This window comes from Streptomyces sp. RFCAC02 (genome assembly GCF_004193175.1).
Classification (GTDB): Bacteria; Actinomycetota; Actinomycetes; order Streptomycetales; family Streptomycetaceae; genus Streptomyces.
This window is the reverse complement of record NZ_SAUH01000001.1, coordinates 2,316,246-2,431,588: the sequence shown is the minus strand read 5'-3', so window position 1 is coordinate 2,431,588 and position 115,343 is coordinate 2,316,246. Positions and strand designations below refer to the sequence as shown.

85 protein-coding genes, 1 tRNA gene and 5 pseudogenes (2 of these 91 cut by a window edge) are annotated in these 115,343 nt (G+C 74.3%); 44 read left to right on the top strand and 47 right to left on the bottom strand.

The window, feature by feature from the left end:
- A protein-coding gene (locus tag EMA09_RS10990; protein ID WP_240796348.1) for an FAD-binding oxidoreductase crosses the window boundary here: on the top strand, positions 1 to 899 show its 3' portion. It extends 433 nt beyond the left edge of the window; 899 of the gene's 1,332 nt are visible here — the last part of the coding sequence; the start codon falls outside the window, past its left edge; it ends in the stop codon at positions 897 to 899.
- Positions 900 to 939: 40 nt separating this feature from the next.
- Positions 940 to 1,017 (top strand): annotated as a pseudogene (locus tag EMA09_RS29280) (DnaJ family domain-containing protein); the annotation flags it as partial.
- 56 nt (positions 1,018 to 1,073) lie between these two features.
- Here the strand turns inward: EMA09_RS29280 and EMA09_RS10980 are convergent.
- Together EMA09_RS10980 and EMA09_RS10975 are read right to left on the bottom strand one after the other, a co-directional pair.
- The gene (locus EMA09_RS10980; protein WP_129840880.1) at positions 1,074 to 2,153 is read right to left on the bottom strand and encodes a HAMP domain-containing sensor histidine kinase; all 1,080 of its coding nucleotides are present in this window, start codon (positions 2,151 to 2,153) and stop codon (positions 1,074 to 1,076) included.
- Positions 2,146 to 2,841, bottom strand: coding sequence for a response regulator transcription factor (locus tag EMA09_RS10975; RefSeq protein ID WP_129840879.1), 696 nt, complete (start codon positions 2,839 to 2,841; stop codon positions 2,146 to 2,148). Before EMA09_RS10975 ends, EMA09_RS10980 begins: the two co-directional genes overlap by 8 nt.
- Before the next feature lie 260 nt (positions 2,842 to 3,101).
- Between EMA09_RS10975 and EMA09_RS10970 the strand changes: the two genes are divergently transcribed.
- The 3 genes from EMA09_RS10970 (at position 3,102) to EMA09_RS10960 (ending at position 5,744) form a co-directional block, all read left to right on the top strand.
- Positions 3,102 to 4,340 (top strand): serine hydrolase domain-containing protein, encoded by a 1,239-nt coding sequence (locus EMA09_RS10970; RefSeq protein WP_129840878.1) that lies wholly within the window; start codon positions 3,102 to 3,104, stop codon positions 4,338 to 4,340.
- Between the two features lie 206 nt (positions 4,341 to 4,546).
- Positions 4,547 to 5,170: a VanZ family protein gene (locus tag EMA09_RS10965; RefSeq protein ID WP_240796347.1), complete on the top strand. Its 624-nt coding sequence runs from the start codon at positions 4,547 to 4,549 to the stop codon at positions 5,168 to 5,170.
- Between the two features lie 172 nt (positions 5,171 to 5,342).
- Entirely contained in the window at positions 5,343 to 5,744 is a 402-nt protein-coding gene (locus tag EMA09_RS10960) for a DUF1992 domain-containing protein (protein ID WP_129840877.1), read from the top strand.
- Positions 5,745 to 5,794: 50 nt separating this feature from the next.
- On the opposite strand, the gene EMA09_RS10955 is transcribed toward EMA09_RS10960, so the two are convergent.
- Positions 5,795 to 6,670 carry a PhzF family phenazine biosynthesis protein gene (locus tag EMA09_RS10955; RefSeq protein ID WP_129840876.1) on the bottom strand — a complete coding sequence of 292 codons (876 nt, stop codon included), beginning with the start codon at positions 6,668 to 6,670 and terminating at the stop codon, positions 5,795 to 5,797.
- Positions 6,671 to 6,863: 193 nt separating this feature from the next.
- On the opposite strand from EMA09_RS10955, the gene pdxH reads away from it, so the two are divergent.
- Together pdxH and EMA09_RS10945 are read left to right on the top strand one after the other, a co-directional pair.
- Positions 6,864 to 7,490 carry a pyridoxamine 5'-phosphate oxidase gene (gene pdxH, locus EMA09_RS10950; RefSeq protein WP_129843968.1) on the top strand — a complete coding sequence of 209 codons (627 nt, stop codon included), beginning with the start codon at positions 6,864 to 6,866 and terminating at the stop codon, positions 7,488 to 7,490.
- A 379-nt stretch (positions 7,491 to 7,869) separates the two neighbouring features.
- Positions 7,870 to 9,237, top strand: a complete 1,368-nt coding sequence (locus tag EMA09_RS10945) for a PAS domain-containing protein (protein ID WP_240796346.1) — start codon at positions 7,870 to 7,872, stop codon at positions 9,235 to 9,237.
- Between the two features lie 181 nt (positions 9,238 to 9,418).
- On the opposite strand, the gene EMA09_RS10940 is transcribed toward EMA09_RS10945, so the two are convergent.
- Entirely contained in the window at positions 9,419 to 10,180 is a 762-nt protein-coding gene (locus EMA09_RS10940; RefSeq protein ID WP_129840875.1) for an SIS domain-containing protein, read from the bottom strand.
- A 201-nt stretch (positions 10,181 to 10,381) separates the two neighbouring features.
- On the opposite strand from EMA09_RS10940, the gene EMA09_RS10935 reads away from it, so the two are divergent.
- Together EMA09_RS10935 and EMA09_RS10930 are read left to right on the top strand one after the other, a co-directional pair.
- Entirely contained in the window at positions 10,382 to 11,074 is a 693-nt protein-coding gene (locus EMA09_RS10935; protein ID WP_129840874.1) for a metal-dependent transcriptional regulator, read from the top strand.
- Between the two features lie 244 nt (positions 11,075 to 11,318).
- Positions 11,319 to 12,164, top strand: coding sequence for a hypothetical protein (locus EMA09_RS10930; RefSeq protein WP_129840873.1), 846 nt, complete (start codon positions 11,319 to 11,321; stop codon positions 12,162 to 12,164).
- 20 nt (positions 12,165 to 12,184) lie between these two features.
- Here EMA09_RS10930 and EMA09_RS10925 read toward each other — a convergent pair whose 3' ends face one another.
- Together EMA09_RS10925 and EMA09_RS10920 are read right to left on the bottom strand one after the other, a co-directional pair.
- Positions 12,185 to 13,012, bottom strand: a complete 828-nt coding sequence (locus EMA09_RS10925; protein WP_129840872.1) for an ABC transporter ATP-binding protein — start codon at positions 13,010 to 13,012, stop codon at positions 12,185 to 12,187.
- Positions 13,013 to 13,067: 55 nt separating this feature from the next.
- Positions 13,068 to 13,751 (bottom strand): bifunctional DNA primase/polymerase, encoded by a 684-nt coding sequence (locus tag EMA09_RS10920; RefSeq protein WP_129840871.1) that lies wholly within the window; start codon positions 13,749 to 13,751, stop codon positions 13,068 to 13,070.
- Positions 13,752 to 13,938: 187 nt separating this feature from the next.
- Between EMA09_RS10920 and EMA09_RS10915 the strand changes: the two are divergent.
- From EMA09_RS10915 to purU, 4 genes and pseudogenes are all read left to right on the top strand, one after another.
- A pseudogene (locus EMA09_RS10915) lies at positions 13,939 to 15,341 on the top strand (transcriptional regulator).
- Between the two features lie 265 nt (positions 15,342 to 15,606).
- Complete coding sequence (locus tag EMA09_RS10910) at positions 15,607 to 17,106, top strand: hypothetical protein (protein ID WP_129840870.1); 1,500 nt, start codon at positions 15,607 to 15,609, stop codon at positions 17,104 to 17,106.
- Positions 17,107 to 17,186: 80 nt separating this feature from the next.
- The gene (locus tag EMA09_RS10905; RefSeq protein WP_206305934.1) at positions 17,187 to 17,633 is read left to right on the top strand and encodes a hypothetical protein; all 447 of its coding nucleotides are present in this window, start codon (positions 17,187 to 17,189) and stop codon (positions 17,631 to 17,633) included.
- A 54-nt stretch (positions 17,634 to 17,687) separates the two neighbouring features.
- Positions 17,688 to 18,563, top strand: a complete 876-nt coding sequence (gene purU, locus EMA09_RS10900) for a formyltetrahydrofolate deformylase (protein ID WP_129840868.1) — start codon at positions 17,688 to 17,690, stop codon at positions 18,561 to 18,563.
- Between the two features lie 33 nt (positions 18,564 to 18,596).
- Here the strand turns inward: purU and EMA09_RS10895 are convergent, their stop codons facing one another.
- Both EMA09_RS10895 and EMA09_RS10890 read right to left on the bottom strand, forming a co-directional pair.
- Positions 18,597 to 19,778 (bottom strand): zf-HC2 domain-containing protein, encoded by a 1,182-nt coding sequence (locus tag EMA09_RS10895; protein ID WP_129840867.1) that lies wholly within the window; start codon positions 19,776 to 19,778, stop codon positions 18,597 to 18,599.
- Positions 19,779 to 19,867: 89 nt separating this feature from the next.
- Positions 19,868 to 20,539 (bottom strand): sigma factor-like helix-turn-helix DNA-binding protein, encoded by a 672-nt coding sequence (locus EMA09_RS10890; protein WP_129840866.1) that lies wholly within the window; start codon positions 20,537 to 20,539, stop codon positions 19,868 to 19,870.
- A gap of 311 nt (positions 20,540 to 20,850) precedes the next feature.
- On the opposite strand from EMA09_RS10890, the gene EMA09_RS10885 reads away from it, so the two are divergent.
- Positions 20,851 to 21,219, top strand: a complete 369-nt coding sequence (locus EMA09_RS10885) for an STAS domain-containing protein (protein WP_240796345.1) — start codon at positions 20,851 to 20,853, stop codon at positions 21,217 to 21,219.
- Positions 21,220 to 21,411: 192 nt separating this feature from the next.
- Entirely contained in the window at positions 21,412 to 21,912 is a 501-nt protein-coding gene (locus EMA09_RS10880; RefSeq protein WP_129840865.1) for an ATP-binding protein, read from the top strand.
- Positions 21,913 to 22,048: 136 nt separating this feature from the next.
- On the opposite strand, the gene EMA09_RS10875 is transcribed toward EMA09_RS10880, so the two are convergent.
- Together EMA09_RS10875 and EMA09_RS10870 are read right to left on the bottom strand one after the other, a co-directional pair.
- Positions 22,049 to 23,185, bottom strand: coding sequence for an NAD(P)/FAD-dependent oxidoreductase (locus tag EMA09_RS10875; RefSeq protein WP_129840864.1), 1,137 nt, complete (start codon positions 23,183 to 23,185; stop codon positions 22,049 to 22,051).
- A 142-nt stretch (positions 23,186 to 23,327) separates the two neighbouring features.
- Entirely contained in the window at positions 23,328 to 23,978 is a 651-nt protein-coding gene (locus EMA09_RS10870; RefSeq protein WP_129840863.1) for a TetR family transcriptional regulator, read from the bottom strand.
- 175 nt (positions 23,979 to 24,153) lie between these two features.
- Here EMA09_RS10870 and EMA09_RS10865 point away from each other — a divergent pair, with 175 nt between their 5' ends.
- The gene (locus EMA09_RS10865; protein WP_129843965.1) at positions 24,154 to 26,583 is read left to right on the top strand and encodes a PQQ-binding-like beta-propeller repeat protein; all 2,430 of its coding nucleotides are present in this window, start codon (positions 24,154 to 24,156) and stop codon (positions 26,581 to 26,583) included.
- Positions 26,584 to 26,888: 305 nt separating this feature from the next.
- Here EMA09_RS10865 and EMA09_RS10855 read toward each other — a convergent pair whose 3' ends face one another.
- On the bottom strand, positions 26,889 to 27,599 hold the full coding sequence (locus EMA09_RS10855; RefSeq protein WP_129840862.1) for a hypothetical protein: 711 nt from the start codon (positions 27,597 to 27,599) through the stop codon (positions 26,889 to 26,891).
- Positions 27,600 to 27,705: 106 nt separating this feature from the next.
- Here EMA09_RS10855 and EMA09_RS10850 point away from each other — a divergent pair, with 106 nt between their 5' ends.
- Positions 27,706 to 29,493 (top strand): endonuclease/exonuclease/phosphatase family protein, encoded by a 1,788-nt coding sequence (locus EMA09_RS10850; protein ID WP_129840861.1) that lies wholly within the window; start codon positions 27,706 to 27,708, stop codon positions 29,491 to 29,493.
- Between the two features lie 16 nt (positions 29,494 to 29,509).
- Here EMA09_RS10850 and EMA09_RS10845 read toward each other — a convergent pair whose 3' ends face one another.
- Complete coding sequence (locus EMA09_RS10845; protein WP_129840860.1) at positions 29,510 to 30,262, bottom strand: glucose 1-dehydrogenase; 753 nt, start codon at positions 30,260 to 30,262, stop codon at positions 29,510 to 29,512.
- 133 nt (positions 30,263 to 30,395) lie between these two features.
- Between EMA09_RS10845 and EMA09_RS10840 the strand changes: the two genes are divergently transcribed.
- A complete protein-coding gene (locus EMA09_RS10840; protein ID WP_129840859.1) occupies positions 30,396 to 32,663 on the top strand; it encodes an excinuclease ABC subunit UvrA in 2,268 nt (755 codons plus the stop codon).
- Positions 32,664 to 33,196: 533 nt separating this feature from the next.
- On the opposite strand, the gene EMA09_RS10835 is transcribed toward EMA09_RS10840, so the two are convergent.
- The 4 genes from EMA09_RS10835 to EMA09_RS10820 form a co-directional block, all read right to left on the bottom strand.
- A complete protein-coding gene (locus EMA09_RS10835; RefSeq protein ID WP_129840858.1) occupies positions 33,197 to 33,544 on the bottom strand; it encodes a hypothetical protein in 348 nt (115 codons plus the stop codon).
- A gap of 161 nt (positions 33,545 to 33,705) precedes the next feature.
- Complete coding sequence (locus EMA09_RS10830) at positions 33,706 to 33,957, bottom strand: hypothetical protein (protein WP_129840857.1); 252 nt, start codon at positions 33,955 to 33,957, stop codon at positions 33,706 to 33,708.
- Between the two features lie 169 nt (positions 33,958 to 34,126).
- Entirely contained in the window at positions 34,127 to 37,060 is a 2,934-nt protein-coding gene (locus EMA09_RS10825; protein ID WP_129840856.1) for a BTAD domain-containing putative transcriptional regulator, read from the bottom strand.
- A gap of 79 nt (positions 37,061 to 37,139) precedes the next feature.
- Positions 37,140 to 38,582 (bottom strand): CehA/McbA family metallohydrolase, encoded by a 1,443-nt coding sequence (locus tag EMA09_RS10820; protein WP_240796344.1) that lies wholly within the window; start codon positions 38,580 to 38,582, stop codon positions 37,140 to 37,142.
- Positions 38,583 to 38,666: 84 nt separating this feature from the next.
- On the opposite strand from EMA09_RS10820, the gene EMA09_RS10815 reads away from it, so the two are divergent.
- From EMA09_RS10815 to EMA09_RS10800, 4 genes are all read left to right on the top strand, one after another.
- Entirely contained in the window at positions 38,667 to 41,282 is a 2,616-nt protein-coding gene (locus tag EMA09_RS10815) for a bifunctional FO biosynthesis protein CofGH (protein ID WP_129840855.1), read from the top strand.
- Complete coding sequence (locus tag EMA09_RS10810) at positions 41,279 to 42,400, top strand: ADP-ribosylglycohydrolase family protein (protein WP_129840854.1); 1,122 nt, start codon at positions 41,279 to 41,281, stop codon at positions 42,398 to 42,400. The genes EMA09_RS10815 and EMA09_RS10810 overlap by 4 nt, the downstream gene beginning before the upstream one ends.
- A gap of 2 nt (positions 42,401 to 42,402) precedes the next feature.
- Positions 42,403 to 42,873 carry a hypothetical protein gene (locus EMA09_RS10805; protein WP_129840853.1) on the top strand — a complete coding sequence of 157 codons (471 nt, stop codon included), beginning with the start codon at positions 42,403 to 42,405 and terminating at the stop codon, positions 42,871 to 42,873.
- Between the two features lie 60 nt (positions 42,874 to 42,933).
- Positions 42,934 to 43,007, top strand: a tRNA-Lys gene (locus EMA09_RS10800).
- Here the strand turns inward: EMA09_RS10800 and EMA09_RS10795 are convergent.
- Complete coding sequence (locus EMA09_RS10795) at positions 42,973 to 43,257, bottom strand: DUF397 domain-containing protein (RefSeq protein WP_346655822.1); 285 nt, start codon at positions 43,255 to 43,257, stop codon at positions 42,973 to 42,975. The two genes, EMA09_RS10800 and EMA09_RS10795, sit on opposite strands and share 35 nt — an antisense overlap.
- Positions 43,250 to 44,137 carry a helix-turn-helix transcriptional regulator gene (locus tag EMA09_RS10790; protein ID WP_240796343.1) on the bottom strand — a complete coding sequence of 296 codons (888 nt, stop codon included), beginning with the start codon at positions 44,135 to 44,137 and terminating at the stop codon, positions 43,250 to 43,252. The genes EMA09_RS10795 and EMA09_RS10790 overlap by 8 nt, the downstream gene beginning before the upstream one ends.
- A gap of 201 nt (positions 44,138 to 44,338) precedes the next feature.
- Between EMA09_RS10790 and EMA09_RS10785 the strand changes: the two genes are divergently transcribed.
- The 4 genes and pseudogenes from EMA09_RS10785 to EMA09_RS10770 all read left to right on the top strand — a co-directional run bounded on the left by EMA09_RS10785 (position 44,339) and on the right by EMA09_RS10770 (position 49,535).
- Positions 44,339 to 44,719: an ATP-binding protein gene (locus EMA09_RS10785; RefSeq protein WP_346655821.1), complete on the top strand. Its 381-nt coding sequence runs from the start codon at positions 44,339 to 44,341 to the stop codon at positions 44,717 to 44,719.
- A 57-nt stretch (positions 44,720 to 44,776) separates the two neighbouring features.
- Positions 44,777 to 45,257, top strand: a pseudogene (locus EMA09_RS10780) (NUDIX domain-containing protein).
- A 328-nt stretch (positions 45,258 to 45,585) separates the two neighbouring features.
- Positions 45,586 to 49,182, top strand: coding sequence for a DNA polymerase III subunit alpha (gene dnaE / locus EMA09_RS10775; protein WP_168220699.1), 3,597 nt, complete (start codon positions 45,586 to 45,588; stop codon positions 49,180 to 49,182).
- Complete coding sequence (locus EMA09_RS10770) at positions 49,179 to 49,535, top strand: DUF6300 family protein (protein ID WP_346655820.1); 357 nt, start codon at positions 49,179 to 49,181, stop codon at positions 49,533 to 49,535. Before dnaE ends, EMA09_RS10770 begins: the two co-directional genes overlap by 4 nt.
- Positions 49,536 to 49,580: 45 nt before the next feature.
- Here the strand turns inward: EMA09_RS10770 and EMA09_RS10765 are convergent, their stop codons facing one another.
- A complete protein-coding gene (locus EMA09_RS10765; protein ID WP_168220698.1) occupies positions 49,581 to 50,612 on the bottom strand; it encodes an asparagine synthase-related protein in 1,032 nt (343 codons plus the stop codon).
- Positions 50,613 to 51,240: 628 nt separating this feature from the next.
- Between EMA09_RS10765 and EMA09_RS10760 the strand changes: the two genes are divergently transcribed.
- On the top strand, positions 51,241 to 52,065 hold the full coding sequence (locus EMA09_RS10760) for a hypothetical protein (RefSeq protein ID WP_129840849.1): 825 nt from the start codon (positions 51,241 to 51,243) through the stop codon (positions 52,063 to 52,065).
- A gap of 158 nt (positions 52,066 to 52,223) precedes the next feature.
- Here EMA09_RS10760 and EMA09_RS10755 read toward each other — a convergent pair whose 3' ends face one another.
- The 11 genes from EMA09_RS10755 to EMA09_RS10705 all read right to left on the bottom strand — a co-directional run bounded on the left by EMA09_RS10755 (position 52,224) and on the right by EMA09_RS10705 (position 68,744).
- Entirely contained in the window at positions 52,224 to 52,598 is a 375-nt protein-coding gene (locus EMA09_RS10755) for a hypothetical protein (protein WP_129840848.1), read from the bottom strand.
- 38 nt (positions 52,599 to 52,636) lie between these two features.
- The gene (gene argB / locus EMA09_RS10750; protein ID WP_129840847.1) at positions 52,637 to 53,425 is read right to left on the bottom strand and encodes an acetylglutamate kinase; all 789 of its coding nucleotides are present in this window, start codon (positions 53,423 to 53,425) and stop codon (positions 52,637 to 52,639) included.
- Positions 53,422 to 55,065: a condensation domain-containing protein gene (locus EMA09_RS10745; protein ID WP_129840846.1), complete on the bottom strand. Its 1,644-nt coding sequence runs from the start codon at positions 55,063 to 55,065 to the stop codon at positions 53,422 to 53,424. The genes argB and EMA09_RS10745 overlap by 4 nt, the downstream gene beginning before the upstream one ends.
- Before the next feature lie 89 nt (positions 55,066 to 55,154).
- The gene (locus tag EMA09_RS10740; protein WP_129840845.1) at positions 55,155 to 56,936 is read right to left on the bottom strand and encodes an ABC transporter ATP-binding protein; all 1,782 of its coding nucleotides are present in this window, start codon (positions 56,934 to 56,936) and stop codon (positions 55,155 to 55,157) included.
- Positions 56,929 to 58,818, bottom strand: a complete 1,890-nt coding sequence (locus tag EMA09_RS10735) for an ABC transporter ATP-binding protein (RefSeq protein ID WP_129840844.1) — start codon at positions 58,816 to 58,818, stop codon at positions 56,929 to 56,931. The genes EMA09_RS10740 and EMA09_RS10735 overlap by 8 nt, the downstream gene beginning before the upstream one ends.
- A 71-nt stretch (positions 58,819 to 58,889) precedes the next feature.
- The gene (locus tag EMA09_RS10730) at positions 58,890 to 59,726 is read right to left on the bottom strand and encodes an SDR family oxidoreductase (RefSeq protein ID WP_168220697.1); all 837 of its coding nucleotides are present in this window, start codon (positions 59,724 to 59,726) and stop codon (positions 58,890 to 58,892) included.
- A gap of 31 nt (positions 59,727 to 59,757) precedes the next feature.
- Entirely contained in the window at positions 59,758 to 60,687 is a 930-nt protein-coding gene (locus tag EMA09_RS10725) for a TIGR03621 family F420-dependent LLM class oxidoreductase (protein WP_129840842.1), read from the bottom strand.
- The gene (locus EMA09_RS10720) at positions 60,684 to 62,891 is read right to left on the bottom strand and encodes a penicillin acylase family protein (protein ID WP_168220696.1); all 2,208 of its coding nucleotides are present in this window, start codon (positions 62,889 to 62,891) and stop codon (positions 60,684 to 60,686) included. Before EMA09_RS10720 ends, EMA09_RS10725 begins: the two co-directional genes overlap by 4 nt.
- Positions 62,888 to 66,019: a non-ribosomal peptide synthetase gene (locus EMA09_RS10715; protein WP_129840840.1), complete on the bottom strand. Its 3,132-nt coding sequence runs from the start codon at positions 66,017 to 66,019 to the stop codon at positions 62,888 to 62,890. The genes EMA09_RS10720 and EMA09_RS10715 overlap by 4 nt, the downstream gene beginning before the upstream one ends.
- Positions 66,016 to 67,662: a condensation domain-containing protein gene (locus EMA09_RS10710; protein WP_168220695.1), complete on the bottom strand. Its 1,647-nt coding sequence runs from the start codon at positions 67,660 to 67,662 to the stop codon at positions 66,016 to 66,018. The genes EMA09_RS10715 and EMA09_RS10710 overlap by 4 nt, the downstream gene beginning before the upstream one ends.
- A complete protein-coding gene (locus EMA09_RS10705) occupies positions 67,659 to 68,744 on the bottom strand; it encodes a MupA/Atu3671 family FMN-dependent luciferase-like monooxygenase (RefSeq protein WP_129840838.1) in 1,086 nt (361 codons plus the stop codon). Before EMA09_RS10705 ends, EMA09_RS10710 begins: the two co-directional genes overlap by 4 nt.
- Before the next feature lie 386 nt (positions 68,745 to 69,130).
- On the opposite strand from EMA09_RS10705, the gene EMA09_RS10700 reads away from it, so the two are divergent.
- Positions 69,131 to 70,567: a condensation domain-containing protein gene (locus tag EMA09_RS10700; RefSeq protein ID WP_168220694.1), complete on the top strand. Its 1,437-nt coding sequence runs from the start codon at positions 69,131 to 69,133 to the stop codon at positions 70,565 to 70,567.
- Positions 70,564 to 71,349: a thioesterase domain-containing protein gene (locus tag EMA09_RS10695; protein WP_129840836.1), complete on the top strand. Its 786-nt coding sequence runs from the start codon at positions 70,564 to 70,566 to the stop codon at positions 71,347 to 71,349. Before EMA09_RS10700 ends, EMA09_RS10695 begins: the two co-directional genes overlap by 4 nt.
- 53 nt (positions 71,350 to 71,402) lie before the next feature.
- On the opposite strand, the gene EMA09_RS10690 is transcribed toward EMA09_RS10695, so the two are convergent.
- Positions 71,403 to 72,662 (bottom strand): XRE family transcriptional regulator, encoded by a 1,260-nt coding sequence (locus EMA09_RS10690; protein ID WP_240796342.1) that lies wholly within the window; start codon positions 72,660 to 72,662, stop codon positions 71,403 to 71,405.
- 339 nt (positions 72,663 to 73,001) lie between these two features.
- Here EMA09_RS10690 and EMA09_RS28295 point away from each other — a divergent pair, with 339 nt between their 5' ends.
- The 4 genes from EMA09_RS28295 (at position 73,002) to EMA09_RS10675 (ending at position 77,871) form a co-directional block, all read left to right on the top strand.
- Complete coding sequence (locus tag EMA09_RS28295; protein ID WP_168220693.1) at positions 73,002 to 73,151, top strand: hypothetical protein; 150 nt, start codon at positions 73,002 to 73,004, stop codon at positions 73,149 to 73,151.
- A 212-nt stretch (positions 73,152 to 73,363) separates the two neighbouring features.
- Positions 73,364 to 75,121, top strand: a complete 1,758-nt coding sequence (locus EMA09_RS10685) for an asparagine synthase (RefSeq protein WP_168220692.1) — start codon at positions 73,364 to 73,366, stop codon at positions 75,119 to 75,121.
- A complete protein-coding gene (locus EMA09_RS10680) occupies positions 75,118 to 75,852 on the top strand; it encodes a lasso peptide biosynthesis B2 protein (RefSeq protein ID WP_129840833.1) in 735 nt (244 codons plus the stop codon). The genes EMA09_RS10685 and EMA09_RS10680 overlap by 4 nt, the downstream gene beginning before the upstream one ends.
- Positions 75,853 to 76,014: 162 nt before the next feature.
- Positions 76,015 to 77,871, top strand: a complete 1,857-nt coding sequence (locus EMA09_RS10675) for an ABC transporter ATP-binding protein (RefSeq protein ID WP_129840832.1) — start codon at positions 76,015 to 76,017, stop codon at positions 77,869 to 77,871.
- A 22-nt stretch (positions 77,872 to 77,893) separates the two neighbouring features.
- On the opposite strand, the gene EMA09_RS10670 is transcribed toward EMA09_RS10675, so the two are convergent.
- The 9 genes from EMA09_RS10670 to EMA09_RS10635 all read right to left on the bottom strand — a co-directional run bounded on the left by EMA09_RS10670 (position 77,894) and on the right by EMA09_RS10635 (position 94,342).
- Positions 77,894 to 78,166 carry a transposase gene (locus EMA09_RS10670; protein WP_206305933.1) on the bottom strand — a complete coding sequence of 91 codons (273 nt, stop codon included), beginning with the start codon at positions 78,164 to 78,166 and terminating at the stop codon, positions 77,894 to 77,896.
- Between the two features lie 231 nt (positions 78,167 to 78,397).
- Positions 78,398 to 82,942, bottom strand: coding sequence for a type I polyketide synthase (locus tag EMA09_RS10665; protein WP_129840831.1), 4,545 nt, complete (start codon positions 82,940 to 82,942; stop codon positions 78,398 to 78,400).
- A gap of 38 nt (positions 82,943 to 82,980) precedes the next feature.
- Positions 82,981 to 88,161 carry a non-ribosomal peptide synthetase gene (locus tag EMA09_RS10660; protein WP_129840830.1) on the bottom strand — a complete coding sequence of 1,727 codons (5,181 nt, stop codon included), beginning with the start codon at positions 88,159 to 88,161 and terminating at the stop codon, positions 82,981 to 82,983.
- A gap of 90 nt (positions 88,162 to 88,251) precedes the next feature.
- Positions 88,252 to 90,042, bottom strand: a complete 1,791-nt coding sequence (locus EMA09_RS10655) for a 1-deoxy-D-xylulose-5-phosphate synthase (protein WP_129840829.1) — start codon at positions 90,040 to 90,042, stop codon at positions 88,252 to 88,254.
- Positions 90,043 to 90,101: 59 nt separating this feature from the next.
- Positions 90,102 to 90,842, bottom strand: coding sequence for a phytanoyl-CoA dioxygenase family protein (locus EMA09_RS10650; protein WP_129840828.1), 741 nt, complete (start codon positions 90,840 to 90,842; stop codon positions 90,102 to 90,104).
- A gap of 4 nt (positions 90,843 to 90,846) precedes the next feature.
- Positions 90,847 to 91,014, bottom strand: coding sequence for a hypothetical protein (locus EMA09_RS28290; protein ID WP_168220691.1), 168 nt, complete (start codon positions 91,012 to 91,014; stop codon positions 90,847 to 90,849).
- Positions 91,015 to 91,272: 258 nt separating this feature from the next.
- Entirely contained in the window at positions 91,273 to 92,961 is a 1,689-nt protein-coding gene (locus EMA09_RS10645) for a phospho-sugar mutase (protein WP_129840827.1), read from the bottom strand.
- 11 nt (positions 92,962 to 92,972) lie between these two features.
- The gene (locus EMA09_RS10640; RefSeq protein WP_129840826.1) at positions 92,973 to 93,770 is read right to left on the bottom strand and encodes a purine-nucleoside phosphorylase; all 798 of its coding nucleotides are present in this window, start codon (positions 93,768 to 93,770) and stop codon (positions 92,973 to 92,975) included.
- Positions 93,771 to 93,904: 134 nt separating this feature from the next.
- The gene (locus EMA09_RS10635; RefSeq protein WP_129840825.1) at positions 93,905 to 94,342 is read right to left on the bottom strand and encodes a gamma-glutamylcyclotransferase; all 438 of its coding nucleotides are present in this window, start codon (positions 94,340 to 94,342) and stop codon (positions 93,905 to 93,907) included.
- Positions 94,343 to 94,427: 85 nt separating this feature from the next.
- Here EMA09_RS10635 and EMA09_RS10630 point away from each other — a divergent pair, with 85 nt between their 5' ends.
- Both EMA09_RS10630 and EMA09_RS10625 read left to right on the top strand, forming a co-directional pair.
- The gene (locus EMA09_RS10630) at positions 94,428 to 95,876 is read left to right on the top strand and encodes an NAD(P)H-quinone dehydrogenase (RefSeq protein ID WP_129843961.1); all 1,449 of its coding nucleotides are present in this window, start codon (positions 94,428 to 94,430) and stop codon (positions 95,874 to 95,876) included.
- 156 nt (positions 95,877 to 96,032) lie between these two features.
- Complete coding sequence (locus EMA09_RS10625; protein WP_206306051.1) at positions 96,033 to 96,965, top strand: DeoR/GlpR family DNA-binding transcription regulator; 933 nt, start codon at positions 96,033 to 96,035, stop codon at positions 96,963 to 96,965.
- 96 nt (positions 96,966 to 97,061) lie between these two features.
- Here the strand turns inward: EMA09_RS10625 and EMA09_RS10620 are convergent, their stop codons facing one another.
- Positions 97,062 to 98,837 carry a biotin carboxylase N-terminal domain-containing protein gene (locus tag EMA09_RS10620; protein ID WP_129840823.1) on the bottom strand — a complete coding sequence of 592 codons (1,776 nt, stop codon included), beginning with the start codon at positions 98,835 to 98,837 and terminating at the stop codon, positions 97,062 to 97,064.
- Between the two features lie 330 nt (positions 98,838 to 99,167).
- On the opposite strand from EMA09_RS10620, the gene EMA09_RS10615 reads away from it, so the two are divergent.
- Positions 99,168 to 99,647 carry a hypothetical protein gene (locus EMA09_RS10615; protein ID WP_129840822.1) on the top strand — a complete coding sequence of 160 codons (480 nt, stop codon included), beginning with the start codon at positions 99,168 to 99,170 and terminating at the stop codon, positions 99,645 to 99,647.
- Here EMA09_RS10615 and EMA09_RS10610 read toward each other — a convergent pair.
- From EMA09_RS10610 to EMA09_RS10600, 3 genes are all read right to left on the bottom strand, one after another.
- Positions 99,579 to 100,175: a nucleoside triphosphate pyrophosphatase gene (locus EMA09_RS10610; RefSeq protein WP_129840821.1), complete on the bottom strand. Its 597-nt coding sequence runs from the start codon at positions 100,173 to 100,175 to the stop codon at positions 99,579 to 99,581. The genes EMA09_RS10615 and EMA09_RS10610 overlap by 69 nt on opposite strands.
- Positions 100,176 to 100,373: 198 nt before the next feature.
- Entirely contained in the window at positions 100,374 to 101,069 is a 696-nt protein-coding gene (locus tag EMA09_RS10605; protein WP_129840820.1) for an ABC transporter ATP-binding protein, read from the bottom strand.
- Positions 101,070 to 101,101: 32 nt separating this feature from the next.
- Positions 101,102 to 102,646, bottom strand: a complete 1,545-nt coding sequence (locus EMA09_RS10600; RefSeq protein WP_129840819.1) for an FtsX-like permease family protein — start codon at positions 102,644 to 102,646, stop codon at positions 101,102 to 101,104.
- Positions 102,647 to 102,884: 238 nt separating this feature from the next.
- On the opposite strand from EMA09_RS10600, the pseudogene EMA09_RS10595 reads away from it, so the two are divergent.
- From EMA09_RS10595 to EMA09_RS28285, 5 genes and pseudogenes are all read left to right on the top strand, one after another.
- A pseudogene (locus tag EMA09_RS10595) lies at positions 102,885 to 103,562 on the top strand (polyphosphate polymerase domain-containing protein); the annotation flags it as partial.
- Between the two features lie 183 nt (positions 103,563 to 103,745).
- Positions 103,746 to 104,423 (top strand): DUF4956 domain-containing protein, encoded by a 678-nt coding sequence (locus EMA09_RS10590; RefSeq protein WP_129843960.1) that lies wholly within the window; start codon positions 103,746 to 103,748, stop codon positions 104,421 to 104,423.
- Positions 104,423 to 106,187: pseudogene (locus tag EMA09_RS10585) on the top strand (CotH kinase family protein). Before EMA09_RS10590 ends, EMA09_RS10585 begins: the two are co-directional and overlap by 1 nt.
- Positions 106,188 to 106,362: 175 nt before the next feature.
- The gene (locus EMA09_RS10580) at positions 106,363 to 107,709 is read left to right on the top strand and encodes an AAA family ATPase (protein WP_206305932.1); all 1,347 of its coding nucleotides are present in this window, start codon (positions 106,363 to 106,365) and stop codon (positions 107,707 to 107,709) included.
- Positions 107,710 to 107,860: 151 nt separating this feature from the next.
- Positions 107,861 to 108,301, top strand: a complete 441-nt coding sequence (locus EMA09_RS28285; protein WP_168220593.1) for a hypothetical protein — start codon at positions 107,861 to 107,863, stop codon at positions 108,299 to 108,301.
- On the opposite strand, the gene EMA09_RS10575 is transcribed toward EMA09_RS28285, so the two are convergent.
- The gene (locus EMA09_RS10575; RefSeq protein WP_129840817.1) at positions 108,256 to 108,465 is read right to left on the bottom strand and encodes an acyl-CoA carboxylase subunit epsilon; all 210 of its coding nucleotides are present in this window, start codon (positions 108,463 to 108,465) and stop codon (positions 108,256 to 108,258) included. The genes EMA09_RS28285 and EMA09_RS10575 overlap by 46 nt on opposite strands.
- Positions 108,466 to 108,723: 258 nt before the next feature.
- On the opposite strand from EMA09_RS10575, the gene EMA09_RS10570 reads away from it, so the two are divergent.
- Entirely contained in the window at positions 108,724 to 109,668 is a 945-nt protein-coding gene (locus EMA09_RS10570) for an NADP-dependent oxidoreductase (protein WP_129840816.1), read from the top strand.
- Between the two features lie 15 nt (positions 109,669 to 109,683).
- On the opposite strand, the gene EMA09_RS10565 is transcribed toward EMA09_RS10570, so the two are convergent.
- Positions 109,684 to 110,583 (bottom strand): aminoglycoside phosphotransferase family protein, encoded by a 900-nt coding sequence (locus tag EMA09_RS10565; RefSeq protein WP_129840815.1) that lies wholly within the window; start codon positions 110,581 to 110,583, stop codon positions 109,684 to 109,686.
- A gap of 174 nt (positions 110,584 to 110,757) precedes the next feature.
- On the opposite strand from EMA09_RS10565, the gene EMA09_RS10560 reads away from it, so the two are divergent.
- Complete coding sequence (locus EMA09_RS10560; protein WP_129840814.1) at positions 110,758 to 113,163, top strand: hypothetical protein; 2,406 nt, start codon at positions 110,758 to 110,760, stop codon at positions 113,161 to 113,163.
- A 42-nt stretch (positions 113,164 to 113,205) separates the two neighbouring features.
- On the opposite strand, the gene EMA09_RS10555 is transcribed toward EMA09_RS10560, so the two are convergent.
- On the bottom strand, positions 113,206 to 114,807 hold the full coding sequence (locus tag EMA09_RS10555; RefSeq protein ID WP_240796341.1) for an acyl-CoA carboxylase subunit beta: 1,602 nt from the start codon (positions 114,805 to 114,807) through the stop codon (positions 113,206 to 113,208).
- 97 nt (positions 114,808 to 114,904) lie between these two features.
- Here EMA09_RS10555 and EMA09_RS10550 point away from each other — a divergent pair, with 97 nt between their 5' ends.
- Positions 114,905 to 115,343, top strand: the 5' portion of a protein-coding gene (locus tag EMA09_RS10550; protein WP_129840812.1) for a biotin--[acetyl-CoA-carboxylase] ligase. Its footprint extends 437 nt past the window's final position; 439 of the gene's 876 nt are visible here — the first part of the coding sequence; the start codon lies at positions 114,905 to 114,907; its stop codon lies off the right edge, out of view.

Here is a 115,343-nt window from a genome sequence, read left to right as displayed (position 1 = left end):
CGCTCGGCGGCGGCCTGAGCTGGTTCGGCCGCGCCCACGGCTGGATCGCCGACAGCGTCACCGCACTCGACGTCGTCGACGCCGGGGGCCGCGAGCGGCATGTCACCGCCACCGACGACCCGGACCTGTTCTGGGCGCTGCGCGGCGGAGGCGGCGACTACGCCGTCGTCACCGCCGTCGAACTGGCCCTGCACCCCGCCCCCGTCCTGTACGGCGGCCGCGTCCTGTGGCGCGCCGAGCACGCCCCCGCCGTCCTGGACGCCTTCCGGCGGATCACCGCGGACGCCCCGGACGCGCTGACCTGCTGGTTCGAACTGCTGCACTTCCCCGGCGCCGACCCGATGGTCGCCGTGGACGTCACCCACCTCGGTGACGAACGCGAGGCCCGCGCCCTGCTGGCCCCGCTGGACCGGCTGCCGGCACCGCTCGGCGACAGCAGACGCATCATGCCGGTCTCGGAGGTGGGGACCATCACCGCCGAACCCACCGACCCGGGGCCCGGTCTCTCGCGCGGCGAACTCCTCACCGAACTGGACGACACGGCGGCCAAGACCCTGCTGGCCGACCCGATCGCGCCGCTGCTGAGCGTGCAGCTCCGGCACCTCGGCGGCGCCTTCGCCCACCCGTCCGACAGCCCGCACGGGCCGCTGGCCGAGCCGTACGCGCTCTACCTGTTCGGAATTCCGGGCACCCCGGAGCGGACGGAGGCGGTCGCGGCGCGGCAGCGTGAACTCGCCGACACCCTGCCCGTCGGCCGCCGCAAGCCGTTCACCTTCCTGGCCCCCGGGGAGACGGCGGCCGACGCCTTCGCCCCGGCGGCGCTGGAGCGGCTGCGCGCGATCAAGCGCCACCACGACCCCGGGAACGTCCTCCGCAGCAACTTCCCCGTCCTCGCCTGAGCCGCTCCCCGCACGGGCACGCGCCCGCTCGCCGTAGCAGATCCGGGAGGCCGAGCAGCGCGGCGAGTTCGCGGGGCTCGCCGGGGCCGGCAAGCCGTTGCCCGACAGCCACCGGCCCCATTACCGAAGGGAAGGCGAGACGAGCCGTCTCGGGGTGGCTGCGCCGGGCGGTGCTCACGGGGTGACGGGAAGCCGGATCGTGACGAGGAGGCCGCCGGTGGGGCGGGGTGTGAGGTCGAGGGTCCCGTCGTGTGCCCGCACGACGCTGTGCACGATGGCCAGCCCGAGGCCGACGCCGGCATGCTCGTCGGTGCGAATGCGTGTCGTTCCGCGCCGGAAGGGTTCGGTGAGGGTCGGCAGCAGTTCCGGCGGGAGCCGATGGCCGGTGTTCTCGACCCGCAGCACGCCCGCATCGTGGTGCGGTTCGGTGTGGACCGTCACGGCGCCGCCGGCGGGCAGATTGTGGACGATGGCGTTCTGCACGAGATTCGTCACCATCCGCAGCAGGAGCGCCGCGGAGCCGGCGGTCCGTGTCTCCTCGCCGGTGACCTCGAGCGTGATCCCGCGCTGTTCGGCGAGGGGAAGCAGCGTTTCGGTGGCTTCCTCGGCGACGAGGGACAGGTCGACGGGCTCGCGGGTGAAGCTCCTGCGGTCGGCTCGGGTGAGCAGCAGGAGGGCCTCGGTGAGGTCGATCGCCCGCGTGTTGACGGTGTGGAGGCGCTCGATGAGTTCGCCCCGGTCCCGTGCGGGGTCGCTGCGGGCGACATCGAGGAGTGCCCGGGAGATCGCCAGCGGGGTGCGCAGTTCGTGGGAGGCGTTCGCGGCGAATCGTCGCTGTTCGTCGAGGTGGGACTGGAGTTGTTCGAGCATGGTGTCGAACAGGTCGGCGAGTTCGCGGAATTCGTCCTTGGGGCCTTCCACGCGGATCCGATGGGACAGCGATCCGTTCGAGGCCATCCGCGCCGCGTCCGCGATCCGTGTGAGCGGTGCGAGCATCCGGCCGGCGAGGACCCATCCTCCCAGGAGGCCGAACCCCAGGAGGAAAGCCAGTGCCGCGGCAGCGGCGGGGGCGAAGACGCGCACGAGGAGGGAACGGTTGGGTGCGACTCCGAGCAGACCCCTGGGGCTGTCGGGTACGTAGCGCAGCAGGAACACCCAGACCACGGCCAGCAGGAGTGCACCGGCGAGGAGGAGGAATCCGGTGTAGCTCAGGGTGAGTTTCAGCCGGGCGCTGAGCCCTGGGCGTCTAGCCATGGGGGTTGCCCGGGCGGGTGCGGTCCATGCCTGTGTCGATTCGGTAGCCGACTCCGGGCACCGTGGCGATGAGCCGTGGTTCGCCGAGTCGTTTGCGCAGGGCGGAGACGGTGATGCGGACGGCGTTGGTGAAGGGGTTGGCGTTCTGGTCCCAGGCCCGCTCCAGGAGCTCTTCGGCGCTGATGACACCGCCTTCGGCGGCGAGGAGGACTTCGAGCACGGCGAACTGCTTGCGGGTGAGCGCGACATGGCGTCCGTCACGGAAGACCTCCCGGCGAAAGGGGTCAAGCCGCAGGCCCGCGATCTCGCGGACCGGGGGACGGGCGTACGCGCGCCTCCGGTCGAGCGCCCGCATCCGCATGACGAGCTCGCGAAGCTCGAACGGTTTGGTGAGGTAGTCATCGGCGCCGAGCCCGAACCCCGATGCCTTGTCGTCGATCCGGTCGGCAGCGGTGAGCATGAGGATCGGGACACCGCTGCCGGAGGCGACGATGCGCCGGGCGACCTCGTCGCCGGAAGGGCCGGGAATGTCGCGGTCGAGGACGGCGATGTCGTAGACGTTGATGCTCAGCAGCTCCAAGGCGGTGTCGCCGTCGCCTGCGATGTCGGCGGCGATCGCTTCCAGCCGGAGACCGTCACGGACGGCTTCGGCCAGGTAGCGCTCATCCTCCACGATCAGCACACGCATGCCTGAAGCCTAAGCAGCACGGCATATCGCCGGTGTATGCAGCATGCCTCCAGGGCGGGTCGTTGCGCGCCTGCGGTCACCGGCGACAGTGCCGTCTCACTGCCGGCTCGCGCTGGTTCCTCGATGCCGGGGCTTCTGTGTGTATCGCGGGCGTATCGGAAAACGCATACGTCGCCACAACAGTCTTCCGTCTTCAGTGGAGGCACGGACCGCGGCAGACCTGCAACGGTCGGTTTGTCGATCGGGGAAGGATCGTGATCATGGACTCGGATTCCGTACGTGGTATCGACCGGCGGCGGTTGTTCGGGTGGGGCGGGCTGGCCGCGGCCGGCGCGGTGGCGGCCGCCGGCCGCGGTCATGCCGTGGCCGCGGAACAGCACCGTACGGCCGCGACCGACGCCGACCTCCCACCGGCCACCCTGCCCGGCGGGGCCTACGACCAGTACGTGGCGGGGCTGGCCGCCGAGGGCAGGTTCTCCGGCGTGGTGCTGTTGTCGCACCAGGGCCGGACGGTGCTGTCGCGCAGCTATGGCATGGCCGACAGCGAGAACGGGATCTGCAACCACGAGGGCGTCGCGTTCAGTCTCAGTTCGGCGGGCAAGCCGTTCGGCGCGGTGGCCATCCTGCAGTTGGCGCAGCAGGGCAGACTGAGGCTGTCGGACTCGGTGGGAACCCACCTGCAGGGGTTCGCCCCGGACATCGCCGAGAAGGTGACCATCCACCACTTGCTCTCCGGCACGTCCTGGCTGAGCAGCCCGGAACAGGACGTGCAACGCGTATTCCAGAGCCGCGACGAAGTGCACGAGTACTACGAGCAGCGGGCCAGGCAGGCGGAACTGGTGGGCGTCCCGGGCACCTTCGGCTCCGCGCACGCGGAGGCGGAGATCACCATCTCCGCGCTGATAGTGGAGGCCGTGTCCGGCACGACGTACTGGGACCATGTCGAGGAGCACGTCTTCGAGCGCTGCGGCATGACCGGCTCGGCGTTCCGCACCAGGCCGCAGTGGCTCACCGACGAGGACGTCGCGCACCCGTACATGACGCTGGCCGACGGCAGCCGGGTGGACGCCGTCCGCAACCTGGACGGGAGCAGCCCGAACGAGGACATGCTCGGCAAGAACCCGGGCCGCGCCTTCATCGACGCTCCCGGGGACGGCGGCTTCGCCACCGCGCCGGATCTGGTCCGATTCGCACAGGCGCTGGGCGACGGCACGCTCCTGGACCGGCCCTGGGCCGACGTGCTCACCGGGGCCAAGATCCCCCACGGACCGGCATCGTTCGGCGCGTACGGGCTCTCGGCCTTCATCGTCGACGGCCAGTGGAAGTACCAGCGCGCCGGAGGCAACCCCGGTGTCATCGCCAACTGGCACATCTACCCGTACACCGGCTGGGTCGGCGTCATCCTCGGCAACATCGACGGCGTGCCGCTGCAGGACATGATCGCGCGGGAGACACAGGCCGTCACCGGGGCCGCGTCCGGCGGCGGGTCCGGCGGCTGACCCGGCGAAAAGGGATCCCCGCCCGCCCGGCGAGCCGGACAGGCGGAGGGCACGGCCGTCCGGCCCCGACACCGGCTGCCCTGCGGGAACCCTCCGCATTCACCTCAGTGCCGGGTACGGCCGGACAACCGGCACATCGATCGTGACATCAAGGAGATCACTCCGGCCCGCGGCAGATGACGCGGTCGGACGGAAGCGGAGGCAGCGTGATCATCAAGGGGTGGCACGGCTGGGTCGGCACGTTCACCGGCGTGGCCCTCATCACGGTGGCCGTACTGCCGTTGGCCGCGCTGACGGTGGGGATCCTGGCACGTCGCCGAAGTGTCACCGGCACCACGCAGGCGTGGCGCATGTCGCTGGCCGAGGTCGCCATCGTCTACGGGACGGTGCCGTGGGTGTGGATGATCCTGTTGCCGGGTGGCCGGGCCGACACCGTCCCCGCTCGAGTGAGCCTGGTACCGCTGCGGGACCTGCTCACTGTCCTCGCGGGCAGCCCGCTGGCGGCGACGGTCCAGGTCGTCGGCAACCTGCTGGTGTTCGCGGCGCTGGGGTTCTTCACCCCGCTGCGGGTCGCGGCGCTGGCCTCGGCACCGCGGATCGTGGCGCTCGCGGCGGGCTGCTCGGTCCTGGTCGAGACCGCGCAGTACGCCCTGCGACTGGACCGGGTGTCCTCCGTGGACGACGTGCTGCTCAACGCCGCCGGCGCCGGGCTGGCCGCGTTGGCGTCGCGCCGCTGGTGGCACACCACGGCCGGAGCGTCGCCGGAACGACCCCGACCAGCCCCGGTGTCCGGCTCCCCCGTCCCGCTCACGGAACCGGAGCCCCGATGAGGAGCATCCGGGCGGAGAGGACAGGGACGGCGCCGAAGTGCGGCAGCCAGTACCCGCCCGTCCGGCCCTCGGGGAGACGGCGGCCGACGCCTCCCCCGGCGAACGAGTTCCGCGGCACCGTCCCCGTCCTGGCCGGGCCCCCTCCGTGTCCGCGCGCCGTAGCATGCGGGACATGACCGAGCGCAAGCCTCCGGGCGTCCCCTTCGAGTCATGGGTCGACCGGCAGATCCGGGAGGCCGAGCAGCGCGGCGAGTTCGCGGGGCTCGCCGGGGCCGGCAAGCCGTTGCCCGACAGCCACCGGTCCCACGACGACCTGTGGTGGGTGCGGCGCAAGATGAGCGCGGAGGGACTGTCCTTCCTGCCGCCCACCCTCGTCCTGCGCAAGGAGGCCGAGGACGCCGAGGCGGCCGCGCTGGACGCGCCCACCGAGGCGGCGGCCCGCCGCCTGCTGGAGGGCGTCAACGACAAGCTCCGCGAGGCCATGCGCCGCCCGCCGGAGGGGCCACCGCTGGGCCGTGGCCTGATCGACGTGGAGGCGGTGCTCGCCGCACGCCGCGCCGCCCGCGAGGGCTGACGGCGGGAGCACCACGGTCGCCGTGCTCCCGCCGCCGGGACCGCGCCGCGTCACGCGTCGGGCAGGGTGATCGTTCCCTCGCCGACCAGCACCGTGTGACCGCCCACCGACACCGAGGCGAGTTCCCCGTCCGCCGTGCGGGCCACCGCCTCCAGGTCGCTCGGGCGCCCCATCGCCACGCCCTGGTCCACCCGCAGCGTGTACGACGGCGCACGGCAGCCGCCGCGCTGCGCCAGCGCCGCGACCAGACCGGCGCACGCCGAGCCCGTCGCCGGGTCCTCGCCGCCGTCCAGCATCGCCGCGAACGACCGGGCGTGCAGCCGCCCGCCGTCCGTCAGGTGCCCCGCGAAGACGTACAGGCTGCCCGACCAGCCGCCCACCACCCCCGACCGCCACGCCGCCCGGTCCAGCACCGCGCGGTCCACGGCGGCCCGGTCGGCGACCCGCACGTAGCAGAACCGCAGCCCGACCCCGCCGTACCACGTCTCCACGATGTCCTCCGGCGCCAGCGACAGCGCCGCGGCGACCGCCGGCACGGACGGGTAGTGGTCCGGCGCCTCGTACGGCGAGGTCACCGTCAGCCGCGCGAACGTGCCCGACACGTCCACCGTGACGAGACCGACGCCCTCCTCCAGCAGCAGCCGCTCCCGCGCCTCCTCGCGCGCCACCAGGACGGCGGCCGCCCCGACCGTCGGATGGCCCGCGAACGGCAGCTCCGTCTCCGGCGTGAAGATCCGCAGCCGCCGCGTGTGCGCCGTGTCGTCCGGCGGCAGGACGAACGCCGTCTCCGAGAAGTTGAACTCCCGCGCGAGCGCCTGCATCTCCCCGTCCGACAGCCCCCGCGCGTCCGGCAGGACGGCGAGCTGGTTGCCGCCGAAGGCCCGCTCCGTGAACACGTCGGCCAGCACGAACGCGTACCGTCTCATCGTTCCCTGCTCCTTCCCGGGCCGCCGCTTCACCCGGCCCGACCAGGCCGACGGTACGTTCCCCGCCCCGGGCGCGCACCGACCGCCCCGCCGCCCGCGCTCCCCGCACGGCCCGGCGTGTTGCAAGATATGGCGCGTGTCCCACGCCGCCAGTACGCCCGTCCCCGACCGCCCGATCCCCGACCCGGCCGTGATGCGGGCGCGCTACCAGGCCGACGGCCTCGACGAGAAGGACCTCGCGCCCGACCCGTTCGCGCAGTTCGGTCGCTGGTTCGCGCAGGCGGCGGGCGGCGGCCTCGCCGAGCCGAACGCGATGGTGCTGTCCACCGCCGACGCCGACGGCAGCCCCAGCGCCCGCACCGTCCTGCTGAAGCACTTCGACGCGCGCGGCTTCGTCTTCTTCACGAACTACGGCTCCCGCAAGGGCGGCGAGATCGCGGCGAACCCGCGTGTCGCCCTGCTCTTCCCCTGGCACCCGATCGCCCGCCAGGTGATCGTGACGGGCGCCGCCGAGCGGACCGGCCGCGCCGAGTCGGTCGCGTACTTCAGGACGCGCCCGCACGGCTCGCAGCTCGGCGCCTGGGCGAGCCCGCAGTCGGCGCGGATCGCGTCACGCGACGAACTGGACCGGGCGTACGCCGCCCTCGCGGCCCGCTACCCGGAGGACGCGGACGTGCCGGCGCCGCCGGAGTGGGGCGGCGTCCGCGTCGTGCCCGCGACGGTGGAGTTCTGGCAGGGGCGGGACGACCGCCTGCACGACCGGCTGCGCTACGTGCGCGGCGACGACGGCGCCTGGAACGTGGAACGGCTCGCGCCCTGACGGGCGCACCCCCCGGAAAAGGACGATCCGCGGGCCTTGGTCCTCCGGGCGCCGGGCGCCGCAGAGGAGCCGGCCGGACGACCGGCGGCCCGCGGATCGGGTGACTGCATGGGATTGGCCGGCTCAGCCGGCGCCACGTGGGACGTCGGCCGTCAGGCCGCAGTCACCTCACGCGTCCGGTAATCACACATCTGCCGAACCACCTCCCTTCTCGTGTACGGCCACCGTAGGCGGTGCCCCGGGGGAGCGCCAAACGATTTTCGCCCCTGGCGGATCGATCCCGGCGAACGGCGTGTGACGGCCGTCACGATGCAGTTGAATGGTCCGCGCGCGTCCGCGACCGGCGCGCGACATCTCCTGTTGTGCTGGGGGTATACAGGTGACCACCTCTTCCCGCATGTCCGGCGCGTCCGGCATAGCGTCCGGCGACCGGATGCTGCCCGCGCTGCTCGACGGACTCGACACCGCGCTGTTCGCCGTGGACGGCACCGGCCGTGTGACCCACTGGAACCGGCACGCCGAACGGCTCCTCGGCTGGCCTGGCGCGGAGGCCGTGGGGCGCGCGTCACTCGGCGGCTGGGCCGTCCGGGAGGCCGACGAGCCGCACGTCCGCGACCGCCTCCTGACCGTTCCGCCGGGCACCCGGCGCACCGACGAGTTCGCGCTGCTGCGGCGTGACGGCGGACGGGTCCTCGTCCGCGCCACGACCACGCCCCTGCTGGACGGCGAGGGGCACCCGGCCGGGGCGTACTGCGCCTTCGGCGAGGCGGGCGCCCGGTTCGGCAGGGAGCGCGACGCCGCGCTCGCCGCCGCGCTCCTCGGCGACTCGCCGTGGGCCGTCGTCGTCCTCGACGCGGACCTGCGGGTCCTGTCCGTCAACGCCCGGGCGGCCCGCGTCCTGGAGCTGCCGCCCGAGGACCTGCTGGGCGACCCGCTCGCCGAGTCGTTCGCCGGCGGCATCGAGGAACTGGAGAGCGCCGTCGAGCACACCCTGGCCGGGCACCCGCCGGGCGGCCCCGTCGACCTGTGGCTCGCCCCGCAGGACGCCGGCGCGCGGGAGGGGGCGTTCGCCGACCCGGTGCACGCCGGTGCCGGGCTCGGCGGGTCGCCCCGCCGCTGCCTGCTCAGCGGCTTCCTGCGGCTGGCCGCGCCCGGCGGCGATCCGGCGCCACTCGGCGTGGCCTGGCTGTTCGAGGACGTGACGCGGGCGCGGCTCGGGGCGCAGGCGGCGGCCCGGCGCCGGTTCAGGGACAGCCAGCTCACGCGGGCGGCGCGGGCGGCGGCCGAGTGCCGCGACCCGATGGAGGCCGCCGTCCTGCACCTGCACTTCGCGCTGCCCGGCTTCGCCGACCACGCGCTGCTCGACGTGGCGGCGGGCGGCGACGCGTTCGTGCGGCTCGCGGAGACGCCGGGGGAGTTCGGGGCGCCTGCCTCGGCGACGCGGGGCGTGCCGGTCGGGTACCGCGCGGGTCACCCGGTGCTCCAGGCGTGGGACCGGGGGCTGGCCGTGCGCGTGACGGGCGGCGGGGTGCGGTCCGGCTGGGCGGCGGACCACCGCTGGCCGCAGGGCGTGGAGCACGCGCTGTGCGTGCCGATGCGGAGCCTCGGGCGGCAGGTGGGCGTCCTGACGTTCCTGCGGGGCGGGGCCGGGCGGCCGTTCGACCGCGCCGACACGGTGTACGGGGAGGACGTGGCGCTGCGGGCGGCGGCGGCCGTGGACCTGGAGCTGCGCGGCCGGGCGGGCTGACGGCCAGGGTCTGTCCGGCGGGTCTTGTCGCGGTTCGCGGCGTCGGATGCGGTGCATCGCAAGGCGCCGGATCGCAGCTCATACCCGTCGTATTCGCGCGATACGGCAACGCAGCGAGGTGCCGTAGCCGGCGTCGCGAGACAGGCAAGATCCGCCGGACAGACCCTGGGGGGCGCGGCGGTCAGCGGGACCACAGCACCTGGTCGGCGTGGTCGGCGACGACCTGTTCGTTCCACTGCAGGCCGCCGTCCACGTTGCCCGAGCGCAGGAGCGGCGGTTCGCGGCCGGCCGCGGCGAGCCGGCCGGCGGTCTCGGCCACGACGGCCTGGAGCAGGGCGCAGGTGACGACGGTCGAGGCCGGGGCGAACGGCGCCCCGATCCCGTCGCCGGTCAGCGTCGTGTCCCCGTACGGGATCGCGCTGTCGAGGACGAGGTCGCAGTGGTCCTTGAGGAAGGTGCCCGAGGGGTGCCGCGACGTGGTGAGGTCCGCGTAGGCGACGGACGTCACACCGAGGACGGTGATGCCGCGCTCCCGTGCCCCGGACGCCATCTCGACGGGCAGGACGTTCCGCCCGGACAGGGATATGACGACGAGCAGGTCGCCGGCCCGCGCGGGGCCGGTGTCGAGGACGGCGGTGGCGAGGCCGGCGACGTGTTCGAGGGCGCTGCTGAGGGTCGCGGGGACGATGTCGACGCCGGTCGTGCCGGGGACGGTGAGGAGGTTCACGACGGCGAGGCCGCCGGCGCGGTACACGAGGTCCTGGGCCGGCAGCGCGGAGTGCCCCGCGCCGTACACGAAGATCCGGCCGCCCGCGGAGACGGTGTCGGCGATGAGTGCGGCGGCCTCGGTGACGCGGTCGCGCTCCTGCTCGCGGACGCGGCCGATGAGGCCGATGGCGGCGTCGAAGTACCGGTCGGCGAGGGTGCCGGGGCGGTCGCTCATGAGTGGGGGTCCCCTTCCGCCCGTCAACGGGTGGCGCCCTCCGCCGGTGCGGCGGGCCGCGCCCACCGTAATGGTCTGGACCACTCGCTCACAAGATCCCGGAGCCGTCGGGCCGTCCGGCAGGACGATCGGGGCCGGTTGTCACTGGCGTGCGTCAGAATTGATGGCAGGGCCACCGCACGAGATATCGAGGGGCGCTTTATGTCCGGACTCATCGACACCACCGAGATGTACCTCCGCACCATTCTCGAACTGGAGGAGGAGGGGGTTGTCCCGATGCGGGCCCGCATCGCCGAGCGGCTTGAGCAGAGCGGGCCCACCGTGAGCCAGACCGTGGCCCGCATGGAGCGGGACGGTCTGCTGACCATCGCCGGCGACCGGCACCTGGAGCTGACGGACGAGGGCCGTCGCCTGGCGCAGCGCGTCATGCGCAAGCACCGGCTGGCCGAGTGCCTGCTGGTGGATGTGATCGGCCTGGAGTGGGAGCACGTCCACGCGGAGGCCTGTCGCTGGGAGCACGTGATGAGCGAGGCCGTGGAGCGGCGCGTCCTGGAGCTGCTCGACCACCCCACCGAGTCCCCCTACGGGAACCCGATCCCGGGCCTCGCCGAGCTGGGCGAGGCGGCGGAGCCCGCGCCGTTCCTGGGCGAGGGCATGGTGGCGCTGTCGGACCTCGACGCGGTCGAGGGCAGGACGGTCGTCGTCCGGCGGATCGGCGAGCCGATCCAGACGGACGCGCAGGTCATGCAGACACTGCGGCGCGCGGGCGTGCGCCCGGGGGCGTCCGTCAGCGTCTCCACGGGGGCCGGGGGCAGCGTGCAGGTCGGCAGCGGGGGCGAGGCCGCGGAGCTGGAGCCGTCCGTGGCCATGCATGTCTTCGTCGCGAAGGGCTGACGCGTGCGGGGGCCGGTCACCGGGCGAGGCCACCCCGGGCCCCGAGCTCTCCGGGGTGGCCTCATCCTGACCGGATATCTCCCCGCTTCCCCTGCGCCCAATCCTGAGTGGCGATCACGCGAACGGGGGGTTTCGGCCGCGGTTCAGCGCAAACGGCCCCAAGTAAAGCGTTGATACGGTGTGAAGAAAATCTTTATATTGCGTGGGCATGGCTTGTGCATGGCCGAGGGGGAGTGGTGCAGCGATGAACACGGGACCGGGGGGCCGCCGCCGGACGCGCGCGGTGGGCGCGCTGACCGCCGCGCTCCTGCTGCCGGCCCTCGCCGCCTGCGGTGGCGGCGACACGGGCCCGCGCGGGATCGGCGCGTTCGTCGCCGATGACGAACGCCCCACCACCGGGGCGACCGACGCGGCGGACGACGGCGGTACGGGTGCCGGCACCGGCTTCGGCGCTGACGCGGCCGCCCTGGCGGAACGCGCCATGGAGTTGTTGACGGAGGCGGAGTCCGTCCGCGTGGCCATCACCACCACCACGCCCCAGGGCGTGGTGCGGGCGGACCTCAGCCTCGACCGGGACGCCGACTGCTCCGGCACCTTCTCCTCGGACGGACAGGGGGAGTTCGAGCTGCGCCGCCGGGGCGACGATGTATGGATCAGGCCGGACCGGCAGATGTGGGAGGACTTCGCGGGAGGAGCCGTTGGCGAGGCGGAACTCGAACTCTTCGTCGGCCGCTGGCTGAAGGGGGACCCGGACGACCCCGACATGGCGGCACAACTGCAGATGTGCGACCTCGCGGCCCTCCAGGGCGACATGCGGACGGACACCGGCGAACCCGGCTCGCCGGTCGAGCGCGGCGAGAACACGACGTTCGACGGCCGGCCGGCCATCGAGCTGTTGGACGGGACCACGACGATGCTGGTCGCCGCCGAGGGTGAGCCCTACCCCCTCCAGATGCGCGGCATGGACGTCGGAGGCCCCATGGACGTCGCCTTCCACGACTGGAACCTGCCGGTCGACGTGGAGCCCCCGCCCGCCGGCCTGGTCCTGGACTTCTCCGGCATGCCCGGGCCCGGCGACCTGGAGGTCTGACCGCCCGGCGGCCCCGTGCCTCAGCGGCCGGCCGTGCCGGCGCCCAGCCAGTCGAGGGCGTCGGCGCCGGCGCCGCTCCGGGCGCCCACCAGATCGAGGAAGGCGCTCTGCAGCGACTCCGCGCCCCCGCGCACCTCCGCGAGCGGCCCGTGCGCCCTGATGCGGCCCGCCGCGAGCACCGCGACCCAGTCGCACAGCGACTCCACCAGCTCCATCACATGGCTGGAGAACACCACCGTCGCGCCCGCGCCCGTGTACCGCTCCAGGACGCCGCGGATCGTCTGCGCCGACACCGGGTCCACGCCCTCGAACGGCTCGTCCAGGACCAGCACCTCCGGGTCGTGCAGCAGGGCGGCGGCGAGCCCGATCTTCTTGCGCATGCCCGTCGAGTAGTCGGCGATCAGCCGGTTCTGCGCGGGGGACAGCGCCAGCACGTCGAGGAGCTGGTCCGCGCGCCGCTCCACCTCGCCGGCCGGCAGGCCCCGCAGCCGCCCCAGGTACGTCAGCGTCTCGCGCCCGGTGAGCCGCTCGAACAGGCGCAGCCCCTCCGGCAGCACCCCGATGCGCGCCTTCGCCGCCGCCGGGTCGGCCCACACGTCGAGGCCGGCGATCTCCACGGTGCCGGCGTCCGGGCGCAGCAGCCCGGTGACCATGGACAGCGTCGTCGTCTTGCCCGCGCCGTTCGGCCCGACGAGGCCGACGAACCGGCCGGCCGGCAGTTCGAGGTCGATCCCGGCGACGGCCGTCCGGTCGCCGAACCGCTTGACGAGGCCCCGTGCGCGGACGGCGAGACCCGCCCCGTCCGCCGTGCCGTCGCCGCCTGCCGTCGTCCCGTTCGCGCTGTCCACCCGCGCAACTCTAAGCCCGCTCCCGGCACCGCCGGGCTACGGGGGCGGGCAGACCCTAGACCTCCCGGGTCTGCGCGCAGGCGTAGGCGAGGGCGGGGAGGAGGGCCGCCGCCTCCGGCATGCCGCCGGGGCCCGGCACCGGCCGCCGTACCCAGCGCACCGCAGACCCGCGCGTGCCGACACGTGTCGGCGGCGCGGCGACCCACTCGCCGTCGCCCCGGGTCCGCAGGTCGCCGACGGCCTGCCCCCAGCCGGTCTGGCGCAGCAGCCCCGGCACGCGCGGCGCGTCCCCCGCGCGCACGTAGAACTGGAGCGTGCCGAGCGGCGTCACGGCGACCGGCCCCGGCGGCGGCCCGGAGCGCTCCAGCCGCGCGAGGGCCAGGCAGCCGGCCGCCTCCGCGATCTCGATCACGTCGAACAGCCGCCCCGTGGGCAGCAGGACGGACGCCCGGGGGTGCTCCTCCCACAGACGGCGGGCCGTCGCCGCGCTGCCCGTCACCTGGCCGTGCCAGTCGGGGCGCGTGGGGTGCGCGCCCGGCGCGTCGCACGCGGGCAGCGCGCACGAACACCGCAGCACGCCGCCGCCGTCCTCCAGCCAGGCGCCGGGCAGCACGTCCCAGTGCCGCTCACCTGCGTACCGGACGGCGTGCTCGGCGAGTGAAGCCGCCCGCGGCGGCGGGACCTTGACGACAGGGGGGACGGCGGCGGCGGCCGGAACCGCTCGGAAGGTGTTCTCCACGCCGAGCACAACTCGACTGCTCCACTCGGGTTACGGGGCGGGCGCACACCGGTGCGCGCGCGGGGGTCCCGCACGCCCGGCGCACCGGTGCACCAACGGGGCATACGGGATGGAGCGGAGGACCGACGGGCAGTGATCAGCTCGCGAATGTCCCGGGCCCAGCCCCCTTGAGGAGCCGTCGAAAACCATGACCGCGAGACCACTGATCGCCCGCCAGCCGAACGAGCGGCTGCTCGCCCTCATCCGGGAGGCGGGCTGCTCCAACGCCGGACTCGCCCGCCGCGTCAACATGTGCGCGGCCGAACGCGGCCTCGACTTCCGCTACGACAAGACGTCCGTCGCCCGCTGGATGCGCGGCCAGCAGCCGCGCGGCCGGGCGCCCGAGGTGATCGCCGAGGCCCTGGGCCGCAAGCTGGGCCGTCCCGTCGGCGTGGACGACATCGGCATGGGCAGCTCCCGCCGCCCGGGCGCCTCGGTGGGCCTGCACTTCGCCTCCGGCCTCGCCGAGGGCATCGAGCAGGCCGTCGAGCTGTGGCGCTCCGACGGGGTGCGCGGCGACGCCAGGGGCGGCCCGGCCGACCCGTACGGCGCCGGCGGTACGCAGGTGGCGCCCGCCGCGCTCGTCGAGCCCAGCAGGGACTGGCTGATCACGCCCGCCGACACGGAGGTGGCCCGCGCCTCGGGGCCACGCGTCGGCGCCTCGGACGTGGCGGCGGTGGCAGCCACCACGGCGTCCCTCGTCGAACTCGACCGCCGCTGGGGCGCCGGCCACGTGCGGCCCCTCGTCGTCCACTACCTGAGCGGTGTCGTCGCCGGGCTGCTCGGCGGCTCGTACCGCGAGGCCGTCGGCCGCGAGCTGTTCCGCGCCGCCGCCCGGCTGACCGAGCTGGCCGGCTACATGGCGGTCGACACCGGCCTGCCCGGCCTCGCCCAGCGGTACTACATCCAGGCGCTGCGGCTCAGCCAGGCCGCCGGCGACCGCGGCTTCGGCGGCTACGTCCTGGCCGCGGGGATGAGCCACCTCGCCGCCGAACTCGGCAATCCGCGCGAGGTGATCCAGCTCGCCCGCGCCGCGCAGGAGGGCGCCAGGGGCCGCGTCACGCCCCGCGCCGAGGCGCTGTTCCTGGCCGCCGAGGCGCGCGGGTACGCCCAGCTCGGCGACGCGGAGAGCTGCCGCAGGGCCGCCGGCGCCGCCCTCGCCGCGCTGGAGCGGGCCGACGACGCGGCAGCCGACGACGCCCCGTGGGTGCGGCACTTCGACTCCGCCTACCTCGCCGACGAACTCGCGCACTGCCACCGCGACCTCGGCCAGGGCCGGGCGGCACAGGACCGCGCGGCCGAGGCGCTCGCCGCCCACCCGAGGGCCGGGCGCGGCGCCGGGCGATAGGGCTGCTGCTCATGGCGACCGGCCAGTTGCAGGAGGGGGACCTCGAACACGCCTGCCACACCGCCGACGAGGCCGGCACACTGCTGGATGGCCTGCGGTCGCGGCGCGGCGCTGAGTACTTCGCCGACTTCCGCACGCGCCTCGAACCGCTGCGCGCCGAGCCGCGCGTGCGCGAGTTCGCGGCGCGCTGGCCGCAGCGGTGACGCCCCACCGCCGCGCGTCGTCAGCGGGCGCGCGCGGGCACGCCGTGATCTGCGGCACGTGTGGCCACCTGCGCGTGGCCCGGGTGCGCGGCGCGGGCGGGGGCACTTCGCGTACGTCAGGGTGCGTTTGGGGCGCGGGCGGTCCCCGGCGCCCCGGGAAGCCTTGACAGCGGGCCGACTTGACGCCCGGGAGGTGGCACGACCACTCTCCCTTCGAGCCGGTAGCGTGACACGGCGAGCGGCGCGGAATCGACGAGGAGCCCGGGTGAGCACCCACAACGGAGCGGACGACGAGCCCCGCGAGGGAGTCATACTCCCCTCCGGCGGCGGTGAGCCCTGGTCCAGGGGACCGGGCGCGCCCGGGCAGCCGGGTGCCCCCGCCTCCCCGTCCGCCGGCAGCCCGTGGGGCCGGCCGTGGGGTCCGGAGGGTGCGGCGCCGGGGCTGCCCCCGGCGGGCGCGCACGGCCCGTCGCAGGGGCAGCCGCCCGTCCCGCCGGGACCGCCCGGGCAGCCGCCGGCGGCGCCCCCGGCGCCCGGTCCCCGGCCCCCCGCCGAGCTGCCCCGGGTCGCCACGCCCGCGCGCCCCACCGTGCCCCCGGACTCCGCCGATGCCGCGCCCACGCAGATGATCCCCCCGATCCGCGACGAGGCCGAGGCCGAGCGGACCACGCAGTTGCGCGCCGTGTCGCCGCACGGTCCGCGCCCGGGCGAGCAGCCGCCGGGCGACGAGGGCGCCACCCAGATGCTCCCGCCCGTGCGGGACGACGCGCAGCCCACGCAGGCCATCCCGCCCGTGCGGGACGACGACGCCGCGACGACCGTCATGCCGCCCGTCGCCGCGGGCGACCCGGCCACCACGCAGCTCCGCGCCGTGCGTCCGGGCGACGGCGCGCCGGGCGATCCGTACGGCGGCCGGGGGGCCGCGCCGTGGTCCGCCCGGCCCGCCGGCCCCGGTCCCGCGCCGGGCGGCGGCGACTTCGACGGCCTGTTCCGGTCCGCCGCCGGAGCCGGTCCCGGCGGCCCGCACCGGCCGTACGACGACCGGTACGACGACGACCCCGGCGACGGCAGGTCCCGCAAGGCGGTGCTGGCGATCGTCGCCATCGTCGTCCTCGCGGGGATCGGCCTCGGCGCGGGCGCGCTCCTCGGCGGCGGGGACGACAGCGGCGGCCCCGAGGCCGGGGCGAGCAGTGAGGTGACCGCCGACGCCTCCGCCGACGGCGAGGGCGACGACGCCGGGGCGGACGACGCCACCGGCGCCCCCGACGAGGGCACGGACGACGACGCGTCCGACGGCGCCGAGGACGCCGCCCGCGCCCAGGCCACCGCCCTGTCCGACCTCCTGGAGCAGAGCAACGACAGCCGCGACGCCGTCGTCCGCTCCGTCGGGAACATCCGCGGCTGCCGCGAGCTCGACGCCGCGGTCACCGACCTGCGCGCCGCCCGCGACCAGCGCAACAACCTCGTCGGCCAGCTCCAGGGCCTCGACCTGAGCGCGCTCGACGGCAGCGCCGACCTCGTCCAGGCGCTCACCGAGGCGTGGCAGGCGTCCGCCGAGGCCGACGAGCACTACGCCGCGTGGGCCGAGGAGGCCAAGAACAACCCGGACGTGTGCCGGGGCGGTTCGGCGCAGCACACCGACCGGGCCAACCAGGGCGACGCCGCGAGCGGCCGCGCCACCGAGGCCAAGCAGCGCGCCGCCGACCTGTGGAACCCGCTGGCCACGGCGCACGGCCTGCCGGAGCGGGAGCCGGGCGCCCTGTGAGCGACGGCCCCGTACGATCGGTTCCCGTGCACACGCAAAGTCAGGAGAAGTCTTCCCGTCACGCCCGCCGTTCCCCCACCATGACTGGCATGGCCCTCAACGACATGCCGTGGTGGCGCTGGCGCGCCAATGTGCGCTCCGCGCTGCACATGCTCTCGGACCCGGCGTTCCACCAGGAGCGCTGGCTGCCCGGCACACCGGGCTACGGTGACGTGACGGACGCCGTGTACCGGCTCGTCGAGGACACGTGGCTGGACAACTGGTCGGCCGAGAAGTACGTCGGCACCGTCTTCCGCGACGCGGAGGAGGCGGCGCTCGTCGACCACGCCGTGCTGCGCGTGCTGCGGATCATGCACCAGGTCGGCGCCGACGCCCCGGTCGCCGCGTACCTCGGGCACCAGAGCTGGCCCGAGGCCGTACGGGCGGCCCGCGAGGCGCACGTACGGCTGGCCGCGGCGGACGGGGACGACCCGGACGTGCCGCCGCGTTCGCTGGACGAGCTGGCCGCCGCGCTGCAGCTCGGCTGAGGCGGCGCCGGGGAGCGGTGCGGGGCGCGCGCGGACTGTGCCAGGCTAGGGGGCATGAACGCCGCCTCGCCCGCCGAACGGTCGGACCGCTATGTGCTGACCCTCTCCTGCCCGGACAAACCGGGCATCGTGCACGCCGTGTCCAGCTACCTGTTCATGACCGGATGCAACATCGAGGACAGCCAGCAGTTCGGCGACCGGGACACCGGTCTGTTCTTCATGCGCGTGCAGTTCTCGGCCACCGCGCCGGTCGACCTGGAGAAGCTGCGGGCCAGCTTCGCGGCCGTCGGCGACACGTTCGCGATGGACTGGCAGCTCCACGAGGCGGCCGAGCGGATGCGCGTCCTGATCATGGTCAGCAGGTTCGGGCACTGCCTGAACGACCTGCTGTTCCGCGCGCGGCTCGGCGCCCTCCCCGTCGACATCGTCGGCGTCGTCTCCAACCACACCGACTTCGCCGAGCTGTCCGCGTCCTACGGCATCCCGTTCCACCACCTGCCGGTCACGGCGGAGACGAAGGCGGACGCGGAGGCCGAACTGCTGCGCATCGTGGACAAGGAGCGCGTCGAGCTGGTCGTCCTTGCCCGCTACATGCAGGTCATCTCGGACGACCTGTGCTCGCGCCTGCCCGGCCGCATCATCAACATCCACCACTCCTTCCTCCCGTCCTTCAAGGGCGCGCGCCCTTACCACCAGGCGCACGCCAGGGGCGTGAAGCTGATCGGCGCCACCGCCCACTACGTCACCGCGGAACTCGACGAGGGGCCGATCATCGAGCAGGAGGTGCAGCGCGTCGGCCACAACCTCACGCCGCAGCAGCTCGTCGCGGCCGGCCGTGACGTCGAGTGCCAGGCGCTGGCGCGCGCCGTCAAGTGGCACAGCGAGCACCGCGTGCTGCTCAACGGCAGCCGCACCGTCGTCTTCTCCTGAGCCCCGCCGCGTCCGGTCGCGCGCGCGGGGCCGTCACAGCCGTGACAGCCCCGCCGCCGCGAACAGCACGTCCCGTATGACGGCCTCGTCCCCGGTCTCCCCGGACGGCGCCTCCTCCGGGTGGATGCGCCCGGCCGCGAGCCGGCAGAACACCACGTCCTCCAGGGCGACATGGGCCACCGCCTCGCGGGCCGCGGCCCGGCCGACCGCGAGGTCCGGCGAGTCGACGGGGATGTACCAGTCGCCGCCGCCAGGACCCTCGACCTCCAGGTGCAGCGTGCGTCCGGGCCGCCCGGCGGGCAGCAGCCGGGCCGGGGACGCGGCGAGCCCCGCGCGGCGGCGGCGCGCCACGCTGCCCGGCAGCCGCCGCGCCGCCAGGTCCACGAGCAGCCGCAGGTGCGGCCCCTCCGGCCCGTCGTACGGGTAGTCGACGGCGCCCGCGATGTCGTCGGCGTGCGTCCAGCAGGCGAACGCGCGGTCCAGGTACATGTCCGACAGGGCGATGTCGGCGCGGCCGGGGAACAGGTGCGGGTCGCTGTACCGGGCGGCGGGGACCGTGCGCTCCCCGGCGCGGCCGCCCGTCCCGGCCGCGGCGCGGACCAGCGCGCGGGTCTGCCGGCGCCAGGGCCGCCAGGCGTCCCCGCCCTTCCCCGACCAGAGCAGGAGCGTCCTGCTCACGGGGTCGGGCGGCGCGCCGGGGCCGTCGGCCAGCGGGTCGGGCAGGCCGACGAGGCGCGCCAGCAGGCTGTCCGCGGCGAGCAGGTGGTCCAGGACGCCGCCGACGGTCGTGGGCATGCGCCGCAGGTGGTCGGCCTCGTACCAGGACAGTTCGACGTGGCTGTCCCACTCGTCCTCGGCCATGTCGTGCAGCAGCGCGTCCAGGCGGGCGGCCTCCGCGTCCAGCGGCGCGGCCCACGAGGGGACGGGCAGGTCGGCGGGCCTGCGGGCGAGGCAGTCGGCGATGACGCGGCCGCGCAGGCCGGGGTCGAGGTCGAGGCCGCGCGGCGGCTCCAGCAGGGCCACCGCGTCCTCGAACCCGGCGGCCTCGGTGGCGCACGGCGCGCAGTCGTCGAGATGCGCCTCGACGCGCGCCGCCTCCGCCGGGGAGCAGGCGCCGAGCGCCCAGGCGCCGAGCAGCGCCTTCAGGTCCTGGTGGGTCTCCTGGGTGCCGTCGCCGGCGGCGTGCGGGAGGCCGCCGTCCGGGGGTGGGGCCATCGGCTCGCCCGCCTTCCGCTGCCGGGGGGTTGTCCACGCCGGGTGGTCCGTGCCGGGGGCGGTGTCCCGCCCCGCCGGGCGCGGCGCGGTCACCGGGGGCCGCCGCTTCCGGCGGCGCGGCCCGGCCCGTCGCCCGTCGTGCTGCCGGAACCTTTCACCGGCGCCGTGCCCGTGCCGGCGCCCGCCGCCGTCCCGTCCGGCTCGGGGCTGTAGCCCGCCGCGGTGGACAGGAGCTGGAGCCCGAGGCGCAGGCGCCGGCGTGCCTCCGCGTCCGTGATGCCGAGGAGCCGGGCCGTCTCCCGGTAGTCGTGCCGCTGGAACCTGGCGAGCCGCAGGGCGTCCCGCAGGGGGACCGGCATGGCGCTGACGATGTAGTCGGCGCGCGCGGCGGTGGAGGCGGCGCGCTCCCTGGCGGCGGTCTCCTCGGGGGTGCCGGGACCCGGGCTGCGGCGCAGCCGCTCGACCGCGAGCCGGTGGCTCTCGGCGGCGATCCAGGACCGCAGCGGCCCGTGCGCCGGGTACCGCTCGGCGGGGCGCTCCCACAGGCGTGCGAAGACCTCGCGCGTCACGGCGGCGGCCGGGTCGTCCTCGGCGTCGCCGTCGGGGTCGCCGTCCCCGGCGCCGTCGCCGAGGATGCGGTGCGCGATTCCGTAACTGAGCGGGGCGTAGCGGTCGTAGAGTTCGGACAGGGCGGCGGCGTCACCGCGCTCCAGGCGGCGGCGCACGCCGCGGTCCCCCTCTGGTGGCGTCTGGTGCGCCATCCGGCTCCCCACTCCCGTCGGCCCGGCGAACATGCCGTGGTCCCGTGCGTACGTCAAATGTAGTGCGGGGTGCCCCCGGCGCGCGCCCCCGCGAGCGGCCATGTGTGGGGATCCGGCGCGCGGGATGTACGCGGGTGAAAGGTTTCGGTCACTTCCTGGCGCCGCGTGATGGCCGGATGGCGGGATCGTTGCCGGGCCGGTACGGGGACGGAGGCGTGACCGCGCCGGAAGTGGGCAGGCCGCACATGGAATGCTCAGGGCACGCGCCCGCGGTCCGTGACCGTGGCATAGCACAGGAAGGCTGCAGGCTCGTGACATTGACGGTGCAGGGGGAGTCGCGGGGGGAGTGGACCGTGCTGCGGGTCGCCGGCGAACTCGACCTCGCCACCTCGCCGACCGTGCGCCAGCATGTGCACGACGCGGTCGCCGACGGGCGCAGACGGCTGGTCCTCGACCTGTCCGACGTCCTGTTCTGCGACTCGAGCGGCGTCGGCGTGCTGGTCGCCGCACGGCGGCTGATGCGGTCGTGCGCGGGTGAGCTGCGGCTCATCCTGCCCGCGCGCGGCGCCGAGGACGGCAGCCACGTGAACCGCGTCCTCGCCGCCCTCGGGGTGCGGCGCCTCTTCGACTGCTACCCGGACCTCGCCTCGGCCGCCGCCGGCGAGCCGCTGACCGCCTGAGCGGCGGCCCGTCCGCCGCCGCTGTTCGAGCGGAGCGGCCGACGTTCGCACATGATGCCGGGACCTTACTCCTTTGCGCCGGAATATGCCGGACGCGCTTGTTGTCCGTGTCTGCTGTCAATCATGCTGGCACGAGCCGAGGTTGTGTCTCGGTGCGAGGCGATAGGTCCGCCGGTTCGGATGGTGTGAACGGTGCAGGAGCTGGAAGAGCAGTTGGAGGTCGCCCCCGAGCCCTCGGAGGTGGGCCGTGCCCGCCGCTGGGTGCGGGCGCAGCTTGGCCGGGGCGCGCCCTGCCCGGCCTGTCCCGACGATGCCCGCACGGACACCGTGGTGCTGCTGGTGTCCGAGTTGGTGACCAACGCGGTGGTCCACACGGGACGGCCCGCCGTGCTGCGGCTCGCGGTGCGCGAACCGGAGTCCGTACGGCTCGAAGTGGTGGACGACAGCGCGCGTGCGCCCCGTCCGCGCCGTGCGGAGGGCGAGGACACGAACGGTCGCGGCCTCGAACTGGTCGAGGTGCTCGCCGACCGGTGGGGCTGGCAGCCCGAGGGCGCGGGCAAACGCGTGTGGTGCGAACTGGACTGTCCCCACGCGGCGGGAACCGGCCAGGTATTGACGAGACGTGGCGGCTTGATGACTCTGGGAAACGTTCCGTCCCGGTCCGTGGAGGCCGGATCGGGCGGGACGGGGTGATGCGTCGCGAGGGGACGCCGAGGTACGGCCGGCCGTCCGGCGGGCCGCCGGACCCACCTCGGCGAGTGCGGATCGCCCCGCGGGTCCCTTCCCTGCCGCGGAAGGGGCCCGTACTCTCCTCGCCGTCCGGGCCGGTTCAGGTCCTGGCGGCGATGGCGGCCGCGATCCTCGGCGCGTCCCTGGCCAGTTCGCGGAGCATGCCGCTGATCGGGGTGCTGTAGCCGGTGAAGTGGAGCCCCGGCGCGGCCGGATGCGTCCGGCGGCCGTGGACGAGCGGCAGGCCGCGCCCGTCGAGGAGCCCGAGGTGGCCGACGAGCGGTTCGAGACCGCGCCGGTAGCCGGTCGCCGCTATCACGGTGTCCGGGGTGATGACGGCGCCGTCGGCGAGCGTCACCTCGGGACCGTCGAACGACACGACGGCGCCCACCGGTTCGACCCGTCCGCGCCGCACCGCGCGGACGAGTCCCGCGTCCAGCACCGGGATGGCGCCCTCGCGCACCCGGGAGTACAGGCCGGTGTCGGGGCGCGGCAGGCCGTGGGCCGTGAGATCGGGGAGGGTGCGTTCGATCGGCCGGGCGAGCCGGTCCACCAGGCGGACGGGCAGCCGGCGGCACAGGATGCCGCTCACCTGCGCGGGCCAGCCGAGCGTGGCGCGGCGCAGGATGTGCGGCACGGTGCGCACGGCGAGGCGGACCCGTTCCGCGCCGCCCGCCGCCAGGTCGGCGGCTATCTCGGCGCCCGTGTTGCCGGCGCCGACGACGAGGACGTCCCGCCCGGCGTACGGCCCAGGCTCGCGGTAGGCGGCGGCGTGCAGCAGGTCGCCGGTGTAGGCGTCGCGGCCCGGCCAGTCCGGCAGGTACGGCGTGTGGTTGCGGCCGGTGGCGACGACGACGGCGCCGGCCCGCAGGCGCCGGCCCCCGGTGGCCTCCAGGATCCAGCCGCCGTCCTGCCCGGCCCGGTCGACGCGGAAGACCTCGACGCCGGTCGCGAGGTCGAGGCGGTGGTGGCGCGCGTAGTCCTCCAGGTAGCGCACGAAGTCGTCGCGCGCGGGCCAGCGGCCGGCGGCGCGCGGTATCGGCAGGCCCGGGAGGGCGGATCCGCGGCGCGTGGTGTGCAGGCGGAGGCGGTCGTAGTGCCCGCGCCAGGAGGCGCCGACATCGCTCGACCGCTCCACGACGACGGCCCGTATCCCCCGGTGCGCCAGCGCGGCGGCGGTGGCGAGGCCGCCGGGGCCGGCTCCGATGACATGGACGGGCGCTGACGGCATCGGCATGTCATGAGCATACGCAGCGCCGGGCGCGCCGGTGTCCCGCACCCACCGGGCCGCCGGGGGTGCGGGACACGAGGTGTGGGGTGGCGCGGCGACGGCGGGGCGCCGTCCCGGAGACAGGGACCGGGCGGCGGTGCCCGGCGCGCTACTTGGCGGGCCGGCGCCCGGTGACGCCGAGGTGCACGAGCACCGCGAGCGTCGGCTTCAGGTCGCTCTGCTTGGCGCCGAGCGCCTGCAGGCTCTTGGGCTGCGACGACACGGCCGCCAGCATCGTGACGAGCGAACCGGCCGTCGCGGCGGGCGAGGTGTCGGCGTCGGAGCCGCGGCTGCGGCTGCGCAGTTCCTCGATGGTGTCGGCGAGCGGCTTCACGACCGCGCCCTGCACCCGCGTCCTGATGCGGACGAAGCGGCGGTCGCCCTCCGCGGCGCCCAGGTCGATCACGCGCAGGATGGCGTCGTGTTTGCGCCAGAAGGCGAGGAAGCCGTCGACCAGGTCCTCGGCGGTCTGCCGGCCGGCCCGGCCCGCCCAGGAGCGGCCCTCGACGAGGGCGGTCAGTGCCTCGCTCTCCCGCACGGTGGCTTCGGCGATCTCCAGGACGGCGGCCTCGACATCCGGGAAATACTGGTAGAAAGTGGCCGGTGACGTGCCCGCTTTGCGTGCTACGTCGATGACTCTGACGTCGCGGTAGGGCGATGAGCCCAGCATTTTCCCCAGGCAGTCGAGCAGCTTCTGCCGCGTTGCCTGACCCCGCCGGCCGGCGATGCGGCCGTCCACGGTCGTTACCTGTCCTGTCATGCCAGTCAGCTTATCTACGCGCGATCTCGGCGCGATTTGATCGCATCCGAATGGGGAACCCCCTCCCCACCGGTGCGGACATTGCGGGACACTCAGCCCAAGCCGGACCCCGGGTTAGCGACTGTTGGTCCCGGGGGGAAGAATCGTGCCGGAGCCCGCGGCTCTGCGGCGGTGGATGAGATGCTGCACAGGGGGCGGGGAAGCAGCGCCCCGACGGGGAGGTGGAGGGACAGTGGAGCAGCTGACGCCGCACGACCCGCGGCGTATCGGACCGTTCGAGGTGCTCGGCCGGCTGGGTGCCGGAGGCATGGGCCTCGTCTACATGGCCAGGTCGGCGTCGGGCCGCCGGGTCGCCATCAAGACGGTCCGCAGCGAGCTGGCGGAGGACCAGCTGTTCCGGGTCCGCTTCACGCGCGAGGTCGAGGCGGCCCGCGCGGTCAGCGGCTTCTACACCGCCGCCGTCGTGGACGCCGACCCGGGCGCGGCCGTCCCGTGGCTCGCGACCGCGTACGTCCCCGCGCCCTCGCTGGAGGAGATCGTCTCGGAGCACGGGCCGCTGCCCGCGCAGGCCGTGCGCTGGCTGGCCGCCGGCATCGCCGAGGCCCTGCAGTCCATCCACGGCGCCGGCCTCGTGCACCGCGACCTGAAGCCGTCGAACGTCCTGGTCGTCGAGGACGGCCCCCGCGTGATCGACTTCGGCATCGCGTCCGGCGTCTCCAACACGCGCCTCACCATGACGAACGTCGCCGTCGGCACGCCCGCGTACATGTCGCCCGAGCAGGCCCGCGACTCGCGCAGCGTCAGCGGCGCGAGCGACGTGTTCTCCCTCGCGTCCACGATGGTCTTCGCCGCCACCGGCCACCCGCCCTACCGCGGCGCGAACCCGGTGGAGACCGTCTTCATGCTGCTGCGGGAGCGGCCGGACCTCTCGGGGCTGCCGGACGAGCTGCTGCCGCTCATCGAGTCGCTGATGGAGCACAAGCCGGAGGACCGGCCCACCCCGGCCGACCTCCAGGCCCAGCTCGCGCCGCACCTCTTCGCGTCGAGCGACGACAGCGGCACGGCGTCGGCGTGGCTGCCGCCCGCTGTCGTCGAGATGATCGCGGAGCGCCAGAACCACGGCCACAGCCGGCCGCGCCCCGCGCCCGCCGAGGCGCGGAAGCCGCCGGCGGGGCCGCCGCCGATGCCGCCCGCGCCCCCGCCGCCCGCCGCCCAGCAGCCCCCGCCGCCGGTCGGGGTCGCGCCGTACACGGGTCCGTCCGTCCCGCCCGCGCCCCTCGCGCCGCCGGACGACCCGGTCCGGCTGTCCGGCGCGCACATGCCGATCGGGCCGGGGCCGCAGCGCCGCGAGCCCCCGCCGTCCGACCCGGCCCCGCCCCGGGCCGCCGCCTGGGCGAGGCCGCCGACCGCCGCGTCGTCCGCCGCCATGGCCAGCCCGAACACGGCGCACACCGGCCCGCCGCCCGCCGCGCAGCAGGCCGTGCCGACCCGCTGGCGGCCGTGGCGCTTCCGGATGAACGGCGACCTGTGGGGCTCGCCGACCGTGCGCGGCGGCCTGCTGTACGTCACCTCGCAGGAGGTGCACGCGCTGGACGTGGCGAGCGGGCGCCGCCAGTTCAGGACGCGGGAGCCCGCGCAGGCGCTGGCCGTCACGGGCGGCCGGGTCCTCGCGACCGACCGCGTCACCCTGTACGCGCTGGACGCCGCCGACGGCTCCGACCGCTGGCGGATCGCGTCCGACGGGCTGATCTACGCGCTGCGCGCCGACCGCGGCACCCTCGTCACCGCCACGCACGGCGGCGGCGTCCAGGCATGGGAGTCGGCGAACGGCGAGCGCCTGTGGGAGCTGTCCGGCGCGCAGACGGACTTCGAGGTCCAGGACACCGCCCCCGTCGTCCACGGCGGCACGGTGTACGTGTGGGGCGAGGGCCTGCTGTACGCGCTGGAGGCCCGCACGGGCGCCGAGCTGTGGCGCCACCCCGTGGGGGACGCGACTTCGACGGGCGGCGTGCCGGTCCGTGTCGCGCCCACCGACGACGGCGTCGTGCACGTGAGCGCCGGAGCGCGCGTGCTGGCCCTGGACTCGGCCACGGGCGCGGAGCGGTGGCGGTTCGACGCGCCGGCCGCGATCCTCTGCCCCCCGGCGTACGCGTCGCCGCGCAGCCGCGCGGCGGGCGTCTACTTCGCCGACTACCTCGGCACGGTGTACGCGCTCGACGCCGCCACGGGCGACGACCGCTGGCGCATCTCGACGGAGGCGCGCCAGTCGATCGAGCCGGTCGTCGTGGCGGACGGCCTGGTGCACCTGGGCAGCGGCAGCGCCATGTACACGCTGGACGCGGTCAGCGGCACGCCGCGCTGGCGGTTCGCGGCCGGCGAGATGATCATCGGGTCGCCGGTGGTGCGGGACGGCCGGCTGCACTTCGGCTCGATGGACCGCTGCCTGTACACGCTGGACGCGGTCAGCGGCCGGCTGAGCTGGAAGCTGGAGACGGGTGGCGAGATCACCGGCACCCCGGCCACGGCGGACGGCATGGTCTTCGCGTGCAGCCGCGACCACTGCGTCTACGCGCTGGACGCGGCCCGCGGCACCCGCCAGTCCTGACACGCGCGCCGCCGCCCCGCGCCGTCGGCCCCCGGAAGCACGTCCGTCCCGAGGAGTCCACGGAGCCGGCAGCGGCAGGGGGCGTCATCCACGGCAGGCGCGTCGGGCGCGGTCTCCGACGCCCGCCTGTTCTCGATGGGGCTGCTGACCAACTCGCTCAACCCCGGGATCGCCCTGTTGTACGGCGCGCTGCTGCCTCAGAGGCCGGCCCGGACTGGGCACAGATGCTCCGACCCGTCCTGGAGAGGACACCGGACACGGGCCGATCACCCCGCTCGGCAGCGGGGTGATCGCGGGTGAGGGCGTCAGGCGGCGTCGCGGCCCCGGTAGTCCTCGCCCTCGCCGGGCTCGTCGGAGCCGTCGGCCGCGCCCCGGCCGTAGCCCTCCTCGTACCCCTCGTCGTAGCGGTCCCGGCGGCCGGCCGCGGGACGGCTCTCGTCCTCGTCCGGCGGGTGCTGCCACGGGCCAGGACGCACGGTGTCGTCGGGGCGCGTCGTCCGGCGCGGCTCCTCCGCCCGCTCCTGCTCCCGCTCCCGGTCCTGCTCCCGCTCCCGGTCCCGGCGGTGCCGCCCGGCGGGCTCACCGGCCGCCAGGGCGCGCGTCGCACGGCGGCCCGGCATCAGCGCGGACGCGAGCAGCAGTCCCACACCGCTGATCAGGGCGAGGACCGCGGGGAACTTCAGCCCGCCGCTGCCGACCGTCAGGTTGTCGTCGACCTGGTACTGCCGCACCATCCACAGGATGGTGAACCCCAGGACGATGACCGCCGCCAGCGCCACCAGCAGCCGGGACATCAGCAGCAACCCCAGCAGCGTCACCGCGGCCGCCACCAGCATCACCAGGAACAGCCCGGTGAGCAGGTTCGCGTTCGACCGGGTGATGCCGTCGCCGGTGAACAGCGGCGTGATCTTGTAGAGCCGACCGTCGCGCGAGCCGTACCAGTGGAAGAAGACACTGATGATGGCCGCAGCCGCGGCGAGAACGGCGAGTACGGTCCCGAGTGTGTTTCGCACCATGGCGAGCCTCCTCGACCTCTCGTCATCCCTTCGACGCTACGTGCGTCCCGCCCGGCGCGCACCCTGAGCGGCGGGCACCCGGTCGGGGGAACTAGCCTGAGCCGCCATGATCGCCTTGGCGCCGCCGCGCGCGCTGTCCCCGCTCACCGCCCTGGCCACGCTGGTCGCCGCCGAGACGCTGCGGGTCGCCGGGACGGGCGCCTGGACCGGCGCCGGGGCACTCGTCCCGCTGCTGGTGTGCGCCGTCGCCGCGCTCGGCGGGCCGCTCGTGTGGTGGCTCGGGTCGCGGGCCGCGCTCCCCGTGGCGCTCACGGCCGCCGCCGTCGCGCGCCTGGCCGTGCAGGTGCCCGCGGCGCGTGTCCCGGCGGTGACGGCCGTCGCCGCCGGTGTCGCGGTCGCGGCGCTGCTGCTGACCGTACGGCGGCTCGACCCCGCCCGCGCCGCCCGCGCGGTGGCCCTCGGCGCGGGCGCCGACCTCGCGCTGCGGCTGCCGTCCGCCGGCCTCGGCCCCGTCTGGAGCGGCGGCGTCACCGGATGGACGGTCGCCCTGCTGAGCGCCGCGGCGCTCGCCGGAGGCGCCGAACTGCTGCGCCGCCGTCCGCCGGCGGCCCCCGAGCGGCCCGTGGGCGTCCTCGGCACGGCACTCGTCGGCCCCGCGCTGGCCCTCTACGGCGCCTTCCTCGCGTCGCCCGCGCTGCTCGCCGCGCGCGGCGGCCTGGCCTGGGACACGGCCGGGCTGTGGCTCGCCACCGGGACCGTCCTCGCCATGGCCGCGCTGGCCCGCCCGCTGCCCGCGTGGGAACGCCTGGCGTCCCCCGCCGCGCTCCTGGTCGCGACGGCCGTGTTCCTGCTCGTGCCGACCTGGCCCGCCGCCCCGGCCGCGCTGGTCGCGCTCACCGCCCTGCCCCTCGTGCTGCGCGGCGCGCTCGGCATCGCCCTCCCCGCCGCCGACCGGCTCGGCCCCTGGGGCGCGCAGGCCGCGGCGGGCGCCCTCGCCGCCCTCGGGTACACCGTGCTGGTCCTGCCGCACGCGCTCGGCCTGCTGCCCGCGCTCCTCCCGCTGCTCGCCGTCGCGGGCCTCGGCTGGGCGGCGCTGCGCGGGGCCGCCGGAGGGCCGCTGGGGGGCACCTTCCGCACGGTCGTCCTGGCCGCCGTCCTGCTGGCCGTGCCCCCGCTGGCCGGCGCGCTGCGCGGCACGGTCGACGCACCCCCCACCGACACGGCCGGCGGCATGTACCGGCTCCTCACGTGGAACGTTCACCAGGCCGTCGACCGCGACGGGCAGGTCGATCCGCGCGCCGTCCTCACGGTCCTGGAGGACGCGCGCGCCGACGTCGTCGTCCTGCAGGAGGTGCCGCGCGGGACGGCCGCCGCCGGCGGGCTCGACCTGCGGACCTGGCTGGAGCGCCGCCTCGGCGCGACCGGCGTGTGGGCGCCGGCCGGCGACCGTACGACCGGGACGCTCCTGCTGACGGCCCTGCCCGTCGTCGCCGCCGACACCGGCACGCTGCCCGGCGGCGAGCGGTCCCACGCGGTCGTCGACGTGCGGCTCGCCGAGGGGGAGACCGCCCGCGTCGTCACGGCACACACCGACGGCGACACGGAACAGATGGCCGCGCTCGTCCGGGCGCTCGGCGACGACCCGCACGCCGTCCTCGCCGGCGACCTCAACGCCGAACCCGGCTCGGCGGCCGTCGAGGCGCTGCTCGCCGCCGGGCTGCACAGCGCCCAGGACGGCGACCAGGACCTCGCCGGACGCGACACCGCCGTGGACCCGGACCGCAGGGTGGACTGGGTGTTCGGCGGGCGGGACGTGGCCTTCGGCGGGGTGCGTCTCGACCGCACCGACGCCTCCGACCACCTGCCGCTGTCCGTCACCGTCTTCCTCGACTGACCGGACGGCCGCCGCGTCACAGACCGCCGGTGACCCGGATGTTCTGGCCGGTGACCCACCGGCCGTCGGGTCCCGCGAGGAACGCGACCACGTCCGCGATGTCCGCCGGCTCCCCGAGCCGCCCGAGCGGGGTGCCCGCCGCGACCTTCTCCAGCGCGCCGTCCGGCGCGTTGTGGCGCAGCAGCTCCGTGTCGGTCGCGCCGGGCGAGACCGTGTTCACGGTGATCCCGCGCGGCCCCAGCTCCAGCGCGGCGACGGCGGAGAGCTGCTCGACGGCGCCCTTGCTCGCGACATAGAGGGCGGCGCCGGGCGCGGGACGCACGGTGTTCAGCGTCGAGATGGTGACGACGCGGCCGCCGTCCCGCATGGTCCTGGCGGCGTGCCGCAGCGTCGTGAAGACGGCCCGGGTGTTCACGTCGAGTACGGCGTCGTACAGGTCGTCCGGCGTCTCGGCGAGCGGGCGGATCGTGAAGGTGAGGGCGGCGTTGTTCACCAGGACGTCGAGGCCGCCGAGCAGTTCGTCCGCCCGTTCCATCAGCGCGCCGGCGGCGGCCGGGTCCGTGAAGTCGGCGCGCACCGCGTGGGCCTCGCCGCCGGCGGCGGTCACGGCGTCGCACACAGCGCGCGCGGCGCCCTCGTTGCCCGCCCAGGAGAACACGACGCGCGCCCCGTCCCGCGCGAGCCGTTCCACGATGCCGCGTCCGATGCCGCGCGAACCGCCCGTCACCACCGCCGCCTTGCCCGCCAGGGGGCCGTCAGGTGTCGTCATGCGGCCGAGCCTGCCGCACGGCGCGTGCCGCGTGCCAGGGCGCTCGGCCGACAGCGAAGGGGTGTCAGTGGCGTTGTGTACGCTCGCGCGGATCCCCCATGCACATCCGTATCGACGGCCGAGGAGCCCTTCCATGCTTGCCGACGACCACCACCTCATCCAGGTGCGCGGCGCCCGCGAGAACAACCTCCGTGACATCTCCCTCGATCTGCCCAAGCGCCGCCTGACCGTCTTCACCGGCGTCTCGGGCTCGGGCAAGTCGTCCCTCGTCTTCGGCACGATCGCGGCCGAGTCGCGGCGGCTGATCAACGAGACGTACACGGCGTTCATCCAGTCGTTCATGCCGACCGCCACCCGCCCCGACGTGGACGCCCTGCACAACCTGAGCGCCGCCATCGTCGTGGACCAGGAGCGGATGGGCGCCAACTCCCGCTCCACCGTCGGCACCGCCACCGACGCGTACACGATGCTGCGGATCCTCTTCAGCCGCGTCGGCACGCCGCCCATCGGCCCGGCCACCCACTTCAGCTTCAACAGCCCCGAGGGCATGTGCCCGCGCTGCGAGGGGCTCGGCCGCGTCTCCGACATCGACATCGACCAGCTCGTGGACCGCGACCGCTCGCTGAACGAGGGCGCCATCACCGCCCCCAACTTCGGCGTGGACACCTGGTACTGGCAGGTCATGGCCGGCTCCGGCCTCTACGACCCGGACCGCAAGCTCCGCGACTTCACGCCGCGCGAGTGGGACGACTTCCTCAACAAGCCGGCCACCAAGATCACCACCGGCGCGATGAACACCACCTACGAGGGGCTGCTCGTCAAGGTCCGCCGCATCTTCCTGTCCAAGGACCGCGACGCGCTCCAGCCGCACATCCGGGCGTTCGTGGACCGCGCCGTCGTCTTCACCGCCTGCCCCGACTGCGAGGGCTCGCGGCTCGCCCCGGCCGCGCGGTCCGTCACGGTCGCCGGCCGCACCATCGCGGAGTGCTCCGCGATGCAGATCAGCGACCTCGCGGCCTTCCTCGGCACGCTGGACGAGCCGTCCGTCGCGCCGGTCCTCCAGTCGTTGCGCGCCCTGCTGGACTCCCTCAACGGCATCGGCCTCGGCTACCTCAGCCTCGACCGCCCGGCCGGCACCCTGTCCGGCGGCGAGGCGCAGCGCGTCACTATGGTGCGGCACCTCGGGTCGGCGCTCACCGACGTGACGTACGTCTTCGACGAGCCCACCACCGGCCTCCACCCGCACGACATCCAGCGCATGAACGGGCTGCTCCTGCGCCTGCGCGACAAGGGCAACACCGTCCTCGTCGTGGAGCACAAGCCGGACGTCATCGCGATAGCCGACCACGTCGTGGACCTCGGCCCCGGCGCGGGCGAGGCGGGCGGGCGGGTCTGCTACGAGGGCGACGTCCCGGGGCTGCGCGCGTCCGGCACCCTCACCGGCCGCCACCTCGACCACCGGGCGCGGCTCCGCGACACGGTCCGCACGCCCACCGGCGTGATTCCGGTGAAGGGCGCCGACCTGCACAACCTGCGGGACGTCTCGGTGGACTTCCCGCTCGGCGTCCTGACCGTCGTCACGGGGGTGGCGGGTTCGGGCAAGAGCTCCCTGGTGCACGGCTACCTCGCGCGGCACGAGGGCGTCGCCGTCGCCGACCAGACCCCGATCCGGGGCTCGCGCCGCTCCAACCCGGCGACGTACACCGGGCTGCTCGGCCCGATCCGCACCGCCTTCGCCAAGGCCAACGGCGTGCGGCCCGCGCTGTTCAGCGCCAATTCGGAGGGCGCCTGCCCCGGCTGCAACGGCGCCGGCGTCGTCTACACGGACCTGGCGATGGCGTCCGGGGTCGTCTCGGTGTGCGAGCGGTGCGAGGGGAAGCGGTTCACGCCCGAGGTCCTGAAGTACACGCTGGACGGCCGCACGATCAGCGAGGTGCTGGACGCGTCGGTCGCGGAGGCCGCGGAGTTCCTGACCGGCCGGCAGGCCCGCGCGATCCTGGGCCGGCTGTCGGACGTGGGCCTCGGCTACCTGCGGCTCGGCCAGCCGCTCACCACGCTGTCCGGCGGCGAGCGGCAGCGGCTGAAGCTGGCGATCCACATGGCGGAGAAGGTCGCCGTGCACGTCCTGGACGAGCCCACCACCGGGCTGCACCTGGCGGACGTGGACAAGCTCCTCGCCCTGCTCGACCGGCTCGTGGACGACGGCGGGACGGTCGTCGTCATCGAGCACCACCTGGCCGTCATGGCGCACGCCGACCACCTGATCGACCTCGGTCCCGGCGGCGGACACGACGGCGGGCAGGTGCTGTTCACAGGTTCGCCGGCCGAGATGGCCGCATCCTCCGACACCCTGACGGCGCGCCATCTGCGCGCGTACCTGGAGGGTGGCGCCGTGCGCTGAGCGGGGGGAAAGAAGGGGAGGGCGGGCCACCTGCGACCCGCCCTCCGGTGCCTGGGCCACGCCATCACGGGGGGACGGCGTGAACCCATCGGGTGCCGGACCGGGGGAAGGGTGACCGGCGCCCGGGCACGTACGGGCCACGGCGGTGACCCGCGGCGGGCGCGCACGCCCACCGTACGGTCCCGTATGTTACGTCCGCCGCACGCGGGCGGCAAAACGACTCGGGCGGCTTCTGCAGTGCGCCGTGGACATGACGACGGCCCGGACGACCCCCCTCCTGTCGTCCGAGCCGCTCACCGCGGGCCGGGCGGCCCCCTCCTGCCGCCCGGACCGACGTGGACCGGAGGCCATCCGGCGGTTCCCCCGCGACCGCCGGACAACTCCCGGGAGTCCGGCCGCTCACCCCCCTGGTCGGGCCGGACACCAAGGAGCATGGCAGCCGGCCATAAACGCCCGATAAACGCCGGTGGCGGATCCCCCGGAGGGAACCCGCCACCGTGATCGCGCTGTTCGCGGCCGTTCGTGCCGGGGCGTCAGCCGATGATCGCCGGGGTGTCGGTGATGTAGGTGTCGCTCGGCTTGAGCGCCAGCGCCGAGGCGGTGAGCGTCGCCGCGTCGTCGCCGTTGATGTGGTTGTCGGCCGGAGTGACCGTGAGGTGGTTGTCCGCCGGGCTGACGGGGAACTGGTTGTCGGCCGGGGTGACGGTGAGGTGGTTGTCGGCCGGGCTGACGGGGAAGTTGTTGTCCGCCGGGGTGAAGGTGAGGTGGTTGTCCGCCGGACTCACGGGGGAGTGGTTCTCGGCTACGGCGGAGGTGCCGCCGGCCACCACGAGGGCCGCCGCGAGGACGGCGCCCGCCAGGATGCGGTGGGAACGGGTCATGGGAGATCTCCCTTGTGCTCGGCTCCATCGGCCGGGGCCACGGGCTGTGGTCCCGGCGCTGTCTCACTGCTGCCGGAGTGGGGGGCGCAACAGAAAACCGGCCGGACGACGTCACACGCCGACCGGACCGGTCATCAGATTAGATGCTGTCAACTTCCGTTTCAGGAAGGCTCACCGGCTATGTAGCTGTCCGCGGGCTTGGGCGCGGCGGGCTTCTTGGGCGCCACGGGGCCGGGCTCACTCGCGATGTAGCTGTCCAGCGGCTTCACCGTGCCGCCCGCCGGCTCGCCCGCGATGTAGCTGTCGGCCGGCTTCACGGTCCCGCCGGCGGGCTCGCCCGCGATGTAGCTGTCGTCCGGGGTGACCTCGGGGTCCTGTCCGGCTTTCGGGTCCACCGGCTTGAGATCGGTCATGGGCTGCTCCTCTTCCTGAAAGAACCGGGCGGTCACCGGATGCGTCGGCGCGCGCACGACGTCCGCGTTGCCCACGAGCGGGCACCGTCCCCTCCGGCGGCTTGCGCTGGCGACACTCGCAGCCCGCGATAAACGAACCATGAATGGCCGGATCTCGCGGGTCGCACTGTCAGACGGCACCGGCGCTCAGATGGTTCCTGAGTTCCTCGGCCTCCGGTCGGCCGAGCGCCTCGTACGTCGCGAGCGCCTGCTCCCAGCAGGCGTGCGCCCGGCGGAACTGCCCGACGCGTTGCAGGCAGTGGCCCAGTGTCGTCAGCGCGTCCGCCTCCCGGCGGGACCCCTCGACATGGCGCAGCTCTGCGATGGCCCGCTCCGCGAGAGCGGCCGCGTCGCCCGCGTCGCCCTTCGCCAGCCGCAGCCCGGCGAGCTGGTGCAGTGCCAGCCCCGACCACATGTGCTGCCGCGCGTCGCTGAAGGTCGTGAGGGCCACCTCGAACTCGTGAATGGCTGCCAGCGGCTGGCCAGCGCCGACCAGTGCGAGCCCGAGCGCGTACCGGCCGTTGGCCAGCCGGAGCCGTGACCCGAGCGACTCGTGCAGGCCGAGGGATTCCCGCGCGAGTGTCACGGCGGCCTCGGCGGCGCCGAGCATCAGGTGCACGCGCGACAGATTGCTCAGTGCGCTGGCCTCGCCCGAGATGTCCCCGTACGACCGGTACGCTTCCAGAGCTTCGTCGAGGTGGTCGCGCGACGCGGTGAAGTCCTGCCGGTAGTAGGCGAGGATGCCGCTCTCCGACAGCGCCCGCGCCACCGTCAGCGGATCGCCCCCCGCGCGGCCGAGCCGCAGCGCGCGCTCGGCCTGCGTCTGCGCATCGTCCAGGCGCTCGGCCAGCCCGTACGCGTTGGCCAGCGAGGCGCGGATCCGGCCGGCCGCCAACGGGTGCTTCGACTCCTCCACGGACTCGAGCACGGCCTCCGCCGCCCGGACGAACTGCCGCGCGTACACCCCGGACTCGTACAGGTCGCGGCACATCACCAGCAGGTCGGCGATCCGGCGTGCGTGCTCCCCGCCGCCCGGGGCCTGCCGTACGCACTCCAGCAGGTTGTCCGCCTCGCGGAACAGCCAGTCCAGGCCGTCCCGCACCCCGTCGAACCGCAGCCCCGGCCGCTCGGGACGGTGCATGTGCGCGACGGTGCGGTCGCCGGGCCGCTCCAGCGCGTACACCTCCGACGCGGTCGCCAGATAGAAGTCGAGGAGCCGCGTCACGGCGGCCGACCGCTCGGAGGGCGGCTGCTCGTCCCGCTCCGCGCAGGACCGGGCGAACAGCCGCACCAGGTCGTGGAAGCGGTACCGGCCCGGCGCGGCCGACTCGAGCAGCGAGGTGTCCACCAGGGACTCCAGCACCTCCTCCGCCCCGTCCTCGTCCAGGTCGAGGAGCGCCGCGGCCGCCGCGAGGGAGATGTCGGGACCCGGCGCGAGACCGAGCAGCCGGAACGCCCGCCCCTGCGCCGGCTCCAACTGCCCGTACCCCAGCTCGAAGGTGGCCGCCACCGCCTGGTCGCCGGCCTGCAGCTCGTCCAGGCGCCGCCGCTCGTCGCTCAGCTTCCGCGCCAGCACCGACACCGTCCAGGTGCGGCGGGCCGCCAGCCGCGCCGCCGCGATCCTGATCGCCAGCGGCAGGAACCCGCACGCCGCCACCACGTCCATCGCCGCGTCGCGCTCGGACGTGACCCGCTCGTCGCCCACGATCCGCGTGAAGAGCGTCAGGGCCTCCTCCGGGCTCATCACGTCCAGGTCCACCAGGTGCGCGCCCGCCAGGTCCACCAGCCGCGTGCGGCTCGTCACGAGCGTCGCGCACCCGGGCGTGCCCGGCAGCAGCGGACGGATCTGCGCGGCGTCGCGCGCGTTGTCGAGAAGGGCGAGGATGCGGCGGCCGTCCAGCAGCGAGCGGTACAGCGCCGCCCGCTCCGGTACGCCGTCGGGTATGGCGCTGTCCTGCACGCCCAGCGCCCGCAGGAACGCGCCGAGCACCGTCTGCGGGTCGGCCGGCGCCGGACCCGCGCCCTGGAGGTCCACGTAGAGCTGCCCGTCCGGGAAACGGTCGCGCGCCGCGTGCGCCACCTGCACCGCGAGCGTCGTCTTGCCCACGCCGCCGATGCCCGCGACCGCCGACACCGCCATCACCTGGCCGCCGGCCGCCGCGAGCTGCGCGCCCAGCTCCGCCACGAAGTCGGCGCGCCCGGTGAAGTCGGGGACGGCCGCCGGGAGCTGCGCGGGCCGGATCAGGGCCGGAGCCCTCGGCGTCTCGGGGACGGCCGCGTTCAGGGACTCGTCGGCGCTGAGGATGCGGCGCTGCAGCTCGGACAGTTCGGCGCGGGGCTCGACGCCCAGCTCGTCGATGAGGAGGCGCCGCGCGTCGGCGTACACCGCGAGGGCCTCCGCCTGCCGGCCGCTGCGGTAGAGCGCGAGCATCAGCAGCTCGCGGAGGCGTTCGCGCAGCGGGTGCGCGGTGGTGAGGGCGGTCAGCTCGGACACCGACTCGGCGTGGTGCCCGGCCTGCAGGCCCGTGTCGAGGCGCTGTTCGACGAGGACGAGCCGCTGCTCCTCGATGCGGGTGCGCTCCACCTCGGCCTCGGGTCCCGGGATGCCGCCGAGGGCCTCGCCGTCCCACAGGTCGAGCGCCTCGCCGTACAGCGCGTGGGCGCGCGCCGGGTCGCCGGCCGCCGCCGCCTCCTCGGCCGCCGCCGTCAGCTCACCGACCGTGTCGAGGTCGAACTCGTCGCCGGGCGCGAGCCGCAGGGCGTAGCCGCCGAGTTCGCTGACCAGGACGCCCTGCCGCTCGCCGAACGACTTCCGCAGCCGCGACGCGTACGTGCGCAGCGCCGCGAGGGCCTGCTGCGGCGACTCCTCGCCCCACAGCGCGTTCACCAGGTCGTGCGCCGTGGCGGTGCGGCCCTTGCGCAGCAGGAGTACGGCGAGCAGGGCGCGTTGCTGAGGTGAGCCGGACGGCAGGCGTCTGCTCCCCGCGCTGACCCGGACGGGTCCGAGCACGGCGAACCGCAGGGCGGGCGGGCGCCCCACCGTGGTCACTTCGGCATCGACCATGGGGTCCTCTGCTTCTCAACCTCTGTGCGTGTGCCGCACGGGCCGGTCGGGAACCCCGTGCGGGGGCGAACGTGGGAGTCTATCGAGCCGGGCCTTCGTTGAGGAAGACAGGATTCGTCATCCCCGCCATGGGACCGGGGAGTTCGGGCCGCGACGGGGGATGCCGCACCTCCGCGCGTACGTGCGCGGCCGCCGCCGTGGTCGTGCGCCACGTGACCGTGCCGCTGCCGGACGCGGGCAGGGCGTGGCGCAGCACGACGCCCTGATCGGTGACGAAGCGCACGTCGCCGTGGGGGACGCCCGCCACGTCGACGCGCACGGTGACGGGCTCCGTGGGCGGCGCGGTCAGGTCGTCGCCGATGCCCGCGTCCCGGCCGCCCGCCGACGCGGTGAGGGCGAGCGTCACGGCGGCCGACTCGGCGAGGTAACTGCGGCCGGCGGTCAGCGCGTCGAGGACGGCCCGGCGCGTCAGGCCGTCGGCCAGGACGACGGTCTGCGGGTGGCCGACGGCCTGCGGCTCGCGGTGCGCGTCGCTGTTGCCCATCGCGGGGAGCCGGCGGCCGTCCGGCCTGGCGTGCAGCATGCCGCTCCACGCCGCGAGCGCCGCCTCGTCGTCCGGCGTCCACGGCCCGTTCCACACCTCGACGGCGTCGGCGTGCGCGTACCCGAACCGCCAGGAGCAGCCGAGGCACGCGGCGAACGGGTGCGCGGGCACCGCGATACCGCCCGCCCGGCGGATGTGGCGCGCGAGGGCGGCGTCCGGCTCGCCGTGCGCGCGGTCGCGTGCGCGCCGGCGCCAGTCGGTGAACGTGCCCGGGTCCGTGCCGAGGGCGAGGAGGTGGCCGTTGCGGGTCGTGACCTCCGTGCCGCACAGGACGAGGAGGTCGTCGCTCCACAGCCCGGCCCACGCGCCGTGCCCGGCGGGGGTGTTGTGCTCGGTCGTCACGATGAAGTCGAGCCCGGCGGACCGCGCGGCGGCGGCGACCTCGGCGGGCGTGCGCGCCCCGTCGGAGTGGACGGTGTGGAGGTGGCAGTCGCCCCGGTACCAGGCCCGGCCGCGCCCCGCGGCGCGCTCGGGCGGGAACACGCGCGCCGGGGCGGGACCGGGCGGGCCGTACGTCAGCGTGACGGTCAGCTCGTACGGCAGGCCGTCCGGCGCGACCGTGTAGGGGCCGAGACACACGTGCCACGTCCCGGCGTTCACCGGTCCGGCGAGGTAGCCGGGCGTGGCCTCGCCCGCGCCGACGGAGAACCGGTCGCGCGCGCCGCCCGACCACCCCCTGAACCCCTCGGGTCCGGTGCCGCGCTCGTCGAACAGGCCGAGGTCCAGGGCGTTCCCCGGTGTGCCGGGCGGCACGTCGGGCCGCTCGTACCGGCACACGACGTCGATCCGCCGCACACCGGCCGGGACACGCACCGGCACGTACACGAAGTCCGGTGCCCCGGGCGGCAGATGCCCGGCCACCGTCCAGCTCTCGGGCTCCCGCCCGCCGTCGTCGGCCCCCGTACGCCGCTCCACCACACCCCCGAGGTTAGCCACACTCCGGCGGCCCGGGGCTTCCCCCGCCCATGTCGGAATGTCGTACACCGCTCTTATGCTCGGACCATGAACACCAGCCCGCCGGTTCCCCCCACGGCCAACGCGATGCGGCGCGCCCTGCGCAGGGCCGCCGACGGCGTGACGCTCGACGTCGCCGAGGCCGCCGTGCTCCTCCAGGCCAGGGACGAGGACCTGACCCGGCTCGCCGCCGCCGCCTCCCGGGTGCGGGACGCGGGCCTCGAAACCGCCGGCCGGCCCGGCGTCATCACGTACTCGAAGAAGGTCTTCATCCCCCTCACGCGGCTGTGCCGCGACCGCTGCCACTACTGCACGTTCGTCACCGTGCCCGGGAAGCTGCGGCGCGAGGGCCACGGCATGTTCCTCTCGCCCGACGAGGTCCTCGACATCGCCCGGCGCGGCGCGGCGATGGGCTGCAAGGAGGCCCTGTTCACCCTCGGCGACCGGCCCGAGGACCGGTGGCCCGAGGCCAGGGAATGGCTCGATGCCGCCGGGTACGACTCCACCCTCAGCTACCTGCGGGCCATGGCGGTGCGCGTCCTCGAGGAGACGGGCCTCCTCCCGCACCTCAACCCGGGCGTCATGTCGTGGCTCGACCTCCAGCGCCTGAAGCCCGTCGCGCCGTCCATGGGCATGATGCTGGAGACGACGGCCACCCGCCTGTGGTCGGAGCCCGGCGGCCCGCACCACGGCTCGCCCGACAAGGAACCGGCGGTCCGCCTCCGCGTCCTGGAGGACGCCGGCCGCTCCAACGTGCCGTTCACCACGGGGCTGCTGATCGGGGTCGGCGAGACGTACGAGGAGCGCGCCGAGTCCGTCTTCGCGCTGCGCCGCACGGCCCGCGCCCACCGCGGGATCCAGGAAGTCATCCTGCAGAACTTCCGCGCCAAGCCCGACACGGCGATGCGGTCCGTGCCGGACGCCGACCTGACGGAGCTGGCCGCCGCCATCGCCGTCACCCGCCTGCTCCTCGGCCCGTCCGCCCGGATCCAGGCCCCGCCGAACCTGGTGGACGACGCCGCGTACGACCTGGTCATCGGCGCCGGCATCGACGACTGGGGCGGCGTCTCCCCGCTCACCCCCGACCACGTGAACCCGGAACGCCCCTGGCCGCACATCGACGAGCTGGCGCGCCGCACTGCCGCCGCCGGCTTCGAGCTGCGCGAACGCCTCACCGTCTACCCGGAGTTCATCCGGCGCGGCGAGCCGTGGCTCGACCCCAGGGTGCTGCCGCACGTCACCGCCCTCGCCGACCCGGCGACGGGCCTCGCCCGCCCCGACGCGATGCCGCGCGGCCTGCCCTGGCAGGAGCCCGACGAGCCGATGACGGCCGCCGGGCGCACCGACCTGCACACCGCCATCGACACCGAGGGCCGCACCACCGACCGGCGGGACGACTTCGACGAGGTCTACGGCGACTGGTCGGCCGTCGCCGAACTGGCCGCGCCCACCGCCGGATCCGGCGCCCCCGAGCGCCTGGAGCACGACGTACGGGCCGCGCTCGCCGTCGCCGCCGACGACCCGACGCTCCTCACCGACGACCAGGCCCTCGCCCTGCTGCACGCCGAGGGACCCGCCCTCGACGCGCTGTGCCGCGTCGCGGACGACCTGCGGCGTTCCGTCGTCGGCGACACCGTCACGTTCGTCGTCACCCGCAACATCAACTTCACCAACGTCTGCTACACCGGCTGCCGCTTCTGCGCCTTCGCGCAGCGCCGCACCGACGCCGACGCGTACACCCTGTCGATGGAGCAGATCGCCGACCGCGCCGAACAGGCATGGGACGTGGGCGCCGTCGAGGTGTGCATGCAGGGCGGCATCCACCCCGACCTGCCGGGCACCGCGTACTTCGACATCGTGCGCGCCGTGAAGGACCGCGTCCCCGGCATGCACGTCCACGCGTTCTCGCCGATGGAGGTCGTCAACGGCGCGGCCCGCACCGGCCTGTCGATCCGCGACTGGCTCACCGCCGCCAGGGACGCCGGCCTCGACACCATCCCCGGCACGGCCGCCGAGATCCTGGACGACGAGGTCCGCTGGGTCCTCACCAAGGGCAAGCTGCCCGCCGACACGTGGATCGAGGTCGTCGCGACGGCGCACGAGGTGGGCCTGCGGTCGTCCTCCACCATGATGTACGGCCACGTGGACGAGCCGCGCCACTGGCTCGGCCACCTCCGTACCCTGGCCCGCGTGCAGCGGCGCAACGAGGAGAAGGGCCTCGCCGGCTTCACCGAGTTCGTGACGCTGCCGTTCGTCCACACCAACGCCCCCGTCTACCTGGCCGGCATCGCCCGCCCCGGACCCACCCTCCGGGACAACCGGGCCGTCACCGCCATGGCCAGGCTCCTGCTCCACCCGCACATCACCAACATCCAGACCAGCTGGGTCAAGCTCGGCACCGAGGGCGCCGCGATGATGCTGCGCTCCGGCGCCAACGACCTGGGCGGCACGCTGATGGAGGAGACGATCTCCCGGATGGCAGGCTCGAACTACGGCTCCTACCGCTCGGTCGCCGACCTGCGGGCCATCGCGGACGCGGCGGGCCGCCCCTCAAGGCTGCGCACCACCACCTACGGCGAGGTCCCGCCGGAGCGCGTCGAGCGGGCGCTCGCCGCCGACGGCCGGCTGCCGCGCCTGCTGCCCGTGCTGGGCGGTGAGCGGTGAGCGCCCCGGCCGGCGGCGGCCGGCTGTGGGGGCGCTCCGACCAGGAGGACTACCGCAGCCGGGTCCGCGGCTGCCTGCTCGGCGGCGCCATCGGCGACGCGCTGGGCGCGGGCGTCGAGTTCGACTCGCTCGCCGAGATACGCGCGGCGCACGGCCCGGCCGGCGTCACCGACTACGTGCCGGCGTACGGGCGGCGCGGCGCCATCACCGACGACACGCAGATGACGCTGTTCACCGTCGACGGCCTGATACGGGCGCACGTCCGCCGCGACACCGGCGCCTGGCACCCGCCGACCGACCTGCACGCCGCCTACCGCCGCTGGTTCAACACCCAGCGCGACTGGGGACCCGACGAGCGCCGCGCCACCGACGGCTGGCTGGCCCGCCAGGAGTGGCTGTACTCCCGCCGCGCCCCGGGCAACGCCTGCCTCACCGGCCTCGGCGACGCCGTGATGGGCACCCTGGAGCAGCCGAAGAACCCGGACTCCAAGGGCTGCGGCACGGTGATGCGGTCGGCGCCGTTCGGGCTGCTGGTGGGCTGGGAGCCGCAGTTGGTGTTCCAGCTCAGCGTGGAGTGCGCGGCGCAGACCCACGGCCACCCGACGGGCGTGCTGGCGGCGGGCGCGTTCTCGGCGATCGTGCACGCCCTGGTGCTGGGCGACGACCTGGACACGGCCGTGCAGAAGGCGCTGGTGATGCTCGCCGCCCGGCCGGGGCACGAGGAGACCACGGCGGCCCTCAAGCAGGCGCTCGGCGCCGTGCGGCAGGGGCTGCCGAGCCCGGAGCGCGTGGAGGCGCTGGGGGAGGGCTGGACGGCCGAGGAGGCCCTCGCGATCGGCGTGTACTGCGCGCTGGTCGCCGAGGACATGGCGCACGGCCTGCTGCTCGCCGTCAACCACGGCGGCGACTCCGACTCGACGGGCTCGGTCTGCGGCAACCTCCTGGGCGCCCTCCACGGCGAGACGGCCCTGCCGCCCGTGTGGCTGGCGGAGCTGGAGGGCCGCGCGGCGATCCTGGAGCTGGCGGACGACTTCGCCATGGAGATGACGCAGGGCGCGGCGCTGCACGGCCCGGCCGACTCGTCCCCGGCCTGGCTCGACCGCTACCCCAGGGGGTGACGGTGGGCGCCGCCGACACGTTCGGCGCCCGGCTGGACGGCGCGTGGGCGTGGTGGACGGCCGCCGTCGACGAGGCGCAGGACGGCCGCTGGGTCCGTGACGCCGTGGAGCGGCGGGTGATCGCGGACATCACGGCCGCCACCAACGCGCTCCACGGCGGCCGGCCGGCGCCGTTCACCGGGGACTCCTGGCACGTGCGGGTCGGCCGGATCGCGAACTGGGCCGGCGTCCTGCGCCTCGCCGCCCGCGCGGGCGGCTGGGAGCTGCGGCCCGTGGCGGGACAGACCCCGCCGCGCCCGGCGGGGATGGCCGTGCTGCTGTCCGGGATCTACGCGATCGGGGAGCAGGGCGAACGCTGGGCGGCCGGGCTGCGCGAGGGCCGTACACCGCCGGAGAACGAGATCGCCCGGGCCGAACGCTTCCTGACCGGCCCCGGCTCCGTCGAGGACCTGGAACTGTTCTTCTACGACTGACGCCCGACCCCCCGATTTGGTCCGACCACCACCCGAGGGGTTAAAGTACGACGTCAGCAGGCGCCGCTAGCTCAGTTGGTTAGAGCAGCTGACTCTTAATCAGCGGGTCCGGGGTTCGAGTCCCTGGCGGCGCACAGACGGAGAAGCGCCCCACCGGCCGGAAACGGCGGGCGGGGCGCTTCTCGCTGTGTCACCGCTCCTGCTCGCCGAGGCGACGGACGAACGCACGCCACGCCGGCGGACCGACCGTGACGACGGGACCGCCCCCCGCACCTTGGAATCCCGCACCCCAACGACCTCCGGCACATTGACGGCCACCTCGACGCATTCATCGCCCGTCTGCTGGCCGCTGAAGCTGGATTTCGCGAAGACGAAACTAGGCACGGGACATCATGTCCTTCCGGATCTCGTTGAGCAGCTCACGTGAGCTCGCGGGGTCCAAGGCCGCGCCGGACGTGCGTTGGAAATAGTCGTTGTAGGCGGTGCTGTCTTCTTGATTCTCGGCGATGAAGCTGGTGGAAAGTCCGTCCGCGTGCACAACATCCATCGAGCCGGTCGGCGCGAACGACAGAATGGTGAAGGCGGTGGCCGGGCATCCGGTCGCACCGGAGCCGAAAGGGAGGATCTGGAGGCGGACGTTCGGCAGATCGGACACTTCCTGCAGGCGCGCGAGCTGGTGAGCCATGGTCTCCGGACTGCCGATGACCTGGTGCAGTGCCGCCTCCCAGACGACCGCGTGGAAGACGAGAGGCGAATCACCGTACAGGCGTTCCTGCCGTTTGATCCGTACGTCGACCGCTTCCTCGAGCTCGGCAGGGACGCGATCGGTGCCTCCGAGAAAGAGGGCACGGATGTAGTCGGGCGTCTGGAACAGCCCGGGTACGACGCTCATCTGCAGGCTGCGGATACGAGTGGCTACCTGCTCAATCGCGATGTATTCCCGTAGTGGAGCAGACCAAGTGGCCCGCGTCCACCAGCCTTTGACTTTGCGCCGCTCCCGGTCCAGGCGTGCCAGCTCGCAGAGTTGGTCGACGATCCCCGCGTCCGTCACCCCATAGGCGGCGCACAGGGCGCGGATGTCGGGGTCGCGCATCGGCACCCAACCGCGTTCCATCTTCACGACCTTGGTCGCTGTGGCGCTCAGCTTCGTGGCGGCCTGCTGCTGAGTCATTCCCGCAGCGTCGCGCAGACGCAGCAGCTCACCGCCCAGTCTCCGGCCCAGAACGGTGGACGTGCGGTTGCCGGTGGAAGGGGTGGGACTCACGGCGAACAGTTTGCGACCCCGGGGCGCCTCGCGTCGAATCCGTTCACTCGTTGGGGAAGATATTCCCCAGATCCGTTGCTCCCGCACCGATCTGCCCCTTACCTTCGGTCATCACGCAGTCACCACGACCGTGAGGAGAGGTCTGTGTGCGATCCCCATCTCATCCCTGAACCGGAACGGCGCTTGTTGTGTGAGGACCACTTGGACTACACGCCGAGCGCCGGGAGCGTGCGCCTCGCGCGGCTGCGGACGGCGCGGATCGTGGGGGAGGAGTGGTCCCAGCCGGGACTGGCGGGAGACGCGGCGATCATCGTCAGTGAGCTGGCGACCAACGCCATGTTCCACGGCCGCGTGGAAGGACGGCTGTTCCGCGTGCGGCTGGGGCTGACGGCCGGCGCGGTGCGGATCGAGGTCTCCGACGCGTGCGGCGAGCGGATGCCGGAACCCCGCCTCCCGGGCGACGAGGAGACCGGCGGACGGGGCCTGCTGCTGGTCGGCAGCCTCTCGTCCCGCTGGGGCACCCGCCCGCGCATCGTCGGCAAAACCGTCTGGGCCGAACTCGACCTCCCCCCGACCCCGTGACACGGCCGGGAACACCGCCGTTGGACAGCCCTCGGTCGTTCCCGAAAGAGGCACGACATGAAACGACTGATCGCACGCCTGTGGCGCATCATCCGAGGCCCCATGCAGTGGCGGGTGCTGTGGATCGCCCACGCCAAGTTCATGGTCTGTGACGGGCGTCGTACGGGACGACGCCGGGCGCGTTCTGCTGCGCCACCGCATGTGGCCGGAGGGGCGCCAGTGGGGCCTGCCGACGGGCTACGCGGCCAAGGGCGAGGAGTTCGGCGCCACGGTCGTGCGCGAGGTGCGCGAAGAGACCGGACTGGAGGTCGAGGCCGGCCGGCTCGTGCACCTGAAGAGCGGCTACAAGCTGCGGATCGAAGTGGCCTACGAGGCGGCCCTGGTCGGCGGCGACCTCACGATCGACTCCTTCGAGATCCTGGAGGCACGATGGTTCTCCCCGGACGAACTGCCCGACGGCACACAGACATCACACCGGGACCTGATCCTCGGCGCCAGACGGCCCGCCGTTGGACAGTCCCAAGGGCCACCCCGTTGATCACCGTCACACCGAACATCCTGGCAGCCGTGCGGCTCAGCAGGAGTGACCTCGATGAGCGGTCGGCGGCTGTCCCGGGTCATGGGAGAAAGGGCGAAGATCCATTCTTATGATGCGCTGATCGGATGTCAGCACAGTCGTGGTGCGGATTCGCGCATAAGAGTGACTTCTCGTCCTCAGTCGGATGGTTCGGGCGGGGCGAGAGAAGTCACGCCTCGCTGACCTGGGGCGGAGTAACGGGTTCGATACAGTGCCCCGTCGGCCGCGAACGGCGGGCTGTGCGGCGTTATCGTGGGGCCTTCTCCCACCGCCCCCGGAGGTCCCGTCCGTGCCGGATTCATTTGTTCACCTGCACAATCACACCGAGTACTCGATGCTGGACGGCGCGCAGAAGCTGAAGCCGATGTTTGCAGAGGTGGCGAGGCAGGGGATGCCCGCCGTCGCCATGAGCGACCACGGAAACATGTTCGGCGCCTACGAATTCCAGCAGACTGCAAAGGGATTCGACGGCGTGAAGCCGATCATCGGCATCGAAGCCTACGTCGCCCCCTCGTCCCGCCGCGCCCGGCAGCAGGAGTTCTGGGGCCCGGGCGGCCGGCGGGCGATGAGCGATGACGGGGAGGGCTCGAAGGACGTCTCCGGCGGTGGCCGGTTCACCCACATGACGATGTGGGCGCGGAACGTGCAGGGCCTGCGGAACCTGTTCCTGCTGTCCACCGAGGCGTCCTACACGGGGCAGTTCCCGGCAGGCAAGCCACGGATGGACATGGAGCTGATCGCGGAGCACGCCGAGGGCATCATCGCCACCACCGGCTGCCCCTCGGGTGCGGTGCAGACCCGGCTGCGGCTGAACCAGTACGACGACGCCCGCAAGGTCGCCGCGACCTATCAGGAGATCTTCGGCAGGGAGAATTACTTCCTGGAACTGATGGACCACGGCCTGGACATCGAGCGGGACGTCCGTGACGGGCTGATGCGTCTGGCCAAGGACCTGGACATTCCCCTGCTGGCCACGAACGACGCGCACTACATCACCGAAGACCAGGCCGATGCCCACGACAACTTGCTGTGCATCGGCGTGGGGAAGAACAAGGACGCCCCAAATCGTTTCCGCTTCAATGGCAGCGGTTACTTCCTCAAAACCGCCGAGCAGATGCGCACCCTTTTCCGGGAAATCCCGGAGGCCTGTGACAACACGCTGCTGATCGCCGAGCGTGTCGAGGCGTACGACGCGGTATTCGATTACGTCGACGAGATGCCCCAGTTCCCGGACGTTCCCGAGAACGAGACGCAGGAATCGTGGTTGCGCAAGGAGGTCCTCAAAGGACTGGCCATGCGGTACGGGGACCCGATCCCCGACCACGTCATGGAGCGGTTCGAGACCGAGATGTCGGTCATCGGCCCCATGGGCTTCTCCTCGTACTTCCTCGTCGTGGCCGACATCTGCCGCCACGCGCGGGACAACGGCATCCCGGTGGGCCCCGGGCGCGGCTCGGCCACCGGTTCGATCGTCGCCTACGCCACCCGCATCACCGAGCTGTGCCCCCTGGAGCACGGCCTGCTGTTCGAACGGTTCCTGAACCCCGAGCGGATCAACCCGCCGGATGTCGACCTGGACTTCGACGACCGCCAGCGTGACCAGATGGTCCGCTACGTCACCGAGAAGTACGGTGACGAGTACACGGCCATGGTGAACACGTTCGGCAAGATCAAGGCCAAGAACGCGATCAAGGACTCCTCCCGCATCCTGGGCTACCCGTTCTCCCACGGGGAGCGGATCACCAAGGCACTCCCGCCCGACCAGAACGGCAAGTCCGCCCCGCTGGACGCCATCTTCGACCGCGACCACCCGCGTTACGGCGAGGCCGGCGAGATCCGGGCGCTGTACGAGAACGAGCCGGACGTCAAGCGGGTCATCGACACGGCCCGCGGGGTCGAGGGCCTGACCCGCGGCACGGGCGTACACGCTGCCGCGGTGATTCTGTCGAAGACGCGGCTGACCGACCGCATCCCGCTGCACATGCGGGCATCCGACGGCGCGAAGATCACCGGGTTCGACTACCCGTCGTGCGAGTCCATGGGCCTGATCAAGATGGACTTCCTCGGGCTGCGCAACCTCGGCGTCATCGACCACGCCCTCGCGAACATCCGGGAGAACCGGGGCATCAACCTGGCCACCGTGGACCCCATGGACGGAGACGACAGCACCGTCGTCATCCCCCTGGACGACGCCAAGACCTACCGTCTGCTGGCCGACGGCAACACCTTCGGTGTCTTCCAGCTCGACGGCGGCGGCATGCGGGCACTGCTGCGGCTGATGGAACCGACCCGATTCGAGGACATCGCCGCCGCCATCGCGCTCTACCGGCCGGGACCGATGGCCGCCAACGCCCACACCAACTACGCCCTGCGGCAGAACGGCAAGCAGGAACACGAGCCGATCCACCCGGAACTCAGGGAAGCCCTCGACCCCATCCTCGGCTCCACCCACCACCTGCTGATCTACCAAGAGCAGATCATGGCCATCGCCCGCCAGCTCGCCGGCTACACCCTGGGCGGCGCCGACATGCTGCGCCGTGCGATGGGCAAGAAGAAACCCGAGGTCCTGGCCGCCGAGTGGGAGAAGTTCTCCGGAGGCATGAAGGCCAACAACTACAGCGACGAAGCCATCAAGGCGCTGTGGGACGTCATGCTCCCCTTCTCGGGCTACGCCTTCAACAAGTCCCACACCGCCGGCTACGGCTTGGTCGCGTATTGGACGGCCTACCTCAAGGCGAACTACCCGGCCGAGTACATGGCCGCCCTGCTCACCTCGGTCGGCGACGACAAGGACAAGGCCGCCATCTACCTCGCGGACGCGCGCAAGAACGGTGTGAACGTCCTCCAGCCCGACGTCAACGCATCCGTCGCCCAGTTCACAGCCGTCGGCGAGGACGTGCGCTTCGGGATGCGCGCCGTCCGCAACGTCGGTGACAACGTCATCGAGGCGATCATCGCGGCACGCCGCGCCAAGGGGAAGTACTCCGACTTCGCCGACTTCCTCGACAAGGTGGACCTGCCCGCGCTGAACAAGAGGGCCGTGGACTCACTGATCCGGGCCGGGGCCTTCGACTCCCTCGGCCAGTCCCGCAAAGGGCTTTCCGCCATCCACGAGGACGCCATCGACGCCATCATCCCCGTCAAGAAGGCGGCGGCCTTCGGTCAGGACGACCTCTTCGCCGGTCTGGCCGACGACAGTGACCAGGACACCGCGTTCGGCCTCGACTTCCCCGTGGACGAGACGGAGTGGTCACGCCGGCAGCTCCTCGCCGCAGAACGGGAGATGCTGGGCCTGTACGTCTCGGCCCATCCTCTGGACGGCGCCGAGCACATCCTCGCCGGTGCGCGCGACTGCTCCATCACCGAACTGCACACCTCCGGCCGTACCAGCGGTGACGTGCAGCTCTCCGGCCTCATCACCGGTATTCAGCGCAAGATGACCAAGCAGGGCAACGCCTGGGCCATCGTCCAGCTCGCGGACCGGGACAGCACCATCGAAGTCCTGTTCTTCCCGGCGTCCTACCAGCTCGTCTCGCACGCCCTGATCGAGGACAACGTCATCAGCGTGAAGGGCAAGATCGAGGACCGCGACGGCACGCTCAACGTCTTCGGCCGGGAACTGTCGATCCTGGACGTCTCCTCGGCGGAGCACGGGGGGCGGCCCCCCGTACAGCTCTCCCTTCCGTGGAACCGTCTCACCGAACAGTCCGTCGGCGAACTCAAGCGCATCCTCCAGGCTCATCCGGGAGACTCCCCCGTGCAGCTCAAGGTCCGCGGAATGCACAAGACGACGCTGTACGCGCTGCCGGTCAAGGTGAATTCCACGACCATTGCCAGCGACGTGAAGGGCGCGTTCGGAGCGGAGGCGTGGGTGGGCGTCGCATGACCGGCGGAACGAGCCTGTTGAGCGGACTTCTCATGCGGTCTGTTCCCGCCGCCGCTTGCCGGGCATGCCGGGAGCCGGTGCTGCTGACCGCCCGCTTCCGCCACAGCTGGGACAACCGGAGCGGGCGGCGGATCGACGGCTTCCGCGAGGCGACTCTGTGCGGTTGTGCCAGCGACCAGCCTGCGGCCCGCCGGCTTCTCGCCTTCTTCGCCGTCGATGACGGACCTCATTCCGCCAATGACGACGTCTTCGAGGAACTGCTGCACTCCTGGCTGGACACGGTGAGGGAACGGCTCCCCGACCCGGACGCCCTGCGCGCCGAGGAGGAACGGTGGAGGGCGGGGGACCTCTGACCCGTTGGAGGGGGGTGAGCTCCTCGTTCTCACCTCCCTCCAACGTCACGCGCGGCTCCACGACCGCACGGCGACCTCCAGCATCAGTGGACGGTACAACCGCCGTGCCAGCGCCCCGTCCCCACGTGCCGCGCGGGCGGCCCGCCGTACGGCTGCGACATCCAGCAGCCGCGCCCGGCCGAGGGCCGAGTCATCCATCAGGCTGTCCAGCAGCGGAAGCCCGTGCACGGCCATGGCCGTCTCCAGGTCGGGGCCGAAGTTCTCCCGCAGCGGCGGGTCGGTGACCTCCTGCGACAGACCGAGTCGCTCCATCCGTACCCTCAGCAGCCGTTTGTGCCGGCGCCACTCCAGCGGCAGGGACTCCCCGAACCGCAGCAATGCCGGTTCGGCCAAAGGGTTCACCGGCCACAGTCCGTGCCGCAACGCGCCGGGTGAATGCGTCGCCAGTCCTTGCAGCGCGGACACCAACAGCACCGAGGCGGGCGCCAGATCACGGCCGACGAGATCGAGCGCCGTACGGGCTGCGTCGCCCAGCCAGTCTCCCGACTCCTGGACACGCCACGGGTCCCCGATCTGCCGCCGTTCCTCCGGCCGCAAACCCAGCAGTTCGTCACCGGCCACCCCGGTGAACACCCAGCGGACGCCTGCGTCACGCCAGGCCGAATAGAGGACGCCGAGCGCCTCGGTGTAAGCACCCTCGACGCCGACAAGCGCTCCGCCGGCCCGAGGCCCGCCAGGCGCGAACGGCAGATGGTCGGCCATCGGCACCAGCGTGTCAGCTCCCCACCCGGCCCGTTCGGCCATCTCGGCCCGCCGTCTGAGCTGCTGTTCCCCGGGCGGCCCACCGATGTGCAGAGCCCCCACCCTGACCGGCTCCCGTACCGCGGCGGCGAGACTCTGCGCCACGGTGGAGCTGTCGAGTCCGCCCGAGCACTCCACCGCGCTGCGGGCCGGGTCGAAGCGGCGACGGGCGATGACCTGCGTCAGATGGTGATCGAAGTAGGCGACAGGATCGGCTCCCGTCCGGAGCCGGCGCGGCGACACGTGCGCCGCGGGAAGCGGGTAGTCGATACGCAACCCCCCACCGGGCCGCCAATGGGCTGTTGCACGCTCCGTGAGGTGAGCGACCCCCCGGAGGAGACTGCGCGCCGAGTAGTGCGGAAGACATGTCAGGTACGAGGTGGCCATCACCGGATCCAGAAGGGGAGCCCCGTATACACCTCTCAGATCGGTCAGCTCCCAGGACGCGTCGACTGAGCCCGATATCCGCGCCCGTGCGCCGACTTGGCGGCATCGGGTCGGGAGTTGTCATGCGACGGGTACGGGCAGCCGCGTCGCTCGCTATCCTCCGATTCCCTCGGGGGCTCAAGGGGACGGGACATGGCTGGACGCGACGGGCCGAACGCACAGCTCAGGCACTACCTCGACAAGCTGGGATGGAGTCCGGGCCGGCTCGCCTGCGAACTCAATCACGTGCTCGGTCCCGCCTATGCGGCGCGTTCCACCGTCGCGGAGTGGCTCAAGGGGCGTATCCCCAGGGAGCCGCTCCCCACAATCACCGCTCACGTCATCGGAGAAGCAGTCGGAGAATCCGTCTCCCTGACATCTCTCTGGGGACCAGGGGTGAGACCCTCATCGGGCTGGGTGCGATGACGCGGAGGGGGGTGACGTCTCCACCCTCGCGCACGCGCACCGGCACCACACCATGCTGGCCGACTACGTCCGCACCGGGCGGTTCGACAGCCGGGCCACCCGTACCCGCACCGTCCACCTGTGGGCGCAACTCGCCCAGACCGCCGGGTGGATGGCCATGGATGCCGGGCAGCAGGGGCTTGGTCAGCGTTACTTCCGCACCGCGCTGACAGCGGCGCACGAGGTGGGTGATGCCGCGTTGATCTCGCACATCCTCGGCTGCATGACCTACCAGGCCATCGGCATGCACCGGCACCGCGAGGCCATCGCCCTCGCCAACGCCGGCATCACCGCGGCCCGCGGTACCCCGCCGGCCACCCGGGCGCTCGCCAGCGCGCGCCACGCCCATGCGAGCGCCGCCGTCGGTGATGTCCACGGCATGCGCCGATCCACCGACGAGGCCCTGACCCACCTCGCCGATACGGACACCCTTGCCACCCGGCCACCGTGGCTGTACTGGCTCACCGACCTCCGCGTCGTCACCGGGCAGACGCTCATCACCGCCGCGTTCGCCGGTGATGACGGCACCGCGCTCCTCGATGAGGCCGACCCGTTGATCACGCCGTGGCTCGGAGCCCACGCCGAACACGTCCAGGACCGGGACGCCCTTCTGCACGGCGTGTGGCTGGCGCGCTCCTGCCTGCGGAGGGGCGACATCGAACGGACCCTCGTCACGGCGACCCCGCTCCTGGCCTATGCCGCGACCGTCCGGTCCGGACACACGCGCGGCACGCTCCTCGGCCTGGAAGCCGACCTGGCGGACCGGCCCGATCTGCGCGGGCACGCGGGAGCGACGGAACTCCGGCGCCGTATCCGCGCCGTCGCGGCCGTGGGGTGATTCCCGGAGCCCGGCGGGAACGGCGTGGCAGGTGCCCTCTCCCGCGCGTGGTCTGCGGGGGAGGGCACCTCGGTGAGCGTAGCCATACGTAGGCGTATGGAGTAGGGGTGCGGTGGTCCGGTGGGCCGGTTCAGAGGTTCGCTTGAGGTTGTCCGCTGTCAGTCCCGCTTGTCCTCGACGTGGACGACGTGCAGTTCGGTGCCGTCCTGATCGCGTTTGGCACGTCCGAGCAGTCCGACCGTGACAGTCGACCGGTCGTCGAGCTCGTCGGGGCCGACGTAGGTGAGGACGTCCTTGTGATGCCCGGTGACGGCCCACCCCTCGGCGTCCTTCAGGTCGATCACCCGGAAGTCTCCCGCCGGAGAGCCGGCGTGCACCGGGCCGAACTCCTCCAGGAGAGCGGTGGCCTGCTCGGCAGGCTCCCCTTCGGGGGTGGTCAGCACGACACACGTGCCGTGCTCGAACAGGACCCACGAATGAGGGGAGTTGCGGAGGAGTCTCTGCCAGACGTCTATCAGTGTCTCGAAGTTCACGGCGACATGATGCCGCAGAGCGTCCCGAACGGCCGTCGTCAGACGTGCAGAGTGGTGCCCCGTCCTGTGTCGGTGGTTGATGCGCTGAGCAGTGCGTGGTCGCCCACCAGGCGGACGATCGGGACGCCCGAGCGCAGTGCGGTGAGGGCTCCGGACAGCTTCGGCAGCATGCCGTCGCGTGGCGGCCGGTCGCGCAGCAGGGCCGCCAGGTCCGCGCTGGCCATGCGCGGGATGACCGACGCGGGATCGGGCGGGTCCGCCATCAGGCCCTCCACGTCGCTGACGTAGACCAGCCGCTCGGCGGGCAGCGCGGCGGCCAGTGCCGCGGCGGCGGTGTCGGCGTTCAGGTTGTGGGGGAGGCCAGCCGCGTCGGGTGCGACGCCGGCGACCACCGGCAGCAGGCCCGCGTCCCACGCCATGGTCAGCGCCTTCGTGTCGACGGCGGCCACCTCGCCGACCCGGCCGAGCCTCGGGACGCCGTCGACCAGCAGCGTCCGCGCCGTCAGCAGGCCGGCGTCCTCGCCGGACAGGCCGATCGCCGGTACGCCGGCGCGCCGGAGCTGGCCGACCAGGTCCTTGTTGATCCGGCCGACGAGCACCATGCGGACGACGTCCATCATCTCCGGGTCGGTGACCCGCAGGCCGTCCACGAAGCGCGGGGCCAGGCCGCGCCGGGCGGCCTCCTCGGTCACCTCACGGCCGCCGCCGTGGACCAGGACGAGCCGCCGGCCGCCGCGGGCCAGTACGGTCAGGTCCCGCATCGCCGTGGCGGACAGGCGCCCGCCGTCCATCGCGGCGCCCCCGTACTTGACCACGATCGCCGTCACCGCCGCGCCCCGGCACGCTGCTCGGTCACGGCGGCGACGAGCGCGCCGAACGTGGGACGGCCGACCGGCAGGTCGAGCGGCAGCGAGCAGTCCAGGGCACCGCCGAGCAGCACCATGAACTCGGCGGCGAGCAGCGAGTCGCCCCCGGAGGCGAAGAAGTCGTCGTCGTCCGCCGGGTCCGCGCCGTCGAGCAGCCGTTGCCACAGTTCGGCGGCGTGCTGACGGACCGAGGGATCGGCGGCCGCCGGGGGAAGGGCGTCGGTGACGGGAGCGGAAGCGGGGGACGGTACGGGATCGGCGGCCGGTCCGGGCTCCGGGGGGCCGGCGGGGGGCCTCTGCCCGCGCGGTCGCGACGTCATGTCCTCCAGCGCGCCGACCAGACCCGCCGCGAGCCGTGCCGCCACCGCCGGGTCGATCAGCTCCGGCGAGTACAGCAGCCCGCCGCGGATCGTCCCGTCGGGCCGCGGGTCGAGTTCGAGTGTCATGTCGGTGGTGCTGGTCAGGGCCGCCGCCGGGAGCGGTGTCACCTCGGCGCCGGCCAGCAGCAGCGGTTGGCCGAGGCCGTCGCGCAGGGCGACCAGGACCTGGGCGAGCGGGTTGACCGGCAGGGCGCGGGGCAGCCCGATCTCCTGCATCAGCAGCGGGAACGGCACGTCCTGGTTCTCCATCGCCGCGAGCATGACCGAACGCGTCTCGCCGATCAGCCGCTCGGGTGCCGCCCCCGTGACCGGGATGCGCAGCGGGAGGGTATTCGTGCTCAGCCCCACCAGGCGGTCGAACTCCGGCAGCGACCGCCCGGCCGTCGACATCCCGAGCACGGCCTCCCCGAGGCCCGTCTCGCCGGCGAGCCACCGGGCGACCGCGGCGATCAGCACGGTCGAGACGCTGGTCCGCGCGCCCACCGCGAGCCGGCGGGCCGCCTCGGTGAGCGGCACGTCGCAGAGGATCTCCTCCCAGCGGCCCTCCCGTCCCCGGACCGCGGGCCGCGGTTTGAGGAACGGCAGCGGCGCGGGGCCCGTGATGCCCGCGAGCCGCTCCTTCCAGTACGCGATCTGGGGGTCGAAGCGCCCGGTGTCGAGCCCCTCCTGCTGCCAGGCGGCGAAGTCGGAGAACTGGCGGTGGACCGGCGGCAGGGGGTGGGGCCGTCCCTGGACGAACGCCTCGTAGCAGGCGGCGATCTCCTCCCGTACGACGCCCATCGCCCGGCCGTCCACGCTGATGTGGTGCACGGTGAGCAGCACACTGTGCAGGGCCGGGCCGTGCCGCAGGACCCGGCAGCGCAGCAGCGGGCCGCTGCCCAGGTCGAACCGGGTCGTCGCCTCCTGCCGGGCCAGTTCACGGACATCGGACTCGGCGACGTCCTCGACGAGGGTGAAGTCGGGCGGCAGTTCGGGATGGACGACGCGCAGCAGCTCGCCCTCCCGCAGGGTGAACGTGCTGCGCAGCGCCTCGTGCCGGGTCGTCATGACGGTCAGCGCGGCGTGGAAGGCGGCCGGGTCGAACGGGCCGTCGACCCGCCAGCCGTAGGCGAGGTTGTAGGCGGGCTTCTCCCGGGCGTACTGCGTGGTCAGCCACAGTCGCCGTTGCAGCGGGGCGGCCGGCGGGTGGAAGGGCAGGGTGTGCAGCGGGGCGGTACGCATCGGGCGGGGGTTCCTTTCGGACGGGTGCCCGTGGTCCGCTGGCGCGGCCGGGGCGTCGGGTCACGAGGTCGGGCCACCGGGGCGTCGGCTCACCGGTACGCCCGGCGTTGCAGTGCCTGGAGCTGTGCGTACGGGCCGTCGACGGCGAGGAGTTCGTCGTGCGTGCCGACCTCGGCGATCCGGCTCTCGCGCAGCACCACGATCAGGTCGGTGTCGCGCATGCTGCCGAGCCGGTGCGAGACGAGCAGGGTGATCGCGCCGGTGGCCCGGCCGACGGCGCGCGCCGCCGCCGCGTACCGGTCGAGGAGGACCTGTTCGGCGGCCGGGTCGATGGCCGCCGTCGGCTCGTCGAGGAGGAGCAGCAGCGGGGCGGGGAGCATCATGGCGCGGGCGACGGCGAGCTTCTGCCACTGGCCGCCGGACAGGTCGGTCCCGTCGTCGAAGCTGCGCCCGAGCGGGGTGTCGAGGCCGCCGCCGAGGGTGTCGGGCAGCGCCTCGGCGTCGGCGGCCCGCAGGGCGCCGGTGACGGCCCGGGTGTCGTCGATCCGGGAGAGGTCGCCCATGCCGACGGTCTCGCGCAGCAGGAACTCGGGCTTGGCGAAGTCCTGAAATCCGGCGGTGATCCGGGAGCGCCAGTCGGCGAGGTCGAGGTCGCGCAGGTCGGTGCCGTCGATCAGGACGGCGCCGCGGGTGGGGGTGATCAGGCCGGCGAGGAGGCGGACCAGGGTGCTCTTGCCGGCCCCGTTGTCGCCGACGACGCCGACGACGCTGCCGGCCGGCAGGAACAGGTCGGCGTCGGTGAGCGCGTCGCGGTCCGCGTCGGCGTACCGGTAGCCGAGACCGCGCAGTTCGATGCCGCGGGCGAGCCGCCGGGGCGCGGGCAGGGTGCCGGTCCAGAGCTGCTCGGCGGCCCGTGCCCGCGCGCGCAGCCGCAGCAGCCGGGACCCCGCCTCCTTGCTGTTGTTGACCGCGTTGCCGAAGCGCACGGTCTGCGCCATCTGCTGGCTGACGCTGGCGACCAGCGTCAGGGTGAGGACGACGTCGCCGAGGCCGATCGCGCCGGTGACGGCCTGGCGGGCCACGAGGATCACGGCCCCGGCGTACCCGGCGGCGAAGACCAGCCAGCCGCCGGCGGCGTACAGCGTGCCCAGCAGGCCGGCGCGGTCGAGACGGGCGTCGGCCGCGAGCAGGTGGCGCAGGTGGCGGGCGCGGAACTCGTCGCGCAGGCCGTAGACGCGCAGTTCCTTCGCCGGGCCGGCGGTGGTGGCCTGCTCGAACAGGAACCGGGCGTGGCGCTGGTCGGCGGCCGTGTCGGTGAGGGTCCGCTGCCTGAGCCGTTCCATCCGGGAGCCGGCGGCCAGTGAGGGCCAGGCGAGCAGCGGCAGGAACAGCAGGAGCGGATCGACGAAGGCGAGCGCGAGCCCGGTGGCGACGGCCCGCAGCACGGCGCCGATGAGCAGCGAGGTGACGTCGCAGCCCTCCGCCAGGTGCATGCGTTCGGCGGCCAGCGCCTCAAGGTCGTCGAGCCAGCCGGAGCGTTGCGGCGGCTCGACCGGTGTGGTCGAGAGCCGCATGAGTTCCCGGTCGACGAGGTGGGCGGTCTGCTCGATGAGGGGGACCGCGAGGCGGATCGCCACCGCGCCGGCGGCGAAGCCGAGCGCGTTGATCAGGGCGATGCCGGCGGCGAGCCCGATGGCCGAGCCGAGGTCGTCGTCCTGGATGGCCTCGATGGCGAGCTTCAGCCCGTACGCGGAGGCCACGAGGGTCAGCGGGCGGAGGCTGAACAGGACGGCGAACGGCAGCGCGCGGGCGCGGTCGGCGCGGAACGACAGCGCGAAGGCGGCGGCGAGGCCGCGCAGGGACTCACGCACGCGCCTCACCGCCCGTGCGCGGGGTGTCGAACCGGTCGGCCTGGATGCGGAACATCCGGGCGTACGCCCCGCCGGCGGCGACGAGTTCGTCGTGGCTGCCGCTCTCCAGGATCCGGCCGTGTTCGAGGACGACGATCCGGTCGGCCCGGCGGGTGGTGGAGAAGCGGTGGGAGATGAGCACGGAGGTGACTCCCTCGGTGAGCGAGAGGAACCGGTCGTTCAGCTCCGCCTCGGCCCGTACGTCGAGGGCGGAGGCCGGTTCGTCGAGGATCAGCAGCCGGGCGCCGTGCCGGACCGCGAACAGCGCGCGGGCCAGCGCGAGCCGCTGCCACTCGCCGCCGGACAGGTCGCGGCCGCCGGGGAACCTGGGGGACAGCAGGTTGTCCCAGCCGTGGTCGAGACGGTCGATCACCTCCAGGGCGCCGGCCCGCTCGGCGCAGACCCGCAGGCCCTCCCGGTCGTCGAGGTGTCCGACGGCGCCGAGCCCCACGTTGTCCGCGGCGCTCAGCTCGTAGTGGACGAAGTCCTGGAAGACGGCGCCGATCCGCCGCTGCCACCCGGGGATGTCGGTCTCCGCCAGCGGTACGCCGTCGATCAGGACACGGCCCGACTGCGGCCGGTACATGCCGGACAGCAGCTTGACCAGGGTGCTCTTGCCCGCGCCGTTGACGCCGACGACGGCCAGGGAGCGGCCGGCCGGGATGTCGAGGTCGAAACCGCTGAAGACCGGCTCGGACCGCCCCGGGTAGCGGAAGCCGACCGCCTCGAAGCGGACGGCCGGCGGCGGCCCGCCGGGCGGCCCGTCCGCGGCCCGGGCGGCGGGAACGGCGGGTGCCGGGGCGGGGGCGGGCGGCAGGGCGCGTTCCAGCTCGCGGACCAGCGGGATGGCGGCGGCCCCCTGGTCGATCTTCACGTTGTCCGGGCCGACGCCCATGACGGCGCCGAGGCCGAGCAGCGCGCCCGCGTAGACGGTGAAGCGCCCCGCGCTCAGGTCGCCGTCGGCCGCGGCGATCCCGAGGACGGTGAAGCCGCCGAGCTGCACGGCCATCACGCCGGCGGACAGCGCGGGCATCAGGAGACGGCCGTCGTGGCGCGCCCGCCACAGGCCCGCCATGGCGATCCGCCACTCCTGGTGGAAGCGCAGGTCGAGCCACTCGCGCAGCCCGAAGACCCGGATCTCCTTGGCCGCGTCCGCGTCGCGCGTGAAGTCGCGTACGTACGAGGGGCGCCGCAGCCGCGCGGGCGTCCCCATCAACGCCTGCTGGCCGCGCCGGTAGTCGGCGACGAACCCGCTGGTCAGGACGGCGAAGCCGGCCAGCAGGGCCAGAGCGAGCCACCAGTGGAAGACGGCGATCACGGCTGCGCAGGCCACCGCCTGGAGCCTGGCGGTGCCGATGTTGGCGGTGGCGATCAGGGCGTCGCGCGGGGTGAAGCCGGCCGTGCCGACGCCCTGCGCCCCCGTCACGAGGTCGAGCGTCTCCGTGTCCTCCAGGTGGCCGATGCCGGTGGGGGCGAGCGTCGCCGCCATGACGCGGTCGCGCAGCCGCCGGGTGAGCCGCCGCCCGAGGGCGTCGGCCGTCTGCTGGGCCACCACGACCAGGAGCTGCTGGAGCAGGAAGCCGAGGGCGATCAGGACGCCGAGGACGGTGACCTGCCGGAGCTGGGAGGCCCGGTCGAGGTCGGCGGCGCCCGACACGACGTCGACCAGGCGGCCGTTGGCGACCGTCAGGGCCACCGGCGCGAGGGCGGCCCCGACCAGCGCGAACAGCAGCAGTCCGGCCAGCGGCAGGCTCACGGACGGCACCATCCCGAGCATCGCGAGGAGCGGCGACCCGCGGCGGGCGGACCGGCCACCCCCCTCGACGGGCGGCTGCGAGGGCATGTGATCGTTCTCCTTCGGATGTGCCGGGCCGCGACGCGCGCGGCCCCGGGACGTGCGCGGGCCGGCCGGCGTCAGATGAGACGGTGCGGCGGTACCGGGTTGTGGGCGCGCACCCAGCGGAAGGCGTCGCTCGTGGCCTGCTGGCCGCCGTGGACCGGGAGCGTGACCCCCGAGATCCAGCCGGCCTGGTCGCCGCACAGGTAGAGCACAGCCGCGGCGACGTCGTCGGGGGTGCCGAACCGGCCCAGCGGATAGAGGGACGCGCGGTCCTGCCGGTCGTCCGGGTCCGCCAGCCACGGCTCGGTCATCGCGGTCTCGATCAGGGCGGGGGCGACGGCGTTGACCCGGATGCCGCTCGGCCCGAGTTCGTACGCGAGGGTGCTCGTCAGGCTGATCAGGGCGGCCTTGGCCGCTCCGTACAGGGCCTCGCCGGGGGCGGGGAACAGGCCGTCGATCGAGGCGGTGGAGACGATGGCGCCGCCGGTCCCCTGCGCGGTCATCGCACGGGCGGCGGCCATCATCGTGAGCAGCGGCGCCTTGACGTTCATCCCGAACACGGAGTCGATCGCCGCCGCGGTGACCCCGGTCAGCGGTCCCGTCACGCCCGGCGCGTCGCCCCAGCCGCCGACGTTGCCGACCAGGATGTCGAGCCCGCCCATCAGGTCCGCCGCCTCCGCCACGGCCCCTTCGGCGGCCACCGGTTCCGCGCAGTCGGCGGCGATCCAGTGCGCGGCGCCGCCGGCGTCGCCGATCTCACCGGCGACCGCCTCGACGTCGGCGGCCGTGCGGGCGACGACGGTGACCCGGGCGCCCTGCCGGGCCAGCAGCAGCGCCGCCGCACGGCCGATGCCGCGTCCCGCGCCGGTGATCAGGGCGCGTCGGCCGTCGAGACGAAATGGCTCCGACACTCGTTCTCCTCGCTGTTCGGATGGTGCTCGGTCACTTGCCGGACAGGGCGGCGACGACGGGGGCCATCGCCTCCATCGCACCGGCCGGCACGGTCACGGTGGACAGGCCCCAGCGCTCCCTGCGCCGCTCCACCTGCTCGGCGGCGGACGTGGCGCTGCCGATCAGCATCGCGGGGTTGTCGGCGACCTGTTCGGGGGTCTCGTCCATGGCGCGCGCGAAGACGTCCAGGACGGGGCGCGGGTCCGGCAGCACCATGCACTCCCACAGCACGTGGTTGAGCCGCAGGTGGTCGAAGCGGGGGCCGGCTGCCTCGCGGACGTGGGCGATCTTGCGGTCCAGGGCATCCGGCGCGGTGTCCCGCCGGTCGATGGTGTGCTCCGCGGTGGTGCGCGGCAGCAGGCTCACGGTGTCGGCGTGGCGCGCGGCCAGCGCGAGCGCGCCGCGCCGGGCGCCGCCGAGGAGCAGGTCGGGGCGGGTGCCGTCCGGGCGGCGCGGGGCGAAGTCGTCGACGTGGACGGTGTGGTGCCGCCCTTCGTGGTGGCAGCTCCCGGTGGTGAGGAGCTCGTCCACGACCGTGACCGTCTCGGTGAGCCGGGCCAGGCGTTCCGCGCCGGGGGCGAACGGGATGCCGGTGCTCCGGTAGTCCGCCGGGAGCCAGCCGGCGCCGAGGCCCAGGGTGAGGCGTCCGCCGGACAGGGCGTCCACCGTCGCCGCCTCCTGGGCGAGCAGGACCGGGTTGCGCAGGTCGTTGCCGAGGACGTAGGTGCCGAGGCCGATCCGGGTCGTGACGGCCGCGGCGGCGGCCAGGGCGGGCAGCGGGGCCAGGCCCTGGGAGACGTGGTCGGTGACCAGCAGGAGGTCGTAGCCCAGGTCCTCGGCGCGGCGCGCGAAGCCGGGCCAGTCGGCGCCGGGCTGGTCCCCGGTGGCCGTCACGGCGAACCGGAAGGGGTGGTGTGTCATGCATCTCCCCGGGGGGTCGGTACGAGCCGCGTGGTGGCGCCGCCGGCCGGCGGCGGGTCGAGCGGCTGCGGGGCTGCGGCGAGCCACGCCGCGAACTGGTCGCGGTAGAACGGGCTCCGCGGGTCGCCGGACTGGCCGCCGGGAAGGTTGACGAGCGCCTGAGCGGGCCTGCCGGGGGACGCGGCCAGCCGTACGGCGGGGCCGAAGCCGGGGCGCGCCGCGCGGACCGACTCGGGGCAGCCCGGCATCTCGTCCTGGGGCGCGTCGAGGAGCGCGGCCAGCTCCGGCGCGAGGTGCGACATCGGGTGCCGTATGCCGGTGGGGTTCAGCGTGCCCCAGCGCAGCTTCTCCGGCCCTGTCCCCGGCGCGAGGTGCCGCAGCAGGGCGCCGCACACGTCGAGTTCGAACAGCAGGAAGCCGTGCTGGTCGCGGTGCGGCGGCGGGAAGAGCGAGGCGTCGCCCAGCATGGCGCGCAGCGGCGCCTCGTGCGAGTGCCAGCAGTAGACGAACGTCCCGTCCTCGGCGGCGCAGCGGTGCAGCAGCGCGGCGAAGAGCGATTCGCGCAGCAGCTCGCGCCAGGCGACCAGTACGGCGAGGCCGACGGCGTCGGTCCGTGCGGTGCCGTCCCAGGCGCGGACCGCCTCCCGCAGCCGCGCCCGCCGCTCGTCGGCCTCCGTCACGGGGTCGGTGAGGACGGTGAGCGCGAGGTCGCGGTAGAAGGCGTAGAACCCGGCGTCGGTGTCGCCCTGGAGCGCGAGCAGCCGGTGCTCGTCCCAGGGGCCGCCGGCGTCGAGCAGTTCGCCGATGCGGGCGGCACGCCGCGAGGAGAAGTGGTTGGCGGCCAGGCCGGGGACCGTGCCGTGCTCCCGTACGCCGTTGTTGGCGCTGACGAGCCGTCCGGAGGCGGGGTCGGTGACGTGCGGCAGGTCGTGCGGGAGCCGGTGGGCGGTCCAGGCGCGGTCGGGGGTGACCGGCCCGGTGCCGTCGCGCACGGGGAAGCGTCCCGAGACGGTCCAGGCGATCCGGCCGCCCGTGTCGGCCAGCAGGATGTTGAGCGGCGGCCCGCCGGCGCGGCGGGCGGCCCGTACACCGGCGTCGACGTCCCGCGCGGTCATCAGCGCGCCGAGACCGAGGTCGACGGCGCCCGGCTCGCGGGCCACCCAGTGGCGCGCCAGCAGGACCCCGTCGGGTCCCGGCGCGTCGACCGGCCCCCACGGGCTGTCCGTCACCTCCACGTCCACGGGGTCGCCGCGGTGCACCAGGACGCGTTCCCGCCGGGTCGTCAGGTGCTCGGGCGCCACCTCGACCAGCTCGACCACGTCCGCCGCGAGCCGGGTCGCGCCCCAGGCGACGCGGGAGCCGACCCCGGCCACGAAGACCGGGAGGCCGGGGACCGTCACGCCGTCCACCCGGCCGCCGGGCCAGCGCAGGCCGGCCCGGTGGAAGAGGGCGGGCGCGCCGAGCGGCAGGTGCATGTCGTTGGCGAGCAGCGCCCGCCCGCCGGCGGTGTGCGGGCCGGCCAGGGCCAGGGCGTTGGAGCCCCACGGCCGGTCGTCGGATGCCACGATCTGGCGGTCGCCGGGCAGAGGGTCCGGGGCCTCGGCCAGCAGGGCGCGCAGCGCCCGCGCCGGCGGGTCGGACTCCCTGCCGCCGGCCGGCCGGCCGTCGAGCCCGACGCGGTAGGGGTCGGCCTCGCCGAGCAGGAAGCCGACGACCTCGGGCGGCAGCGTACGGTCCATCGCCGCGCGCATGCGGTGGTGTTCGCCGTCGCCGCTGAGCATCTGGGCGAGCAGCAGGGCCACGAGCAGCGAGTCGCGGGGCTGCCACGGCTCCATGGTCAGGCCGAGCACCTCGTGCTCCAGCGGGGGCGGAGTCGAGGCGATCACCGCATTGACGCCGCCGGTGTAGGCCGTGAGCATCGCCCGCTGGTCCGTGGGCAGTTCGCGGAGTGCCAGGTCGGCGGCCGCAGTGAGCCCGGCCCGCCGCTGGGCGACGTCCCGGGCGACGGCCGACGGGCCGAACAGCTCGGCCAAGCGGCCGGCCGCGCCGCGGCGCAGCAGGTCGAGCTGGAACAGGCGGTCGGACGCGACCGCGTGGCCGAGGCCCGCCCAGGCGTCGGCGAGGCAGCCGGCGCCGATGGTCGGCACGCCGTGGGCGCCGCGGTCGATCGTGACGTCGGCCCGCAGTCCGGGCAGGCCGGTCACCGCGCCGCGCCGGTGCGGTGGGCGACCGGCTCGCCGGGGGCCGCGAGCAGGCGGTCCAGCGTCAGCGCGGCCTCCGCCAGCAGGTCCCCTGCGGGTTTCTCGTCGAGCACGGACCTGCTCACCTCCAGGACGAGCCGCAGGTCGTCGCCCTCCTCGCGGACGACGAAGGACGCGGCGGTCGACGACGGCAGCACGCCGGGGGCCGCTCCCCCCGGGGGCCGGTGGACCGCGAAGCGGGTCGGACCGGCCCGGTGGGGCGGGCGCGGCGGCTCCCACGCCACGCCGATGTGGAACGGGGGCTGCCCCGGCGGCAGCGCGTCGAAGGCCAGCTCCAGCGGAGCGCGCTGGTGGGCGAAGCTCTCCAGCGCCTCGGCGCGGGCGGCGGCCACCAGCGTGCCGAAGTCCGCCGCCGGGTCGACCGGTACGTCCAGCGCCAGGGTGGTGCTGAACAGGCCGACCGCGTGCTCGTGGGCGGCCTCGTCACGGCCCGCCGTCAGGGTGCCGAGCCGCACCGGCGACGGGATGCCGCGGGCGTGCAGCACGGCGGCGAGCGCGGCGGTCAGGCAGATGAACGGCGTGGCGCCGCGCGCCCCGGCGAAGTCCCGCAGCCGGCGGGCGAGGTCGGGACCGAGCGTGATGTCGGCCGTGACGAAGCGGAACGGGTCGGCGTCCTCGGCGGGTCCGGGGCCGAGACGCGGTTCCGGCACCGGGCGGCTCAGCTTGGCGGCCCAGTACGCCAGGTCGTCGGCGTACCCTCCCGCCGCGAGGCGCGCCCGCTGCTGCGCGGCGTACCGCAGGTGCACGGGCTCGGCCCCCGGATCGGCGCCGACCCCGCCGCCCAGCCGCGCCCGGTACGCCTCGGCGAGGTCGGCCAGCACGACGTGCAGCGACACCCCGTCGCAGAACAGGTGGTGCACCGCGAGCAGCAGGTACGAGCGGTCCGGCGCGAGCCGCACCAGCCGGGCGCGGAGCACAGGCCCGCGCACCGGGTCGAGCGGCTCGGCCAGGAGGCGGCGGGCCTCACCGAGCGCCGCCTCGTCGGCGGACCGCGCGGACTCGGCGGCGAGCGCGCCGAGGTCGGCCACCGGGCAGGGCGGCGGCGTCCCGGCCGGTGCGACCGTCTGGGTGGGCTCGCCGCCGTCGGGCGCGGGGACGACGCGGCCCCGGAGCGCGGGGTGCGCGGCGACCACGTCACCGAGCGCGGCGGTCAGCACCGGCACGTCCAGCGGTCCACTGACGAGGACCGGCAGGAGCGCCGTGTTGAAGGGGGTGCCGGCGAGGAACTCCTCGGTGCGCCACAGCTCACGCTGCTGCACGGAGAGCGGGCAGGGGGCGCCGGCGTCCTGCCGGGGTCCCTCCGCGTCGCGCCCGGGGAGGCGGGCGACGGCCGCCGCCACGGCGCGGACCGTGCGGTGCTCGAAGATCATGCCGACGTCCACCGGGCGGTCGAGCGCGCGGGCCAGCCGGCCGGCCGCCCGTACGGCGAGCAGCGAGTGGCCGCCGAGCGCGAAGAAGTCGTCGTCGGGCGAGGTCGCGGGGCGCTCCAGCACCCCGTTCCACACCTCGGCGACGCGCGTCTCCAGCGGGGAGCCGAACGGGACGGGCGCGGCGGGCGCCCCGGCCCCGGCGAGGGCGTCGGCGGCGATCCTGGCCCGGTCCACCTTGCCGTTCGGCGACAGCGGCAGCCGGTCGTAGACGCGCAGCGCCGCCGGTACGAGGTGGCCCGGCAGCCGGGTGGCCAGCTCGGCGAGCAGGGCGGCGGACGGGTCGGGACCCGGCAGCGCGGACTCGACGCCCGCGGCGAGCACGGTCGCGCCGGCGGCGTCCGAGGCGACGGCGAGCGCGGCGCGGCCCACCCCGTCCAGCGAGGCGAGGGCGGCCTCGATCTCGCCGGGCTCGACGCGGTGGCCGCGGATCTTGACCTGGTCGTCCAGCCGGCCGCGCAGCCGCAGGGTGCCGTCGGGCAGGAGGGCGCCCACGTCGCCCGTGCGGTAGAGACGGGCGGCCCCCGTGCCGGTGAAGCGCTCGGCGGTCTCGGCGGGCCGGCCCCGGTAGCCGCGGGCGAGGCACGCGCCGCCCACGTACACCTCGCCGTCCTCGCCCGCCGGGACCGGGCGGCCGTCGCCGTCCAGGACGAGCAGGCGGACGTTGTCGACCGGACGCCCGACGGTCAGTTCGGCCCCGGGCGGCTGGAAGCCGCCGGTCACCTGGACGGTGGCCTCGGTGGGTCCGTACACGTTGGCCATGGCGCAGCGCGGCAGCAGGCGGCGGGTGCGCAGCCACAGGTCGTCGCGCACCCGGTCGCCGCCCAGGAACAGGCTGGAGAGGGCGGGCGCCGGGCCGGCGGCGGACTCCAGGACGAGGAGCAGCTCCTCCCACAGCGCCGGGACGCAGTGCAGGCCGGCGCCCGGGCGGGCGGCCAGCTCGCGCAGCAGGCGCTCCGGGTCGAGGCGCAGGGCCTCGTCCACCAGCCAGACCGCGTCGCCGCGGGTCAGCGGGGCGATGACCTGCTGGACGCAGGCGTCGGAGGTGAGCCGGGTGGTGGCGGGCAGGAGGGCGACGCGGCCGTCGACCCGGTTGGCCGTGGCGACCCAGCGGCAGTAGTTGACGAGGCCGCGGTGCGTGACCTCGACGCCCTTGGGCACGCCGGTGCTGCCGGACGTGAACATCACGTAGGCGAGGTCGTCCGGCCCCACGGGGACCTCGACCGGCCCGGCGGCAGGGCCGGTCCACAGGTCGGGTCCGAGGACGACCGACGGCAGGGCCGCGCCGGACCGCCGCGCCCACTCGGCGGAGTCCTCCCCGGCGCACAGCGCGGCGTCGGGGCGGGCCTCGTCCAGCAGGACACGGGTGCGGTGCGGCGGGTCGTCGGCGGCGAGCGGCAGCCAGGCGGCGCCCGCCGTGAGCGTGCCGAGCATCCCGGCGAGGAGTTCGGGGGTGGCCGGGCCGAAGACCGCCACGAGCGATCCGGGACCCACGCCCGCGTCGCGCAGCCGGCCGGCCACCCGGTCGGCCGCGAGGGCGAGTTCGCGGTAGGTGACGGTCCGGCCGGGGGCGTGCAGCGCGACGGCGTCGGGCCGGCGCCGGGCGTGGGCACCGACCAGGTGGTGCACGCGGGAGCCGGTCACGGGCCCACCTGCCCGGCGACGAGGGTGCCGACGGCCGTCTCCGGCGCGTCGGTCACCGTGCGCAGGATGCGGTCGAAGACGGCGACCAGGGCCTCGATCGCGGCCGGCGGGTAGCGGTCGGCCTTGTAGGTGACATGCCCGGCGAGGGCCGGTCCGTCCGCGCGCAGCTCCATCGTCAGGCCGAAGGTGGTCGGGTCGAGTTCCTGGCCGTCGCCGGCGGCCAGGCCGGACGCCTGGCGCAGCGAGCCGCCCGGCACGGGGGTCGCCGGCACCCAGGCGTCCTGGAGCGCGAAGCCCACCTGGAGCAGGTCGGCGGGGTCGATGCCGTCGCGCTCCCGGAGCGCGTCGACCACCTCCTCCAACGGGACGTCCTGGTGGTCGAACGCCTCCAGCAGGCCCGTCCTGACGGTCCGCAGGTACGCGTCGAAGGGGGCGGCGGGATCGACGGGCGCGCGCAGCACCAGGGTGTTGGCGAACAGGCCGACCAGCTCCTGGGTGCCGGGCCAGCGGCGGTTGGCCACCTGGAGGGCGGCCATCGTCTCCGGCGCGCCGCTGCGGGACGCCACCGCGAGCAGGAAGACCGCCAGCAGGACCGTGAAGTCGGTGGTGTTCCCGGCCCGGGCCAGCCGCGCGACGGAGGCCATCGTCGCCGCGGACACGGTGACGGGCCGCGTGGCGCTGCGGTACCCGTCGTCGCCCTCAAGGGCCTCGGGGAGGCGGAGGTCGGGGTAGGGCGCGGCGAGCCGGTCCAGCCAGTACGCGCGGGAGGCGTCCATCCCCCCGGCCGCCCGGTGGGCCACCTGCCAGGCCGCGAAGTCGGTGTACGTGTACGGGAGCGGCGCGGGCGGGGCTGTGTCATCGATCCGGGCGCGGTAGTGGGCGGCGACGTCGGCCACGAGCTGGTTGCGCGACCAGCCGTCGAAGGCGATGTGGTGGGTGACGACCAGGACGGTGCTGCGGGTCGGGGTGAACCGCAGGACCCGCAGCCGCAGCGGTATCTCGCGGACCAGGTCGAACGGCAGCCGGGCCTCCGCCCTGGCGGCCTGCCTGACGGCCTCCTCGCGCGCCGCCTCGTCGAGGTCGCCGCAGTCGCGCCGCCGGACGGGGACGGTGAAGTCGGGGCGCACCGTCTGCCGGGGGCCTCCGGGACCATCGCCCAGGGTGGCGCGCAGGACGTCGTGCCGGCGGACGGTGCCGCGCAGCGCGGACAGCAGCACGCGCTGGTCGATGTCCCCGTTCACGTCGACCCGCATGATCTGGTTGAAGAACGCGGCTTCCGGGAGCGTGCGTTCGATCTTCCAGAAGCGTTCCTGGAGCGGGGCGAGCGGCGCATCGTAGGGGTGCAGCGGGGGGTGGGCGACCGGGACCGGGCCCGCGGCGGGCGCGTCGGCCGGTGCGTGGGCGCCGGTCTCCTCCGTACGCTCCCTCGCGGCGGCGACCAGGGCGGTCAGGTCGGCCAGGGTGGGGTTGTCGAAGATGTCGCGCAGCCGCAGGTGGACGCCGAACTCCTCGCCGATGCGGCCGATCAGCCGGGTGGCGATGAGGGACTGGCCGCCCAGGGCGAAGAAGTCGAGGTCGTCGTCGCCGTCCTTGCCGAGCAGGTCGTGCCAGAGGGTCCGCAGGCGCTCGTCGGTGTCGGTCACGCGTGCGCCCCGGTGCCGCCGAGGGTGAGGACACCGGCGGCGTCGGCCGCCTCGCGCAGCGCCTGGAGGTGCACCAGGTTGGCCAGCACCTCCCGCGGCGGGACCCCGAAGTCCACCAGGCAGGCGATCTCGGTGACGCCCGAAGCGGCCAGCGCGCGGACCGTGTCGAGCGCGGTGTCCGGGGTGCCGAACAGCCCGTTGGTGGTGAAGTAGCGCTCGAAGGCCAGCTCGGCGAGGGCGGCCTGATCCGCCGCGCTCACCTTCGCGGGGTCGATGGCCACGTCCTTGCTGCTGGCCAGCTTCGCGAACAGCTTCATGTGCGAGCGCAGGTAGCCGATGAGCGGTCCGTGGACCGTGCGCCGCACGCCGTCCTGGTCGGGGCCGATGAAGGTGTGGAGCATCGCGGTGACCGCGTACTCGTCCGGGTCGCGGCCCGCCCCGCGCAGTTCGTCGCGGTAGACCGCGGCCTTCTCGCCCAGTTCGGCGCGGTTCTGCTCCAACAGGGCGGTCAGGACGTTCAGGCCCTCGCGGGCGCCGGTGCGCCAGGTCTCCACCGCGGAGGACGCGGTGATCCACAGCGGGATCTCCCGCTGCACCGGGCGCGGGAGCGTGCCGATGTCGATGGTGCTGCCCGCGCCGTCCCGGCGGCGGACGGTGCCGCCGCGCCACAGGTCGCGCAACTGGCGGATGCCGTCCACCATCCGCTCGCGGCGGTCGGCGTACGCGTCGGGCGCGAGGGCGAAGTCGTTGGGGTGCCAGCCGGAGGCGAACGAGATCCCGGCCCGGCCGCCGGACAGGTTGTCGACGACGGCCCACTCCTCGGCCACCGGGACCGGGTCGTGCAGCGGGAGCACGACGCTGCCGGCCCGTACCCCGACCCGTTCGGTGACCGCGCTGACGGCGGCGGCCAGGACGGCGGGCGCGGGGTAGGGGCCGCCGAAGGCGTCGAAGTGGCGCTCGGGGACCCAGACGGCCTCGAAACCGTTGCGGTCGGCGAAGCGGGCGCAGTCCAGCAGGAAGGCGTAGTGCTCCCGCGTGGTGTGGTCGCCGCCGGCCGAGAAGAAGAACAGGCTCCACTTCATGGGCTGTCCGCCGTGGCGGGCGCGGGCCGGGGCCTCCTCGGGGGCGCCGGGGGCTGCCGGCGTGCGGCGATGCGCTCCTGGAGCAATCGGCGCTGCTGCGGGGTCAGGGCACGTATACGGGCGTCGATTTCCACCACGGGCGAGGATGCCTCCGTGAGACGGCCGGGACGCCGTCCCGCGCCGACGCGGATCGTCGATGCCGGCCCGGGGGCGGACGCACGGAACGGTGAGCCGGGTGAGTGACAGCACGAGTCGAGTGGAGCATCAGCGATCGCCCAAGGATCTCCAGTCGTCTTCTTTCCCGTCAAGACCGCCTCGCACGGTCGCCCCGGCGCCCGGGATGTGCCATGGTCGTTCCGCATCCGATGCGTGGGAGGGCGGGCGGAATGGCCGGGGAAGCGCGGACGGGGAACGATCTGGCCGGACGTCTCGACCGGCTGACGCCGGACCAACGGGCGCTGCTCGCTCGCAGGTTGGCGCAGCGCGGGGTGCCAGGACCGTACCGGCCGTCCGCGACGCAGTTCGGCATCTGGCTCTTCGAACAGCTCGATCCCGGCACCTCGACGTACCACAACCCGGCGGCCGTACGGCTGTCCGGGCCGGTCGACGAGGACGTGCTCCGCGCGGCGCTCCAGCGGATCCAGGACCGCCACGAACCGCTGCGCTCGCGCTACCCGGCCGACGAGGACGGCGTCCCGCGCGCCCTCGTGGAACCGCCGGGCGCGCTGCGCCTGCCCTGGCGGGTGGTGGACGTCGGCGGTCTGCCCGATCCCGAGGGGGAGGCGGCGCGGATCGTGCGGGATGAGGCGGTCACGCCGTTCCGGCTGGACCGGGGACCGGTGTGGCGCTGCCTGCTGGTGCGCACCGGCCCCGACGAGCGCGTGCTGGTCACCACGTTCCACCACATCGTCTCGGACGGCGGCTCGCTGGGCGTGCTGCTCTCCGAACTCGGCGCGCTCTACCCGGCGTTGCTGGCGGGGGAGCGCCCGGATCCGGCCCTGCCCGCCACGGGCTACTTCGCGCTCGCGGCGAGGGACACCGCAGCGCCGGGCGCGCTGGAGCACTGGCTCGGGACGCTCGACGGCGCGCCGGACCGGATCGACCTGTCCGCGCTGGCCGGGCCGCCCGACGGGACGCCCGAGACGGCCGCCGGACGGAAGTGGGCGGGCCACGAACGGGTGCTGCGGGTGCCGGACGACACGGCCACCGCGCTGGAACGCCTGTGCGCGCGCCACTCCGCGAGCCTGTTCGCCGGCCTGGTGGCGGCGTCGGCGGCCACGCTGCACCGGGCGAGCGGCCAGGACGACCTGGTCATGACCACCCCCGTCGACCGGCGCGACCGCGAGGGGCTCGCGCTGATCGGCTGCTTCGTCAACACGGTGGTCCTGCGCCTGCGGGTCGGCCCCGACGACCGGCTCGACGCGCTGCTCGACCGGGCCGCCGGGGTGGTGGCCGACGCGCTCGCGCACAGCGACCTGCCGTTCTCCCGGCTGGTCCCGGCACTGCCGCGCCGCGGCACCGGACGCAGCCCGTTCGGGAACGTGGCCGTCGTGCACAACAACGCGCCGCTCGACGGTATCCGCCTCGGGGACCTGGAGCTGAGCCACTACCCCCTGCCGCCGGTGGAGGTGAAGCACGACCTCGCCCTGTCCTGGAACCGGCGGCGGGACGGGCTGTCGGGCCGGATCGAGTACGCCGCGAGGTTCCGGGACGCCGCGGTGGAACGGCTCGCCGGGCACCTGCGGCACACCGTGGAGACGCTGGCGACCGCGCCCGCCACCCGCGTCGCGGACCTGCCGCCGCTGCCGGAGCGGGCCGGATGACCGGCACCACGGGCGCGGGACGGCGCCTGTCCGGCTCGCCCTGGTTCCCGTACGCCGCCGAGGAGAGCGACGCCGCGACACGGCTGTTCTGCCTGCCGTACGCGGGCGGCGGCTGGACCCTGTACCGGGACTGGCAGGACGAACTCGGCCCCGCCATCCACGCCGTACCGGTGAAACTCCCCGGCCGCGCGGAACGCCTGCACGAGCCCGCGGTGCCCCGGATGGACCGGCTCGCGGACCTGCTCGCCGCCGAGATGGCCCCGCTGCTGGACCGGCCGTACGCGCTGTTCGGCATCAGCATGGGCGCGCTGCTGGCGTTCGAGACGGCCCACCGGCTGGTCGCCCGCGGACTGCGCGCCCCCGACCGGCTCTTCGCCGCCTCCTACCGCGCGCCGCGGGAACCGTTCACCACGCCGCCGGTCCACGGCCTGCCCGACCCGGCGCTCATCGAGGTGCTGACGCGCCTCACGGCGACCCCGCCGCAACTGCTCGCCAGCGCCGAGCTGATGCGGCTCGTCCTGCCCACCGTACGGGCGGACTTCGCCTGCACCGAGACCTACGTGCGCCCCGACCGCCCGCCGCTGCCGGTCCCGGTGACGGCCGTGCGCGGCCGGTACGACGACACCCTGACCGGGGCGCTGGTCGACGGCTGGCGCGCCGAGACCTCCGCCGGCTTCGAGCAGGTGGACGTCCCGGGCGACCACTTCCTGCTCCACGGCGACCGGCGCGAACTCACCGCGCTGGTCCGCGAACGGCTGACACGGGGCCGCCGGGACGCGTAGCCCGTGGGGGGGCACGGAAGGCCGCTCCCCCCCCCACGTCCCGGTCACCGGGATCAGGCGGGCAGGGATGCGAGGCGCTCGCGGAAGTCCTGTACGGCTGCCGTGCTGATCGTGCTCATCTGATCGGCGAGATCGCGCAGGGGGCTGGCCGCGCGAGGGGAGTTGATCTCTTCCGCCAGGTCGAGCGCGTGGTGCGCGGTGGCGCACGCACGATCGGCGTCGCCCTGGAGCCATTGGGCGTCGGCCTGGCGGCCCAGAAAAAGCACACGGGTGCGTACCCGGTCGGCCGGGAAGAGGGCGGCGGCCTCGATGTATGCCTGTTCGGCCCGGCCGGACTGGTCGAAGTCCAGGTGTGTGGAGCCGGTGACTCCGGCGAGTTCGGCCGCATCGAACCAGTAGACCCACTCCGGGTCGGGGTTCTTGGGTGTCTCGTGCTCGGAGGCATGCAGCAGCTCGGCGGCGCGGCCGAGGTCGGTGAAGGCGGCCTGGTCGCCGCGCCGCGCGCGGGCGCGGGCGCGGCGGGAGTGGAGCATGGCCTCCACGCGGGGCGTGCTGCGGCCCCGAGCGGCGGTCAGTGCCGTGGCGATCATGTCTTCGGCGGCGTCGGGGCGGCCGGTGGCGCCGGCGGCGATGGACCAGAACGCCAGGATATGGCTGCCGAGCACGGGGTCGCCGGAGGCGTGAGCGGCACGTAGAGCGGCGTGGAATACAGCGTCGGCGCACTGGTCGTACGCGTCGAACTGTGCCCAGGCGTGCATGCGCGCGAGGTCGGCCGCCGCGGCGTGAAGCCGGGCGCCGTGGGCGTCGCTGTAACTGCGGGTTTTCAGCAGGCCGACGACGAAGGCCAGGGCGGCGGTTGTCTCGGTGAGGAGCTGCCCGCCGCCGTCGATGTCGTCGGCGTGTCTGAGCTGACGGACCCGTTCCTCGACGTGACCGACTGCGGCTTCGCCGAGCCGCCGCCCACAGGTCATCTGGCCGGCGGCGACCGGATCGGCGGTCAGCCACATCCACAGTGAGGTGGTGAGGGTCGTGCCGATCAGCTGTGTGACGTGTCTGCGGTTCATCGCGGTCTCCCCCCTGGACACTTCGGCGAGTGCTGCGGTGGCGCCGGCGGCGTCCCAGGTGTAGCGGGTGGGCTGCTGGAGCGGGTCCAGGCTCAGCCAGCGGGGCCACATCTGTGGGTCCGCCGCCTCTTGAGGTATGCCCAGTAGTTCGGCGATGAGCCGCTGGGTGGGGGGATCGGGACGGCGGGTCCTGCCGGTCGCCGAGGCCGGGCGCTCCCAGCGGTACACGCCGTCCTTACGGGTGCCCACCGGCACACCGCGCTGGGCTCCGAGCGCACACAGGCGCCGGGCGCATTCGTGTGCGCTCCAGCCGCGTGCTTCACGCGCCAGGGTCAAGGGGTGTGTCATCAGCCGTCCACTGCGTGGGAGTTGGGCCGAACACAGGCACGTTAGCGGCTGGTCGGGGCTGGCGGAACAGCGCCTCCTGGGTGCTCTTCGGGTGCTCTTGGGAGCACCCGGGGAGCACCCGCTGCACCGCTTCCGTCACCGTGGATGTTCGGAGACCGTGGTGGCACGCCGCCGCACTGCCTCCCCGGCCGGACGCCGGGACCCTGGGTGGTCGGCGGGTTCTTCAGTGGAGGTACTCCGATGGACATCGACGAGACGCAGGTTCCGGTCCCCGCGGCCACCGACTACTCCCCGGCCGCCGTGATCGAGCTGGGCACCGTCACCGGCGCCACGCTCGGCAACAAGGCCCACGACCCGGCGGACGACACCCAGTACTGGAACGCCAAGTAACCCGGTACTCCGGCTGAGGCCGGCGCCCGGGGCGGCCAAAGATGTTCAGGCCGGCCGCCCCGGGCGTCCTCATTTCCGCAGCACGATGGACAGGGAGGCACGAGGTGAACCGCTATGTGGTCGGAACAACCGCCGGCGGCTCCAGGCCGCCGGGCGTCGAACCGCGCGGGGGGACCGGGCTGCTCGCCCGGCCGCACGGTCGGATGTGGTCCGTGGGGCACGCGCCGAAGGAGTGCGTCGTCACCGCACTGCCGGGAGGGGAGGGGGCGCGGCTGGTGACGGCCGGGGGCTGTCTGGCGACGGCCGCCGAGCGGCGCGCGGCCGTCACTGCCGGCCGCAGCGGGGACCTTGAGCCTGCGCGGGTGTTGCCCGGCTCGCACGTCACCGTGCTGGACACCGGGCGGGAGATGTGGGTGTTCGGGGATGGGGCCGGTGTCGCGCCTGTGTACTGGGTGGAGCACGACGGCGGGGTGTGGTGGGCGACGGCCGCCGCTGCGCTGGCCGCGCTGACCGGTGCCGGGCCGGACCTGGCCTGGCTGCTCGGCGATCTCGCGCTGTGCGGGGTGGACTTCCGGCTGACGGCCGCCCCGTTCGAGGGGGTGCGGCGGGTGCCGCCGGGAAGCGCCCTGGTCCTGCGCGGCCGTGCCACGCCCGACATCGTGCCCCTCCCGGGCTCCACCCCCGCCCGGCTCGGCCTCGCAGAGGGCGCGCAGCGGCTGCGGGAGGTGTTCACCGAGGCGGTGACCCGCCGCGCCCACGCCTGGGAGCGGGTGACGACCGATCTGTCCGGCGGAGTGGACAGCAGCACGGTCACCTGCCTCGCCGCTGCTCAGAAACCGGTGCTGTCCGTCACCTACACGGACGCGCGGATGGACCGGGACGACGATCTGCTGTACGCCCGGCGGATCGCGGGGGAGGTCGGCGGCATCGAGCACCGGGTCATCGACGCCCGGCAGGCCGGTGTGCGGCACTTCGACGGCTTGAACGCCCCGGCCCTCCTGCCGGCCACCGATCTGCCGTCGATGTCGCTGGGCCTGCTGTCCATCCTCGCCGCCCGCATGGCCCCGGTCGTCTCCCACGGCTGTGGCGCGCACCTGACCGGGCGCGGCGGGGACAACGTCCTGGCCGCCCCGTCCAGTCACCGGGTGGACGCCTTCCTCGCCGGCCGCCGCCTGGGCGCGGTCCGGCTCACGAGCGGCTTCGCGCGCGCGTGCCGGGTCGAGCCGTGGCGGGCCTGGCGCCAGCTCGCCGTCACGGCCACCACCCCCTACCCTCGCGCGCTGGAACACCTGGCCGCCCGTATCGCCGTCCCGCTCCCCGACAGGTGGCGGCCCGGCGCGTCCGATGCGCTGGCGTGGTGCTCGGCGACGGCCGCCGCCCGCTGGCTGACCCCGGCCGGGCGACGCGCGGTCGCCGATCTGGTGGCCTCCCGGGTGCCGCACGCCGCCGCGCACACCCGGCCGGGCGCGCTGCACGACCGGCTCGATCTGGAGTGGATGGCCGGCGAGCACGCGACGTTCGACTCCATCGCCCGCCAGCTGTGGGGCGTGGGCGTGCACGCCCCGTTCCTCGACACCGCGGTGACCGACGCCTGCCTGTCGATCCCGACGTTCGAGCGCGCCCGGCCGGGCGTCTACAAGCCGCTCGCGCGGGCCGCGTTCGCCCGGCTCGTGCCGGACTGGCTGCTGACCCGGCAGACCAAGACGCTGTTCACCAGCTCCGTGTTCGACGGCCTGGCCGGCAACGCCGGGGCCCTGCGCCGCATCGTGGCAGGCTCGCGCCTGGCAGCAGCGGGGCTGATGGATGCGCGCCGTGCGGCGGGCGACCTGGAAGCCGGGATCGCCGGGGCGCCGGCCCTGCTGGGCGCCCTGCACGCTTTGGTCGTCGCTGAACTCTGGCTGACCCGCATCACTGGAGCGACGTTCGCCGCCTGGTGGCAGCCCGCGGCCGACAGGAGCGTGCCCGCATGACCCCGACGCTCTACACCGCCGCCCTGCCGGGCGGCGGCGCCGCGGTGATGGACGTGCGCGCCGGCCGGGGCCGTTGGCAGCACCTCAACGCCACCGCCGCGCGGCTGTGGGAACTGCTGGCCGACGGCGACGATCCGGCGCTGGCCGTGGAACACCTCGTCGCCGCGTTCGCAGAACAGGGCGCCGACCCGGCGGCCGTCCGAACCGACCTCTCCCTCCTCCTGGAGCAGTTGCGGGCGCTCGGTCTGCTGTCCGGCACCGCCGCCGAAGCCGCCTCGGTGCCGACGGAGGTGACGGTCCGCCCGGCTCTGCCGGAGGAGACACGGCTGCGCGTCGGCGAACGCGCCGCCGGCGCGGCTGGGCTCGTGCTCGCGCTGATCCTGTTGCGCTGCGCCCCCGTCCGCACAAGCATCGCCGTCGGCCGCGCCGTCGCCCGCCTCCCGCTCCACCCGGCCGGTCCGGACCGGGCGGACCGGCTGTTCGCCGCCGTGCGCCGAGCCGGACGCGCCTGGCCGGGCCGGGTCGCGTGCCTGGAGGAATCCCTGGCCTGCTACCTCGCTGCCGCCCTGCGCGGCCGGGGTGTCGCCTGGGTGATCGGCGCACGGACCGCGCCGGCCGGCGCGCACGCCTGGAACGAGGCTGGCGGGCAGGTGATCGGACAGGACGCGGGCGACCGGGTATGGCCCTACGCCCCCGCCCTGGCGCTGAGTCCCCGGACCCGCTGGAGATAGGTACTGGCGTTCGCCACCCTCCGCCATGCGGAGGGACCGTGACACCCGTTCGGATGAGTCGTTGGCGACAGTGTGACGACTTCTCCGGACTCCTCCGCTCCAGCCGTTCCAGCCGTTCCAGCCGCCCGCCGCCGACGCCGGGAACGGCGCCGGCCGGGCGGTGTGGCCATCCCGCGCTACCAGGTCAGCGGCGAGCGGCACGACGACGCGCTCGACACCTCCTGGTGGACCATCGCCCGCCGCCTGCCCCGCCTGTCCGGCATCGCCGTCCGGCTCGCGTGGCAGGCGGCGCCGCGCGCCGTCGCACTGACCGGCCTTCTCCAGCTCATCACCGGGGCCGTCACCGCTCTGGGCCTGTACGCCACCACCAGCGCGCTGACCCCACTGCTGGCGACCGGGCCGACCGGGGACCGGGTGCGCGAGGCACTGCCCGCGCTGATCATCGTCACCATCGCCGCCTGCGCCCGCTCGATCGTCGCCGCGCTCACCGTGGCCACCACCTCGCGGATCGGCCCGCGCGTGGACGGAATCGCCGAAGCCCGCTATCTCGAAGCCACCACCAAGGCCCCTCTCGCCGCCTACGACGATCCGGCCTGGGCCGACCAGTCCGAAGCAGCATCCCGCGCCGCCAAGGACGTGCACCTCATGACCGAGGCCCTGACGTCGGTGACCACCGCCCTGGTGTCGATCGCCGCGGCGGCCGGCGTCCTCCTCCAGCTCCACCCGGTACTGCTGCCCCTGCTCCTCCTCGCCGTCGTGCCCCGCGGATTCGCGGCTGTCCGTGCGGCCCGCGCCGCCTACCTCGCCGACCGGCACACCCTCGCCGACCGGCGCCTGCGCCACTCCGTCATTTTCGAGACCTCCAGCCGGGAGAACGCGTTGGAGGTCCGCGCCTACACGCTCCGCCCCTGGCTGCTGGGCCGCTTCCGCGACGTCGCCACCCGCCTGGAAGACGCCGCCGCCGAGGTCGGGCGCACCACCGCCCGCCACCAGCTCGCCGGAGACGCCGTCGCCGGAGTGGCGACCGGCGGCGTCTACGCCGCGCTGCTGTGGCTCACCGCCAGCGGCCACATCGCCCCGGCCGCCGCCGGCACCGCGTTCATCGCCGTCCAGACCTCCGGCCGCCTGCTGATCGGCCTCGTCCAAGGGGCGAACACCACCTACAAGACGGGCCTGTACCTGGCCGACTGGGACGCCTTCCTGCGCGACACCGCCGCCCGCAGCACCTCTGCGGACCAGGCTGAGCCCGTCCCCGCCGACCCGCGCGTGATCGAGGCCCGCAGCGTCACCTTCTACTACCCGGGCAGCGCGCTGCCCGCGCTGAAGGACGTCAGTGTCCGCGTCCGGCGCGGCGAGGTCCTCGCGATCGTCGGCGCGAACGGCTCGGGCAAGTCCACCCTTGCCAAGCTCCTCGCCGGCCTCTACACCCCCACCGCCGGCACCGTCACCTGGGACGGCACCGACCTGTCCCGCACCGACCCCGAACAGCTCTGGCGCAACCTCGCGATGCTGCCCCAGGACTTCGCCCGCTGGCCGGTCACCGCCCGCGAGAACATCACCCTCGGCCAGGGCGACCAGGACGAACGCAGCATCGCCGCCGCGGCGGCGGCCGTCGGCGCGGACACCGTCCTCGACGCCCTGCCCGACGGCCTGGACACCAACCTCGCCCCCTCCTGGTGGGGCGGGCGTGACCTGTCCGGCGGCCAGTGGCAGCGCATCGCCGCCGCGCGCGCCATCTACCGAGGCGCCCCCGTCCTCATCTGCGACGAACCCACCTCCGCCCTCGACCCGCTCGCCGAGGAAGCCGTCTACCGCCGCATCCAGACCCTCGCCCAGGGCCGGACCGTCATCCTCATCACCCACCGCCTCGGCGCCACCCGCAGCGCGGACCGCATCCTCGTCCTCGACGGGGGAGTCATCACCGAGGAAGGCACCCACGAATCGCTCCTCGACCGCGAAGGAACGTATGCGGCGATGTGGCGCGCCCAGGCCGACACCTACGTCGCCACACCGGCTTGAACACCCCGGGAGCCCGATGTACTCACCGGTCGACGTCGATGACCGCGGTCCCGGACGCGGTGAGCACCCGGGCGAGCTCGGCCCCGTAGGCACCGGTGCCCTCCACGCCGACCGCGGTGGGCGTGCTGTGGCCGCGCATCCAGCCCAGCAGATCCCGGTAGCCGCCGATCGTGGCGGGAGACTCCTGATCGGCGAGGTGCCGGCCGACCGGGTCGATCACCGCCGCGTGGTGGGTCAGGCCGTGCGTGTCCACTCCGCCGGTGATCTCCCGGGCTTCATGCGTCGTGCTGGTCATGTCCGGTCCCTGCCGCTTGTCCGAGCCGAGGGCGGCACGCGCCGGTCGGGCGGGTGGACAAGACAGTGACGGGGCTTCTGCGACAAGCTCCTGTGAAGTCACAAGCGCCCGTCCGGCCGCGTGCATGGTGGCCCCACTGACACGACGACAAATCCCGAACGAGACAGTCAAACACGTCAGTCAGGTGGCGCGTCAGACGCATCAGCAGGACCACCACTCACATCATCACTGTCAGGCGTTCTCCTCGCCCTCGGTGTCGAGCGCGGCCTCGATGTCCGCGCTCGACAGCCCCTCGATCTCGCTGAGCAGCGCTTCGAGGTCCGCCGGGGCGACATCGCCGACCGCCAGGTCCGCGGCCCGGTCCGGTCCGGGCGCTTCGGCCGGCGGTGTCTCACCGGCGGCGCGGATCATCTGGGCGATCGTGGCCACGGTGGCCTCCTGGAAGATCTCGCCGAGCGGCAGCTCGATCCCGTGGGCGTCCCGCAGCCGGCCGACGAGCTGCATGGCCAGCAGGGACTGCCCGCCCAGTTCGAAGAAGCTGTCGCGGACCCCGATCTCGTCGATGCCGAGCAGGTCGCGCCACATGCCCGCGACGTACTCCTCCGTCTCGTCGCGCGGCGCGACGAAGGGGACGGACATCTTCGGCCGGCTCTTGGCCGTCCCGGCGGACGCGGACTTCGCCGGTGCGCCCCCGGCCGGCGGCGCGGCGGCGCGGGAGTCGGCCTCGGCCCGCCTGGCCAGTGCCTCGCGCGCGTCGGGGTCGGCCGCGCACACCGTGAACGGCCCCTCGCCCGCCGCGGTCAGCAGCCGGTACAGCTCCTTCGCCTCCCGCGGTCCGCAGTCGGCCGCGTCCCGCGGCCCGGGGGCGTCGGGCTCGCGCCAGTGCTCCCACTGGACGTTGAGCCAGCGGCGCTCGGCCGTCCGGTTGCGGAGCGCCACATAGGTGTCGGCGTACCAGTTGGCGGCGGTGTAGGCCGCGCCGCCGACCCCGCCCAGCAGGCTGGAGAGCGAACCGACGATCAGGCAGCGGTCGTACGCGACGCCGTCCAGCGCCGCGTCGAGCGCGTGCAGTCCGGTCATCTTGGTGGCCATGTGCTGCGCGAACAGTTCGGGCGGGGAGTCCAGCACGGCCCGGATGCCGTCGGCCACGGACATGCCAGGGGTGTAGACGACGCCGGCGAGCCGGCCGTCCGGCCGCGCCGCCTCGCGGACCGCCTCCGTCAGCGCCGCGGTGTCCTCGGCGTCGCCCCGCCGCACGGTCAGCCGGTCGCCGCCGAGCGCGCGCAGCTCCGCCAGCTCCCGCCGTGCCGGCGGGGCGAGCGCCGCCGGGTCGGCGCGGTCGTAGAGCACCACGCGGGCGGCCGGGTCGCGCAGGATCTCCGCGGCCAGGGTGCGGCCGATCAGGCCCAGGCCGCCGACCAGGAGATGCGTGCCGGCCGACGCGGGAGCCTGGTTGCCGACGTGCGTCCTGACGTGCGCGCGGACGAACCGGCTGCGGCCGCGCAGGGCCACCGGGGACGCCTGCGACGCCTCGTCGGCCAGCTCCGCGACCAGGTCGGCCGCCGTCTCGGACAGGCGCTCGCGCGGATCGCGCGGGTCGAGTTCGACCACCCGGCAGGCCCAGGACGTCTCCTGCGGCACGACCCGGCACAGACCGACGGCGGTCGCCAGGCCCGGACGCACCGGATCCTCCCCGGTCACGTCGAACACGTGGCGGGTGACGTACAGCAGCCGGGGCGGCCGCGCCCCGCCGGCCGGCAGGAGGCCGAGCAGCGACCGCAGGCCGAGCGCCTGCTCCCGGTCGGTGTCGTCCCCGGGGGCGGCGTCGAGCGACCGCAGGTGCACCACGGCGTCCGGGCGGGAACCGGGCGCGGCCAGCGCCGCCCGCAGTGCCGCCGCCGGGTCGGCGCCGGCGTCCACCGTCGTGACCCGGCCGCCGAGGGCCGTCAGCCGCTCGCCCAGGGCCGCTCCGACGCCCGACCGGTCGGCCAGCACCAGGACGTCGCGCGGCACGCTCCCGGCCCCGGCCTCGCGCGGCACCTGCGTCCAGCGGGGCCGGTGGATCCACTCCTCCGGCCCCCGGGGAGCCGCCTCCTCCGGGGCGGCGGCCGCGTTGTCCGCCGGGGCGTCGATCCAGCACCGGGTGCGCTGGAACGGGTACGTGGGCAGCGGGACGCGCAGGCGCGGGTGCTCGTGGGTGCCCTGCCAGTCGATGCCGACGCCCTGGTGCCACAGTTCGGCGAGTCCGTCGAGCAGCGCAGCCCGTTCGCTGCCCCGCTGGTCCGCGCCGGGCATGAGGGTGGCCACCGGCGCGTGCCGCTCGCCCAGTTCGGCGCCGGCCAGGGCGGCGAGCTGGCGGCCGGGACCGGCCTCGACCAGGACGCTGCCGGGCGGCGCCGCCGCCTCCCGCAGACCGTCGGCGAACCTGACGGTCTCGCGCAACTGCCGCGCCCAGTAACCGGGGTCGGTGGCCTCCTCGTCGGTGAGCGTCCTGCCGGTGACGCAGGAGACGACCGGGATCGCCGGCGGATTGAGCGCAGCCTTCGCCACCTCGGCGGTGAAGTCGGCGACGACGGGGTCGAGCATCGCGGAGTGGAAGGCGTGGGAGACCCGCAGCCGCCGGCTCGCCACGCCGTCGGCGCGCAGCCGGGCCTCGAAGGCGTCCACGGCCTCGTGCGGCCCGGCGACGGACACGAGCGCGGAGCCGTTGACCGCCGCGATCGACAGGTCCTGCCCGCCGATCAGCTCGCGGACCCGGGCCTCCGGAAGCGGCACGCCGAGCATCGAGCCGCCCGGCAGGTCCGCCACCATCCTGCCGCGCGCGGCCACCACCGACAGCGCGTCGGGCAGGCTGAAGACGCCCGCCAGCGTCGCGGCCACGTACTCGCCGATGCTGTGCCCGAGCAGGGCCGCCGGTTTCATGCCGTACGAGAGCAGCAGCCTGGCGAGGGCGTACTCGACGGTGAACAGCGCGGGCTGGGCGAGGTCGGTGGCGGTCAGGCCGTCGGCCGACGGGTCGCGGCGGGTCAGCAGCAGCGGCCGGAGGCGGCCCGCGACGTCGGCGGGCATGAGGGCGAGGCACTCGTCCACCGCGTCACGGAACACCGGCTCCGTTCGGTGCAGTTCGGCCCCCATGCCGACGCTCTGGCTGCCCTGGCCGGGGAAGAGGAGGACGAGGGGGCCGCCCCCGTCGACGGTCTCCGAGGTGCGGATGCGCGCGGAGCCCCTGGCGCCCAGGGCGCTCGCGGCGTCGGCCAGGTCGCGGGCCACCACGCTGGCGCGGTGCTCGTGCTCGATCCGGCCGACCTGGAGGGTGTAGGCCACGTCGGCCAGTACGGCGCCGGGGTGCTCGCGCATCCAGCGGGCGGTCTGCTCCATCCGCTCGGCGAGCGCCGCCTCGCTGCGCGCGGAGAGCACCACGAGCTGGCTGTCGGGCGCGGGCGCGCCGGCCGCGGGTCCGGGGGCCTCGCGCAGCACCGCGTGGGCGTTGGCGCCGCCCATGCCGAGCGAGTGCACCGAGGCGTGGCGCGGCCGTCCCGGCTCGCCCTCCATCGGCAGCAGCTCCGTCGGCACGTAGAACGGTCCCGAGGCGAAGTCGATCTCGGGGTTGGGCTCGCGGAAGTGCAGCACCGGGGGGATCGACCTGTTCTTCAGGCACATGACGGCCTTGATGAACCCGGCGACCCCGGCGGCGGCGTCGAGGTGGCCGATGTTGGCCTTGACCGAGCCGATGGCGCAGTAGTTCCTGCGGTCGGTGGTGAGCCGGAACGCCTTGGTGAGCCCGGCGACCTCGATCGGGTCGCCCAGCGGCGTGCCCGTGCCGTGGGCCTCGACGTAGTCGATGACGTCGGCGGTCAGACCGGCCGACGCGACGGCGCCGGCGGCGGCGCGGGCCTGGCCGTCGACGCCGGGCGCGGTGAAACTGGCCTTGCCCCGGCCGTCGTTGCCGATCGACGTGCCGGCGATGACGGCGTGGATGTGGTCCCCGTCGCGCAGCGCGTCGTCGAGGTGCTTGAGCAGGACGGCTCCGGCGCCGTTGCCGACCACGCTGCCGGTGGAGCCGGCGTCGAAGCTGCGGCAGTGGCCGTCCTCCGAGGCGGTGGCGTTCTGGAGGTAGCCCGCGTTGTGGGGCACCCGCAGCGACGCGCCGCCCGCGATGGCCATGTCGCACTCGCCGGCCAGGATCGCCTGCGCGGCGAGGTGGATCGCGGTGAGGGAGGTGGAGCAGGCGGTCTGCACGGCGACGGCCGGGCCGTGGAGGTCGAGCTTGTGGGCGACCCGCAGCGCCAGGTAGTCCTTGTCGTTGCCGATCATGGTGGCGTGGTCCCCGACCGCGTCCAGCATCCGCCGGTTGCCGACCAGGTTGACCAGCAGGTACGTGTTCATGGTGGAGCCCGCGTAGACGCCGACGAGCCCCGGGTAGCGGGCCGGGTCGTAGCCCGCGTCCTCGAAGGCCCACAGGGCGCACTCCAGGAACAGCCGGTGCTGCGGGTCCATCAGCTCGGCTTCCCTGGCGACGTACCCGAAGTAGTCGGCGTCGAAGTCCTCCGCCCCCTGCAGGGCGGCGGACGCCGGTACGTAGCGGGGGCTCGCCCGCAGCCGGTCGGGCACTCCGGCGGCCCGCAGTTCGTCGTCGTCGAAGAACCGGATCGACTCGACGCCCTCACGGATGTTCTGCCAGTACTGGTCCGGGCTGTCCGCGCCGGGGAACCGGCAGCCCATGCCGATCACCGCGATGTCGGCGGGGATCGCGTCGTTCTGCTTCTGACCGTTCAACTGCGCTCCAGAGTCGGTCCGGGCAAGGGGACGGAGGATCAGAAGGTGATCCGGATGTGCTGGGCGCCGCGCCGCCGGGCGCGGCCGGTGACCCGCGGGAGGTCCGCCTCGTCCGGGGTCCCGGTGTGCAGCAGGGCCTCCAGACGTGCCGACAGTTCCGCGACGGTGGGGAACTCGTAGAGCAGCAGCAGGGGCAGCCCCGGCAGTTCCAGTGCCTCTTCGAGGCGGGAGATCAGGGGTGCCACGAGCAGGGAGTGCCCGCCCAGGTCGAAGAAGTTGTCGTGGGACCCGACGCGCGGGACGTCCAGCACCTCCTGCCAGACCTCCGCGACCCGGCGCTCCACGGCCCGGGTGGGCACCTCGCCGCGCTCCGGCGCGGGGGCGGCCGCCGCGAGGCTCTCCGCCAGGCGGACGCGGTCGAGCTTGCCGTGCGCGGTGCGCGGGAGCGTGTCGAGCGGGACGATGCGGGCCGGCACCTCGTGCGCGGGCAGGTGTTCGCCCGCCCAGGCGCGCAGCGCCGGCACGCTGAAGACGGGTCCCGGCACGACACCGGCGGCCAGGCGCCGCCGGTTGCCCTCCCCCTCGACCACCACGACGGCGTCGAGGACGTCGGGGTGCCGCAGCAGGACGGCCCGTACCTCGTCCGGCTCGACGCGGAAGCCGCGGATCTTGACCTGGTCGTCGAGCCGCCCGAGGAGGACGAGATCGCCGTCGGGACGCAGGCTGCCGATGTCGCCGGTACGGTACCGGCGCTCGCCGTCGGCGCCGGTGGTGAAGGCGCGGGCCGCGCTCCCGGCCCCGCCGAGGTAGCCGGCGGCCACCCCGGGGCCGCCGATGACGACCTCGCCGAAGCCGCCCGGCACGGTCGGGTCGTCCCACGGGTCGTGGACTCCGACCCGCGAGCGGCCGGTCGGCGGTCCGACCGGCACGATGCCGCTGCCGGTGGCGGCCCCGGCGGCGTCGATGAAGCGCATCGAGCAGTTGATGCTCGCCTCGGTCGGCCCGTAGCCGTTGACGAAGACCGCGTCCGGTGCCACCAGCGCGGTCAGTGCACGGAGCGCCTCGTAGGTGAGCATCTCGCCGCCGAGCACCACCGTGCGGACGGTCGGCATCGCCACGGCCGCTGCGGCCAGTTCGGCGGCCAGGGTCGGCGTCAGGTAGAGGATGGTCAGCCGCTCCCGCTGTACGAACTCGGCGTAGCGGGCGGCGGACAGCCGCTCGGCCTGGTCGGGGAAGTGCAGGGCGGCGCCGAACAGGACGGTGGTGAACACCTCCTGCAGGCCGAAGTCGAAGGCGAGCGACAGGGTCTGGGGGAGCCGGGTGCCGGGGCCGAGGGCGAACCGTTCCCGCTGCCACAGCAGCAGCGGCAGCACGTTGGCGTGGGTGATCGGCACGCCCTTCGGGGTGCCGGTGGTGCCCGAGGTGTGCACCACGTAGGCCAGGGCCTCGGGTCCCGGCGGCCCGTCGACGCGCACCGCCGGCGGCGGCGCCGGATCGTCGAGCACGACCACCGGGCGGCCGGGGACGAGCCGCGCCGCGCGTGCCGCGTGCTCCCGGACGGTGAGGACCGCGGCGACGCCGGCGTCCGAGGCGACGAACCGCAGCCGCTCGTCCGGGAAGGCGGGCAGCAGCGGCACGATGCCGCGGCCGGCGGTGAGGGCGGCCAGCAGCGCCGTGACGAACCGCGGCTCGGGCGGCAGCAGCAGGCCGACCGGTTCGCCGGTGCCGGGTCCCACAGCCCCCACGAGCCGGGCGGCGGCCGCGGTGACCTCGGCGGCCAGCTCGGCGTACGTCACCGTGCCGGCCGCCGACACGACCGCCGGGGCGTCGGGGTGGGCGGCGCAGGCGTCCGCGAAGTGGTCGGTCATGGTGCGGGACGGCTCCGGCAGCGGGCCGCGGCCCGTGGTGAGTTCGGCCAGGCGGGCGCGCTCCGCGTCCGACAGGACGGTCAGGCCGGCGATCGGCGTCGCGTCGTCGGCCACCGCCGCCCCGGCGACCCGCAGCAGCCGCCGGCCCAGTGCCTCGACGGTGCCGCCGTCCAGCGTCTCGGTGGCGTACCGCAGCACCAGGGTCAGCCCGCCGTCGGACTCGGCGACGCTCACGTCGAGGTCGGCCAGCGCGGTGGTGTGCCGCAGCGGTTCGGCCTCCAGGACGAGGCCGCCCACGCGGCAGGCACGGCCCGGGATCTCCTCGGCGAGCGCGGACAGGCCGTCCGGGGCGCCCGGTGGCGTGGCGGTCCAGCCGAACATGGTGGCGAACAGCGGCCCCCGGGCGGTGTCCCGGGCCGGGCGGACCGCTTCGGTGATGAGCGGCAGGGGGTACTGCCGGGCGGCCAGCGCGCGCCGGAAACGGACCGCCGTGTCGCGGACCAGCCCGGCGAACGAGTCGTCCACCGGCACGTCCAGCGGCACCGGGAGGGTGTTCACGCAGTAGCCCACCACCTGGCCGGAGCGGGCGTCGGGGCGGACGGCGGTCGGCACGCCCACCACGAACCGGCGTTCACCGGACAGCCGCGCCAGCAGGACGCCGTAGCAAGCGAGCAGCACCACGAACGGCGTGGTGCCGAGCCGGCGCGCGGTGTCGCGGACCCGCTCGCTCAGGTCCGTGCCGAACGGCAGCCGCAGCAGGTCCCCCGACCAGGTGCGCGCCGGGGGGCGCGGCCGGTCGAGGGGCAGGCGGAGTTCGCTGTCCGCGCTGTCGGCCAGCAGGTCGATCCACTGCTCGCGCATCCGCGCGCCCGCGGGGCCGGTCACGAGCCGGTGCTCGGCGGCGACCGCCTCGGACATGCCCGGCGCGGGCACGGGCGTGCCGGCCGTGCCGTCGAGCAGCGCGCGGTACCGGTCGCCCACCTGGGCGAGCAGCAGGCCGAGGGACCACAGGTCGGCGGCGATGTGGTGGACCGACAGCAGCAGGACGGGGTCCTGCCCGCCCGGCCGGATCAGGGTGACCCTGGCGAGCGGCCCGTGCTCCGGGTCGAGCGGGTCGGCGGCGCGCGCGGCCAGCAGCGCGTCGAAGCCGTCGGCCGGGGTGTCGACGACGGTCAGTTCCGGGGCGGGCGCGGCGGACGGGTGGGCGGTCACCCGGCCGTCCGTCACCGACCACCGGGTGGTCAGGGCCTCGTGGCGGCCCATCACGTCGCGGACCGCGCGGGCCAGCACATCGGCGTCCACGCCGCCGCGCAGCCGGGCGGCGCGCGTCACGGCGTACCGGGACTCGCCGGCGGTGGAGTGATCGAGGAACCACAACGCCTGCTGCCCGGCCGACGCCGTCGGCGCGGGACCCCCGCCGGAGGCTCCGTCCTGCTCACCGGGTGGTGGGTCCCCGCCGGTCGCGCCGCCGCGCACCGCCGCCACGAGGTCGCCCACCGTGGCGTCGTGCAGCAGCTCCTCCAGCGGGACGGTGACGCCGAAGCGCTCCTGCAGGGCGTGCTGGAGCTGGACCGAACGCAGCGAGTCCATCCCCAGCTCCGCCAGCGCCCGGCCGGCCGGGAGGGCGGCGGCGTCCGGCACGCCGAGCACCTCGCCCACCAGCGTGCGGAGCGCGTCGCCCGGCCCGGCGGCCCGCGACTCCTCCGCCGTGCCCGCGTCCGCCGCCGGCTCCCGCCGGAGGGTGCCGGAACGGTAGGCGTCCCGGCAGGCGCGCCGGCGGATCTTGCCGCTCGACGTTTTCGGGATGGTGCCCCGGCGGATCAGCACCAGGTCGTCCAGACGCAGCCCGTGCCGGCGGGCCACCTCGGCATGGACCGCCGACCGGGCGTCAGGGCCGGCGTCGCCCCGGGTCTCGGCCACCACGACCAGTCGCTCGCCGACGGCGAAGGCGGCGACGCAGCCCTTCCGCACCGCCGGGCACGCCCGCTCGACCGTGGCCTCGATGTCCTGCGGGAAGTGGTTGCGCCCGCGCACCACGACGACGTCCTTCGCGCGCCCGGCGATGTGCAGCCGGCCGTCCGCGAGGAAACCGAGGTCCCCCGTGCGCAGGAACGGCCCGTCGCCGTCCGCCGTCCTGGCCGCGAACAACTCGGCGCTGACCTCGGGCTGCTCCCAGTACCCGGCGCCGATGCTGGGGTCGGCGGCGCGTACCCAGACCTCGCCAAGCCGGCCGTCGGGGACCGGGGTGCCGTCCGGCCCGACGACCAGCAGCGTGTCGGGCGGGGCGCCGCAGCTCACCACCGTCTCGCCGTCGCCGCCGGGGACCCGGGCCGTGCCGGGGGCGTCGGCGGAGTTCTCGGCCGAGACCAGCAGCGTGCACTCCGCGAGGCCGTAGCTGGGCGTCATCGCGCCCGGGGCGAAGCCCGCCGGGGCGAACCGCTCGGCGAAGGCGGCGACGGTGTCGGGACGGACCGGCTCACCGCCGTTGATGGCCGTCCGCCAGGTCGAGAGGTCGAGACCGCGCAGGTGGTCGTCGGTGACCTTGCGCACCGCCAGTTCGTAGGCGAAGTTCGGCGCGGCGCTGATCGTCGCGCCGAAGCCGGACACGGCGCGCAGCCAGCGGACGGGGCTCTCCAGGAACGCGAGCGGCGACAGCAGGACGCAGGTCGCGCCCAGGTGGAGCGGGTGCAGCACCGAGCCGATGAGCCCCATGTCGTGGTACAGCGGCAGCCAGCTCACGACGACGCCGTGCTCGTCCTGCCCGTAGGTCTCCGCCATCCGCCGCTGGTTCGCGGTCAGTTGGCGGTGACTGACGACGACCCCGCGCGGAGTGCCGGTGGACCCCGAGGTGAACTGGAGCAGCGCGGGCGCCCCGGCGTCGACGGCGGGCGCGCTCCAGCCGGCCGGTGCCCGCGCCGAGCGGTCCAGGGGGTCGAGGACCACCGCGCCGGGCGTCCCCGCGGTGATCTCCTCCATGGCCCACGGCAGGTCGGTGAGGACGGCCACCGGCCGGGTCGCGGCGGCGATGTCCCGCGCCGTGTCGATCTCGCGCCGGCCGACCGGCGGGTAGACGGGCACCGCGACGAACCCCGCGTACCAGCAGCCGAGCAGGTCGACGACGAAGGCGAGCCCCGGCGTGTGGGCGAGCACGGCCCTGCTGCCGGGCTCCCCGAGGGCGCCGAGCCGCGCGGCGGACGCCCGTGCCGCCGCGTCGAGCTGGGCGTACGTCAGGGAGTCCGTGACGTTCTCCCCGTCGCCGAGGAATCGGAAGGCGATCTTGTCGGGGCTGTCGCGGGCGTGGGCGCGCAGCCGGTCGGTCAGCGTCGTCGGGGGCGGCGAGAGGGAGGGCATCGGTGGGTCTCCCGTCGGAGCACGGTCAGGAGGGGCCGGGCCGGTGAGGCGCCTTCGGCTTCCCGGCGGTGGTGGTGGCGGTGGCTGACGTCATCCCCGGGGGCGGGGGGCGCCCGCCGACTGTGCCGTCCAGCGGGCCAGCAGATCGGCGGTGATCCGCTCGGGGGTGAGCCCGCAGGCGGCCCGCAGCTCCGGTACGGAGCCGTGCGGCAGGTAGTCGTGGGGCACCGCGAACACCCGTACCGGGGTGGCGACGTCCTCGTCGGCGAGGCGCTCGCGCACCGCGGAGCCGAGACCGCCGCGGCTCCAGTGGTCCTCGATCACGGCGACCAGACGGTGCTCCGCGGCCAGGGCGGGCAGCCGCTCGTCGAGCGGTTCGATCCAGCGGGCGTTCGCCGGCCCGGCCGGCACGCCGGCGGCACGCAGCCGGGCGGCCACCTCCGTCGCGCAGGCCAGCAGGTCGCCGGCGCCGATGACCAGGACGCCGCCGGGGGCCGGTTCGACCGGCCAGGCGGTCATGTCCGCGTCGCCGTCGCCGCCGTCTCCCGGCGGCCCGGAGTCGTCGATCGCCTTCCCGTGCCTGATGGCCACCGGACCCGGGTGCCGGACCGCGGCCTTCAGCAGGCCCCGCAGCTCGGCGGCCGTCGACGGGGTCGCGATCGCCATGCCGGGGATCTGGCGCAGCAGCGCCAGGTCCCCGAGCCCGTGGTGGGACGCGCCGTCGCCGCCGGTGATCCCGGCCCGGTCGATGACCACCACGACGGGCAGCCGGTGCAGCCCGATGTCGAACAGGAGCTGGTCCTGCGCCCGGTTGAGGAAGGACGAGTGGATGGACAGCACCGGGCGCCGGCCCGCCATGGCGAGCCCCGCGGCGAGCCCAGCGGCGTGCTGCTCCGCGATCCCGACGTCGTGGAAGCGGCCGGGGTGGCGCTCCTGGAAGACGTCGAGCCCCGACGGGCCGCCCATGGCCGGCGTGATCACCACCAGGTCCGGGTCGGCGTCGGCGAGTTCCACGAGAGCGGGGCCGAGGACCGAGCCGGCCGGCACCCGGCCCGGCGGCAGGGCGTACTGGCGTCCGGTGGCCGCGTCGAACGGTCCCACGCCGTGCATGTGCTCGGTGCGGTCCTCGGCGGCGGGCCGGTAACCGTGGCCCTTCCGGGTCCTGACGTGCACCAGCAGGGGACCGCGCTCGGCGCGGGCGTCGGCGAGGACCTTCTCCAGGGCGCTCGCGTCGTGGCCGTCGACGGGTCCGAGGTAGCGGATGCCCAGCGCCTCGAAGACGCCGGGCGCGACGCCCGCCTCGAACTCCCGCAGGTGCCGGGCCAGCGCGCCGGTGGTGGGCGCGTAGCTGCGGGCGTTGTCGTTCAGCACGATGGTGACGTCGAGCCCGCGGTCGCCGATGTCGTTCAGGGCCTCCAGGGCCATGCCCGTGGTGAGCGAACCGTCGCCGGTCACGGACACCACCCGCCGGCGCCGGCCGGCCGGACGCGCCGCGAACGCGGTGGCGAGCCCGGCGGCGTAGGAGAGCGACGTCCCGGCGTGCGAGTTCTCCACCCAGTCGTGCGGGCTCTCGGCCCGGCTGGGGTAGCCGGACAGCCCGTCCAGCGCGCGCAGCGACCCGAAGGCCCCGGCCCGGCCGGTCACCATCTTGTGCACGTACGCCTGGTGGCCCGTGTCCCACAGGATGACGTCGTCGGGGCTGCGGAAAACCCGGTGCAGGGCGATCGTCAGCTCGACGACGCCGAGGTTCGATCCCAGGTGGCCGCCGTTGGCGGAGACGCTGCGGACGAGCAGTTCGCGCATCCGCGCCGCCGTGCCGGGCAGCTCCTCCGGATCCAGCCGGCGCAGGCCGTCGGGCGTCCACGCGTCAAGGGCGGTCATGGTTTTCGAGCCTCCGGGCGCCGAGTCGATGGACAGCGGTGATCGGTGCTTCGGCGGGGTCAGCTTCCCCAGTCCTGGTCCAGGAGGTGCCGGGTGTGGGCGCCGCGGTAGCCGAGCAGCATGCCGAGGCGCGGCCGGTCGGTGCGGTTCGGCGGGCTGTCGTGCACCACGAGACCGCTGTGGATGGCCGCCGACCCGGCCGGCAGCACGGCGCGCACCGTGTTCTCGTCGTCGGTGTCGACCAGGTCCTCGCGCACCTTGAGCCCGAACGGCGCGGGCACGTGCGGCAGCAGACCGCCCAGGTGCGACCCGGGCCAGTACTTCACCGCCCCGTTCTCCTCCGTGGCGTCGTCGAGGGCGACCCACAGGTGCACCACGTCCATCGGCTCCACCGGCAGGAACACGCAGTCCTGGTGGGGCGCGACGCTGGAGCCGACCCGGGCGTACTTGTTGAAGGTCTCCACGACGTACAGCTCGGGCTCGTAGCCGACGATCGCGGCGACCAGTTTCTTGAAGAAGGGCAGATTCCCGAGCGCGTTGAAATACTCGTCGACCTGGTCCATGAAATAGCAACTGCGCAGCGAGACACCGTCGTCCTCGTACCGCACGGTTTTGTCGCGGACCGCCTGCGGGAGATTGGGAATCACATAGCGGTTGTAGCGGGAGACGTGGAAGCGGACGTCCGCCACTTCCTCGGGACTCAGCAGGGGGCCTACTGTCGCGACGCCGTCCTTCGCGTAACGGGCGGCGAGCGTCTCGGTGTCGTAGTCGGCGAGAGTGCGGCTGGCGGGAAGATTCACGGGATCAGACCTCGGTCGTGGTCTCGGCGGAGCCGGAGCCCGCCTGCTTCTCCTGTTTCTCCTGCTGGTCTTCGCTCTTGTCCTGCTCGGCTTCCTGAAGGGAGGCCAGGTAGAGCTCGCGCACTTTCTTCAGTTCCTCGTCGTTCAGAAAACGGGAGAAGGAGTTCGGCATGGTGATGTCTCCCCGAAAGTCGGTCGGACATTGCTGGTGCGGAACAATCCATCGGCCTGCGTCGGAAGGGAAATGGACGCATGGCGGAACGCGGCCTTCGAGGCCCGGGCGAGTGCGGGCTCAGCGTAGCCCAGGGGTCACCGCATTGTCTTCAGTGCGTCGGGGCCCGGAGGCCGGGTGCGCACCGCCCCGCGTCCTGGTCCCGGCCGGTCGCGGGCGTGCGCGACCGGCCGGACGAGGCGCCGGGGACCGCCGGGCTCAGAGCCCCGCGGCGGCCGACAGGTCGGCCTTCAGGATGGTCAGCAGGTCCGCCGCCGCCGTCCGCGCGGCCGGGAGGGCGGTGCGGTCGGCGACCGGCAGGACGGCCTCCAGGTAGCACTTCAGCTTCGGTTCCGTGCCGCTCGGCCGGACCACGACGCGGGCCGACGTCACGCCCGGACGCCCGGCGAGGCGGTAGCGCAGGCCGTCGGTGGGCGGCAGCCCGGGCGTGCCCTCGGCCAGGTCCTCCGCCGACTCCACGGCGAGACCGCCCAGTTCGGCCGGCGGCGCCGCGCGCAGCCGCCGCATCGCGTCCGCGATGACGGACAGGTCCGCGACGCGGACGGAGAGCTGGTCGGTCGCGTGCAGGCCGTGCGTCACGGCGATGTCGTCCAGACGGTCGAGCAGCGTACGGCCGCGCGCCTTCTCGCCGGCCGCCAGCTCGGCGAGCAGCAGCGCCGCCGTGACGCCGTCCTTGTCGCGGACTCCCTCCGGGTCGACGCAGTAGCCGAGCGCCTCCTCGTACCCGTAGGCGAGGCCGGGGACGCGGCCGAGCCACTTGAAGCCCGTCAGCGTCTCCTCGTAGGGCAGCCCGGCGGCCGCCGCGATACGGCCCGTCAGGGACGACGACACGATCGACGCGGCGAACCGCCCCCGCGCGCCGCGCGCCACGAGGTGGTCGGCGAGCAGCGCGCCCACCTCGTCGCCGCGCAGCATCCGCCAGCCGCCGTCCGCCGCCGGGTCGGGGACGCCGGCGGCGCAGCGGTCGGCGTCCGGGTCGTTGGCGATCACCAGGTCGGGGGACACCGCGCGCGCCGTCGCGAACGCCAGGTCCATCGCGCCCGGCTCCTCCGGGTTCGGGAACGCGACGGTCGGGAAGTCCGGGTCGGCGTCGGCCTGTTCGGCGACGTCCACGGGCGCCGGGAAACCGGCCAGCCCGAACGCGGCCCGCAGCACCGGCCGTCCCACGCCGTGCATCGGCGTGTACACCACGGAGACGGACCGGGGGCCGTCGTCCGCCAGGGCCGCGCCGCTGCGCGCGAGGTACGCGTCGACGACGTCCTCGCCGAGGACGTCCCAGCCGGCGTCGGGGCGCGGCACGTCCGCCAGGGCACCGACCGCCGCGATGCGCGCGGCGATCAGCTCGTCCGACGGCGGCACGATCTGGCTGCCGTCGCCGAGGTAGACCTTGTAGCCGTTGTCCCGGGGCGGGTTGTGGCTGGCCGTGACCATGACGCCGGCGACCGCGCCGAGGTGCCGGATCGCGAACGCCAGCACCGGCGTCGGCAGCGGACGCGGCAGCAGCGCGGCGCGCAGCCCGGCGCCCGTGACGACGGCGGCCGTGTCGCGCGCGAAGTCGGCGCTGCGGTGCCGGGCGTCGTACCCGATGACGACGAGCCCGCCGCCGCCCGCCGTCTCCCGCAGGTGGGCGCACAGCCCGGCGGCCGCGCGGATGACGACGGCGCGGTTCATGCGCATCGGTCCCGCGCCCATCTCGCCGCGCAGCCCCGCCGTGCCGAACTGGAGGGTGCCGGCGAACCGTTCGGCCAGCGCGTCGGTGTCGCCGGCGTCGATGAGCGCGGCCAGCTCGGCGCGCGTGGCGGGGTCGGGGTCCTCCGCGAGCCAGGCGCGGGCGCGGGCGGTGAGGTCGGCGGTGGCGCCGGGCGTGGCGTCGTCGTGGTCGGTCATGGCATCGATCCTCAGATACGGTCCAGCACGCGCGCCAGCAGCGCCCCCATGCGCGCCGCCGAGTCGCGGCCCGCCTGGAGGACCTCCTCGTGGTTCAGCGGCTCGCCGGTGATGCCGGCCGCGAGGTTCGTGACCAGCGAGACGCCCAGCACCTCGGCGCCCGCCTCCCGGGCCGCGATGGCCTCCAGGACGGTCGACATGCCCACCAGGTCGCCGCCGATCGCCCGCACCATGCGGATCTCGGCGGGCGTCTCGTAGTGCGGCCCGGGGAACTGGACGTACACGCCCTCCTCCAGGCTCGGGTCGATCTCCCGGCACAGCGCCCGCAGGCGCGGCGAGTACAGGTCGGTGAGGTCCACGAACCGCGCGCCCTCGATGGGGGAGGTGGCGGTGAGGTTGATGTGATCGCCGATGAGGACGGGCTGCCCCACCCGCATGCCCTCGCGCAGGCCGCCGCAGCTATTGGTGAGGACGACGGTCCCGCAGCCGGCGGCGACGGCGGTGCGCACGCCGTGGGCGACGGCGGCGACGCCGTGGCCCTCGTAGGCGTGGGTGCGGCCGAGGAAGACGAGGGCGTTCTTCGCGCCGACCCGGTAGGAGCGGAGCTTCCCGGCGTGGCCCTCGACGGTGGGGGGCGGGAAGCCGGGCAGTTCGGTGAAGTCGAACTCGGCCTGCGGCTCTCCCAGTTCCCCGGCGGCCGAGGCCCAGCCCGAGCCCATGACGAGCGCGACGTCGTGGCACGGGACACCGGTCAGCTCCCGGATCCGTGCGGCGGCGCCGGCCGTCAGCTCACTCTGCGATGCGTTCACGCGCTGAGCCTAACCGGTTGATGCCTACGCGCGTAGAGGGGTCCCCGGGCACGGTTCGGTCTCGACGCGTCGCCGCGTGCGCGCGAGGTTCCCGCCCTGTGGAAGGTGTGGACGCCGGGGGCGTGCGGGGCCGCTCAGCAGGGGCGCTTGCGCAGTTCCATCACATAGTCGTGCGGGGCGCCGGCCGATTCGGCGGCGTCGGCGATCTCCCCGAGGTAGCGCGCGGACGGCAGGCCGCCCTCGTACCCGTTGAGGACGTACGCCCACGCCGGTTCGTCCCCCTCCAGGGTGGCGACCCGTACGCGGGTGCGCCGGTAGATGCCGAGCCCGACGCCCTCCCACCGGTCCATCGCCTCCTCGTCGGCGGGCGCGATGTCGTAGAGCGCGACGAACACGTCCGACACCGGGGACTCCACGAGCGTGGCGAGGGCGCCCTCCCAGCCCATCTCCTCACCGCCGAAGGTGAGCCGCCAGCCGGTGAGCCAGCCGGTGCTGCGCAGCGGCGAGTGCGGTGCGCGGCGGGACATCAGCCGGGGATCGAGGTTTCCGGCGTATGCGGCGTAGAGCGACATGGGACCGAGCGTACGGGAGAGGCGCGGGTGACCCGCCGAGGTTCGCGCCGGGGCCGTGCCGGGTTCCGGCGCGTCGTGCGCGACACTGGAGGGCGTGACTCGGATCGTGATCATCGGCGGCGGACCTGGCGGCTACGAGGCGGCACTGGTGGCCGCGCAGCTCGGGGCGGAGGTGACGGTGGTGGACCGGGACGGCCTCGGCGGCGCGTCCGTCCTCACCGACTGCGTGCCGTCGAAGACGCTGATCGCGACCGCCGAGGTGATGACGAGCTTCGACTCCTCGCACGAGGAGCTGGGCATCGAGATCGACCACGACGGCGACGGCATCGGCGACGAGGTGCGCGGGATAGGAGTCGACCTCGGCCGGGTCAACCGCCGTGTGAAGCGCCTCGCCCTCGCCCAGTCGCACGACATCACCGCCTCCGTCACCCGGGCGGGCGTGCGCCTGCTGCGCGGCACGGGCCGCCTCGAGCCGAACCAGGCGCCGGACGGGTCGCGCCGCGTCACCGTCACCGCGCCGGACGGCGAGCGCAGCGAGCTGGTCGCCGACGGCGTGCTCCTCGCGACGGGCGGGCAGCCCCGTGAGCTGCCGGACGCCCGGCCGGACGGCGAGCGCATCCTCACCTGGACGCAGGTGTACGACCTGAAGGAGCTGCCGGAGGAGCTGATCGTCGTCGGCTCCGGCGTGACGGGCGCGGAGTTCGCCGGCGCGTACCAGGCGCTCGGGTCGCGCGTCACGCTCGTGTCGTCGCGGGACCGGGTGCTGCCGGGCGAGGACCCGGACGCGGCCGCCGTTCTGGAGGACGTGTTCCGCCGGCGCGGGATGAACGTGCTGTCGCGCTCCCGCGCCGCCGCCGCGCGGCGCGTCGGGGACCGGGTCGAGGTCGGCCTGCAGGACGGGCGTGTCATCTCCGGCACGCACTGCCTGATGGCGGTCGGCGCCGTCCCGAACACCTCGGGCATCGGTCTTGAGGAGGCCGGGGTGCGGCTGCACGACTCGGGGCACATCGTGACGGACAAGGTGTCCCGCACGTCAGCCCCCGGCGTCTACGCGGCCGGTGACTGCACGGGTGTGCTGGCGCTGGCGTCGGTGGCGGCGATGCAGGGCCGCATCGCGATGTACCACTTCCTGGGGGACGCGGTCGCGCCCCTGGACCTGCGCACGGTCTCGGGCAACATCTTCACCGACCCGGAGATCGCGACGGTCGGCTGGACGCAGGCCGACATCGACGCGGGGCGCATGGACGCGCGGGTGGTGAAGCTGCCGCTGCTGCGCAACCCCCGCGCGAAGATGCAGGGCGTGCGGGACGGGTTCGTGAAGCTGTTCTGCCGCCCCGGCACGGGGATCGTGGTCGGCGGCGTGGTGGTGGCGCCCCGCGCGAGCGAACTCATCCATCCGATTTCGATCGCGGTGGACAACAGTCTCACCGTCGAACAGATCGCAAAAGCGTTCACGGTGTACCCGTCTCTGTCCGGCTCGATCGCCGAGGCCGCCCGCCAGCTCCACACCCGCAAGGCGGTCGGGGAACAGTAGGCACTGGTCAGCGCGCGAAGCGGAAACGGGCGCCCGTCGTGCATAGCACGCCGGCGGCGCACGTATAGACAACTTCGGAAATTCCCCGCAACCTGCTGAAACAAGATGGTCGTTGGGGTTACTGTCAGTTCCGTGTTCGCTGCTGAACGTCGTCAGATGATCCTCGAAATGGTGCGGGCCAATGGGGCAGTGTCGCTCCGGGAGCTCGCCCGCGTTGTCCAGACCTCGGAAGTGACCGTGCGGCGCGACGTGCGCGCGCTGGAGGCGGAAGGGCTGCTCGACCGCAGGCACGGTGGCGCGGTCCTGCCCGGCGGCTTCACCCGGGAGTCGGGCTTCCCCCAGCGGGCGATGGCCGCGACCGCCGAGAAGGCGGCCATCGCGGAGTACGCGGCCGGGCTCGTGCGGGAGGGGGAGGCCATCGTCGTCGGCGCCGGCACCACCACCCAGGAACTGGCGCGCCGCCTCGCCCGCGTGCCCGGCCTCACCGTCGTCACGAACTCCCTGCTCGTCGCCCAGGCCCTCGCCCACGCCAACCGTGTCGAGGTCGTCATGACCGGCGGCACCCTGCGCGGCTCCAACTACGCCCTGGTCGGCAGCGGCGCCGAGCAGTCGCTGCTCGGCCTGCGGGTCAGCCGCGCGTTCCTGTCCGGCTCGGGGCTCACGGCGGACCGCGGCCTGTCCACGTCCAACATGCTGGCCGCCAGCGTGGACCGCGCCCTGGTGCGGGCGGCGGCGGAGGTCGTCGTCCTGGCCGACCACACGAAGCTGGGCTCGGACACGGCGTTCCAGACCGTGCCGACGGAGCACATCTCCCACCTCGTGACGGACCAGCCGCCGCCCGAGGCCGCCGAGGCCGGCGCGCAGATCGACGCCCTCGCCGACCAGGGCGTCCGCGTCTCCCTGGCCGGGGCGGGCGGCGGCGGCGCGGTCGGCCCCGGCGGCGGCCACAAGACGCCGCTCGACGGCGGCCCCGGCGTGCGGCGCGACCCGAGGGACCACCGCGACGCCCAGCTCCCTGGACCGCGCGCCACCGGCCACAACCCGCTCGGCCAGCGCATCACCGACCTCACCCAGCCGCGCCGCCGCTGAGCCGCCGCGGCCGGACGAGGGACGGGCGGGCACGGAGGGCGTGATCGCCGCTCCGTGCCCGCCCGCTCGCTCCCGGGGCGGCGCGCCCCGGTCCCGTCAGTCCTTGATCTCGCAGATCGCCGCGCCGGCCGACAGCGAGGCACCGATCTCGGCGCTGAGCCCGGTGACGGTGCCCGCGCGGTGGGCCGTGATGGGCTGCTCCATCTTCATCGCCTCCAGGACGATGACGAGTTCGCCCTCGGCGACCTGCTGCCCGTCCTCCACGGCCACCTTGACGACCGTGCCCTGCATCGGGGACGCGAGCGTCGCCCCGGTCACGGCCGACGCGCCGCCCCGCGCGGCCCGGCGGCGGGTGGGCCGCGCGCCGCCCGCCACGGCGGCACGCGCCAGCGGCATCGCCAGCGTCGCGGGCAGGGAGACCTCAAGGCGCTTGCCGGCGACCTCGACCACGACCGTCTCGCGGACCGCGCCCTCGTCGGCCTCGCCGGCCACGGCGTCGAACGGCGGGATCTCGTTCACGAACTCGGTCTCGATCCACCGCGTGTGGACGGAGAACGGCTCGCCCTCCCGGCCCGTCACCTCCGGCGCGAACGCCGGGTCCCGCACCACGACCCGGTGGAACGGGATGACGGTCGCCATCCCCTCGACCCGGAACTCCGCGAGCGCCCGCGCCGCACGCTCCAGGGCCTGCCTGCGGTCGGCGCCCGTCACGATCAGCTTGGCGAGCATCGAGTCCCACGCCGGGCCGATCACCGACCCGGACTCCACGCCCGTGTCCACGCGCACGCCGGGGCCGAGCGGCGGGACGAACAGCGACACGGTGCCGGGGGCGGGCAGGAAGCCGCGGCCCGCGTCCTCGCCGTTGATGCGGAACTCCAGCGAGTGCCCGCGCAGCGGCGGGTCGTCGTAGCCGAGGGCCTCGCCGCGCGCGATACGGAGCTGCTCCCGCACGAGGTCGATGCCGCTGATCTCCTCGGAGACCGGGTGCTCCACCTGGAGGCGGGTGTTGACCTCGAGGAAGGAGATCGTGCCGTCCTGCCCGACGAGGAACTCGCAGGTGGCGGCGCCGACGTAGCCGGCCTCCTTCAGGATGGCCTTGGACGCGCGGTACAGCTCGGCGTTCTGCTCCGGGGTGAGGTACGGCGCGGGCGCCTCCTCGACGAGCTTCTGGTGCCGCCGCTGCAGCGAGCAGTCGCGCGTCGAGACGACCACGACGTGCCCGTGGGAGTCGGCGAGGCACTGCGTCTCCACGTGCCGGGGGCGGTCGAGGTACCGCTCGACGAAGCACTCGCCCCGCCCGAACCCGGCGACGGCCTCGCGCACCGCCGAGTCGTACAGGTCGGGGATCTCCTCCAGCGTGCGCGCGACCTTGAGGCCGCGCCCGCCGCCGCCGAACGCCGCCTTGATCGCGACCGGCAGCCCGTGCTCGCGGGCGAACGCCACGACCTCGTCGGCGCCGGAGACCGGGTCCTTCGTGCCGGCGACCAGCGGGGCGCCGGCGCGCTGCGCGATGTGGCGGGCGGCGACCTTGTCGCCGAGGGACCGGATCGCGTCGGGGGACGGGCCGATCCAGGTCAGGCCCGCGTCGATGACCGCCTGGGCGAAGTCGGCGTTCTCGGAGAGGAAGCCGTAGCCGGGGTGGACGGCGTCCGCGCCGGAGTCGGCGGCGGCCCCCAGGACCTTGTCGAAGTCCAGGTAACTGGCGGCCGGGGTGTCACCGCCCAGCGCGAACGCCTCGTCCGTGGCCCGGACGTGGACGGCGTCACGGTCCGGCTCGGCGTAGACGGCCACACTGGCGATACCGGCATCCCGGCACGCCCTGGCGACCCGGACGGCGATTTCGCCGCGGTTGGCGATGAGCACCTTGCGCACGATGGCTCCCTCCTCGGAACAAGGCGAGTTTAGGTAGTGGCGACACCTCGCAACGAGTCGCCCACAGGAGTGACCCCGGCCGCACGGACGGTGAAGGCCGGTGCTCCGCCCCTCCGTCAGCCCTGCCGTCCCAAGGTACGCGCCCCGCGGGCGGCGGCCGACCGATTCCGGGGGCGGACCGAAAGTCGGGAACTCCGGCACAGCGGTGGGCGGGTCGTTTTGTAGGAAAGCGATAACGACGTACGGGAAACTTTGCGCTTGCGCCGAGCGGGCGCACCCGGCGCGCACGGGGGATTGCCGCACCCGTTACCCGCGAGTAACGTGCTGGTCATGGAGCGGGGCAGACGAGGGGTCGCCGCGTGCGCGGCGGTGGCGGTCGGGTGCGGCGCGGTCGGCGCCGGGCTGGTCCACGCGGTGCTCGCGGTCACGGCGGACCGGCAGCACCTGTCGGTGGGCGGAATCGATCCGGGCGTGCTGGAGGCGGGTGCCTGGGGCGGCGGCGCGGCGCTCGCGGCGTTCCTGCTGGTGTGCGCCGTACTGCTGGGGCGCGTCGCGTTACGGGACCGCGCGCCGGGGCGTGGTGCGCGCCGGACCCTGGTGGTCTGCGGGGTGGTGCACTGCGCGCTCGGCGCCGTGACGCTCGCGCTGACGGACGTGGTGGTGCCGCTGGGGCTGCTGGTGGCGTTCACGCTGGTCGTCCTGACCCTGACGCTGTACCCGCCCGCCGTGGCGCCCGCCCCGTCAGGCCCACAGGTCGGTGATGGCGATGCCGAGCCCGTCGCGCAGGAGGCGCCGGAGCAGGGGCAGTGACAGGCCGATGACGTTGCCCGGGTCGCCGTCGATGCCGTCGATGAACGGCGCGGACCGCCCGTCCAGGGTGAACGCGCCCGCGACGTGCAGCGGTTCACCGGACGCGACGTAGGCGGCGACCTCGGCGTCGGTCGGCTCACCGAACCGCACGGTCGTGTGCGCGGTGGCGGCGGCGCGGCGGCCGTTCACCGTGTCGATGACGCAGTGGCCGGTGCGCAGGACACCGGTACGGCCGCGCATCGCCTTCCAGCGGGCGACGGCCTCCTCGGCGTCGGCGGGCTTGCCGAGCGCGCGGCCGTCGAGGTCGAGGACCGAGTCGCAGCCGACGACGACCGCCCCCGCCACCTCGGGCCGCCCGGCGACGGCGACCGCCTTGGCCTCGGCGAGAACCTGGGCGAGCGCGCCGGGCGTGGGGGCGTGCAGGGCGTCCTCGTCCACGCCGCTGACGATCACCTCGGGCGCGAGCCCGGCCTGCCGCAGGAGGCCGAGGCGCGCGGGGGACTGGGAGGCGAGCACGAGCGTTCTCATGCCGGCCAGCCTCTCACGGCCGAAAGGGAGCGCCGTCCGGCCGGGGACGCCGTGCTGTCCGCCCCCGCCCCGGCCGGCGGGCGGGCGCTTTCGACGGGATCCGCCGGGGCTGTGCCGGACGTCCCGGCGTCCCGGCCACGCCCCCGGCCCGGCGGCGGTCGCCGGCCCGGGGGAGCGGCCGCCGCCGGGGGAGGGGTGTCAGCCCGCCGTCTGTCCCGCCGACCGTTCGGTGACCTGCACGCGGCCGTTCGCGATGCGCGCCACCCGGTCGGCGCGGCGGGCGATGCCGCTGTCGTGCGTCACCATGACGAACGTCCAGCCCTGGTCGCGCCACTGCGTCTCCAGGACCTCCATCACCTCGTCGCGCGTGGCCTCGTCGAGGTTGCCGGTCGGCTCGTCGGCGAGCAGCACCTCGGGGCGCTTCACCAGGGCGCGGGCGATGGCGACGCGCTGCTGCTGGCCGCCGGACAGCTCGTCCGGCAGGTGGCCGGCGCGTTCGGCGAGGCCGACGGAGGCGAGGGCCTCGGCGGCGCGGGACCGGCGCTCCGCCGTGCGGACGCCGAGCGGGACGAGGGCGGTCTCGACGTTCTCCTGCGCCGTCAGGGTCGGTATCAGGTGGAACCCCTGGAAGACGAAGCCGACGCGGCTCGCCCGCAGCCGTGTCAGCTTCGCCTCCGACATGCGGGCCAGGTCCGTGCCGTCGAGCACGACCTGCCCCGACGTGGCGCGGTCGAGGCCGCCGAGGATCTGCAGCAGCGTGGACTTGCCGCCGCCGGTGGGTCCCTGGATGACCAGGCGGCTGCCGGCCGGCACGGTCAGGGACACCTTGTCGAGCGCGGCGACCGTGGCCTTGCCGCGGCGGTAGAGCTTGGTGACGTCGGTGAGTTCGTACACGGGGATTCCTCTCGCGGATGCGGCGTTCGGGGTCAGGCGATGCGGCGGAACGCGTCCGCGGGGCGCAGGCGCGCGGCACGCCAGGCGGCGAACGCGCCCGCCACCAGGCCGCCGGCGACGGCGAGGGTGACGGCGAGCAGGACCACGTCCGTGCCGATGGGCGCGGTCAGGCCGATGTCGAGGGACTGGCCGGCCGCATCGGCCGCGCTGTCCGTGCCGCCGCCCATGGCCATGCCGCCGGGACCGCCGCCGGGACCGCCGCCGGGGCCGCCGCCCGGACCGCCGGAGGCGCCGGACGTCAGCGGCAGTTCGGCCGTGAGCGACGGGTTGACCTGCGTGATGATCCACGCGGCGCCCAGACCGACGGCGAGCCCGAGCACGCCGCCGAACAGGCCCGTGACCAGCGACTCGCCGACGACCTGCCGCGTGATGCGGCCGCGCGTCCAGCCGATCGCCTTCAGGGTCCCGAACTCCCGCACGCGGCGGCCCACCGACGAGGCGGCGAGCAGCCCGGCGACCAGGAACGCCGAGCCGAGCACCAGCCACGACAGCCACCGCCCCACGCCGTCCGCCAGGTCGGCGGCCGTGGACAGGGAGCCCGACACCTGGTCGGCCAGGTCGTCGGCCGTCGTGACCTCGATGCCGTCGATCTTCTCGCCGATGGCGGTGGCGATGGCGTCCAGGCGCGTCGAGTCGGTGGCGGTGACGTAGACCGCGGACACCTGGTCCTCCTGCTCCGCCAGGGTCTGCGCGGTGGTGAGCGGCAGGTACACGTCGGCCGGCGCCTCGGCGTCGTCCGTGGACTCGTTCAGGCCGATGATCTCCAGGTCGGTGCCGGCGAGGGTGAGGGTGTCGCCGACCGCCAGTTCGTCCTCGGCGGCGTAGGCGGCGTCCAGGACGGCCACCTCGGCCGACGCCTCGTCGGTGGTGAACGTGCGGCCGTCCGTCAGCTCCGTGCCGGCGTACGGGCCGACGCCCGGCTGCGTCACGTCGATGCCGAGCACGCCGTACTGGTCGATGGCGAAGTCGGCGCCGCCGCCCCCGACGCGCTGGCCGCCGCCCTCGCCGCCCTCCTCGCCGCCGGGCGGGGCGAAGCCGCCCTCGGTGCCGCTCTCGCCGCTCCCGTCGTCCTCCATGATCTGCCCGGGGTCGAACGTCCCGCTGACCCCGACGTTGCGCAGGCTGAGGGTGCCGGCCGCGGCGGACACGCCGTCGACGCCGGCGACCGTCGCGACGTCGTCCGAGGTCAGCGTGCCGAACCCGTCGAGGACGAGCGTGTCGCTGCTCTGCTCGGAGTCCCCGTCGGCGTCGAACTGGAAGCTGGGACGCTGCCGGCCCTGCCCGTCGCCCTCCTCGCCCTCCTCGCCCGAGGCCGGTTCCTCCATGGCCTTGCTGACGGTCATGTCCGTGCCGAGGCCGTACAGGGTCTCCAGCACGTCGTCCTGCGCCTTGCGCATGCCGGCGGAGACGGCGTTCACGATGAGCACGAGGGCGATGCCCAGGGCCAGCCCGGCCGCGATGACCAGGTGCGCCTTGCGTCGTCTGCGCAGTTCACGGCGCAGGTAGGTGAAGATCATGCGCGGGACGGTAGGGGCGCGGGGTGAGCCGGGGCTGAGGCGCCCATGAGAACAGCATGAGAAACGCCGGACGCCTGTGAGGCGGCTCACTTGACGCCTTTTTCACCGCGTTCTCATCCGGCTCTCATGCGGGCCTTGTTGGTTAACGGCGGGCGACTTCCCGGTGAATGCGGACCAGCCGGTCCACCGGACGACCCCCACGACGACCGTACGCCAGCAAACCACCGAAAGGGGACGCATGTCAGCCGACGCGCGCCAGGTGCGCGGGGTGGCCAGCCGATTGCACGCGTTCAACCGCTACGAGATCAAGTATCTCGTCCCCGTCGACGAAGTGCCGTCGCTCAGGGAGGAGTTGGCTGCCCGTCTCGACGCCGACGACCACTGCCCGCCCGGCGGGTACGGGGTCTGGAGCCTCTACTACGACACCCCCCAGTTGCGTTTCTACTGGGAGAAGATCGAAGGGCTCAAATTCCGGCGGAAACTCCGGATCCGGCACTACGGCGACCTTTCCGGGATCACGGACGACTCCCCCGTTTTCGTCGAGATCAAGCAGCGCGTGAACCGCGTCACCCAGAAACGGCGCATGAGGCTGCCGTACCACGCGGCCCGTGCGCTGTGCGACGACCGCACCGCCGTGGACCACGACCCCGCCGAGCACGCCTTCCTCGACGAGATCCTCGAACTGGTCGTCCGCCTGAACCTGCGGCCGACCGCCATCACCGGCTACCAGCGCGAGGCGCTCGTCGGCCGTGACCAGGACACCGGGCTCCGCGTCACGTTCGACCGGCGCATCCGGGGCCGCGACCGCGACTTCCACCTCGGCACACCGGGCGCGGAGAACCGTTTCATCGTGCCGCCGCGCCTGGCCGTGATGGAGATCAAGGTCAACGAGCGCGTCCCCTACTGGATCACCGACCTCACCGCACGGCGCAACCTCAGCGTCGTCCGCGTCTCCAAGTACTGCCAGAGCATCGAGGCGTACGGCAAGGCCCCCGCTCGGCCTTCCACATCCCCGACGACATCACCCCGCCCCCGCACACCACCGACCCCCACGCCCCCGTCCGGCGCGAGCCCGGCGGGCACCAGGAGGAATACGTCCATGTCCTTTGACCTGCAGGATCTCAGCGGTACGTTCAGCACCGCCGACATCATCCTGTGCCTGGTGCTGTCGTTCGCCCTGAGCACGCTCGTCGGCTACGTCTACCGCGGGACGCACCGCAACGTCTCCTACAGCCAGTCGTTCGTCCAGACCCTCGTCATCATCGGCATGATCGTGGCGATCATCCTGCTGGTCGTCGGCTCGAACCTGGCCCGTGCCTTCTCCCTCGTCGGCGCGCTGTCCGTGGTCCGCTTCCGCAACGCGGTGAAGGAGACGAGGGACGTCGGCTTCATCTTCCTCGTGATGGGCCTCGGCATGGCGTGCGGCGCCCGCTTCTACACGCTGGCCGTGCTCGGCGGCGTCGTCATCTGCGCGGTGATCCTCGTGATGAGCCGCTTCGACATGTTCCACCTGAACGTCCAGCGGCAGGTCGTGAAGGCCCAGGTGCCGTCCGGCGGCGACTGGACGCCCGGCATCGAGGACGTGCTGGTCCGCTTCACGACCGAGTTCGAACTGGTCAGCACCGAGACGATACGCGGCGGCGCCCTGACCGAACTCTTCTACACCGTGCGCCTCAAGAAGGGCCAGAAGCCGGGCGCCCTCGTCGCGGCCCTGCAGGAACGCACCCAGGGCCAGCGGGTCGCGGTGCTCACCGGGTACGACCAGACGGACCTGTGATGGCGACCGCGCTGCGCCGCCGCGTGCCGGTCCGGCTGCGGCAGAACTGGCGGCCCCTCACCGTCCTGATCGCCGGCCTCGCCGTGCTGCTGGTCTTCTTCGGCGACGCGCGCGTCACGCCCATGGTGACCAGCGCCTCGGACAGCGAGGGCGACGCGATCACCGAGAACATCGCCGGCACGGTCGACCTGTACGACCTGTCCGTCGCGCACACGATCCAGGTCGAGTACGACGAGGACGACTTCCAGCGCATGGCGGAGGCGTTCCAGGAGGACGGGGAGAAGGAGTACATCGAGGCGGATGTCACGATCGACGGCACGTACATCCCGAGCGTCGGCCTGCGGCTCAAGGGCAACTCGACCCTGCAGAGCCTGCAGGGCGGGGGCATGGGCGGCGGGGACGCGGCGGCGGGGATGCCCGGGGCCGGCGAGGACACCGGACAGCAGGAGGCCCCCAGGGCACCGAGGACGCCCAGGCCCCGAGGGCGCCGAGACCCCCGAGGGCACGGAGGACGCGGAGCAGGGTCAGCAGGCCGGACCCGGCGGGGGCATGGGCGGCATGAGCGTCCAGCTCTCGTTCGACGAGCCGGAGGAACTGCCCTGGCTGATCAGCATCGACGAGTACGCCGAGGGCCGCGCCTACCAGGGCCACCGCGAACTGTCCGTCCGCCCCGGCAGCAACGCCGAGGTGCCGCTGAACGAGGCCGTCTCCCTGTCCCTCATGGCGGAGTCCGGCCAGGCGGCCGAGCGCTTCATGTTCTCGTCGTTCACGGTCAACAACCGCCCGGCGGCCACCCGCCTCGTCGTGGAGAACCCCGGCGCGAGCTACGCGGAGAACACGGTCGGCACCAACGGTGTGCTGTACAAGGCGCGCGCGGGGAGCGAGTTCGCGTACCAGGGCGACGACCCGACCGAGTACGAGGACGACTTCAACCAGCTCACGAAGAAGGGCAGCCAGGACCTGCAGCCGGTGATCGACCTGATCGAGTGGGCGGAGAACGCGAGCGACGAGGAGTTCGCCGCCGAGCTGTCCGACCACGTGGACGTCGAGTCGTTCGCCGCCTACGCCGCCACGCAGAACCTCCTGCTGAACAGCGACGACATGGCGGGACCCGGGCGCAACTACCTGCTGTGGTACGACCTCGACACGAAGAAGTTCTCCGTGCTCGGCTGGGACTTCAACCTGACGTTCAGCGGCAGCGCGGAGACCGGTCCCGACGATGACACCGGCATGGGCGGCGGCGGCATGATGCCCGGCGGCGGTGCCGGGGGGACGGCCGAGGGCACGACCGACGGGACCGGCGAGACCGGCGGGCAGATGCCGGAGGGCTTCCCCGGCGGCACGGCCGAGGGCACCGCCGACGGCGGCATGGGCGGCCCGCCCGGGGGCTTCCCCGGCGGTACGACCGAGGGCACGGCCGACGGCTCGGACGACACGGGCGGTGAGCTGCCCGAGGGCTTCCCGGGCGGCCAGGGCGACGGCGAGGACGCCGGCGGCGGCATGGGCATGATGAGCGGCAACACGCTCAAGGACCGCTTCCTCGAACTCGACGCGTTCGACGACGTCTACCACGAGGCGTACCGGGACCTGTACGAAACGTTCTACGGCTCCGGCACGGCCCTGGGCGTCCTGGACACCCTGGTGGACCGGGCGACGGCGGCCGGCGCGGACGCCGACGACCTCTCGACGGCGGCCGACACCCTCCGCGAGACGATCACCGCGCGCACGGAGGCACTGGCGGAGAACGAGGTGATCACCGGCTGACCGATTCCCCCCCACCCACAGGACCGAGACCCCGGGGCCCCCTCCCCGGGGTCTCACCCATCCGCCGACTCTTACGCCCTCGGCCCAATCTCCCGGAAGCCGTTGCCCGCTCGGGGCAGACTGTCCTCAGCGTTCCCGACCCGGAGCGGCCGACGACATCGACACGGAGGACAGCGTGGCTCCTCGCACCCGCCGGAGGTTCCCCCACGCGATCGAGGAACTGGAGATCGAGGGGTACAAGTCGCTCGGTCGCCGGAAGGTGATCGCCTTCCGGCCGCTCACCCTCGTCGCGGGCGTCAACAGCTCGGGCAAGTCCAGCATGATGCAGCCGCTGCTCCTGCTGAAGCAGACCGTGGACGCCCAGTACGACCCGGGGCCGCTGCAACTCGACGGGCCGAACGTGAGTGTCACGTCCATCGAGCAGGTCCTCTCCAAGGCGCTGCCCGAGAGCGCGCGTTCCCGCGGCTTCTCGGTGGCCGTGACGACGGCGGACGCCGTGACGAAGGTGCGGTTCAGCAAGAACAGCGCCGGTCAGCTCCGCGTCGCCGAGTACTCGGGCTACTTCCTTCCCGGCCAGACGGAGGCGGTGGCCATCAGGGAAGGGCTGTCCCACAGCCGGCTCGAGGAACTGATCGAGCCGCTGCTCCAGGACGCGGGCCTGTCGGAGCTGTACCGGCAGCCCGGCGCCAGGATGTCGGTGGTGCGCGACCGCTTCACCCTCGCACCGGCCGTCGAGTACCAGCAGGGGCCGAGGACCGTCACCATGTCCCTCGGTCTCAGCGGGCGCGGCGACATCTCCGACATCGCGTCCCGCATCATCCACCTGCCCGCGCTGCGGGGGAATCCGCTGCGGACCTACCGGGCCGCCGCCGTGGACCTCCGTTACCCAGGCCGGTTCGACACGTACACCGCCGGCATCGTCTCGTACTGGCAGAACAACAAACAGAAGGGCGAACTGCAGCAACTCCGCAAGGACGTCGAGGAACTCGGCCTCACCTGGAAGGTCGAGGCGAGACAGCTCGACGACACGCAGGTCGAACTTCTGGTGGGGCGCCTGCCGCAGGCGCGCCGGGGCGGCGCCCGTGACCTCGTCAACATCGCCGATGTCGGGTTCGGCGTCTCGCAGACACTGCCCGTCGTCGTCGCCCTGCTGGCGGCCACGCCCGGTCAGCTCGTCTACCTCGAACAGCCCGAGATCCACCTCCACCCCCGGGCGCAGGTGCGGTTCGCCGGGCTCGTCAGGCGGGCGGTCGCGCGGGGTGTCCGGGTCGTGATCGAGACCCACAGCTCCCTCTTCCTGCGCGCGGTGCAGACCCTCGTCGCCCGGGGCGTGCTGGAGCCCGACGACGTGGCCATGCACTGGTTCACCCGCGACGGGGACACCGGTGAGACGCGGATCAGCACGGCCGATCTGCGGTCGGACGGAAGTTTCGGGGACTGGCCCGAGGACTTCGACGACGTCTACCTGGAGTCGGAGTCGGCCTACCTCGACGCCGCCATGGAGAGGGCCGCCGCCGAGTGAACCGCATGCAGCGCACGCTCGTGGTCGACGCGTCCGTCGCCAGGTCCGCGGGCGATACGGAACACCCGATATCCCGGGCGTGCCGCGACTTCATGGAGGAGATCCGGCGCATGGGGCACCAGGTCGCCCTGGACGACGCTCTGCTCCGGGAATGGCGGAACACCGGTCCCAGTACTCGCTGCAGTGGCTCAGGTCAATGAGCAGCCGCCGCAAGGTGCGGATCGTCCAGTGCCCGGACGCTATGAAAGGGCTCCTGGCCACCTGTCTCGACCGCACCGAAGTGCTCACCGCGAGACAGCGCCACGCCGTGCGGAAGGACGCCCTCCTCCTGCACTGCGCCTGGGCCACGGACGAGCTGGTCTCGTCGCTGGACGACACGATGCGGAAGTTCCTGGCCAGGCTCGCGCCCGAGTGCCCCGAGATCGGCTCCGTCGTGTGGGTGAACCCGGCACGGCACGAAGAGGGAGCGCTCGCGTGGCTCAAGGCCGGTGCGCGGGGGAGGAGGAGCGCAGGCTCAGGAGCGGGGGCGTGTGAGTGGGGGAGGTGTCAGGCCGGCCAGAAGCTTGTGCGCCATGAGCCGGGGCCCGGGTGAGGGCGGGTGCCGGGGGTCGTGCGCGCCGGGTCGGACCAGGGTGGTGTGCGGCGGCGGGGTGGGCGTGCGGCGGCGCTCGCCGCGGCGGCGATCCTCGCCTGGACGACGGTGAGGGCCGCCGCCAGCTCCTCGGGTGTCGGATTGCCCCGTACCACGGTGATCACGGTCCACCTCCGCGTCGGTCACGCCTGCCCCACCGGTCGCCATCCTAGGGTCTGTCCGGCGGGTCCTGCCTGTCTCGCGACGCCGGCCACGGCACCTCGCCGCGTTGCCGTACCGCGCGCATACGAACGGGCATGAGGTGCGATCCGGCGCCTCGCGACGCACCGCGTCCGACGCCGCGAGCCCGCGCCAGGACCCGCCGGACAGACCCTAGGCTTCGCGGCACGAGCAGACGATGCCGCGACGGAAGGAACCTGCCCATGCGCGCGGTCGTACTCCCCCATCCGGTGCCCGCCGAACCCGAAATCGCCGAGGTCCCCGAGCCCGAGCCGGCGCCCGACGAACTGCTCGTCCGCGTCACCGCCTCGGCCGTCAGCGGCTTCGACCTCGCCGTCGCCGGCGGCCGGACGGACGAACCGGAGCGCCTCGCCTTCCCGCTGGTCCTCGGCCGTGACTTCGCCGGGACGGTGGTGGCGATCGGCGCCGAGGTCCTCGGCTTCGGCGTCGGCGAGGCCGTCTTCGGGGTGACGACACGGCCCGCGGTCGGCCACGGCGCGCTGGCCGAGTACGTCACGGTCCCGGCGTCGTACGGGGTGGCGCGGGTGCCGGGCGGTGTGCTGCCGGGGGACGCGGGCGCGCTCGGGCTGGCCGGTTCCACCGCGGTGGCCTGCGTCGACGCGCTGGGGGCCGTGGGGGAGGGGGACACCGTCCTCGTGTCGGGCGCGACGGGCGGCGTCGGGTCGTTCGCCGTCCAGTACCTGGCCGCGACCGGGGCGCGCGTCCTGTGCACCGCGCGCCCCGGCGTGCAGGCCGGCTTCCTGCGCGACCTGCTGGGGGAACGCGCGCACATCGTGGACCACACGGCCGGTCTCGCGGGGCAGGTGCGGGCGGGCGCGCCGGACGGTGTGACGGCGGCCGTCCACCTGGCGGGGGACGGGGAGGAGATCGCCGCCCTGGTCGCGGACGGCGGGCGGTACGTCTCGACCGCGCCGCACCTCCCGCGCGACGCGGCGGCGCGCGGCCTGACCGCGACCGCCGTCACCGCCGACCCCCGTGGCTCCGTCCTCGACCGGCTCGCCGCCGACACCGCGGCCGGGCGGCTGCGGGTCCCCGTCACGGCGACCTACGCGCTCGGCGAGGCGCCGGACGCCTTCAGGACGCTGAACGCGAGCAGTTTCGGCAAGACGGCCGTCGCCGTCCGCTGAGCCGGCGGCGGCGGGTCACAGCAGCGCGGCGGAGGCCCGGTCCAGTGCCTCGACGACCCACGCCGGATCGCCGTGGCGGCGCCCCCACAGCGCCGAGGAGACCGCCCGCGCCTGCGCCCAGCGGCGTGCCCGGTCGCGGTCGGCGCCCGCCGCGTCGCAGTACACGGCGATGCGGCGCAGCAGCGCGGCGCGCGGGTCGGCGGCGCCGAGGAGAGCGGCGGCCCGCCCCATGACGGCCGTCCAGGCGTCGTACGCAGGGTCGCCCGCATACCCCTTGGGGTCGATGACGAGCCATGGTTCGCGGTCGGCGCGCAGGACGTTCCTCTCGTGCAGGTCGCCGTGGACGAGGGTGTCGGGCCCGCCGGGGCCGAGGTCGCGGTAGGCGGCGAGCGCGGCGTCCACGACGTGGCGGGGGAGGGGGTGGCTGAGGGACTCGGCGTCGGCGGTGAGTCCGGCCGCCCAGGCGTCCGTCAGGTCACGCAGGCGCGGCAGGCCGGGCGGGGCGGGGACGGCGAGGCGGCGGGCGAGGTCCCCGGCGACGGTCAGTGCCTCCTCGGGGTCCTCCAGGGAGGCCAGGGTGGTGGGCGTGGCGCGTTCGAGGAGCATGGCGAAACGCTCGTCGTCCCGTTCGTGGAGCCGGACGGCGCCGCCGCCGTCCCAGACGGCGTAGGCGTCGGGCTCGTGCGCGTTGCCCGGGTGGGGGAACGACACCTTGAGCACGGCGGGGCCGAGTCCGGGACGGTGCACGGGGACGACGATGCCGACCTCGCCGTGGACGGCGGGACCGTCGGGGACGCAGCCCCAGCGTTCCAGCAGGTCGTCCACGAGACCGGGCAGCGCGGCGATCCAGGCACGCCCGGCGTCGCCCTCCCGCGCGATCGTGCCCTCGGCGAGCCTCTTCGGTATGTCGGTCATGCCCCGGTTTCCCTCGTGTCGTCCGGCCGCGGCCGGTGGCTGGAAATGTCCGGTGGAACCGTCCCGTTATGCCCTCCGTCCATGGCGATGGGATGAAGAGCAGTGGACGAGTACGCCACCGGCACTGCAAACTTCCGTGACCGCATGACTGTATGACTGATCGGGGGATTGGCCGTGCCCACCTTCCGCTACTCCCGGGAGAACGTCGAGCCGCACATCGGCGCGGAGCACAGCCCCTGGAAACGGCGCGACGACTTCACCGACGAGATCAGGCCGGACGACATGGCGGACCTGGCCGTCGCCTACTCCAGGGCCGCGGGCGAGGCGGAGGGCACCGGCGCGCTGGGTGAGCTGGCCTCCGAAGTGGCCGGCGACGGGGGCAGCCTCGACGGCGCGTCGCTCGTCGACGAGGACGAGCGGATCGACTCCACGTCCCGCGCGCTGCACGGCAACGGCGAGGACATGGACCGGGTCGTCGGGACCCTCGTGGCCGCCATGAACCGCGCCATCGACGCCGTCGACGAGGTGGACGGGCTGTTCACCGACACGCCGGACGGTCTCGACGAGACGCTCGCCCGGCACGCGGAGCAGGCCGCCGACGAGTGGAACGGCTGGCAGGCGGCCCTCGCCGCCGCCGTCCCGAAGCCGCTGGACGGCGTCGTCCTGCCGCCCCGTCCCCTGCCCGTCCAGGTGACCCGGGGGGACCGCACCATCACCGTCGCCCCCGTCGGGGTCGTCCCGACCTTCGAGCTGCCCGCCTCGCTGGAGACGGAGATCCGGGAGAAGTACCTGGAGCGCGCCGGGCGGGACGCGAAGCGGACGGCCGGGGAGATCACCGACGGGATCGAGCAGTACCGCCGCCGCCTCGCCGAGTACGGGAAGGAACTGGCCGCCGGGGGCTACGACCTGTCCGACGGCCCGCTCGGCCTGTGGACCACCGACGAGATGGGCACGTACGCCGCGCAGCAGGTCCTCGCCGAGCTGGCGAAGGACCAGCCCGACCCCGACGCGCTGGCGCTGTGGACCGAGGGGCTCGGCGCGGTCACGGACGGCCTGTACGACCCGGAGACCGGCATGCCCGTGGCGGGTGCCATGCTCACCGACGCCGAACGGGCCTACCTGAAGGCGTTCTACGACGAGCTGAGCACCGACGACATCGTGCGGCTCGGCGAGGTCGCCGGGACGGCGCAGGGCCTGGACGCGAGCACGCGCGGCGTCGAACTGGGGGCGATCGGGCGCATCGCGGACGGCATCCTCGCGCTCACCGACCCCGCCGTCGGCGGTGACGTCCACGCCGTGCCGGACGCGCTCGGCCGGTTCCTGGACGGCGGCGGCATGACGATGCGCGAGTTCAACGGTTTCGGGAACCTGATGGGTGAGGCGTCCGTCGCACCCGGCAAGGAACTCGGCCGGGACCTCGCGGAGATCGCCGTCGAGATGCAGGAGATCTCGATGAACGACTACCGCAACAACCCCAGCGGCGAGGGGGTTCTCGCCAACACGGGCAGCAACGGCCTGCTGAAGGCCGTGTCCATCAACGAGGAGCTGAGCGCCGACCTCCTCGGCGACAAGGACTTCACCGCCGACCTCCTCGGCCTGCGCTGGACGGACAGCACCGGAGTGGCCCAGCTCATCGACGCGGGCACCACGCTCCCCCCGGGGGTGGACCGCAACGACTACGCGGCCGACCGCTACGTCGAGGCCACGTTCAACGTCCTCGACTACGCCGGCCGGCACCCCGGCGACATCCGCGCCCTGGGCTGGTCGAGCCTCACTCCGGCGTTCGACCACACCGCGCTGGAACAGTCCATGGGCCGCCTGATCGTGGACAACCTGGACATCATCTCCAAGGGCGGCACCGAGACCTCCTTCGGTGACCGGGACGTGAACCTCTTCGGCCACGACTACCGGCTCTCCTTCACCCTCTCCGACGACCAGGTGAAGTCGCTCATCGGAATGATGAACGCCACGGAGGGCGAGACGCGCGAGGCGTTCCTCCACGGTGTCGACCAGTGGGAGATCAGCCGGGCCAGGGAGTCGTTCGAGCGGACCGGCGGCGAGTTCTCGGACGCCGCGACCTTCTCGGCCATCGGCCGGATCGGCGGCACGCTCGCCGAGGTGCAGAAGGAGTCCGAGGTGGAGGACGTGTCGAACTACAAGTTCACCACCTACAGCTCCGTCACCACAGCGGCCGGCATCGCGAACACGCTGCTCGACCTCGGCAGCAAGGGGGTGCCGCTCACCATCGGGGGCCTCAGCACGCAGGAGTTCCTGCGGTACACGCTCCCGGACGGCGCCGAGAGCGTCAAGCAGGGGGTGTGGGACCTCAAGAACCACGCCGACCTGGGCATGCGCGTCAACATCGCCGAGGCCGCGCGTACGGCCGGCCTCGTGGAGACGGGGGAGCACCACATCCCGACGTCCGCGAGCGAGAAGGAGGAGGTCGGGCCTGACGACGTGCGCCGCGCCGTCGAGAACCTGGAGGGGGACACGTACGCCGCCTACATGCCGTACATCCTCGACGGGTACAACGACCGCGTCGAGGAGGGCATGCAGCACAACGACTACGACGGCGGCTGAGGCGCCCGGCCGCGCGCCGGGCGCCCCGCGCGTCCCCGCGGGTCAGAGCGGGATGTTGCCGTGCTTCTTCGGCGGCAGCTGCTCCCGCTTGGTCCGCAGGGCGCGCAGGCCCCGCACGATGTGGCGGCGGGTGTGCGACGGCGTGATCACCGCGTCCACGTAGCCGCGTTCGGCGGCGGCGTACGGGTTCAGCAGCGCGTCCTCGTACTCCTGCGTCAGGCGTGCGCGGGTCTCCTCGCGCTCCTCGTCTGAGTCGAGCGCCGTCAGCGTGCGCCGGTGCAGGATGTTGACCGCCCCCTGCGCGCCCATGACGGCGATCTGCGCGGTGGGCCACGCGAGGTTGAGGTCGGCGCCGAGGTGCTTGGAGCCCATCACGTCGTACGCGCCGCCGAACGCCTTCCGCGTGATGACCGTGATCAGCGGGACGGTCGCCTCCGCGTAGGCGTAGATCAGCTTCGCGCCGCGCCGGATGATGCCCCCGTACTCCTGGTCCGTGCCCGGCAGGAACCCCGGCACGTCCACGAACGTCAGCACCGGGATGTTGAACGCGTCGCACGTCCGCACGAAGCGGGCCGCCTTCTCGGACGCGTCGATGTCGAGGCAGCCCGCCAGGTGCAGCGGCTGGTTCGCCACGACGCCGACCGGGCAGCCCTCCACCCGCCCGAAGCCGGTGAGCATGTTCGGCGCGAACAGCGGCTGCGTCTCCAGGAACTCCCCGTCGTCCAGCACGGGCGTGAGCGCGTCGCGCATGTCGTACGGCTGGTTCGCCGAGTCGGGCACGAGCACGTCGAGCGCCTCGTCCTCCGGGCCGGTCGCGAGGTCCGCCTCCACCTCGTACACCGGCGGCTCGGACAGGTTGTTGGACGGCAGGTACGACAGCAGCGCCTTCACGTACTCGACGGCGTCCTTCTCGTCCCCCGCCATGTGGTGCGCGACGCCCGACCGCGTGCTGTGGGTGCGCGCGCCGCCCAGCTCCTCGAACCCGACGTCCTCACCCGTCACCGTCCTGATCACGTCCGGGCCCGTGATGAACATGTGGGACGTCTGGTCGACCATCACCGTGAAGTCGGTGATCGCCGGCGAGTACACGGCGCCCCCGGCGCACGGCCCGAGGATCAGCGAGATCTGCGGCACCACCCCCGACGCGCGCACGTTCCGCCGGAAGATCTCCGCGAAAAGACCGAGCGCCACCACGCCCTCCTGGATGCGCGCGCCACCGCCGTCGTTGATCCCGACGACCGGGCAGCCCGTCCGCAGGGCGAAGTCCATGACCTTCACGATCTTCTCGCCGTACACCTCGCCGAGCGACCCGCCGAACACCGTGAAGTCCTGCGAGTACACGCACACCGGGCGTCCGTCCACCGTCCCGTAGCCGGTGACCACGCCGTCGCCGTACGGCCGGTTCGCCTCGATGCCGAACGCCGTGGCCCGGTGCCGCGCGAACTCGTCGAGCTCGGTGAACGACCCCTCGTCCAGCAGCAGATCGATCCGCTCACGCGCCGTCAGCTTGCCCTTGGCGTGCTGCTTCTCCACCGCCCGCGCGGAGCCGGCGTGCACCGCGTCGCGCGCCCGGCGCCGGAGGTCGGCGATCTTCCCCGCCGTCGTGCGGATGTCGGTCGTGGGGATGTCGTCAGTGTCGGACACCGGCCGCTCCTGCCTCGTCGTCGCGTGGCTACCGATCCGTAGGGTAGTGCGGAACGGGCCGCCGCGGCCGTCGGCCCGCCCCCCGTAGGGTGGCGGCATGAGCCCTCCGCCGAGCCGCTGGACCGACCTCGACCGCCCGCCGCTCAGCGCCCCCGCGCTGCGCGCCGCCCTCGTCGGGCGCGGCGGCCCGTGGACGCGCATCGACATCACCGACGTCACCGGCTCCACCAACGCCGACCTCGCCGCCGCGGCCCGCACCGGCGCGGCCGCGCCCGGCACCGTCCTGGTCGCCGAGGAGCAGACGAGCGGCCGCGGCCGGCTCGGCCGGAGCTGGTCGGCGCCGCCGCGCTCCGGTCTCTTCTTCTCCGTGCTGCTCGACCCGGAGGCCGACGGCGTCCCGGCCGAGCGCCTCACCTGGCTGCCGCTGCTCGCCGGCGTCGCCACCGCCACCGCCCTCGCCCGCGCGGCCGGCGTCGACACGGCCCTGAAGTGGCCCAACGACCTCCTGGTCCGCGTACCAGGCCCTGACGGCGCGG

Coding starts and splice junctions, on each gene's coding strand:
- EMA09_RS10980 (WP_129840880.1), bottom strand. CDS start 2,153: ATGGCTAGACGCCCAGGGCTCAGCGCCCGGCTGAAACTCACCCTGAGC.
- EMA09_RS10975 (WP_129840879.1), bottom strand. CDS start 2,841: ATGCGTGTGCTGATCGTGGAGGATGAGCGCTACCTGGCCGAAGCCGTC.
- EMA09_RS10970 (WP_129840878.1), top strand. CDS start 3,102: ATGGACTCGGATTCCGTACGTGGTATCGACCGGCGGCGGTTGTTCGGG.
- EMA09_RS10960 (WP_129840877.1), top strand. CDS start 5,343: ATGACCGAGCGCAAGCCTCCGGGCGTCCCCTTCGAGTCATGGGTCGAC.
- EMA09_RS10955 (WP_129840876.1), bottom strand. CDS start 6,670: ATGAGACGGTACGCGTTCGTGCTGGCCGACGTGTTCACGGAGCGGGCC.
- pdxH (WP_129843968.1), top strand. CDS start 6,864: ATGCGGGCGCGCTACCAGGCCGACGGCCTCGACGAGAAGGACCTCGCG.
- EMA09_RS10940 (WP_129840875.1), bottom strand. CDS start 10,180: ATGAGCGACCGCCCCGGCACCCTCGCCGACCGGTACTTCGACGCCGCC.
- EMA09_RS10935 (WP_129840874.1), top strand. CDS start 10,382: ATGTCCGGACTCATCGACACCACCGAGATGTACCTCCGCACCATTCTC.
- EMA09_RS10930 (WP_129840873.1), top strand. CDS start 11,319: ATGAACACGGGACCGGGGGGCCGCCGCCGGACGCGCGCGGTGGGCGCG.
- EMA09_RS10905 (WP_206305934.1), top strand. CDS start 17,187: ATGACTGGCATGGCCCTCAACGACATGCCGTGGTGGCGCTGGCGCGCC.
- purU (WP_129840868.1), top strand. CDS start 17,688: ATGAACGCCGCCTCGCCCGCCGAACGGTCGGACCGCTATGTGCTGACC.
- EMA09_RS10895 (WP_129840867.1), bottom strand. CDS start 19,778: ATGGCCCCACCCCCGGACGGCGGCCTCCCGCACGCCGCCGGCGACGGC.
- EMA09_RS10890 (WP_129840866.1), bottom strand. CDS start 20,539: ATGGCGCACCAGACGCCACCAGAGGGGGACCGCGGCGTGCGCCGCCGC.
- EMA09_RS10875 (WP_129840864.1), bottom strand. CDS start 23,185: ATGCCGATGCCGTCAGCGCCCGTCCATGTCATCGGAGCCGGCCCCGGC.
- EMA09_RS10870 (WP_129840863.1), bottom strand. CDS start 23,978: ATGACAGGACAGGTAACGACCGTGGACGGCCGCATCGCCGGCCGGCGG.
- EMA09_RS10865 (WP_129843965.1), top strand. CDS start 24,154: ATGAGATGCTGCACAGGGGGCGGGGAAGCAGCGCCCCGACGGGGAGGT.
- EMA09_RS10855 (WP_129840862.1), bottom strand. CDS start 27,599: ATGGTGCGAAACACACTCGGGACCGTACTCGCCGTTCTCGCCGCGGCT.
- EMA09_RS10850 (WP_129840861.1), top strand. CDS start 27,706: ATGATCGCCTTGGCGCCGCCGCGCGCGCTGTCCCCGCTCACCGCCCTG.
- EMA09_RS10845 (WP_129840860.1), bottom strand. CDS start 30,262: ATGACGACACCTGACGGCCCCCTGGCGGGCAAGGCGGCGGTGGTGACG.
- EMA09_RS10840 (WP_129840859.1), top strand. CDS start 30,396: ATGCTTGCCGACGACCACCACCTCATCCAGGTGCGCGGCGCCCGCGAG.
- EMA09_RS10835 (WP_129840858.1), bottom strand. CDS start 33,544: ATGACCCGTTCCCACCGCATCCTGGCGGGCGCCGTCCTCGCGGCGGCC.
- EMA09_RS10830 (WP_129840857.1), bottom strand. CDS start 33,957: ATGACCGATCTCAAGCCGGTGGACCCGAAAGCCGGACAGGACCCCGAG.
- EMA09_RS10825 (WP_129840856.1), bottom strand. CDS start 37,060: ATGGTCGATGCCGAAGTGACCACGGTGGGGCGCCCGCCCGCCCTGCGG.
- EMA09_RS10815 (WP_129840855.1), top strand. CDS start 38,667: ATGAACACCAGCCCGCCGGTTCCCCCCACGGCCAACGCGATGCGGCGC.
- EMA09_RS10770 (WP_346655820.1), top strand. CDS start 49,179: ATGACCGGCGGAACGAGCCTGTTGAGCGGACTTCTCATGCGGTCTGTT.
- EMA09_RS10760 (WP_129840849.1), top strand. CDS start 51,241: ATGCTGGCCGACTACGTCCGCACCGGGCGGTTCGACAGCCGGGCCACC.
- EMA09_RS10745 (WP_129840846.1), bottom strand. CDS start 55,065: ATGCGTACCGCCCCGCTGCACACCCTGCCCTTCCACCCGCCGGCCGCC.
- EMA09_RS10735 (WP_129840844.1), bottom strand. CDS start 58,818: ATGCCCTCGCAGCCGCCCGTCGAGGGGGGTGGCCGGTCCGCCCGCCGC.
- EMA09_RS10725 (WP_129840842.1), bottom strand. CDS start 60,687: ATGACACACCACCCCTTCCGGTTCGCCGTGACGGCCACCGGGGACCAG.
- EMA09_RS10705 (WP_129840838.1), bottom strand. CDS start 68,744: ATGAAGTGGAGCCTGTTCTTCTTCTCGGCCGGCGGCGACCACACCACG.
- EMA09_RS10700 (WP_168220694.1), top strand. CDS start 69,131: ATGGCCGGGGAAGCGCGGACGGGGAACGATCTGGCCGGACGTCTCGAC.
- EMA09_RS10695 (WP_129840836.1), top strand. CDS start 70,564: ATGACCGGCACCACGGGCGCGGGACGGCGCCTGTCCGGCTCGCCCTGG.
- EMA09_RS28295 (WP_168220693.1), top strand. CDS start 73,002: ATGGACATCGACGAGACGCAGGTTCCGGTCCCCGCGGCCACCGACTAC.
- EMA09_RS10680 (WP_129840833.1), top strand. CDS start 75,118: ATGACCCCGACGCTCTACACCGCCGCCCTGCCGGGCGGCGGCGCCGCG.
- EMA09_RS10670 (WP_206305933.1), bottom strand. CDS start 78,166: ATGACCAGCACGACGCATGAAGCCCGGGAGATCACCGGCGGAGTGGAC.
- EMA09_RS10660 (WP_129840830.1), bottom strand. CDS start 88,161: ATGCCCTCCCTCTCGCCGCCCCCGACGACGCTGACCGACCGGCTGCGC.
- EMA09_RS10655 (WP_129840829.1), bottom strand. CDS start 90,042: ATGACCGCCCTTGACGCGTGGACGCCCGACGGCCTGCGCCGGCTGGAT.
- EMA09_RS28290 (WP_168220691.1), bottom strand. CDS start 91,014: ATGCCGAACTCCTTCTCCCGTTTTCTGAACGACGAGGAACTGAAGAAA.
- EMA09_RS10645 (WP_129840827.1), bottom strand. CDS start 92,961: ATGACCGACCACGACGACGCCACGCCCGGCGCCACCGCCGACCTCACC.
- EMA09_RS10635 (WP_129840825.1), bottom strand. CDS start 94,342: ATGTCGCTCTACGCCGCATACGCCGGAAACCTCGATCCCCGGCTGATG.
- EMA09_RS10625 (WP_206306051.1), top strand. CDS start 96,033: ATGATCCTCGAAATGGTGCGGGCCAATGGGGCAGTGTCGCTCCGGGAG.
- EMA09_RS10615 (WP_129840822.1), top strand. CDS start 99,168: ATGGAGCGGGGCAGACGAGGGGTCGCCGCGTGCGCGGCGGTGGCGGTC.
- EMA09_RS10610 (WP_129840821.1), bottom strand. CDS start 100,175: ATGAGAACGCTCGTGCTCGCCTCCCAGTCCCCCGCGCGCCTCGGCCTC.
- EMA09_RS10600 (WP_129840819.1), bottom strand. CDS start 102,646: ATGATCTTCACCTACCTGCGCCGTGAACTGCGCAGACGACGCAAGGCG.
- EMA09_RS10590 (WP_129843960.1), top strand. CDS start 103,746: ATGTCCTTTGACCTGCAGGATCTCAGCGGTACGTTCAGCACCGCCGAC.
- EMA09_RS28285 (WP_168220593.1), top strand. CDS start 107,861: ATGGCGGAACACCGGTCCCAGTACTCGCTGCAGTGGCTCAGGTCAATG.
- EMA09_RS10570 (WP_129840816.1), top strand. CDS start 108,724: ATGCGCGCGGTCGTACTCCCCCATCCGGTGCCCGCCGAACCCGAAATC.
- EMA09_RS10565 (WP_129840815.1), bottom strand. CDS start 110,583: ATGACCGACATACCGAAGAGGCTCGCCGAGGGCACGATCGCGCGGGAG.